We start from the raw sequence: 115343 nt of genomic DNA on the forward strand, positions 1-115343 counted from the left end.
ATTGACGATCCAGGGTTCAATAAATCAAATGCCTTCAAATTTGCTATTAGACTAACCAATGAAAAAGCTGAAACCTGCATAGTTTCACAGAATTCATCAAAATTGACTTCAAGTAAAGGTTTTACTTTTTTGTTTCTGATGGTTTTGTCCATAGCTATGGCGTGAAGCAAGCCATCTACGGGTTGATTTTTATCTTTTAATTTTTGGCAAAAATCGTTTATGCTTTCAGGAAGGGTAACATCTAAAATATGAGTTTCAACATCTTTGCCTAATTCGGCTTCTACACTATCTTCAAAATGCTGATAACTCTGATTTAAAAATGCTTGAGCACGCTCCGATAAATTTTTATGAAAAGAACTCACGCCAAGACCAGTACAAATCACTTTTCCCTTGTTTTTAATAATTTCTTTAGCCACATACATAGCAAGAGAATGCTTATCGGCAATGCCAGTGATAATGTAGGTTTTTCCTTTAAACATAGTTTTGTTTTTACCATTTATAAAGCGCAGTTCCCCAAGTCCAACCTGCACCAACAGCAGCAAAAATAAGGTAGTCGCCTTTTTTGAATTTTCCAGCTTTATGAGTTTCATCTAAAACCAAGGGAATTGTTGCTCCAGAGGTATTGGCATACTTATCCATATTGGTTGTTACGCGTTCAAAAGGTAATCCTATGGTTTTAGCAATGCTTTTAAGAATTCCTATACTCGGTTGGTGAGGTATCATATACTGAATTTGATCAATGCTAATTAGATTGCGTTTAAGAATATTTTTAATAGATTTAGGCACGACTTTGATTGCCGTATCAAAGACTTCTTTACCATTCATTTGAAAGTAATGTTGCTTGTTTTTTAAACTATCTGACGAAGCTGGTTGCTCAGAACCACCACCAGGAATAGTGAAATGCTCTTTGCCACGACCATCAGAATGCATATCAAAATCGATGAAGCCTTTGTCTTTATCAGTTGTTTGGCTAAGCACTAAGGCACCAGCACCATCGCCAAAAAACACAGAATCTCGACGCTCCCAATCGGTAATGGTTGAAAAAGTATCTGCACCAATAACCAAAACGTTGTTATAACGTCCCGTTTTGATAAACTCATGAGCCACAGCAATTGTAAATAAAGCTCCCGAACAAACAGCGACAACATCAAATGCTACAGCTTGGTAAGCTTTTATTTTGTCTTGAACAAAACAGGCACATGAAGGTGCTTGTCTATCTGGTGTGGTTGTTGCTACCACAATCATATCAATATCTCCGACTTGAAGACCAGCGTTTTCAATAGCATTTAATCCTGCTTTAGCGACTAAATCAGAGGTCGTTTCGTTTTCGACTACGTGTCTTTCTTTGATGCCCAGATTTTTATATATCCATTCGTCGTTAGAACCGACTTTTTCAAAAAATGAATTTGGAATGATTTTATCTGGAGTGTATGACCCTGTTCCGCTGATGAAAACGTTTACGCTCATTATAAAAATAATTAATAAATTAACTTTCAAAGTTATAAAAAATTTGTTTTGTGAAGTTATATTTGATATTATTTATGTCTTTGAAATTGAAATTTATCAAAATGAAAATAATGTAAGCGTTTACATTAATTTTTTAAGGATTGTATTAAATTTTTTTACATATATTCACAATCGTATTGTTAAACCTAACAAAATTATTTCTTAAAAAACTATCAATATGAATGATTTATCTATCATCGACATCAGTGTAATTGTGATTTATTTGGTTGGCATCATTATCTATGGGATTAGCAAATCAAAGCGTAGTGGTTCCGAAGACTATTTTTTAAGGGGTCGCACAATGACTTGGCCTATTGTAGGTATAGCCTTGTTTTCTGCAAACATATCCAGTTCAACTTTGGTTGGTTTAGCTTCTGATGCATACCAAACTAATGTTCATGTGTATAACTACGAGTGGATGGCGGTCATAATTTTAATATTTTTTTCAATATTTTTTCTACCGTTTTATTTACGCTCAAAGGTTTACACAATGCCAGAGTTTTTAGAACGTCGCTACGATAGACGTTCGCGCTATTATTTTTCGATGATAACAGTGATTGGTAACATTTTAGTTGATACCATGACTGGTCTTTATGTAGGAAAAATCGTTTTATCTCTATTATTTCCTGACATTAGTTCAACCATAATTCTCGTGATTTTGGCAGTTGCTGCTGCGACTTATACAATTCCTGGTGGTTTGAATTCCGTGATACAAACCGAGGTTATTCAAGCTGTTTTATTGATTATAGGCTCTTGTTTAATTACTTATTTTGCATTTGACCAACTTGGTGGAGGCTGGGATGCTATGATGACTGCCGTTGACGGTTTATTACAATCTGGTGATATTGATTTTTCTGAACGTGCAGCGGCTGGTAAATACATTCCGCAAACTTCAGATCAGGTTTTTAGTTTAGTTCGACCATTGAATGATGAGTTTATGCCGTGGTGGGGTTTGCTTACTGGCGTGCCATTGCTTGGATTTTATTTTTGGGCTAACAATCAATTTATGGTTCAGCGTGTTCTTGGGGCAAAAGACCTTAATCATGGTCGATGGGGTGCTTTGTTTGCCGGACTTTTAAAACTTCCTGTGATTTTAATTATGGTTGTTCCTGGTGTTTTAGCCTTGATTTTGTTTCATAATCTTGATATTTCAGAATTACATTATGTGTTGACAGACGGAAGTATTTGTAATGATTTAGCAAATTGTCCTAATTTGACTTATCCTGTTTTGCTTTTTAAGTTGCTCCCAACTGGTATTTTAGGCTTGGTGGTTGCAGGCTTGATGGCCGCTATGATGTCGTCGGTATCGGCTACTTTTAATTCAGCATCAACTTTGGTAACGATGGATTTTATCAGAAATATAAAACCTGATTTTACCAGTAAGCAATTAGTAAAAGCTGGACAAATCACTACTGTTATTTTGGTTGTTTTGGCTATTGCATGGGTGCCATTTATCGAGCGTGTTAGTGATTCGTTGTGGACATACCTACAATTGGTCATTGCCTATACCAGTCCGCCAGCTGTAGCGACCTTTATCTTGGGTTTGTTTTGGAAACGAGCAAATGCTAACGGATCTATTGTGAGTTTGATCACAGGATTTTTGTTAGCCTTATTTGCTATTTTATCTCAAGTTTTTGGTTGGGTGCCGTTCATCAATGATTTGCATTTCTTGGCTATTGCTACGTGGTTGTTTATAATTTCAATAATTATCCATACGGTTGTGAGTCTTGCTACAGCACCGCCACCACAACAACAAATAGATGAATATACGTATAAACGTTCAATCTTTAAAACTGAAACCGAAGAACTTAAATCCGTAAAATGGTATCATAATTTTAGGATTTTGGCTGTTATTTTATTAGTTGTTACCGCTATAGTTGTAATCAGTTTTTGGTAAAATTAAATACTATGCAAAATAGATTTCAAATTTTAATACTTGTTTTTTTATTTATGTCTTGTCAAGATAAAACAACATTAGATATTTTAAAAGTAAATGTCAAACAAACGCTTTCGTCTTTAGAGCAAGATGAAGATACCGACAGAGATAAAAAAATCACCAAAGAAGATACGGGAGATAAATCTTATACCATCAAAACCATTGATGGTCAAAAGGTTTTGATAGAAAGCACCTATTATTTATCAAATCTTTTGCAAGAATTGGCGACGGCTAAAAATAAAGGTCAAGACATTGTAGAAATTCCGCTGAGTCGCATCAAAGAAAAACCTGCAGAGCGTCTATCGCGTTTGATTAAAACCAGATACTGGAACAATTTAACAAGACGTGTGGATAAATCAGGGCTTGAACGCATATTGACTGACAGCAAAGCTTCTGATAGCTTAATACGCAGGCTTTATGTCCCTGCTACAGATTCGATAGGAATTGACTATTTCAAAAATATTGAAAGCGAATTTGAGCGTTTTAAAGTTGTGGTTTTACCCCAAAATATTTCGCCTGAATATGTCAAATCTATCAACGACAAGCCTGGAATTTTAAGCCTAAAAATTAAAGATAACAAAGGCGTTCCTTTTGTCGTTCCTGGCGGTCGTTTTAACGAAATGTATGGTTGGGATTCTTATTTTGAAAGCGTTGGTCTAAATCTTGACGGGCGACAAGATTTGTCAAAAGCCATGATTGAAAATTTCGCCTATGAAATAAAACACTACGGCAAAATTTTGAATGCCAATCGCGACTACTATCTCACCCGAAGTCAACCGCCTTTTATGACGTCTTTTATTAGAGAAACCTACGAAAGTACAAACGAAAAAGACAGTTTATGGTTAAAAGAAATGACACGGGCGACAATGCAAGAATACTTTGAAGTTTGGATGGAAAAAGGTAAAAAGTTAACTCAAAACGGGCTAAATCGTTATTATGCGGAAGGCATCGGTATTCCACCAGAAACGGAGCCAGGTCATTTTGATGAGCAACTTGAAATGTATGCTGAAAAATATGATATGTCTTTAAAAGAGTTTACTGAGGCTTATCAAAATGGAAATTTGCCTGCTCGTGAAAACTTAAAAACCGATTTGAACTTGCCTAGTTTAGACGAATACTTTTTGCACGACCGCAGTCTAAGAGAAAGCGGTCACGACACCACTTGGCGTCTCGATGGTGTTTGTGCCGATTTGAATACCGTGGCTTTAAACAGTTTGCTTTATAAATATGAAACTGATTTTGCTTACCTTATCAAAACTTATTTTAATAATTCATTCACTTATGGCAATCAAACTTTTGAGGCTAAATATTGGTTAGATAAAGCTAAAGATAGAAAACAACTTGTAAACGAATTGCTTTGGAATGAAAAAGATAAAGTGTTTTACGACTATAACTTTGAAACCCAAGAACCTTTGGTTTATGAATCTGCAACTAACTATTATCCACTTTGGGCAAAATTAGCTACAAAAGAACAAGCGGAACATCTTAAAAACAGTTTGCTTAAAACCCTAAAAGCAAGATGTGGCATTTTAGCTTCGTCAAAAGCTTCAGTTGAGCGTTACGCCACAAGCGATGTAGCACGCCAATGGGATTATCCAAACGGTTGGGCTCCGCATCAAATGTTGATGTGGAAAGGTTTGATGAATTACGGCTATGATGAAGAAGCCCAAGAATTGATTTACCGCTGGTTATGGTTGATTACCAAAAATCTTGCCGATTATAATGGCACTATACCTGAAAAATATGATGTGGTAAATTGCACTCATAAAGTTTACGCTGAATATGGCAATGTTGGTACAAAGTTTAACTACATCACACCATCTGGTTTTGGTTGGATGAATGCGTCTTATCAATACGGCTTGCATTTGTTAAAAGCAGATTTAAGAGACAAGCTCAATGACTTGGTTGAACCGGAAATATTGTTTTGATAGTTTAAATTCAAAAACTACTTGATGTTTTTAAGTTTTAACCCGAATTATTCAATAAGAAATTTACTATTGAATAATGACAAAAAATGCTGTAGTGAAACATTTTATTTTTTATTTTTTATCGGGTTGTTTACCCAAACCTTTTTCTTTATTTCTCTTTTTCATTTGCTCGCCAAGTTGACTTGATGCTGTAAAAGAAGCAATCATATTGTTGAGCATTTCAGCGCCAGCTTGAGGTGAGTTTGGCAATAAAATTAAATTGGTGTCTGTTTCTTCTCCAATAGATTGCAAGGTGTCGTAGTGTTGTGTTACTACAATAAGTGCGGATGCTTCTTGAGAATTAATACCCACATTGTTAAGCACATCAACACTTTCTTCAAGACCACGTGCTATTTCTCTTCTTTGGTCAGCTATTCCTTGACCTTGAAGGCGTTTACTTTCGGCTTCGGCTCTTGCTTTAGCAACAATTTTGATACGTTCAGCTTCGGCTTCAAACTCAGCGACAACTTTTTCTCGCTCTGAAGCGTTAATACGATTCATAGCCTGTTTAACTTGTTCATCAGGGTCAATATCTGTAACGAGGGTTTTGATGATATCATAACCATAATCTAGCATGGCTTCGTTCAGTTCGCCTTTTACAGCAATGGCAATATCATCTTTGCGTTCAAAAACTTCATCTAACTTCATCTTTGGCACCTCAGCCCTTACAACATCAAATACATAAGAGGTGATTTGTGCTCGTGGGCTTTCTAGTTTATAAAATGCATCATAAACTTTGTCTTTCATCACTTTGTATTGTACGGAGACTTTTAGTTTTACAAATACATCGTCTTTGGTTTTGGTTTCAACTAAAACATCTAATTGTTGAACTTTTAGATTTATACGCCCAACAACTGAATCAACCAAAGGTATTTTTAATTGTAAACCCGAACTTCTTACACTATTAAATTTTCCAAGTCGTTCTACTATTCCAGAGGTTTGCTGTTTAACAATAAAAAAGGTTTTAAAAAGCAAAAAAACAACAAAAATGAGAAGTATGTAATCTGTGATAAAATTCATAACTAAAGATATATATGATAAATATAGAACATTTTTTTTATTCATTAATTAATATCACATGATTTAATCGATATTTTTTTTTAAAATCTAAATTTGTTATAAATTTTGCAAACACAATAGGAAGAAAGAGAAAATACATCCTATAGATTAACGTGAGTTCGATTTATTGAAATCTGTAAATCAGATGATTACATCTTTTTGTTAGCAAATTTTGTCATTTCGAACGAAGAATCATGAGTAATCTCATCCACCTGAGATGTCTCGTCGCTCATGCTTCGCTCTATCGACATGACAAATGATCAAATATCTGTATTTTATATGAATATATTTTATTGGAATTTATATCGAACTCACGTTAGATGAGTAAAATAAAAATATTAGTTTAAAATATCTCTTTTTTAAAAGTTATTGGGTATTATCTAAATGATTGCTTTTTTAACTTAATTTCAAAAGTTGTTCCTTTTCCTAATTCGCTAAAAAGGACTTTAATTTTTCCGTTATGATAGTCTTCTATAATCCGTTTGGCTAAAGAAAGTCCTAAACCCCAACCTCGTTTTTTTGTTGTGAAGCCTGGTTTAAAAATAGTTTTAAAATGATTTAGAGATATTCCTTTTCCAGAGTCTTTGACTAAAATTCTAACCCAATTTCCACTTCTTACGATTTCAATTTTTAATTCACCTTTGCCTTTCATCGCATCGATGGCATTTTTAACTAAATTTTCAATTGTCCAGCTGTAGAGAGGCTTGTTGAGCATAACATAAGTAGGCTCTTTGGGCATATCAATTGAGAAAGTTATCAGGTTAGAAGAACGATTTTTTAGATAATCAAAAGTGCTTTGTGTAACTTCAATAATATCTGTTTTTTCTAAATTTACTTTTGATCCAACTTTTGAAAAGCGCTCGGCAATTGTTTGCAAACGATCAATATCTTTTTTGATTTCAATGATATAGTCTTGATTTAGGTTTTCTGATTTTAAAATTTCAAGCCAACCTACCAAAGATGAAAGCGGTGTTCCGATTTGATGTGCGGTTTCTTTTGCCATTCCTGCCCAGAGCTTGTTTTTTTCACTTTCTTTAGATGTGGTATAAAAAAAGTAGAGCAAACCGATAAACAATAAAATGATTACCAATAAAATTAGAGGATAATATTTAATTTTTGTGAGCAATTCAGAGTTTCCATAATATAAAATTTGGTTTTGATCGCCAAGGTTTATTTCTAAAGGAGCATTGTCATCTTTTATATTTTCTAAATAATTGTAGAGTTTTATAGAATCTTTTTCAATCTCCTGAGGTAAATTAACTTTAAAAACAATTTCCCCTTTGTCATTCACAATAACTCCTGGAATGTTGGAGTTGCTATTTTGAATTTTTCTTACCAATTCTCGATAATTAGACACATCGTCTGCATCAATGGCTTTAATGGCTTCAGAAAGAATTTCCATTTTAAGTCGCTCGTCAGCTTTAATGCGTTCGTAAAATAGAAATATACTCCATGTCGTTAAACCAACTATGATTAGTGAAGCTATCGCAATAAAACCCCTTAAATTTTTAGTGTTTTTGATCATCTAATCGATTTTGGGAATCCATTTCACTTCTTTAGCATTGGTCTTTTTACCCCAATAACGAGATAATACAAACAAAAAATCAGATAAACGATTGACATATTTCAAAACATTGGTATCTACTGTTTCTTCTTGAGCAAGTGCTGTTATGCGGCGTTCGGCTCTTCTGCACACACATCGGGCTACGTGACAAAACGAAACCACAGGATGACCACCAGGAAGCAAAAAATGGGTCATTTTAGGAAGTTGCTCATTCATTACATCCATAGCTTTTTCTAATTCTTCTATGTCTGTGTCATGAATTTTAGGAATTTTTATTTTTCTGTTTTTTATTTTTTCAGTTTCAGTAGCCAAAATTGAACCGATGTTGAAAAGCCTATCTTGCACTTTATTAATCAAATCTAAGTTTTCCCCACTTGGTGCATGGTCTTTAACGACTCCAATGTAGGAATTTAGTTCATCTATGCTTCCATAACTCTCTATGCGTAGGTCGTGTTTAGCAACTCTTCTCCCGCTAAAAAGCGATGTTTTGCCTTTATCTCCTGTTTTGGTGTAAATTTTCATTTGAAATTCATGTTTTATAAAAAATATTAGACAAAGGTAAATAAATCTATTTGATGCTTATTTGGGCATTTTTTTTAAGTGCATTAATAACCAAAATATTAGCCCACCTATTTTTAATAATCATTGATGTAAATCACTCATATCTCAACACATCTGTATTAATTTCTGCAATTTGTTGATCATTTTTTTTGATGAATACGTTTCATAGAGTTTTCTGCTCTTAATGTGTGATTTATATTTTGTGTATTTAGTTTTAGAGAGCAAGATAACTGTTTTATTTTCAAAATCTGAGAAGTCAACTTTTTAAAACATAAGGCTATCAGCTATAAATTTTCATCCTTATAAAGCTGAGCTATTTTCTCGAGTTCATCATACCAATCTTGACCAAATTTTTTAATTAAAGCCTCTTTAGTAAACTGATATATTGGTGCTTGTAGCTCTTTACCCAAAGCACATGCTGGCGAACAAATGTCCCAACGGTGATAATTAACCGCTTGAAATTTTGAGAGTTTTTGAACTCTTACAGGATATAATTCACAAGAAATAGGTTTTTTAAAATCAATTTTGCCCTCGCGATAGGCTTTTTCAATACCGCATAAGGCTATGCCTTTTTCGTTAAAAGTAACATAAGCACATTCTTTACCGTTGACTAATGGGGTTTCGAGACCTTCAAACTCTGAAACTACAAAAGTGCCTGGTTCTTCAATAGCTTTTTGACCTTCGGGTCTTAAACCTGATTTAATTTTGGGGTAGATTTTTTCTAAAGTTTCTTTTTCGTGATTTTCAATCGGTGCACCAGCATCTCCAGCCACACAACATTCGCCTTTACAAGCTGAAAGGTTGCAGGTAAAATCTTCATCTAAAATCTCTTCAGAAACGAGTGTATCTTGTATTTGAAACATCCTGCAAAGATAGTAAAACACTTAACGAATATTTAATTATTTATTTTACTAAAAGATGATTGTCAAAATAAAAAATCAAATTACTTTTGTCGGCTAAATTTTTTGAAATATGACTTTAGATTTTAAACAAATTATTACAGCTGGTATGATTTTATTTGCTGTCATCGATATTTTGGGCGACATTCCTATCATCATTGATTTGAGAAAAAAAGTAGGTCACATTCAGAGCGAAAAAGCCTCAATTGTTGCGGCTATTTTGATGGTGGTTTTTTTGTTTGTTGGAGAAGAAATTTTAAAACTTATAGGCATAGACGTCAACTCGTTTGCTGTAGCTGGTGCTTTTATTATTTTCTTTTTAGCTATTGAAATGATTTTAGGGATTCAATTATATAAAGATGATGCACCAGAAACCGCGACCATTGTGCCTTTGGCTTTCCCTCTTATTGCGGGTGCAGGAACTATGACCACGCTTTTATCTTTAAAATCTGAGTATGATACTATCAATATTATTGTGGCTATTATCATTAATATTATCGTGGTTTATGCAGTGTTAAAATCGTCAAAAAAATTAGAACGTGTTTTGGGTAATCAAGGTATTACTGTAATCAGAAAGATTTTTGGCGTGATTTTATTGGCTATTGCTGTCAAACTTTTTGCGACCAATGTGACTAATATCCTGTAAGTTAATCTAAAGATTTTTGTAAGCTCAGCCGTGTTGATGTCTTGATATTTCTAAAACAAATCCATTTCTAACGCTCTTATTTTGTTTGAATGAAAACTACATCAAACTAAGTTTATACTTAGCTTTTGCTTAACCTCTAACCTTAGTGATGTTATTCAAATAAAACCCTTTTTTCTCTGTTAATCCCATATTTTAAAAGGCAAATCTACGGCAAATTCACCCATAGGTTGAAGCAAATCTGTTGCAGATTTTGTCATAATAAGTTCTAAGTTCGATGAATCTAAAATGAGGCTCTTTAATTGAATTTCTGATAAGAATTTTGTATCGATAATGAATTTTTAGAAATCAAAATGCTTGTTTTATACCAATTTTGATTAATAAAAAGATGAAGGTGTTCGCCTCAATAAAAAGTTCTTAAAGCTTTTTTAAATCAACCAACATTTCATAAAATTCTCATACCTTTATTGAAAAACTAAATAACCTATGAAAACACTAAGATTTAATAACGGAGACGAGCTTGACGCTATAGGATTAGGCACTTGGAAATCAGAACCTGACAAAGTTCAAGAAGCTGTAATTTCAGCCCTTAAAACAGGTTATAAACACATAGACTGTCTTGCCGTTTATGGCAATGAAGCAGAAATTGGACATGCACTACAAGAAGCCTTTCAAAAAAATATAATTGCTCGCAAAAACCTTTGGATAACTTCAAAATTATGGAACAATGCTCATAAAGCAGAAGATGTTATTCCAGCACTCAAACAAACCTTGACAGACCTACAATTGGATTATTTAGATTTATACCTTATCCATTGGCCTGTAGCATTTAGACCTGATTTAAAAGGTTCTCCAGAAAAGGATGAAGATTTTCTTTCATTAGAAGAAGCTCCCATTATAGAAACTTGGGAAGCTATGCTCGAAGCCAAATCTCAAGGCCTTGTTAAACACCTTGGTGTTGCAAATTTTAGTGTAAAAAAACTTAAAGATTTAATAGCTAAAACAGATGATCCACCAGAGATGAACCAAGTTGAACTCCACCCTTTTTTACATCAAGACGAATTATTAAAATTCTGCCACTCCAACAATATTCACCTCACAGCTTATTCGCCCTTGGGAAGCGGCGATCGTTCTTCTGAAATGAAAGCCGATGATGAACCATCTTTACTTGACAATGAGGTTATAAAATCTTTGGCTCAACAACACGAGGTAACTCCAGCTCAAATTTTAATTGCATTTCACTTGCACCGCCATACGGCTGTTATTCCAAAATCTACTAATTCTAAAAGAATAAAAGAAAACCTAGACAGTGCAAACGTCGTTTTAACAGAAGAAGATATGGCACAACTCAAGTCACTTGATAGGCATTATCGCTATGTCAAGGGCAAGTTTTTTAAAACCTCAAACGGGATGTATTCTAATATTTATGATGAGTAGATATATTTTAAACTTACTAAAAAAGTAACACCATACCAGATGGAATGAATCATTGGTTTAAGTCAGGTTCAACATTGTTTAATCATTAAATTTATAAGCGTTTTCAAGCTTGAAAGCCTATATTTGCAAAAAAATAATTTATGAGTAAATTGCTTTGTGTTGGAACCGTAGCTTTTGACAAAATAGAAACCCCTTTTGGTAAAACCGATAAAATTCTCGGTGGTGCCGCCACTTATATTGCTTTATCTGCTTCTAATTTTGATAATATAGATATTGGTATCGTTTCAGTAATTGGAGAAGATTTCCCTCAAGATTATATTGATGTCTTTAAAGATAGACATATCAATATTGAAGGTTTAAAAGTCGTGAAAGGCGGTAAAACCTTTTTTTGGAGTGGTGAATATCACAACGATATGAATACTCGAGACACTTTAGACACACAGCTCAACGTGCTCGAAAATTTTAATCCCGTAGTGCCTGAATCGTATCTCAATGCTGAAATTGTGATGTTAGGCAATCTGCATCCAGCTGTGCAAATGAGCGTGATTGAACAAGTCAACAACCCAAAACTGATTATTCTGGATACCATGAATTTTTGGATGGATTCTGAGCTTGAATTGTTGATGAAAGTTATTTCTAAAGTAGATGTAATTACCATAAATGATGAAGAAGCCCGACAACTTTCGGGCGAATATTCGTTAGTAAAAGCGACTCGTAAAATAAGAGATATGGGACCAGATTATGTGGTCATTAAAAAAGGAGAACACGGCGCTTTGTTGTTTTATAAAGACGAAATGTTTTTTGCACCAGCATTACCACTTGAAGAAGTCTTTGACCCAACTGGTGCTGGCGACACTTTTGCTGGCGGATTTGCAGGATATATCACTCAAAGTAAAGATATCTCTTTTAAAAATATGAAAAGAGCTATTATTCACGGCTCTAATTTAGCATCTTTTTGTGTTGAAAAATTTGGCACCGAAAAAATGCTTCAGCTCAAAGATGAGGAATTGAAACAAAGATTATCTAACTTTGAATCTCTAACTCAATTTGAAATCAATTTAACTTAAACACTTATGGTTTTGATGACGCCATTTTATACTCTATGAGTGAATTGATAAAACACGAATGTGGTATTGCGCAAATTCGTTTGCTCAAACCTTTGTCTTACTACAAAGAAAAATACGGCACACCTTTTTATGGCATTAACAAGCTCTACTTAATGCTTGAAAAACAGCACAATCGCGGTCAAGATGGTGCAGGTTTTGCCAGTGTTAAATTAGACATGAAACCTGGTTATCGATATATCAGTCGGTATCGCTCAAATGCGGCACAACCCATACAAGATGTTTTTGAAACCATAAACAATCGGATTAATACTGAGGTTGCCAATAACCCAGAACTCCTTAATGATTTAACTAAGCTAAAACAAGAAGTCCCTTATGTTGGTGAACTGATGCTCGGTCATGTACGCTATGGCACTTATGGAAAAAACAGCATTGAAAGCGTTCATCCGTTTTTAAGACAAAACAACTGGATGCATAGAAATTTGATTTTGGCAGGAAATTTTAATATGACTAATGTTTCTGAATTGTTTGATAACTTAGTCAAACTTGGTCAGCATCCTAAAGAAAAAGCCGATACCATTACAGTCATGGAAAAAATCGGTCATTTCTTAGATTCAGAAGTCAGAAAACTATACAAAAAACTCAAAGCCGAAGGTTATAACAAACAAGAAGCCTCGCCACATATCATTGATAAGATCAAAATTTCTAAAATATTAAAAAAATCTTCAAAAGATTGGGACGGTGGCTATGTCATGGCAGGACTTTTAGGTCATGGCGATGCTTTTGTACTGAGAGATCCAAATGGCATCAGACCAGCCTATTATTATCACGATGATGAGGTGGTGGTTGTGGCTTCTGAACGCCCTGTGATTCAAACCGCTTTTAATGTGCCATTTGAAAAAGTAACAGAGCTTGAACCAGGAAAAGCCTTAATTACCAAACGCAATGGTCGAGTGGTCAAAAAACAAATCATTGAACCTTTAGAAAAAAAATCTTGTTCCTTTGAACGCATTTATTTTTCAAGAGGTAGCGATGCTGAAATTTATAAGGAAAGAAAAAAGTTGGTAGTTTGCTTATGCCAGAAGTGCTTAAAGCCATCGATTTTGATACAGAAAACTCTGTGTTTTCTTATATTCCAAATACCGCTGAGACTTCTTTTTACGGGATGGTTGAAGCCGCACAAGATGAACTCAACCGCCAAAAAAATCAAAAAATTCTTCAAGAAAAAGAACACTTAACCGACGAACGTTTACACGAGATTTTATCTCAAAAATTACGCACCGAAAAAATAGCCATTAAAGACGCTAAGCTACGCACCTTTATCACAGAAGACTCTAGCCGAGACGATTTAGTAGCTCACGTTTACGATGTGACCTACGGCATTGTCAAGCCAAACGATAATTTGGTGGTGATAGATGATAGCATTGTAAGAGGAACAACGCTTAAAATGAGTATCATTAAAATGCTTGACCGCCTCGGTCCAAAACAAATTGTGATTGTCTCCTCAGCCCCACAAATTCGATATCCTGATTGCTATGGCATTGATATGGCAAGATTAGAAGATTTTGTGGACTTTAGAGCGACCTTAGCATTACATAAAGACCTCGGCACTTATGACGAAACTGTCAAAAAAGTTTACGAAAAATGCAAATCTCAAGATGAGTTGAGTAAAACCGCTGTTGACAATTATGTTAAAGCCATTTATGCTCCTTTTTCAGATGAGCAAATTTCTGATAAAATTGCGGAGCTCTTAAGCGATAAAACCACACAGGCTAAAGTAAAAGTGATTTACCAAAGCGTTGACAATTTACACTTAGCTTGCCCTGAGCATAAGGGCGATTGGTATTTTACAGGGAATTACCCAACCGTTGGTGGTAGTAAGATTGTCAATAAAGCCTTTATCAATTTTGTAGAAGGCAATAAAAAACGCGCCTATTAGACGCAACGCTTTATCAAGTATTTCATCTTTCTTAAGATACTAATTTGTATATATTTGCCGTTAGTTTAATAAACTTCCCATTATGAGCGAACATTCTACTAAACCCTCGACTGTTGATGATGAAATTGATTTGGGTGTGGTTTTTGGAGAGATTAAACGTTTGTTTATTTCTTTTTTAAAGGTTATCCTTAGCATTTTCTTCTTTTTATATAAGCACAAATTTGTATTAATTATATTGTTGGTTGTAGGTGTAGTTGCTGGTTATTTTTTGGACAAGGTCTTAAAAACTAACTACAGAACAGACTTGACAGTCGTTACAAATTACAGCAGTACAGATTATTTGTACAATAAAATAGATGCTCTTGAAGCTAAAATAAAACAAAAAGATACCGTTTATCTTGAACAGGTTTTTGGTTCAAAATACGACCTTGTCAAAGACATAGAAATTGAACCCATACTCGATATTTATAAATTTATATCTGAGTCTGAAGAAAATAAAGAAATTTTTAAGCTTTTGTTAGACGAACAAGATGATGTAGATAAATTTTTAGAAAGCCACGTAAATAGTTACAATTATCCTTTTCATAGAGTGAAACTTATTATTAAAGGACAAAATCATCACAAAACTATAACCAATCAGTTATTATCACATATAAATGCAAATGAATATTTTACTGGGATTAAAGATATTTTAATAGAAAACTATAAGCAACAACTTATCCAGAATAAGGAAATCATAAATCAAATTGATAATATCATAGAATCTGTGATTAAAGAACAAAATAGCTCCAAAGAAAACCTTAAAGTTTCAATCAACGAAAATCAAGTGATAGATAATATTCTTCAAAAAAAGAAAGATCTATTAAAAAACGATGGGTTTCTTAGATCCCAAATTCAAAATCAACAAGAAATTATAAAAAAAATAGATTCAAACTATGCATTAGAATATAATGAGAAAATCACTGATAAAGACAAAAAATATCTGTTGCCATTATTTTTGATAAGTCTTTATTTGCTATTTTATCTATTCAAATACGTAATTTCAAAATCCAAAAGATTTTATACTCCTTAATTCACACATTTTAAAATGAAAATCCATAATGAATTTAAAAGATAAATCAGTCTTAATCACTGGCGGTACTGGATCTTTAGGAAAAGCTTTGACAAAATATATCCTCGATAATCACAAAGACATAAAGAAGCTTATTATATTTTCTAGAGACGAACAAAAACAGTTTTTGATGGCTCAAGAATTTCCTTCAAATCAATTTCCTCAAATGCGTTTTTTAATTGGCGATGTAAGAGACAGAGAACGTTTAAAAAGAGCATTTAAAGACGTAGATTATGTTATACATCTTCTTGCTATGAAGCATGTGCATCTGGCTGAATACAACCCTGATGAGTGTATTAAGACAAATATTGGTGGAGCAGAAAACGTAATTCACGCGACCTTAGAAACTGATGTAAAAAGAGTTGTCGCATTATCTACAGATAAAGCTTGTGCACCAATAAATCTTTACGGTGCCACAAAACTAACTTCAGACAAACTCTTTGTCGCGACCAATAACATCACGGGTTGGAACCCTATAAAATTTTCAGTTGTTAGATACGGAAATGTGATGGGAAGCAACGGCTCTGTTATCCCATTTTTTCTTAAGAAAAGAAAAGATGGTATATTGCCCATTACAGATCCAAATATGACGCGTTTTAACATCTCTATCCTTGATGGTGTTAAAATGGTGATGCATGCTTTAGAAAAAGCTTGGGGAGGTGAAATATTTATTCCAAAAATACCATCATATAAGATAATGGACGTAGCCAAAGCCATTGGTCCTGATTGCGATTATCCTATTGTTGGTATTAGACCAGGAGAGAAAATACACGAAGAAATGATTACATCTTCAGACTCTTATTTTACCTATGATTTGGGTAAATATTATGTTATACTTCCTCCAAAATCAAAATGGAAAATAGAAGAGTTTATTAACACTTTCAACGCCAAAAAAGTGCCTGAAGGCTTTAATTACAATTCTTATGAAAACACAGAATGGGAAACAGTAGAAAATTTGAGAAACCTTATTAAATCAAACAAAATAAAAGCTTGTTAAGCTAAATTTTGAAAACTATCTTTTATATTGAAAAATTTAAAAAACAAAACAATCCCTTATGGTCGTCAAAACATAACAGACGAAGATATCAATGCAGTTGTTGAGATATTAAAGTCAGATTATTTAACGCAAGGACTAAAAATTCAAGAGTTTGAAAATGCTTTTGCTAATTATGTAGGCTCTCAATATGCCGTAGCGGTATCAAACGGAACAGCGACACTACACTTAAATAGCATTGCACTAGGAGTAAAACCTGGAGATAAAGTGATTACAACTCCTATTACATTTGTAGCATCAGCCAATTGTGTAAGATATTGTGGTGGCGAGATCATCTTTGCAGATATAGACCCTAAAACTTATCTACTTGACATTAATGCGGTTAGGAAAATACTTGAAGCCGATACTAAAAAAGAGATAAAAGGTATTATACCCGTTGATTTTGCTGGGCGAGCAGTCGATTTAGAAGCTTTTAGGCAATTGGCTGATGAATTTGATTGTTGGATAATAGAAGACTCTTGCCATTCACGAGGCGGATTTTTTATTGATAGTCAAGGTGAAAAGCAACATTGTGGTAATGGTAAATTTGCTGATTTAGCTATTTTTTCATTTCATCCCGTAAAACATATTGCGACAGGCGAAGGTGGAATGATTACCACAAATAATGAAGATTTATATAAGCATTTAATCAATTTAAGAACTCACGGCATTCAACAAGATTTTTCTAAGCGAATTTTTGATGATTCTTTATGGTACTATGAAATGCAAGAATTAGGGTACAATTATAGATTAACAGATATCCAGTCTGCACTTGGATATAGCCAACTCAAAAGAGCAGATCAAGGCTTAGCTAAAAGACGTGAATTAGCTAAAACTTATCAAAAAGCTTTTATTAATAAAACCTATATCAAAGGTCAATCTGGAGTGGTTGAAGGTCACGCTTATCATTTATATATAATAGAAGTTGAGAAAAGAAAAGAGCTGCATAAATACTTAAGAGATCAAAATATTTTTGCTCAAATCCACTATATTCCATGCCATTTGATGCCTTATTACAGAGACCTAGGTTGGAGTGAAGGCGATTTGCCTATGGCTGAAAACTATTATAAGCATTGTATAAGTTTACCGATGTTCCCTACATTGACAACAGAAGAGCAAACATTTGTCATTGAAACTATTGAAAGCTTTTTTAAATGAATAAACATGAAAAAATAGCAATAGGAACTGTTCAGTTTGGAATTGACTATGGAATTTCAAATAATAACGGAAAAACACCTTTTGAAGAAGTTTCAAAAATTCTTAATTTAGCTCATCAAGAAGGAATTAATACACTCGATACTGCTTTTGGTTATGGTGAGTCTGAATCTGTATTAGGTAAGCTAAACCAGAATAGATTTAAAATCATAACTAAATTTCTTCCTGAGAAACAAGGCGGTAAAATTCAACACCAGTTTGATACATCCTTAAAACAACTGAAATTAGATAATATTTATGGTTATTTAGCTCATAGACCACTTGATGTTATAGAGAATAATGACATTTGGTATTATTTATTACACCTAAAAAAAACCAAGAAGGTTGAAAAAATAGGCTTTTCATTTAATGAACCAGAAGAATATTTTCTTTTAAAAGAAAAAGAAATTATGCCTGATTTAGTTCAAGTTCCTTTCAATTATTTTGATAATAGATTTAAAGAGGTTATGGAAGATTTAAAAAAGAATGACTGCGAAATCCATACAAGGTCTACTTTTTTACAAGGTCTTTTTTTTATGAATCCAAGGGATTTATCTCATCATTTTTCAGATGCTATACCTTTTATTTCAAAACTACAAGAACAGTTTCAATCCAATCTTGCAGGAGCTTTATTAAAATATGTACTCTCATTCGATTTAATTGACAAAGTTATACTAGGTGTGCAAAACAGTCAGCAACTTTTACATAATATAGAATCATTAGAAAGTGCTAAAGAACTTAAACATTTTTCAGTAAAAATAAGCGATTCAATATTACAGCCATCCAAATGGAAATTTTGATATGATTTACACCTTCGATTTAACAGAAAAAGTTGTGCTCATAACAGGGGGTTATGGTCATTTAGGAAAAGCTATTACAAATAGTCTTCTTTATCATAACGCAATAGTTATTGTTTTAGGCAGGAGTGCTGAAAAATTTGAAAATGCTTTTTCTGATAATAAAAACCTGTATTTTGTCCATTGTGATATATCTTCTACCGAATCTATAAAAAAAGCATTTACGCACGTTTTTGATCAATTTAATCGTCTCGATGTATTGATAAATAATGCTTTATATAGTAAAGGTCAATCCCCTGAAAACATGACCGATGAGGAATGGAAATATGGTATAGATGGATCTTTAAATAGTGTTTTTAGATCTATTAGAGAAGTCATTCCATTTATGAAAAAACAGAAGTATGGAAAAATTATAAATGTGTCTTCCATGTATGGTATGACAGCTCCGCAGTTTGAAGTTTACGATGGTTTTCCACAATTCCTTAATCCTCCTCATTATGGAGTCGCAAAAGCTGGGATTATTCAGCTCACTAAATATTATGCATCTTACTTAGGAAATTTAGGACTACTCGTAAATTCTGTAACTCCAGGGCCTTTTCCTTCAAAAAATGTACAAAAGAGTGAAAAGTTCATAAATGATTTAGCAAAAAAAACGTGTTTGAATCGTGTAGGAAAACCAGAAGATTTAGCTGGCACTTTTGTGTTCTTGTCATCAGATGCTTCAGATTTTATAACAGGTCAAAATATAATTGTAGATGGTGGCTGGACAGCAAAATAAAATAGTAGTTATTATACAAACTAGAATGAAATCTACCCGTCTGCCAGGAAAGATTTTGATGCCAATGCCTATAACTGGTGAAGATTCTATATTAGAATGTATTATCAATCAATTGAAAGAGTCTCAATTTGAAGTAGATATATTTATAGCTACTTCTGTAAATCCAGAGAACGATGAACTTGAAATTATAGCAAAAAAGAATTCTGTTAAAATATTTAGAGGTTCTGAAAATGATGTTTTAAGTAGATTTATTAATATTTTAGAATCCAAAGATTATGATACAGCTGTAAGAGTTACAGCAGACAATCCTATACTTGATTATAAGATTTTAGATAATGCTATTGAGGAACATTTAAGTTCTAAGACTGATTATTCCATTACAAAGGGATTGCCATTAGGGATGAATTTTGAATTATTTAAATCTCGATCTTTACTCAAATTAAAAAAATTGAAGTTAACTACACAGGACAAAGAGCATGTGACCCTCAAGCTTCGACAAGACAATTCATTTAAAATTAACGAAATTAAGTTCGTTTGTTTTGAAAATGAATCTTTAAGGCTTACGGTAGATTATCCAGAAGATTATTTAGTAATATCAACTATCTATCAGATTGCTTTACATCATAAACTTAATGTAGGTTTAGATCTTATTAAATTTATTGAAAAAGAATATCCCTGGTTACTGAAGATTAACGCTAAAAAAACACAAAAAAAAGTTTATAATGATTTAGATGAAGAATTAAAAGATGTAATTCCAATTTTAAGTGATTTAAATTTTAAAAAAACGGCGAGTCTTTTAAAAAAAGGTAATTTAAAATGAAATATCAGCAATTAAATCAGCAAGAATTTTCAAATGGTGAGTTTAAACTTATCCCTATCCGTTTTGAAGACCGTTATAAAATTATGCAATGGCGCAATGAACAAATGTATCACCTTCGACAAGCCGAACCTTTAACCAAGGAAAAACAGGATGCTTATTTTAAAAATGTAGTCGCAAAATTATTTAACCAAGACCAACCTGACCAAATTCTATTTTCATATTTAGAAAACGACAAATGCATCGGTTACGGCGGATTGGTTCATATCAATTGGATTGATGAAAATGCAGAGATTTCATTTATTATAGCTACTGAACTTGAAGAAGAACATTTTCACTTTCATTGGAAAACCTATTTAGAACTAATTGAACAAGTGGCTTTTAAAGATTTAGGGTTGCATAAGGTTTATACTTACGCTTTTGATATTAGACCACATCTTTATGAAGCCATTGAAGCTTTAAAATTTAAGAAAGAAGCTGTATTTGTAAATCATAGCAGGTTTGGTAATAAGTTTGTAGATGTTGTTATACATTCTAAATTTAATCCTTACTTTTTAAGAGAAATAATACAAGAAGACGTCAAGGTAATTTATAATTGGGTAAATGATTCTACTACTAGACAGAATTCTTTCAATTCTAATGAGATTAATTTTGAAGACCATATAAATTGGTTTAAATCCAGATTGAACAATCCCAATTCAGATTATTATATGTGTTATTATAAAGAGATTAAATCAGGAATTATAAGGTTTGATATTGAAGATAATACCTCTACAATAGGAATCAACATCTCACCTAAGCAGAGAGGTAAGGGTTTATCTAGTGTATTTTTGAACTTATCTATAAAATCTCATTTAAAAAAGCATAGTAACCAGACTATTCTAGCTTATATAAAACCTGAAAATGAAGCTTCAATAAGAACTTTTAAAAAAGCAGGGTTTAGTTTTTTTACTGAAAAAGAAGTCAATAACAAAGCGACCTTATTATTTAAATATTAGTGATATGAATTCAGATAAAGTTTTTATTATAGCAGAGTTGTCTGCCAATCACGGTGGCAATATAGAAACTGCTATAGAAACGATAAAAGCCGCAAAAGACACTGGAGCAGACGCCATAAAATTTCAGACCTATACAGCGGACACCATCACTTTAGATTCTGACAAGAATGATTTTATTATTTCTGGCGGCACAATCTGGGATGGTAATAAATTGTATAACTTATATAAGAAAGCATTTTTACCCTGGGAATGGCATCAAGAGCTATTTAAAGTCGCCAAAGAAGAGGGTTTGATTTGTTTTTCGTCACCTTTTGATAAAACCGCTGTCGATTTTTTAGAAGATTTAAATACACCTATTTATAAAATTGCCTCATTTGAAATCACTGATATTCCTTTAATTGAATATACAGCCAGCAAAGGAAAACCCATGATCATTTCTACGGGCATTGCAGAGTATGATGATATTAAACTTGCAGTTGAAACTTGTAGAAAAGTAGGCAACAATGATATTACAATCCTAAAATGTACGTCTTCATATCCTGCACCTATAGACGAAGCCAACTTAGTTATGATGCAACAATACGCCAAAGATTTTGATGTTAAAGTAGGTCTGAGCGATCATACTTTAGGCACTACTGTACCAGTAGTTGCAACAGCATTAGGAGCTTCAGTCATTGAAAAACATTTTATTTTAGATAGAAGCATAGGTGGTCCTGATGCTTCATTTTCACTCGACAAAGCGCAATTTACGACTATGGTCAAAGCAGTTAGAGAAGCGGAAAAAGCTTTAGGGAAAGTGAGCTACAACCTGACAGAGAAACAAAAATCTGGCAAACAATTTTCACGTAGTCTTTATGTCGCTGAAGATATTAAAGCAGGCGAAATCATAACAGAAAAAAATGTGCGTAGTGTAAGACCTGGATTCGGAATGCACCCTAAACACCTTGCACGTATTTTAGGAAAAACAGTGAGCAAAACCCTTTCAAAAGGTGATAGAATTCAAGAAGATCATATTTCAAAATAATGATAAAACCACTTTTAGACAAAGTAAAGTCAATCATAGTCGATAAGGATTTTTCAGAAATTCTGTCTAAGAGTTTTTATTATATTTTGTTTAGAGTTGGTGGTACTATCTTTGGTTATGTTTTTTCTGTTTTTATTACTCAAACTTATGGGGCTAACATTTACGGTATAGTTGCACTTTGTTTTTCTTTTTTTCTATTCATAGGCGTTTTTGGTCGATTAGGTATTGACACCAATATTGTAAAAGTATTTTCAAAACCTGAATATAGGTCTGATGTTGGCTTATTTTATAAAGCAGTGTCAAAATCGTTTTTGGTCAGTTTACTCATTTGTTTTATTGTCTATGTTTTTGGTGAAGAAATTGTGGTGGATTTGCTTGTAGAACCAAAACCAGAGATTTTACCCTATTTACCTTGGGTTTTGTTTTCTGTCCCGTTGTGGTCTATAGTTTTAATTTCGGCGAGTTTTTTTAGAGCTCGAAGCCGCAATAATATTTTTGCCTTTTTCAACAATCCTGGTCGCTTTTTGCTCAGTCTTTTCTTCTTGTTGGTTTTATATTTTTTCGTAGATAAAGACCCCATAATTACCGTTCAATCTCACTTTTTTGGTATTTTAGTCTTAGCTTTAATCAGTTTGTTTTTAGTTTATAGAGATTTCAATGGCATAAAGCTAAAGCACAAATCACATTATTGGGGGTTTTTAAAAGATGCGTTTCCTATGATGCTGGCATCTTCTGCCATTATCATTTTATCATCAACGGATACATTTTTAATGGGCGTTTTTGAAACTACTGAAAATGTAGGGATATACAATATTGCTTTAAAAATATCTACTTTATCTATTTTTTTCCTTCAGGCTATCAGCTCTATTTTAGCACCAAAAATAGCAAAAGCTTATGCTGAAAATGACATTGAAAATTTTAATAAAATTGTAAAGTTTTCAACCAAAATCAATTTTTATTTAAGCTCAAGTTTAATAGCAGTTATTATAATTTTTAGAAAATTTCTACTCAATTTGTTTGGCGAACAGTTTGTAGAAGGAGAAGTTATTTTGATTATACTTTGTGCAGGTCAAATCATTAATGCATTTACTGGACCAGTTGGTGTGGTAATGCAGATGATAGGTAAGCAAAAAGTCTTTAGAAACATAGTTATCATTGCATTGATTTTAAATATTATTTTAACCATAACCCTTATCCCGATTTATGGTGGTATTGGAGCGACTATTTCAACATCTATAAGTATGTTTGTTTGGAATATTTCTTCTTCAGCCTATCTTCGCTTAAGAAAGGGTATTAAATCTCACTTTACACTCTAAAATATTATGGTTGAAGTATATTTTGGTCTAACCGATAAACATATAGAAAACTTTGAGTGTATTATTCAAGCTGAAATTCATCAAAAGCATACTCAAAAAATACTAATAACAGATAATAAAAACTACAGCCCAAAAATATGGGCAAAAGTGATAAAATCGGACGCTTATTTCTTGCAAAAAGGAACCAATTTTTTTCATAACTTTTATTTTATGATAAAAAAAATCAAGGCGTATAGAAAAATTATTAATCAACTTAAACCATATAAAAAAGAAGAAAAAGTTAGAATATATTTAGCTTACATTGAAGATATTTTATCAAACTATCTTTTTTTTAATTTTCACAAAAATGCAGAAGTTATAGTTGTTGAAGACGGCGTATTGAACTACTACAACCACAGCTTTAAAAACATAAGTAAAACCAGATTTTATACAAAAAAAATATTGTCTCAGATTTTTGGAATCCCTTTTAAAAAATACCAAGGGCATTCGTCAGGTATAGAATATGATAAATCTACTATGCAATATTTGTCATTTCCCGAAAAAGCTTTTATTCCTAAAAGAGTTCATAAATTACCAACACAAACAGAAACCATTTATCATTTTAAAAACAACCTATATATCTTAGGTCAAGAAAATTTAATTCAAATCTTTGGTTTTAATGAATATAAAAAAACTTTTTTTAATTTCATTGACGAGCTAAAAGAAAAAGAACAATCATTCCAGGTTGATAGAGTTTACTATAAACCAAGACATCAATACTTAGATTTTGAACTAGCTTATTTGCAAAATGCTTTTGGGGAAAATAGAGTTCAAATTTTAGATAATGATTTATTAGCAGAAGAAGATTATTTTAAAAACATTCAGTCAAAATATATTGCAAGTATGATATCTAGTGCATTGCTAACAATATATTCAAGATGCGATGAAGGTTCAAAATCAAAATTAAAAATTATCTTTAAGCCTATTATAAACAATGAAATATCTCGTCTTTTTGAACATTTAAATTTTATAAAACTAAGCGGATAAATGGATATCTATCAAATTATCAATTATTTTTCATTTCTGCGTATTTGCTGATTTGCATATACTTTGTAAGGAAAGCTTTTGCGTTTAGTTTTATATATGGTTTAATTATTTTTCAGTCTTTAACCATTTTACCTTCTCTAATATACATAGAATCTGGTATTTATATCAACGAGCAAGGCAGAAATAGTTACTTTAGTTGGGCTACGGTTATAACCTGTTTTTACTTCATTATAACTCTTTTGACGCTTTATTTAAGTCATAAGTCTTTAGATAAATATGACTTTAGAACATTTATATTTAAATATAAAGGGAAAAACGCTGAAAGTTTAATTTTAAAGGCAAGCACTATTATAGTGCTTTCAATATTACTTTTTAATGCGGCACTTTCTCCACTTCCACTGTTTGATATGTCACTGTCAAGATTTACATATTGGTCAAACTCTAGGTTTCCTTTCCTTAATACTTTATTTGGTAATACTGCAACATTTATTCCTTTCATACTCGGCATATTGGTTTTAAAGAACAAGAGGTTTTCAACCATTATGTTACTGATATATTTTTTCTATAATTTTTTAATTGGTCAAAAATTCTCACCTATTCTTAATGGCAGTTTCAGTTTCTTCCTGCCTATTGTTATTATGAACAGAAACAAGGTTAAGCAATTTTTAAAGAAAAGATTACTTAGTATAATTGTGATATTGTCTATTTCAACTTTTGTGATATACCAAGTTATCTACACTAGATACGAAGCTAGAGTTCCCTTTGCTAATATTAAAATTTATGATCCAGACGAAGCTATTTTTTATAGAATTTTCGGTCTTCAAGGTCACTTGATGTGGGGTTCAACAGAACGTTTTGTATTTGATGATACCGAAAGATCTTATAATCCTACAGATTTACTTTATGGCATGCCCAATATGATGAGTGAATTTGCTGATAGTAAAGAAGTTCTAGAAAACAACGCTGATAGTGGCTTTAATTTTACCAATGCTTATCCTGGGATTTTGTTTAAAATTTTTCCTGTTCTCATTGCACTGTTGACTCATATTTTTTTAACTATTGTACTTTTAGGTTTTGCAGGTTGGGTTTTAAGAAAATTTATTGAAAGAAATGCAAAAATTCTAGCGGTTATAACCTTTCAGTTTTATATATGGTTGCTTTATGCTTTTACTATGGGATATTTTTATAAAGTTTTTTTTATGGCCATTTTCCTGATCTTGTATTTTGCATTCTTAAACATCATTAAAAAAAGACAGCTAAATTGAACGCTATTATAAGTTTTTTGAAAATTCATAAAATAGAAGATTATATCTTTTATCTCTGTATTTTGCTTTTGCCCCTAAACGATGCATTAGTGGTGATTTCGTTTGGTGTTTTTTTGTTTGCTGGAATAGTTTTAAACTTTAAAAAGAAAGATAAAAACTCATCTGTTCTTGTTATTACTTTACTTTTTTTTGTGAGTTTAATCAGCCTGTCTTACACCTGTAATGTTGAAGAAAGCCTGCAAAAGGTATTTAAAAATTTGGCACTAATTCTCGTTCCTTTAGGATTTTACTTCAATAAAATCAGCCCAAAGGCTTTAAGAACTGGCAAGTTTTTGTTCTTGATATCTTGGGTTGTATTTTGCTTAACTTCACTATTTAAGCTGTTGATTTATTGGTTTAAATATCCTGAGCAAAGGCATTTCTATAATTTCTTTCAGGCGTCCATGCTCCATAACTATATGCCACAAGATGCGATGTATATTTGTACGGCATTAATTTTTATGCTGTTTAGTTTTAACCAATGGAATAAATATCTGCGTGTAGGGATAAGTATTCTGTTTTTTTCTGTCTTGCTTTTGTTTAGTGTAAGACTTGGTATTCTTCAGTTTGCATGTATAATTTTAGTTTATCTTATTATGAATAGAAAGAGGCTGATTAATTTAAAAAACACAGTCGCTTTTATATTAGTTTTAATTTTAGGCTCTGTATTAATAAGTTCTAATAAATATACAAAAGACAAAATATTCAGCACATTACATTCTATGAACATAGACATTGGAAAAGATAATGTTACAGAAATTGCTACTGATTACCATCAAATAAATTTTAGACTTAAGCTCTGGTAAAAGCGACAATAGATTTAATTAAAGAAAGGCCTTTTTTAGGCTATGGTGCAGGCACTGAAAAAGACTTGATCCATAGAGAATTGAAATCACGTGATTTAGACCTTCACAAAGTTCACGCTCATAATCAGTTTTTGTCTGTTACATTTCAATATGGAATACTTGGCTTAAGTGTCTTTTTGTTTATACTTGTTTCTATATTTTTAAAAGCTATCCGTCATTTAGAATATACTTTAATATTTTTTCTGATTATAACTTCTATGCTAACTGATAGTTATTTAGATGTTCAGCAAGGCTTATTTTATTTTGCACTGTTTGGCTCGCTAATTCTAAGTTATAGGATAGAAAAGAAAGTTAATAATTCTCAATGAGAATGTTTTGAATATATCTCAATTAACCCCCTAAAATTCTTATCCCGATCAAACTTCTCATAAGCCAGTTTTTGAGATTGTTCTGCAAAGGTTTTGAGCAATTCAGGTTCAGATTGTAATTGATTGATGGCATTTTCAAACTCCTCTAAATTACCACACAAAAAACCATTGTGTTGATGAGAAACCGCATCTTTATTACCAACCACATTTGTAGCCAAAATAGGCTTCTGCAAAGCTATAGCTTCAATAATAGTAAAAGGCAAACCTTCCCAGAGCGAAGTTTGCATATAGACATCGTGTGTGGCTAATTGTTTTAATGCACTTTCGCGGTCTAACCATCCTGTGATTTCAATATTTGATGCCGTGAGTAAATGCCGCAACTCACCTTCGCCAATCCAAACAAATTTTAGATCAGGAAATTTCTCAGCAACAGCATTAAACAATTTCGGGTTTTTTTGTGCACTTATTCTTCCTAAAGTCACAATACTTTTAAGATTTGAGTTTGAACTGACATTTATGTTTTCAAGTTCAGATAAATTAATGCCGTTTCTCACCATTTTAGACTTTCCAAAGGCTTTTGCATACTCGTATTCCGTGTCTCCACAAGCTATGGTTGTGCCACCATAAATTTTGGGTATCCAACGTTCTATCAGTTTAAACAGCTTTTGCTTAAGCGGAGAAATATCTTCTCTTAAAAACGCATAACCATTTGGCGTGTAATAGACTCTTGCTGTAGGCTAAGATTTTCTTGCTATTCGCCCCAAAACTCCTGCTTTTGATGAGTGTAAATGAATGACATCGGGTTTTATTTGTTTTATGGCTTTTTTAAGGTGTTGCAAACTTTTGTAATCTTTCAAAAAAGAAACTTCTCTTTGCATGGGAAGCACTACTAATTTTGTGTCAGGCGAAAAATCTTTTTTAAAATTAAGTTGATCCGTGCCTTCGCGGTTTGGACTATAAATAATATGCGTTTCAATATTTGAATTTTGGGCTGTAAAAGCACAAATAGATTGAATGTAAGTATAAACTCCTGTGACAAAAGTTTCAGAAATGTGTAATACTTTAATTTTTTTCATTTAGAGCAAAAATAATCATATTTTTGTCCCTAAGGTTTTAATCTATTAAACTTCTATCATCAAATTTTTACTTTTCTATTTTAAAATAAAATTTATATGAAAATCACAATCATTGGAACTGGCTACGTCGGTCTCGTTACAGGTAGCTGTCTCGCCGAAACAGGCAACGACGTTTTATGTATAGATATAGATAAAGACAAGGTCGAAAAAATGCAAAACGGTATTGTGCCTATTTACGAACCTCATCTTGATGTGTTGTTTGAACGCAATATCGATGCTGGACGCTTGACCTTTTCAACAAACCTTCATCAAGGTCTTGACTTTGGAGAAGTTATATTCTTGGCTCTACCAACGCCTGAAGACGAAGACGGCTCAGCAGATTTAAAATACGTTCTCGGTGTTGCCAAAGAAATTGGAGAATACATCACCTCTTACAAAGTCATTGTTGATAAAAGCACAGTTCCTGTTGGCACCGCTGAAAAAGTTAAGGAAACCATAGCCGAAAATGCTAAAACTGATTTTGACGTGGTCTCAAATCCCGAGTTTTTGAGAGAGGGTTTTGCCGTAGATGACTTTTTAAAACCAGAACGCATTGTGATAGGAACAAGTAGCGATAGAGCCAAAAATATTATGCAAAGGCTTTACAATCCCTTTGTCCGTTCTGGCAATCCCATTATCATAATGGATGAAAAATCAGCCGAACTCACCAAATATGCGACAAATTCTTTTCTCGCCACTAAGATTACTTTTATGAATGAAATCGCTAACTATTGTCAAAAAGTTGGTGCAGATGTTGACAAAGTTCGTCTTGGTATGGGAACAGACTCAAGGATTGGCAAACGCTTTTTGTTTCCTGGTATTGGCTATGGCGGCTCTTGTTTCCCGAAAGATGTCAAAGCTTTACACAAATCGGGTAATGATATCAATCACCATTTCAAAATTTTGGAAGCGGTTGTCGATATTAATGAAAATCAAAAAACAATACTCTTTCCTGAAATATTAGAGTATTTTAAAAACGATTTAAACGATAAAACCATTGGCATTTGGGGCTTAGCTTTCAAGCCTGAAACCGACGACATTAGAGAAGCACCAGCTTTATATATGATTGACAAACTCTTAGAAGCTGGAGCAAAAATCAAGGTCTTTGACCCTGAAGCGATGGACAATGTCAAAGCAAAATATGGCGACAAATTATATTATGCTAATGATATGTATGAAACTTCAAAAGATGTTGACGCGCTTTTAATTTGCACGGAATGGAGCATTTTTAGAACACCAGATTTTGAAAAACTCAGACAACTGATGAACAACCACGTCATTTTTGATGGTCGTAATTTGTATGATATTGAAGAAATAAAAACTCAAAAATTCAGTTATCGTTCTGTTGGCAGGCAATTTATTTAAAAAAAACTATGATGAAAAGAGTTCTTATTACAGGTGCCGCTGGTTTTCTTGGGTCTCACCTTTGCGATAGGTTTATAAATGAAGGCTACAAAGTAGTCGGGATGGACAACCTCATCAACGGCGATATGAAAAATATCAGCCATTTGTTTAAGAATGAGCATTTTGAATTTTATCATCACGATGTTTCAAAGTTTGTGCACGTTGCCGGAGAGCTCGATTACATTTTGCATTTTGCATCGCCAGCCAGCCCAATCGATTATCTCAAAATTCCCATTCAAACCCTTAAAGTTGGATCTTTAGGAACCCACAATCTGCTGGGTTTAGCTAAAGCCAAAGACGCCAGAATACTTATTGCCAGCACTTCTGAAATTTATGGCGATCCTTTGGTTCATCCTCAAAAAGAAGATTACTACGGCAATGTCAATAGTATTGGCCTACGTGGCGTTTACGACGAAGCTAAACGCTTTCAAGAAGCCATAACAATGGCTTACCACAGGTTTCACGGCTTAGAAACTCGAATTGTAAGAATATTTAATACCTATGGGCTAAGAATGCGCCTCAACGACGGCAGAGTGATTCCTGCATTCATCGGTCAAGCCTTGAGAGGCGAAGATTTAACCGTGTTTGGCGACGGTTCTCAAACCCGATCATTTTGCTATGTTGACGACCAAGTAGATGGCATTTTTAGACTTTTACACTCAGACTATTCAAAACCTGTAAACATTGGTAACCCAAACGAAATTAGCATTCTCGACTTTGCTCAAGAAATCATCAAACTCACAGGAACCAACCAAAAAATCATCTTTAAACCTTTACCCAAAGATGACCCTATGCAACGCCAACCTGATATATCTTTAGCTAAAGAAAAATTAAACTGGTCACCAAAAGTCGATAGAGCCGAAGGGATGAAAACTACCTATAACTATTTTAAAAGCTTATCAAAAGAAGAACTACATGCCAGTGAGCATAAAGATTTTTCAAAACACAATCAAAGGTAATTTATGAGAAAAAGATGGCGCTACATCGGATATCTTAGACCTATTATTTATGTAATTGATATTTCTGTTATAAGCATACTTGCCATTTGGTTATTAAGTTTAAGTCTTAACGAAGCCATCTCTTTTGTTTTATTTCATAGCATAGCTTGGTTAATATTGTCGCTAAAAACCAACTACTACGAAGTTTATAGATTTACCAAAATTGTTAAAATACTCTCTCTTGCCTTTGAACAATTTTTTCTGTTTACCCTTATTGTTTGCTCTTATTTTGCGATTTATAAAGGCTTTGAACTTGAAGTTGCATTAGTTTTTCAATATTTAATTTTAAGCTTTTCTATCATACTTAGCTTTAAGCTTTTAGTCAATTATCTACTTAAACATTATAGAAAATTTTATAAAGGAAATTTAAGAAAAACCATCATAATTGGAGACAATTTAAGAACACACCAACTCAAAACTTTTTTTAATGAAAACCCTGAATTTGGATACCAATTTTTAAAAATGTTTTGTACAAAAAAAAATGATAAATTTTTAGATCATTGTTTTCATTATATAATTGAAAATAACGTTGACGAAATTTATTGTTCTATGGCAGAACTCACACAAAAACAAATTAACACCATAGTTCATTTTGCAGACAACAACCTTATTGTGTTAAAGTTTCTACCTGACACAAAAGACATATATGCCAAACAACTCAAAGTTGATTATTATGGCTTTTTACCCATATTATCTCTAAGAAGCATTCCTATAGAAGAACCTTTCAATAAATTTGTCAAACGGTCTTTTGATTTTATTTTTTCACTTGCTGTTGTGATTTTTATATTATCATGGCTTACACCTCTAATAGCACTACTCATTAGAATAGAATCTAAAGGTCCTGTGTTTTTTAAACAAAAACGCAATGGTTTAAACTACAAAGAATTCGTCTGTTTTAAGTTCAGATCAATGCGACCTAATACTGAAATTGAAACATCTTGGGTCAAACCCAATGATAACAGAGTAACAAAAATCGGTAAATTTATCAGAAAAACCAGCATAGACGAGTTGCCACAATTTTACAATGTCTTGCTCGGCGATATGTCTGTTGTTGGCCCAAGACCACATCCAGTTTCGCATACAGAAATGTTTGTGGGCAAAATCGATAAATTTATGGTGCGTCATTTCATAAAACCTGGCATTCTTGGTTTGGCCCAAGTCAGTGGCTATCGCGGTGAAATAGAAACCGACAAAGACATTATTAACCGCGTGAAATACGATATCTTCTATCTCGAAAACTGGTCGGTATTTTTGGATATTAAAATTGTTTTTATGACCATATTTAATGCTTTTAAAGGTGACAAAAAAGCTTATTGATGCAACACTTGATTTTCAAATTCCTTAAATTGTTTTTCTAAGTTAAAATACTTATTGGATATTTTAACTATTTTTTTGTTTTCAGGTAGTACTATTTCTTTTTTTATGATAAGATTAATCTTGTTTTCTAATGCTTTATAATCAATTTTTCTTTGACTAATACCAACCCCTAAGTTATCTACTAAATCCGCTCCTTCACCATCTGAGAAAAAAAGTATTGGTAAGCCTAACTTAGAATACTCAAATATTTTTGAAGGGACAGATCCATATATTCTGTTTTTTAAAGGTATAAGTGTAAGATCGAACTCAAGAAGGGCTTTATGAAGTTCTTCTCTTTTGAGGCTTCCGTGATAAAAAATATTTGGTTTAGTATTAGCTATTTTTTCAATTTCTTTTGCGTAAGGACTATCACCGTAAATATGGAATTCTGAAGTTTCAGGAAATTTCACCTTTTCACATATTTCAACAATCCCTTGTGCTATACCAATTAACCCAGCATAAACAATTTTTATTTTATTGTGTTCTGATTTTGGTTTAGCCTGAGGGATTTCAAATTGAGGAAAATTTCTGTAAAGAAATAGTTTTTTATTATCCTTATTTACAATTTGATTGACATGTTCTAATATTTCTAATGATTGTCCTAGTATAATATCAGATGATTTATAAATATATAATTCCATCTTTTCAAGAATGCTATAGTAACTTCCTTTTTTTAATATACCCATTTCAAGTCCAGCTGGTAGCTATAAATCAGAGACGTTAAGTACAATTTTTTTAGATTTTAATCTAGCACCCAATACAGCAAAAAAACCAATAAAAAGAGGTGAACATTGAATAATTATGTTATTTGAAGTCTTTTTAAAAAGTAAATAGAAAAAAACACTAAAAGCATAACTTAAAATGGAAAACAACCTTTTAAACTTATTTGCAGATTTACTGGCTACAATGAACAATCTAACAACAACTATACCTTTAAATAATTCTTTATAAACCAATTTACCCCTATATTGATTATAGACTTTTCCAGTAGGATAATTAGGTAAAGGTGATAAGACTTTTACATCATAATTGTTTTTTTGAAATTGTTTAGCTAAAGAAAAAATTCGGTTTGATCTTGCCCCAGTTTCAGGCGGAAAATAACTCGTTATAATGGTAATTTTTCTATCCAATTTTAAAAATTTTGATCAATTCATTTACAATTCTTTTAGCCGTTTTACCATCCCATAATTTTGGAGATTTACCTTCTTTCCATTGACCGTTGTTTAAAATGTCAAAAGCGTCTTTTGTTTTATTGAGATCAGAACCGACTAAAACATTAGTCCCTATTTCACAAGTTTCGGGTCTTTCTGTTGAATCTCTAAAAGTTATACATGGAACGTTTAAAACAGTTGTCTCTTCTGTGATACCGCCAGAATCTGTTAAGACAGCAAATGCATTTTTTATTAAATATATAAAATTAAGATATCCCAAAGGTTCTACATAATGAAGGTTTTCAAAGTTTAAAGATAAATTTTGAAGTAATTTTTTAGTCCTTGGATGAACAGGGAAAATGATGGGTTTGCCTTTGCTGTTTTCGACTATTGTGGTAATTAATGATTTTAACTTATACTCTTCATCTACGTTAGAAGGTCTATGAAGTGTCATTACAAAATAAGATTTTTCTTCTAGCCTAACTTCATCCCAAAAACTCGGTTTACTAAGTCTATTGATGTTTTTATTTAAGGTGTCAATCATGACATTACCTACTAAAAAAAGTTGATCTTTTGACTTACCAGAATTTAAAAGATTTTTGTTAGCCAATTCTGTAGTGGTAAAAAAGTAGTCTGTAATACTATCTGTTACAATTCTGTTTATTTCTTCAGGCATTTTCATGTCGCCAGACCTTATGCCTGCTTCTACATGAGCAACTTTTATATTGAGTTTTTTGGCGACGATAGCACAAGCCATAGTAGAAGTTACATCACCAACAACTAAAACCAAATCTGATGGTTGAGAAATGAGTTCTTTTTCAAATTTTATCATGATTTGGGCTGTCTGCTCAGCTTGCGTTCCACTTTTAACACCTAAATTAATATCAGGTTTGGGTATACCTAACTCTTCAAAAAAAGTTTCACTTAACTTCCTATCATAATGTTGACCTGTATGCACTAAACGGAAATTGATTAAATCTTTATGAAGTTTAATTGCCTCAATGATTGGAGCAATTTTCATGAAATTTGGTCTTGCTCCTGCTACGATGGTTATTTTGTATATAATTAAATTATTTTAATTTAGACACAAACTGCTTCAACTTCCCGCTTTTTGAACGTTTGATTTGTGATTTTCGGTTAAAATTAATCTTTAAATTCGGCTCAAGATATTTATCTATGGCTTTGAGTATAGTCTGTTTTTGTTGGTCGTTTAAGATCTTATCTGCTACATAATTGATTTCAAATTGATCTATACGATGTTGAACCACTACAATTTCTTTGACTTGTCCTGTGTTTTCTATGGCAGATTTTGTAACATAATAAAACGTCAATGCGGGAATCACTTTACCACTTGGCAATTTTGCAAAATCGTTCGTTCTTCCTGTAAGTTGTTCTAAAATAGGCTGATCTGATTTAGAATTTCTTGCCAGAACTCCTCTATCTCCAATTTTATATCTAATAAACGGATGGGCTTTGTTGTATAAACTGGTAATAACAATCTCACCTTCTTTTCCAAAAGGCAAAGCTTTTCCGCTTTCATCAACAACTTCTACAAATAACGTTTTGCGGTTAACCAACCATTCATTGTTATGATTTTCAAAAGCAATCACATCTAATTCACTCGCACCATATTCGTTGACAATAGGAACGCCCAATTGTTTTTCTAATAATTTTCTATCGTTTTCAAACAACATTTCACTGGTTGTAATACACAATTTTAAACTATTACATTCGTCTTTTAAAATCTTGTTTTGTGCTTTCAAATGTTTGGCAAATCTTACAATAGAACTCGTATAGCCATTGATAAACTCAAAAGGTTTAGTTTGAAAAGTTTTTAAAAAACGTGCTAATGCTTCATCAGACAAATCAAAAATATCAAACCGATGCAGCTTGGCAAATTTGTCCTTCAGGCGTTCTTTATAATGTGCAATACCTGATTTTGGTATGCCATAAAATCGAGCTTCAAGCGATTTGCCCATCTCAATATCGTGTTGTTGATACAACTTGATAATATTTGCCCACGTCAAAGCATGACAATATTTATCTTTGGCAAAACTAAACGGATGACCACTTGAACCACTGGTTTTGTTAACAAAAACATCTTTTAATTTGTAGCCATCAGACAAACGCTGATGTAGAGGTTGTTGTAAATCGGCTTTGGTCATAACAGGTATATCGTCCCAAGATGAAATATTGTTTTGGTCTAAAAACTTTTTGTAAAAAGGATTATTTTGCTGATGATATTGAAAAATGGTTTGACGCTGTTCGGCTATATAAGATTTTGCATCATTTTGCAACTTGTTTTCTATTTGCAAAAGATGCGGTTTGGCTTTTTTCAATGGAAAGCCCGATAACTCTAAAACACGTTCAAACCGATTCAAATAATATCAATTTTAATTAGGGCGACAATTTACAAACAATTATTTTTGACACCTCATTCATTTTAATTAAATCATCATGAATATTTTAGTCCTTGGCGGTGGTGGTCGCGAACACGCCATAGCACAAAAAATAGCCGAAAGTGCTCAATGCGATCAGCTTTTTGTTGCTCCTGGCAATGCAGGAACAGCTCAAATTGCTCAAAACCTCAACCTCAATCCCACAGATTTTGAAGCTGTAGCAGAAGTCATAAACAACAAAGACATAAAAATTCTCGTCGTTGGTCCTGAAGCACCATTAGTTGCAGGAATTAAAGATTTTTTTGACAATAAATCTGATTTTCAAGACTTGATGGTCATTGGACCATCACAAAAAGGGGCTGAACTTGAAGGCGACAAAAAACGAGCAAAAACTTTTATGCAAGCTCACAATATTCCTACTGCCACTTATAAGAGTTTCACAGCTGAAAACCTCGATGAAGGCCAAGCGTTTTTAGAAACCTTAAAACCACCTTACGTCTTAAAAGCCGATGGTCTTGCTAGCGGCAAAGGGGTTTTAATTTTAAAAAACTTAGAAGAAGCTAAAACTGAACTCGCCAATATGCTCACGCAAAACAAATTTGGAGAAGCTTCTCAAACGGTTGTCATTGAAGAATTTCTTGACGGTATTGAACTCAGCGTTTTTGTATTGACCGATGGAAAAAACTACCTGACTTTACCTAATGCCAAAGACTATAAGCGCATTGGCGAAGGCGATACTGGTTTGAATACCGGCGGAATGGGTGCTATTTCGCCAGTGCCGTTTGCCGATGAAGAGTTTATGCAAAAAGTTGAAACCAAAATTATTCAACCGACCATTAAAGGCTTGCAAAAAGAAAACATCGACTACAAAGGTTTTGTGTTTATAGGCTTAATGAAAGTGGGCGATGAGCCTTTTGTTGTGGAATACAATGTGAGAATGGGCGATCCCGAAACCGAAGTGGTTATGCCACGAATAGAATCGGATTTAGTTGAACTTTTTAAGTTAACGGCCAATCAACAGCTCAACAAAGCTGAATTAAAAATCTCCTCACAATCTCTGCTACAGTAATGCTTGTATCTGGCGGATATCCAGAAAAATACCAAAAAGGAAAAACCATTCAAGTACTCAATAATATAGATACCAAAGAAGCTATGCTATTTCACGCCGGGACAAAAGTTGAGAATAATCAAGTTTTAACCAATGGCGGTCGAGTCATAGCGGTTACGGCTTTGGCTGACAACTATAAAAAAGCCCTCGAAAAATCTTACACTCAAATCAAAAAAATTTGTTTTGAAGATCTCTATTTCAGAAAAGATATCGGTTTTGACTTAAATTAACGTGAAAGCCGTCAAATTGAGTGATTTTACGGAGTAAACCAAAAACCCCTGTCATTACGAGGCAAACGCAGTGACGAGGAATCTCTCAATAAACCAAACCTCCCTTGTCATCCCGAGGCAAACGCAGTGACGAGGAATCTCTCCCCCCCGACTTTTAACCTTGTAAATCAAGCCAAATTTCACCAAATGGCTGATATACAAGGTTTTTTGTTTTATACACATCACAGATTTTACCATATTTAACCATACTTTTGGTGTCCATTTCGGGGACACCAAATAAATGTGTTTTTCCCCTAAGTATCCCTGATATCAGGGATTTAGGAAAATACCTTTTGTAAATTTGTGTCCACTTTGGTGACCACTTTTAATGTCTAAGTTATTCCACAATTGTTTAATCTAAATTGATGGAATATGTTACATTCTAAAAAAATCAGAATCCTTTTCTGGATCAAAAAAGAGGAAAATCCCAAGGCAGAGCAATGCTGTATCTAAGATTGACGGTCAATTCTCAAAGAGTTGACATCAGTCTAAACAGAAAAGTGGATATTTCTAAATGGAACAACAAACAACAAAGAGTCAAAAGCAATCATCCACAATCCCAACAAATCAACAGTTTCTTAACCAGTTTAGAAACTAAAATCCATAACCATCAGATCAAAATGGATCATGAGGAAAAGCTTGTCACTTGTATGAGCATCAAATCAAGTTTGTTTGGAGATGATCAAAAGCAACCAACACTCAAGAAACTGTTCAAATACCACAGCTTAAAAATGGAAAACATTCTAGCTCCAGGAACTTTGAAAAATTATAAAACGACTTTAAAATATATTGACGAGTTTTTGAAAATTGAAATCAAGACGAGCGACATATTTTTAAAACAAATCAACTATAAATTTTTGGTTGATTTTGATGCCTATTTGAGAAAGAAAAATACACTAACCAACAACGGGGTTATGAAGCATATGGAACGTTTAAAAAAACTGATGAATTTTGGGCATTCGTTGGAATGGATTGATAAAAACCCAGCTAAGTTTTTTAAACTCATTTACCATAAAGTTGATGTGCATTATTTGGACAAAAAAGAGTTAGAACAAATTGAAAGCGTGAGTCTTCATAAAGATAGACATCAGCTTGTTAGAGACATTTTTGTATTTTCATGCTATACTGGACTTTCATATAGTGATGTTTTTAACTTGACGGAAGACAATATTCAAATAGGTATAGACGGTGAAAATTGGATTTACACATATCGGCAGAAATCTAAAACCAGGGTTAGAATACCACTTCTGGAAACACCAAAAAACATTATTGCTAAATACAAAAATCATCCAAAATGTAAATCTGGTAAATTATTGCCAGTTTTCAGTAATCAAAAAACAAATGACTATCTGAAAGAAATTGCGACTAAGGCGAATATCAAAAAACGGATTTCATTTCATACAGCAAGACATACTTTTGCCACAACCGTGACACTAATCAATGGCGTACCTATTGAAACTGTTTCAAAACTTTTAGGTCATACCAAAATTGCAACTACTCAAATATATGCGAAAGTCATTGAACGAAAAGTAAGTGATGATATGAAGTTGCTTAATGACAGACTAAAAGAAACTTCAAAAATGACGAAATATTCCTAAAACCATTTTATCTATCATAAGGAATTAAATGCTTCTTTATATCAAGTAAATTTTCTCGTATATAAATCATAAAATTTCAAATTAGTTGAGATTTTTTGTAGTTGTTTAAATTAATTTATTTAATTTTGACCAATCGTTCATTTTTAAATATGAGTCCAAGAACCGAAAAACAATTAAAAGAACACAAAAAGGCACAAAAAGAAAAAATTCTTCAAGGTGCCTTGAAATTATTTGCAACTAAAGGATATTTCAATACATCTGTTAGTGATATTGCTAATAAGTTAAAAATCTCAAAAGGTTTATTATACAATTACTTTGATAATAAAGAAAGATTGTTAAATGAGGCTGTTGATTTTGCTTTAAAAGAGGCGTCGGAATTAAACCTGTCAGAAGATGATTTAAAAAATTTAAGCCCTGAAGAAATATTTATAGCAGTAGTTGAAGGGTACTTTAAGTTACTTGAAGAAAAGAAAGAACTTTGGAGTCTTATAGTGTCTTTAGCTATACATGTAGGTTCAATACCATCAGTTCATAAAACAATTTCATCCATATATGAAGAACTCACTAAACAATTGAGTGAGCTCTTTACCATGATAGGTCACCATGATCCTGAAAATGAAGCTGTCAAACTAGGGGCGCTAATGGATGGCATTGGTATTCAATATATGATTTTTGGTGAATCATATCCTTTAAACTCGATTAAAGAAAACATTATAAAAGGTTACATAAATTCTAAAAAAAATTTACCATGAAATACAAGTTATTATTATTGTTAATGGTTGTTTCTAACTTCTCATTTAGTCAAAATGCTGATGAAATTGTTAAAAATGCTGATGATAAACTTAGGGGAAAATCGTCCTATTCTGAGATCACCATCAATATCAATAGACCAAAGTGGTCCAAAGAATTGAAAATGAAATATTGGTCAAAAGGTTCAGATTATTCAGTTTCAGTAATAACCAGTCCAGCAAAAGAAAAGGGCACTGTTTTTCTCATGCGAGAAAAAGAGGTTTGGAATTACCTGCCAACAATTGAAAGAACAGTAAAGTTTCCGCCTTCAATGATGTTACAGAATTGGATGGGCACCGATTTAACAAATGATGATTTGGTAAAACAATCTTCACTGGTGACAGATTATGATAAAAAAATTATTGGTGAAGAAGAAAAGGAAGGTTACACCTGCTGGAAAATAGAGTTGACCCCAAAGCCTAATGCCGCTGTTGTTTGGGGAAAAATAATCATTTGGATAGATGAAAAAGAATACATGCAGATGCAGACAGATTTTTATGATGAAGATATGTTTTTGGTCAATCAAATGATAGGATCGGACGTAAAAACATTTGAAGGCAAGTTACTTCCTTCAAAACTAACTGTTGTGCCGGTCGATAAACCGGGACAATCTACGGTAATTAGTTATAGCCAGTGGAAGTTTGGTATTGATATACCCGATGAATACTTTACCACTAATTACATGAAACGCATCCATTAATTATTAATTAGTAAGCAATGATTCTAAAAATTGCCTGGAGAAATATTTGGCGTAATAAAAAAAGGAGTCTAATTACTGTAGCCTCTATACTCATAGCAATATTCCTTTCCTTAATCATGCGTTCTATGCAGTTGGGTACTTATAAGGGAACGATAGACAATGTGGTAGGTTCTTATACAGGATATATACAGCTACATCATAAAGGATATTGGGATAATCGATCAATAGATAATTCAATAAATGTAACTAGTAACTTAATTAGTCAATTGTCAAACACAGAGGGTGTTGAAGCGGTTTTACCAAGATTGGAAAATTATGGTTTATTGTCCTTTGGCGACCTTACTAAAGTAATTAGTCTCAATGGGGTTGATTTTAAAAAGGAACAAAAATTACAGGATATAAATTCAAAATTGATAACAGGTTCCCTTCCTCAAAACCCAAAGGATATTATTATAGGAAAAGGAGTAGCCTCTTATTTTAAAGTAGAAACCAATGATACTTTGGTTTTTGTAGGACAGGGATACCATGGAATGTTGGTCGCTGATAAATTTCATATTTCTGGAATTATAGACTTGAAAAACCCTGCCTTGAATAAAGTTACGGCTATGATGTCCTTGGAAGATGCCCAAAATCTTTTTAGTGCATCTGGCATTGTTACAAGTCTTGTGGTAGATAAAAATGACAATGTCCAACTTAAGTCGTTGCAAAAAGCAATCTCAAGCAAGTTGGACAGTAACTATGAAGTAATGAACTGGCAACAAATGATGCCTGAATTGCAACAAACCATTTTAGCAGATAGTGTTGGTGGATTGTTGATGATAGCTATCCTGTACATGATTCTCATCTTTGGAATTTTTGGCACCGTACTAATGATGACACAAGAAAGAAAATATGAATTTGGTGTGCTCGTCTCTATTGGGATGAAAAAAGGCAAGTTAATGTTTATGGTGTTTATAGAAACCATTATACTATCATTGTTGGGAGTAATTATGGGTGTTCTTCTTGCGTATCCAATCATGTTGTGGAAACACTACGACCCTTTGGTACTACCTGGTACACAAGCCGAAATGATGGAGAACTTCGGGTTTAATGCAGAAATTCCATTTTACATACAACCTGACCTGCCCTTGGTGCATGCTTCACTAATTTTCATAATAGCCTTGTTGGTATCTCTATATCCTATCTTAATTATTAAAAAACTGAATCCTCTGCATGCTATGAGAGGTTAACTTTTTAAAGTAACAAAATGAAAACATTATTAATGATTGCTTGGAGAAACGTTTGGCGTAATAAACTACGAAGCAGTATTGTCATTGCTTCGGTAGTTTTAGGCATCTGGTCTGGGTTGTTTATCATAGCTATGGTCTCCGGTATGAACGATCAGCGTTTGAGTAGTTTTATAAATACAAATTTGTCCCACATCCAAATTCACAATGCTGGTTTTCAGGAAAATTTTGATAAAAAAGATACTATCATTGGAAGTAATACTCTTTTAAAAGAGATAGACACCATGAATAATGTAACGGCTTATACGAAACGGTTGGTATTACAAGGAATGGCATCTACAGCCCATGGTAATTATGGCGTGAAGATTATGGGGATATTCCCTGATGAAGAAAAAAATGTCACAGATATTTCAGAAAAACTGGTACAAGGAACCTATTTGTACAAACTAAAAAGAAATCCAATTATCATTGGGGAAAAACTAGCCAATAAATTAGGTGTTAAAGTCAATTCCAAGGTGGTACTCAACTTTCAAGATTCCAATAATAATACCGTTTCAACTGGTTTTAGGGTTGAAGGAATTTTTAAAACCATAAACAGTTCGTTTGATGAGGAAAATGTATTTGTGAAGTATGATGATTTAGCACCACTGGTTAGTTTAAGTGGCAAATACCATGAAATAGCCATCTTGTGTGATAGTTACTAAACTGAAACTGTAAAGAGCAAATACCATGAAATAGCCATCTTGTGTGATAACATTACTGAAACTGAAACTGTAAAGAGCCAAATCAAAACAAACAATTCCGTAGTATGGGGATTATCTTATTAGCCTTGGCTTTTGGCATTGTTAATACTATGCTCATGGCGGTTCTGGAACGAAAACGAGAAATAGGGATGTTGCTATCTGTTGGTATGGATAAACGAAAAGTCTTTACCATGATTATTTTGGAAACACTTTTCTTGGCTTTTATAGCGGCGCTTCTAGGTGTATTGTTGTCAATATGGACGATTGAATATTTTGGTAGGAATGGCATCAATTTATCGGCTGTGGCCAAAGGATTGGAAAGTTTAGGAATGGGTGCAAGAGTATTTACCAAACTGCCATTTGCTATGTATGTTGATATTACCTTAATGACACTTTCTGTCGCTTTGATTGCGGCTATAATACCAGCAAGAAGGGCTTTAAAATTAAATCCGGCAGAGGCCGTGAAAGCTATTTGATAAAATTTAAAACTCAACAAAAATGAATGTTATAAAAACAGAAAACCTAATGAAGGTTTATAATGAGGGTAAAGGTAACGAAGTGAAAGCGCTTAATGGCGTTTCCTTGGATGTAGAAAAAGGAGAATTCACTGCTATTGTTGGACCTTCTGGGTCTGGAAAAAGCACCTTGCTCAATATTATTGGTGGCCTTGACAAGCCTAATTCAGGAGAAGTGCTTGTCGATAAAACAGATATCATTGGAATGAAGGAAAACGAACTTATCAATTTCAGATTACAAAATATTGGTTTTGTGTTTCAGGCTTATAATTTAATCCCAGTCCTTAACGCTAAGGAAAATGTAGGTTTCATTATGCTTTTGCAGCATAAATCGAAAGAAGAAATTGATAATAGAGTTGAATCTTTGCTCAAATCGGTTGGATTGGAAAGTCAAGCATCAAAACGTCCCAATGAAATGAGTGGCGGTCAACAACAGCGAATTGCCGTAGCCAGAGCATTGGCTTCAAAGCCTAAATTTGTATTAGCGGACGAACCTACTGCTAATCTAGATTCAAAATCCACATCAGATCTTCTTGACATTATGGAGCAACTCAATGAAAAGGAAGGAATAACATTTGTTTTTTCAACACATGATCAACGGGTCATAGATAGGGCGCATCGTATAATCACTTTGGAAGATGGTAAAATAATTAATGATACCACGAAATTAAGTTGAGGTTGAAAAAGCACATAGTATCCTATATTTTGGTTATTGCATCAATAATCAATATGACGGCACAGGAAAAGCAAAATTGGGTTTCTGAACATGTAGACTTTTCGGGTTATGTAAAGTATTTAAACACTTCTAGTTTTACTTCCTTGGATAGTATAGGAAATGACAACCTAATTCATAATAGATTGAACTTTAAGATGTATGCCAGTGATAATCTTACGCTAGCAATCGAATTGCGTAATAGGATATTTTGGGGCACTTCAGTCAAATCAATTCCAGACTATGCGTCAATGGTTGAAAATTCAAACCAAGATATAGATATGACTGTTTTATTGATAAATCGGCTAGCACTTATTATGCTTTCAAATATTGACCGGTTGTATGTAGATTATCATTCAAACAAATGGCAGTTGGTTTTAGGTCGTCAGCGTATAAATTGGGGTAAGAATTTGGTTTGGAATCCAAATGACCTTTTTAATGCTTACAGCTTTTTTGATTTTGATTACGAAGAGCGACCAGGGACAGATGCCTTAAGAGCAAAATATTTCACTTCTGGAAATTCCAGTTTAGAAATTGCTATTAATTATACAGATGAATGGAAAAATAATACAGTGGCTATAAAGTATAATTTCAACAAATTTCAATATGATTTTCAAATGATAGTCGCCAAATATTTGGAAAATTACACCTTGGGGTTAGGCTGGGAAGGTGTTATAAAAGATATGGGTTTCAAAGGAGAATTAAGTTATTTTATGCCCTATGGCAATTCCATCGAAGACAATGCTTTTGTAGGTTCCATTTCGTTTGATTATTATTTCAAAAATGATATTTCCTTAAATGTTTCTACATTATATAATAGTGATGGTATAAGTAACACAAATGCTTATGATACTTCTCAATTATACAGTGAATCTATTGACGTAAAACACCTGATGCCAAATAAATGGTCCTTTTTTGGTCAAGCTTCTAAAACATTTACACCAGCAATAGCAGGTTCAATAGCTTCTATATATCTTGCTGATATTGATATGGTTTTTTTTATGCCACAATTTACCTATAGCATATCACAAAACTGGGACTTTGATGTCACAGGTCAGTTATATTATGGTAAACAAGAAGAACAGTTTTCTAATTTAGGAAACAGTGTTTACTTGAGGTTTAGATATAGTTTTTAGAATTTAATTACCTGTCTTTTGCGAATTTACACGAGGTTCAATGAAAGATTTAAGAAAAGTGGCTATGAAAAAACAAATATCAATTTATTATTCAATCATGAATAACTTTTTAATTGAGGAAATAAATAAAATGGGGTTTGAGTGTATTGAAATACATTAGGTGATTTGTTAAATCTATTTAGGTTTTTCTATCCTAAATTCAAAAAAGAAGTTAGGGAAATATACAAAAAGCTAAAATCCATTTTAGAAGAAGCATTTAGAAAGGAAGAGTCTCAAAATGCTTCAATGGATGCAATTGGTTAATATCAAAATATGAAGGTTTAATTTTTTGGTTCGCGATTTACCCTGAAGAAAGAATAAATGAGTTAATTGAAAAAATATAAAGCGACAAGAACTGAGGATTTATTAAATGAATTGAAAGAGGAAAAACAATCGTGGGAAAGCGATGTAATCAGTTATGTAAAGGCTTCTTTTGACCCTGAACACACCAATTTTGCATACGAGTTTAAGGCTCAACAAGGATATAATTTCGGAATGAAATTAGGTATCGACCAAAGAGTCAAAAACACTATTCAAACCATTAAAGATGAAATTAATGGGCTTGATTACTATTTAAAAATATTATTCATTTCAGATGCTATTGTGCGAGCTGATGACATTGATTTAGAAGAGCGTAAAAACCTTGATACCGAAGGCATTCTTGACCTTATACTTTCTAAACTATATGAACTGTATAATGATGGGAAATACTATTCTATTAAATGGATTCTTGAAGGTAACGGCGTAAAGTTAAATGGTCGTAGCGAGGATTGGGACTATAGTAGAATGCTTGAAGAACGAGGTATTATTGAGACTATGAATGGTCGTGAGGTAAATGCCAAACTAAAACTTGAGGGAAAGTATGCCATTGAACAAGCCAGAAAATCCCAAGTGCCCGACTACTCAAAAATTAGCGATTCTGATGAAGAATTAAAAACACTTCTCAAAGAGGTACTTTGCCGAAGTTAAAAGATCAGGATATGGTCAGCAAATCATCTTCGATGAGTTTGATGAGCTGCTAGCAAAGACATTCCGCATCTTAGCAAAAAATCGTTTGGTCAGTTATTAAAATCAAAACTTGGCGATTTGGTCGCGACCAAAGCCTTTGACAAAGCTATCGCCAGCGACATATTCAAACAATTTACTAACCAAATATTTCCATTTTAACGTATGAGAATATGGGCAGGTATTAAAAATAGAATAGTTCAATTCTTCCGAAAAGAACCACCACCAGAATATGAGGTGACAGAATATGTGTTTTCGGATAGACAACCTCTTGATGGTTCTTCGACCATTTCATTTTTCGTAAACAATCCCAAGCCAGATGTAAGTGTTACCAGAACTTTTGATAGCGAAGACCAAGCCGTTAATTGGCTTATGGAAAATCGAGATTTCAAAAAGATGTTATTTAGTAATGTATTTCCATCCGCAAATTCGGTGAAATACCAATGTGGCGTTAAAGAACCTATCACAATCCCAAACAAAATGCCAGGGGATATTGACATTCTTCTGTATGAACAAGGAAAGGAACAAAATGCGGTTGGAATAGAATGTAAAATAGTAAAAACCGAATCGCTTGAAAATCAACCACCAAAAATAAACAAGATTACAAGCGTTCAAAAAAAGGGAACTATTCAGGCAAATGGATATACCGAAATTGGATTCAACAGGGTTTATCTGCTAATCATACTATTGGATGATGGTAAGCATTACAAAAACCCCAATGTTATGTTCAGAACTACACCTTTTAAATGGTTGAAAGAATTGTATGGTTTTGACTGGCAAACCCGAATGAGTGATGATATTGGAATTATTTACGTTCACATAAATCAATTTACTACTAACCATATAAATCAGACCAAAGGATTGGGATTGCGTGTAGAACGTGAAGCAATACCAATTTTATAACCTGAAGAACTAACTGATAAAATCAAAAAACTGGATTCATAGGATAATTTGAAACGTAAAGGAACTTGCAGGATATGCGGAAATCATAGTAAACTAACGTTTGAGCACGTTACACGAGAGTGTAAACTGAACTCTCTATAGTTTGCTTGATTCATTTTCTCAAGTGCTCGGTTCTTGCCTAAAACATTCCACCAACATCCCATAAAGTTCTGGATGTTTTCTTTTTAGTAAATCCGCTCGTTCAAAAAAATACTCTGAAGCAACCGCAAAGAATTCAGCTTGATTTGTTCCACCATATTTACGAATATCTGAATGGTTATCGTTAATCGCTTCCATTTCTTTATGGATTAAGTTTAACCAAGGTATGGCATATTGATGTTCCATTAGCCGCTCTGGCACACCGTCTGTTCTATCGTCCAACTTATCTATAAGGTGCACAAATTCGTGTATGCCAGTATTGCTTTTATCGGTTGTATTTTTAAAGCCGTGGTACAATGCTTTCTTGGAAAGTATCATCTGTTTCTCGAACCTTCCATTTCCAACTATTCCACCAATATTCCGTGAGTTATCCTTACTGCTAAATTGCATATCCTCATTAAAATTATCAGGATATAAAAGGATGCCACTTAAATTTGTGTAGTGCCATTCCTTGAAGCCAAAAACTGGAATGACGGCACTTGCTGCAATTAAAACCTTATCCAACTCTTCCAGTTCAAACTGCACAGCATCGATATAGACCTCACTTAAAAATAGCATCATTTTTTGCTGAAAAATTAGCTGTGCGTCTTTTGATAGATTTCTATAAAACAGCACATTATCCGTCAATAATTTATGCCAATGTTCTGGAAATGGCTTTACACTATGACGTTTTGCTTTTTTATAAAAATGAACAGCAAAAAGAACAATCACAACCGAAATAAAAATATAAGCCATATTAAAAACGTATTAATCTACAGGTTCGGCCTTAAATCCCACTTTTTGCAAAGTCGCCTTTACATCTTCTTCGGTTACACCATCGCTTTCAATGGTTAGGATTTTATCAGGATTAGAGGTATCTACTTCCCAACTTTCTACACCTTCTTGTTTGTTTAAAAAAGGGGTGACTTTTGATACGCACCCACCACAATTGATATTTGTTTTAAATTTTAAAGTTTTCATAGTATTGAATTTATTTATTATTAAAGTTTTACTCGTTTAAGTCTTAAGCTATTTGCAACTACGGATACACTACTGAATGCCATTCTTGCACCTGCAATCATCGGATCCAACAAAAACCCATTTACAGGATAAAGAACTCCCGCTGCAATTGGAATGCCAATAATGTTGTAAATAAATGCCCAGAATAAGTTCTGACGTATGCCCAACACGGTTCTTTTTGATAGTTCCAATGCTTTTGGGATAGATTGTAAATCTGATGTTATCAAGGTCATTTTTGCTACATCCATTGCGATATCCGAACCTTTGCCCATAGCAATACTCACATTGGCTTGCGCCAGGGCGTGCGAATCGTTGATACCATCGCCCACCATTGCTACTATCTTTCCGTCCGCCTGTAATTTTTCGACAAAAGCCGCTTTGTCCGAAGGCATCACTTCTCCTTGGTAATTTGTTATTCCTACTTGTTTTGCGACAGCAGATGCGGTTTTATTGTTATCTCCAGTAAGCATATAGACCTCAATGCCTCGTTCTTGAAGTGTTGCTATGGCCATTTTTGAAGTTTCCTTAATCTTGTCTGCAATGGCGAGTATCGCCAGCACTTGTTTTTCATTGCCAAAGAAAATGACGGTTTTCGCTTGCTCTTCGAGACTTTCTGCTGTTTGCATCAAGGAAGCATCGATTTGAATATTTTTCTCAAGCATTAGTTTATGGTTTCCAACATAGTATGGTGAACCATTTTCTGTTTGAGCTTTCACACCTTTTCCTGTAATACTTTCAAAAGAAGCAATTTCAGCTTTTTCAATATTTTCATCTTTTAAGTGATTGACTACAGCTTCCGCCAAAGGGTGTTCTGATTGTGCTTCAATAGCTAGAAGAACTTTTTGTATTCGTTGATATCTTCGAGTTTATCCTTCCAAAATATATCAGTTACTAAAGGTTTTCCTTCTGTAATTGTACCTGTTTTATCAAGAATGACAGCATTCACTTTATGACCGAGTTCTAAACTTTCGGCATCCTTTATAAGGATATTATTTTCTGCGCCTTTACCAATTCCCACCATAATGGCGGTAGGTGTTGCCAATCCCAAAGCACAAGGACAGGCGATTACCAATACGGCTACAGAGGTCAATAAGGCTTGTGAAAAGGCATTATCGCCTCCTAAAGACATCCAGACAATGAAGGTTACAATGGAAATACCCAATACCACAGGAACGAAAATACCGGCAATCTTATCGACCAGTTTTTGAACGGGTGCCTTACTCCCTTGCGCTTGCTGAACCATTTTTATGATTTGGGAAAGCAGGGTTTCTCCACCTACTTTTTCAGCGGTAAATTGAAAACTTCCTTTTTGATTAACGGTACCAGCGAATACCTTTTCCCCTTGGGATTTCTGAACTGGAACGGGTTCTCCAAGAATCATACTTTCATCTACATATGAGCTTCCCTTGGAAACTTCGCCATCCACGGGAATCTTTTCTCCGGGACGCACCAAAATGGTCTGACCTACTTGAACAGACGAAATAGGAATTTCCTTTTCTTCACCATTCTCAATAATTTTCAACGTTTTAGGCTGTAGTCCCATTAATTTTTTAATGGCTGAAGATGTATTTGACTTTGCCTTTTCCTCCAATAGTTTCCCCAAGGAAATAAAGGTTATAATTACCGTTGCCGCCTCATAATAAACGTGAGGCTCGATACCACGATTCAACCAAAATTCAGGAAAAAAAGTGTTGAACACACTAAACAGAAAAGCGATTCCTGTACTCAAGGCTACAAGCGTATCCATATTTGCTTTACCGTGTTTGGCCTGCTTGAAGGCATTGATGAAAAAACTGCGCCCAAACCAAAAAAGAATTGGAAAGACCAATACCAATGAAATCCATTTGCCTGGTTCCCATTGCATATAGAACATTCCCAACACAAAAATGGGTAGCGTAAGTATCGCCGACCAGATGGTTCGGTTTTTTATGTCCTGATAATACTTTTGCTGAAGTTCTTGCTGTACTTCCGAAGGGTCTTCGGCATTTATTATAATATCATAACCGACCTGTCTTAAAGCGTTTTGCAATTGTTTTTCGGTAGTGGCTTCGTCGTAATCCACCAATACCGAACTGCTGGCAAAGTTAACCTGTGCGTCGTTCACACCTTCTGTGTGTTTTAATACAGATTCAACACTTGTTGCACAAGAAGCGCAGGTCATTCCCGTAACAGGAAATGATTTCTTTGCTCCTTTTTTAGTATTCTTTTCTTTGGTTTTAAATATGTTGATTGTCTCCATAAACCCATTCTTATTTGTATGTTACAAATTTCAGGATTAAAAGACTTTAATGTGTTACGTAATATGCTGAATGATTTGTAGAATTTACTCTTCACGAATTATTACTACCAATTGGATAAGTCGTTTTTAATTTATCTTTTATCACCGCAATGGATACGTGTCTATCAGTCTCTACTATTTGTAATCAAATACCCTTTTGATTGAATGACCTTTTTTATCTCATCGACATTCGTTTTAGTGGTATCAAATTCTATAATTGAAGTCCCTTCTTCAAAAGACGTAGATACATTTGTAACCCCGTCAATTTTGTTTACCGAATGGTTGATGTTTTCTTCACAACCCGAGCATACCATCCCTTCAATATTCAACTTTACAGTTTGAATATCGGTATTGTTTGTTGCAACAATTCCTACTTTCTCCGTTGAATGAAATATTTGTGGATAATAAGAAACCAATGTCATTACAACAACAAACACTGTAACCAACCACAAATAGAATTTCGACTTAAAAAATGATGGCTTAGCCATATCACAGTTACCACAATCGTCCACCTTCTTTTTTTTATAAACCTGATAAAAGGTAAGTCCCAATGACAAAAATGCTATAACCAACAGATAAGGTTTCAAGGCAATAAGCCAAGAAAAATAGACAGAACTTCCACTAATACCAGCTACACTTGTAAGTAGCAAAGGACCCCAGCAGCATAGTTTAAGGGAAACTGCTGAAAATACAGCAGTCCCCATAGATGTTTTTTTGTTCCATTTAGTAATTGCCATACCTAACAACTTCCTATTCCCGCGTTTACCAAATCCTCTTTTGTGATTTCGATGTTGGTGCGACAATTCAGTAGTTTTCCGTCCACAGCAATGGCGGGAACTCTTGTAACCCCATATTCCTTCATTTTTGAAACACAGATTTTACTTTCGCATTGCTCGGACAGATTATGAAGTGTGATTTCGCAGTCCTTTCCTGCTGTCTCTTTTACTAATTGCACCACAGGCTCGCATACCGGGCAACCTGCTGTAAAAATCTCGATTTGTCGTTTCATCTTATTTAAGTTTAAATTAATAATGGAACAAAGATGAGAACGTGAGGTAGGGGGTCACCAAACTTTTTTTAACCTTTTTTTTCGTTGTAGTTTTTTAATCTGGTTTCAATAGTTTGGATTTCTTTTAAGCGATTGGTCAAATCGGATAATTCCAAATTGGGGAATTCACTTTTTAAATATTCAATTTTATCTTCATTGCCACAATTTCCTGGGCAAGAGTCCACGGCCTTTACAATTCCAATAGCAAGTGCTTTTCGATAGACTTCATCCAGCAGTAAGTAATGTGCTTTTTGAATCCCCTTATCAATGGATCTGAACTGTATGTTTATTTGTTCGGGGTCCTTTCCTTCATCAAGCATTTTAACAATGCCGTTTATTTGACCACTCAAAGTTTTTAATCTGGATTTAATATCCAAGATTAAATCAGTAGGTAATTTGTACTGTTCTCCTTTCATAACTCAAACTTAACTCGCGCGACAACTTAATTTGGAAACATCTTTCCCAAAGGTAATCGTTGCCAGTTTAACAGATTCTCCTAAAGTTAAATATGGATAAAAGCTTTCTGCTAAATCTTTTACAGTGATTCCAAATTTAATAGCCATACTCAATTGTTGTATCAGTTCACCACCTTCAAGTGCAACTACTCTTGCGCCTATTAATTTATCGGTTTCAGTGTTGCGTATCAGTTTTATGAACCCTCTGGTATCTTGAGTCGCCAAGGCTCTTGGAACGTGAATTAAATCAAGTTTACTGACTTCAAAAGGAATTTCCTTTTTTTCTGCTTCAATTTCATCTATACCTGCTCCTGCGATTTGAGGGTCTGTAAATACTACCCAAGGTAATGATGAATAATCAATACTTGTTTTTGTTGATGAAAACGCATTGTTCACTGCTGTACTACCTTCGGTTGCTGCTGTATAAACAAATGCCGGTGTAATGGTGACGTCGCCTCTGCATAAATATTGGAAATATTGGTTTCCATCTTTTCATTTACAATAATATGGCTACTTTCTGTTAACTTTAGGCTAATATTCTCAAGCCCTAAATTAGAGGTGTTAGGCTTCGTCCCTGTAGCCACCACAATATGTCCTTTTTCAACAATTTGAGTTGTGGAACCATCAGGATAATTACAATGAATAATTGTATCGTTACCTTTCTTTTCAAATTTAAAAGCTCTAAAGTTTGGAAGGATTTCAATTCCTTCACTATTCATTTGTTCTACCAAAACATCTGTAATATCTTTTGTTTGACTGCGTAATGGCCTGTCGGTAAATTCAATGATACGTACTTTTACTCCTAAACGGTTATATGCCATAACAATTTCCAATCCGATATAGCCAGCTCCCATTATGGTTAAGCTTTTTGGTTTTTCTTCTAAATCGAATAAAGAAACATTCGTTAAGTAGCCTACTTTATTCAGTCCTTCAATACTTGGAATGTTTGTTGTCGCTCCTGTTGCTATAATGATGTTAGTTGCTGTGTATGTATCTTTTCCATTTACAAGAATGGTTTTATTATCTACAAATTCTGCCCAACCTTTAAGCATTGTTAAGTTTTTGAAATCACTTACCACATCCATATATTTTTGTTGCTGAAGTGAAGCAACCAATGCTTTTTTATCTTTTATGATTTGTGTAAAATCAATGTCTGCTCCTCTAGGTTTTATACCCTTAAAATTGGAATGCGTAGCGAGACGTACCGTTTCGGCGACCCGAATAAGGTTTTTAGACGGTACACAACCCACATTTACGCAAGTGCCACCAAAATCTAATCCTGCATTTACCATAAGTGTTGTGAGCCCTAAACCTTCAGCTTTAATGGTCGCTGAAAATGCGACTGAACCACCACCAATAATTATTAAATCGAATTTATTTTGGCCTTTGGAATTTACAGCGGAAACCTCTTCCTCGTCGACATTATTTACAACCGAATAATCACCAACGCTGTTTATAGCATCTATTACATTTGCCTTACTCATCTTATCAGCATCAAAATTAAATTCGCCTTTTCCGGTTTCGTGGTTAACTGTGGAACTTAAAACTCCTTCAGTTGCGTTCATATCCTTTTCGATATGTGTTGCACAACCTTCACAGGTCATACCCTCGATTTCCAATGTAATGGTTTCTCTATTTTGAGGCATTTTGATTTTCATTTTAGCTGTATTTTTCATTGAAATCGGTACTGTTTACTTATTAAAAATTAGACCTTCCCTTTAATTACTTCGGCCTTAAACCCTTTCTTTTCTATGATAAGTTTTAGGGCTTTGATACTTGTTTTTGAACCATCAAACTCAATAACAGCAATATCTCCAGGGTATTCAACCGAATGTTCCAAAACACCATCTACTTCCTTTAATGCATTATAAATAGCATTGGAACAACCAGCACAAGTAATGCCTGTAATTTTAAATTTCACCGTGATTGCATTATGTTTCTTTGAAGCTACTTCCACAACTTGATTTGTAACCTCCTTGCTTTGTGATTTGGCCTGAAAAGAAAACAGCATTAAAGCCAAAATAGGCACTATTGATAGTTTTTTCATAATGGGTAATTTTGCGTTTATTTATCTTTTATAACTTTGTATCCTATTGAATTAATTGCCTTTTCAATAGCTACTTTAGAGGTTTTAGACTTATCAAACTCTACGATGGCATTTCCCTTTTCATACGAAGGGGTTACATTTATAATACCGTCCAATTCATTTACAGCGTGTTTTATGCTTTCTTCACACCCAGCACAAGTCATTCCTTGAACATTAAAGTTTACAGTTTGAATATTTGATTGGTTTACAATGACTACTTCTTTTTTATTATCTGGATAAAAAATGAATGAATAATATGGAAATGCCAGCATTATAATTGCAAATACAGTTACAATTCCTAAAAACTTTTTTGATTGTATAAATTTTGGTTTTTCGTCTGTTTCACATTCGCAGTCAATTTCTTTTTGAGGTTTTAGTTTTTGATACCAAGCAAAGCCGAGCACTAAAATTGTTAGCCCGATTAGATAAGGTCTAAAAGGCTCAAGCCAAGAAAATGTTGAGGCAATTCCACTTGTTCCCGCGATTAAAGCCAAAACGGGTGTAATACAACATAAAGAGGCTGTAATTGCAGTTAACAAACCTGCACCAATTAATTTGTTTTCACTTTTCATATCGTTTCTAAAACTTTGTTTTTATCGAGTATTTCAAAAAACGGATTTAATAATGTTGAATATTCAGGGGTTAGTGAGTAAAAAATCGTTTGAGCATCTCTTTCGGTTTCCAATAAATTTCTGTCCTTCATTTTTCTCAAATGTTGAGAGATAGCAGAAATATTCATTTCGAGAATATCACTTAAGTCGCAAACGCAAAGTCGTTTCTCCTCAAAGAGTAGGTAAAGAATTTTTAGCCGAACATTATTTCCGACTAAAGAAAGTCCATTTGCCAAATAGTCAAACGATTCATTTAATTCTGAAACTGTCTTTTTACAACGGTTTATCTGTTCAATATCTGCCTGTTGTCTAATGCAAGAATTATTTTTCATAAGGCAAAGTTACAATTATTTCTTATTTAAGCAAATACTTAAATACAAAAAAGAATGATATGTAAATTTTGATCATTATGTTCCTTTTGTTTTGATTTGTGTTTTGCAAAAACTAAAACTACCGAAATGTACATCTGTTCTTTTAGCTTGTAGGTGAAGGTATTGCTGGCTTTACAGTTAATTGTCTTTTAAAACTACAAAACAGAAAATTCTGTATGGTGTTGAATGGTGTTGTGTGGTCCTCTGATACACAGCGAATTTTGTCAAATCCTTTTTTTAATTCCGATGTTAATTCCTCTTCATTGTATTGTTTTATTTCAAGTCCGCTACATTTTTTGGTCCGTTTTGTGAAAAGGTTCCTATTATTAAATAACCTCTTACAAATTTTGTCGCTATGTTAGTATATTTTTTAATCTGATCATCTGTTGTAAGAAAATGAAAAGTTGCTCTGTCGTGCCAAACATCGAAAGATGTATCTGGTTCAAATTCGGCAATGTCGCTTACAATCCAATTTACTTTACTTGCCTTTTCTCCCAGTCTTTTTTTAGCTTTCGCAATTGCTTTTTCTGAAATATCAAGTACAGTAATGTTATTATACCCTTCCTTGAGTAAATAGTCAACAAGTTTACTGTCGCCACCACCAATGTCTATAATTTTTGCCTTTTTATTTAGTTTGAACGAACGTATAAACTCCAGTGAAGTTTTTGGTATTTCTTGGGTCCAACTTACCTGGTCTGGATTTTTAGTTTCGTAAACTGTTTCCCAATGTTTCTTTCTGTCTAATTTCATTTTGATATCTAAATTTGGTTTATTTGTAAATCAATATATCATCTATTGATTTAAATATCCCTTAATAGCGGTAAACACACCTTAAATCTCATCCAAGGATTTTCGGTTTTTTGTCACAGATTTCTTGAACTGCGTGGGTGTCATTCCCGTTACTTTTTTGAATTGATTGCTTAAGTACGCAACGCTACTATAATGTAATTGAAAAGCTATCTCACTCAAGGTTAATTCATCATAGACAATAAGTTCTTTTACACGTTCAATTTTTTGGTTGATGATGTATTGCTCGAACGTGATGCTTTCTACCGATGAGAATAGGGAACTTAAATATTTGTAATCCAAATTAAGTTCACCACTTATAATATCTGCCCATTTTAAATCGGTTTCGTCGTTGGAATGATGTATTTTCTCAACAACCAAAGTTTTCATTTGCTCAATAAGTTGACTTTTACGGTCGTCAATCAAACTGAAACCTGAATTTTGAAGGGCTTCGGAAAGCTCTTTTTTGGTGTTTGCATTTAATGTTGACACTAATTTAACTTCTCCCAATTTAATAGAAGCATAGGATATTTCAAGTTGTTTTAAAATATTGGATACTGCCGAGATACATCTTGGGCAGACCATATTTTTAATATAGATAATCTCATTCATATAATACTTGTTTTAAAACAAGGTTAACCCAGATTTGTGTAAAGAATAGTAAACAGCGACTATCGCAGAATTACAAAAATCAATACTATCACAACAAAAGCTATAATTTTATCTTTTTTTGTGATATTACTTTTAGGTTGATGCTTCTTCCTTTCATTTTTTCGTCTATTTCTTCTTCTTTCACTCATTATCGTTCGCCATTATAAAACCAAGATTATTTTTTGGTCTTATGAAGATTACTTGATTAATCCGTAATTCGTTTTATTTTAAAGTTGCTTTTACCTCACCACAGGTTAACATTGCTTCGCCATAATATGGGTTACGGACTTCTTCCTCTAAACTTATCCAGTACGCTCCCTTATTATTGTCTGCCATTGGACAAAACTGGATATAAACATTTTCATTGACGCCAAAGAGCTGTACACTACTTATCATATGCGCAGACAAATGCTTAAAATGCCCTCTTTGTTTTGAAATATCCGTATTACTTGAAATAGCATTTGCCGAAGTATTTAATTCCTTCTGAATGGTCATCCAATGGTTATGTGCTTTTTCATCAGACAACAACTTCATATCTACATTTTTCAGGGATTGTATTATTTGCATTCCTGCTTGTTGTGCATTTTTGGCATCATCATTAACCAAAGCATCTTTCAAAAGAATATAATCCTCAAACACCTGTTTTAACTGGACTTGAAATTTGTTTGAAACAGCTATCCTTTCTTTCATTTCTGAATGGTCAGTATTCCCCTTACTATCATCAGAATTGTTTCCTTGCATACCTAAATGCCCTTCGTGACCGGTCATTGTTTTGCCACCAGCAGTGTTCATCATAGATTTTTTGCCTTGTAATTGTGCAGCAGACATCTACTGTAAACGTGCCATTAGTTACCACTTCATCACCATTTTGAAGACCTTCAATTATGGTATAGGTGTCTCCATTGGCATTACCGAGTAAGACCTCTCTCATTTCAAAAACAGCTTCGTTAGGATTAGTTTTAATATAAACTACAGAACGTTCACCAGTCCACATCACAGCTGTAGCAGGAACTGTTATTTTACTTGAAGTGCTTTCTTGAGCACCTTCAATTTTACCTTCGACAAACATACCTGGTTTAAATAGGTCGTTCTTATTATTAAGTACTGCTCTAACTACGACGGTACGTGTAGAAGAATTTAATAAAGGGTCAATAAATGAAACTTTTGCATCAAATACTTCATTGCGATACGCATTGGTAGTCACTTTAATGGTTTGACCAACTTTCAAGGAAGCAATCTGATTCTCATAGGCATCAAATTCTGCCCAAACCGTATTGAGGTTGGCTATTTTATATAAGGGCTGTCCTTGTTTTACATAGTCACCTTCTTCTACCATTTTATGGGTCACTGTTCCTGAAACTGTAGCAAAAACCGGAAAATATTCTTGCACTTTTCCAGCGACTTCTATGGCATTAATTTGCTTTTCTGAAAGTTTCCATAATTTAAGCTTGTTTTTTACAGCCTTATACAATTCTGGTTGCGATTCTTTTATAGATGAGGCTGTAAGTAACTCTTGCTGAGTCGCAACTAAATCTGGTGAATATATGGTGGCCAAGCGTTGACCTGCACCAACACGTTCTCCAGTAGAATTAACATATAATTGTTCTATTCTACCACCAAAATAGGTTACTTGTACAGCATTGGATTCTTCATTGGCTTTTATCTTTCCAGATAACTTTAGAAAATTATTCCCGATTTCACCCTCACCAACAATGGATGTTTGAATGTTGGCCAATGCCATTGCATTATCTGTCATTTTAAACTGATCTGCCATAAGACCATCTGCTCCTGCTTCAGCAGGTATTAAATCCATTCCACAAATTGGGCAGTCATCAGGTTCTGGTTGCATAATCTGTGGATGCATAGAGCAAGTCCACATTTGATTAGAAGCAATTTCTTCTGAATGATTGTGATTCTCCATAACCTCATTTGTTGCACTATCAGCAGAATCTCCACCAAAAATTAGAAAGCCACCCAATAGGCCAACAATCAACGCAACACCTATGTAAATGATGTTTTTATTCATAATATTTATTTTTTATTTTTTTTACTAATTTTTCTAATGGTCGGTGATGACGTATACCAGAGCAAAAATCCACTCAAAACAGTAATTAAGCCCAAAAGTGAAAATGCTCTTAAAACAATGGTGTTAAAGTTGTCCCTGCCTTCATAATCCATTGTATGTGTCATCCATAAAAAGTCAAACCAGCGCCACGCCCTGTGCCTCACCGTTTGGAATTTTGCATCTGTTATTGAAACGTAGGCTTTCAACGCTTCATCCGTATCATAAGAGATAACATAGGCTGGCAACAATTTTTCACGATATTCGTGATGGTCACCCACTTCACTTATCCGTTGGATATTAGCTACTTTTAAATTCTCCATCATCTGGTTTTTAGCAATGTACAAGGCTTCATCTTGAGAAATAGTCTTTTTCGCTTCGCCAGTTCTCGCATTATACAATTGCTGATTGTTAATCCAATAGTACGGTTCGTTATTGATATCCCTGATTTCTATATCACGAATGCCTTCATTACCTTTAATAAGTGAAGGACTAATAAGGTTGTCAAAGGTTTTTGGCGCATATTCCATATTACGGAATTGGTCGCCGTGAATGTCATCAATGTTTGTCCAACTGAAGTACATCCCGCTAATCGTCCATATCAAGAACTGAATACCTAAGAAAATACCTAAATAGCGATGAACTCTTCTTATTTTTAATGCTGTATGTCTATTTACCATATTACTGATTTACCTTAAAGTTGAATTTTATAGAGACCTTCTCCCAACTCAATGAAATTGCACCTTCATTGTCATTAATCTTGTTCACTTGATATTCCAAGTGTTCGGTAACTTCATCTGAAATGATGGGTTTAACTTTGAAGCGCAAGACATCATCCTTCTCCTCATACTCGTCCTTGCCATGTTGGTCCCAATTTGAATTAAAAATTATGGTCCATTCTTCTTTTGATGGAATAGTAAAAAACCCATATTTACCGGCAGGTAACATTTTACCATCAATAATTAAATCCTTATTAGTTTCTATCCAGGTAGCCATATGTGCACCCGCTTGCCACAACTGGTCATAAGCCAACAACCCACCAAAAATGATTCTATTTCTTACGCCTGGCGACGAATAATCGATATGAATATGGGCATCGCCTATCATTGCCATCGTTGATGTATGTGGGCTCAAAGGTTTCTTTTTATCTGGTTCTGCAGAAGTTTCTGTGGCTTTTTCCTCAACAACTACCTTTTTCACATCTTGTTTGCAAGAGACGATTAGTAATACAGAAAGGTGGATATTTTTTTTCATAAGATTTTACTTTGTATTTCTTGACGAAGAATGTGTTTTAATAATCTTCCATTTACCATCCATCTTTTTTAAGATTGACGTTGCCACTCCTTTTTTCTTTATCGTTCTACTTTCGCCTTTTTCATCTGGATTGAGCACGATAGTGTAGATGTAGGTTTCAGTAGTAAATGCATAAGGCAAATCTACTTCCGCATCAATTTCATAATCTGAAAATTCAAATTTCTTAAAATGCCCTAATTCTGGTCCTAAATGATGTTCTATGTAGTTTGCATAGTGTACCCTCTATACCACCTGATTCAAATACTTCGGAATCCTTGGCAAATAACTCGAACGTACCTTCTGTCGTTAGGTTTTGTAGGGCATCTTTGTATGATTTCATTACTTTTAGAACAGCTTCTTTCTCTGTTCCTGAATCTGCGTTTTGGCTAAACAGTTGGCCTGTGGCAAACATAATTAGCATTAGGATTGTTGTTAGTTTTAGTGTTTTCATAATTTTGGTTTTATAATGTTTTATTTATTGACGTGTATTCTATTTATGTTGGCTATACCAAATACGAGTACCAAAAAGCTTAAAAAAACTTCCATCATCACTAAAAGTTTTCCCGAAATAGTTAATGGTACTACATCACCAAACCCAACCGATGAAAAAGTAATTAAGCTGAAATATATAAACTCGAAAAATTGAGGTATAAATGATCTGTTGAGTGATGTAGTTGATTTAAAATTTTCCGAACTTAAAATATATAATGCTTGGTAGTCTGCTGAAAACGAAAGAACAATCAAAATAATTAACACAGCAAATAATGTTAGAACGTGTGTAAGTTGATGACTTTCGCCTATTATTTTACTTAGCTGTATAAAAGTGAGCCTGACAATAAAAACCGTTTTCACCAAAGCCATACCAACAATTATAAGCGCAAGAAACTGGTTATCAGAATCTAAATCTGCCCATAAAGTATAACTTAATGATAGTGCAGTGATTACACTTGCAGTAAACAATACCTTTTTAAATAGTTGTTTGTAAAACCCTGTGTTTTCAGATTTTTTTCTTGTTGTCATTAACCATTTTAATTTAAGCTCTTAACTAAATAATTGAAGTGCCAATGCACCACCAACTATTAATATTAGGATTGTATATACTATATAATTGAGCCATTTTTTAACCACAGATTTACCTATTATTTGTTGGCAACCGTTCTTGCAACATTCTTTCATTGTTATAAATTCTTTTCTTTATTGTTATTTGCAAAACCATATAAATAATACTTGAAGATGAGAGGTAAACTTTAATGAACCAACCAAATTTTTACCCCTCAAAATCAAGCATCTTCACTAAACTTCTTTTCTGCGAAATTTTAATTTGCCCGACCTAGGAAGAGAGACGCTATATTTAGGGATTTAATCTCTCTCCCAGTTCAGGTCGCTATTAACCAAATCAACTTCTCTTTTTCAAAAGTTCATTGTGCCTGACTTGGGAAGGAACTAACACTAATCATCAACATTGTTTTCCTTCCCACGACAGGACTTTACAACTATTCAGGTAACCCTGTCATCTCCTAAGCTACTGTTAACTAATAAACCAGTATATTTAAAAGAGTATTAAAGGCAGGGGATTATTTATTGAATAGTTTTTTGCACTTTTCCACATTTAAGCATTCTGCTACCGTAATATGGGTTTTTTACTTCTTTGCTGGTACTCAACCACGCACTACCTTTATCGTACATTGGGCAAAATTGTTGGTAAAGCGTGTTTTTTGTTCCCGTAATAGCTACCAAATCTGTTATGTCCTTACTTAAGGTCTTAAAATGTTCGCGCTGGTGGTCTATGGCACTTTCAGAAATATGCTCGGCGTGCTCTACGGCATCTTCTATAATATCTTCTAATTCTTCTTGATTTTCTTTTGAATAACTGTCCGTATCAAAAGCTTTAAGAGAAACTACCAATTTAGACCCAGCTTGGGTCGCTTTTTTGGTGTCATCTGCAACCAAAGCATTTTTTAAATTAAAGTAATCACTTAAAATTGTTTCTGTTTTTGCATCATTTTTCATAGTTGTCATTTTACTATGATCCATTTTCATATCTTCGTGATCGTGGTTCATTTTTTTCTTTTCCTGTGCGTTGGTAAAAGAAACTGCTAACAATAGCACTCTGCTATACTCATTTTTAAATTTTTCATTTTTATTATATTTAATTATAGTTTATAAATTGTCTTTTAATTGTGTCATAAAATTAATTACCTCTTTCGCTTCCTCTTCTGTAAATGTTGCCTCACTATGTATCAAAGTGTAAGAATCCAAAGGCATTTCGCCATTTTCAATCTGCTTGATAATAGACCTTAACTTACTTGCTTTTCTTCGGCTGGATAATGAATCCCATTCGTTGAAATTAAGTTCAGCTTTTCCTTCTTTGATATGGTCTTCCAAAAACCAAGCAACGGGTTGAATTTTATTGTACCAAGGGTATTGCGTATTATTACTGTGGCAATCATAGCAGGAAACCTGTAACTTATTTTGAATGTTCTCCGGAACATTGTTAACCAACATAAAATCAGTTACGGGTACCGTATCACTTTGATTTCGTGTAGTCGGAATAAATTGAATTCCCACGAACGCTACCAGTAGTATCTATTGCTATAATCTTTACAATTTTCATTTAGTTAATTTCACGTTGTACTTTGCCGCATTTTAACATTTGACTACCATAGTATGGATTGCGCACTTCCTCTTTAGTACTTAGCCAAGCTGTACCGCCATCATACATAGGGCAAAACTGCTCGTAAAGCTTCATCTCTGCTCCTGTTATAGCAACCATATCTATAACATCTTTACTTAAAACTTTAAAATGTTCGCGCTGGTGTGCTATATCACTTTCTGAAATGTGTTCTGCGTGTTCAACTGCATCCTCTACAATATCCTTTAATTCCGATTGCTGGGTATCGTTATATTGTGAGGCGTCAAAATTTCCTAAGGATGTTGCTAGGGTTGCCCCAAGTTCTTTGGCTTTGCCATTATCATCTCCCACCAAGGCATTCTTTAAGTTGAAATAGTCATTTAATACCGCTTGTGTATTACTATCTCCACCCATTGCCATTTCCCTCTTTTCGCCGTCGTGATGACCATCACTGTTATCGTGGTTCATTTCTGAATGGTCTCCATCCGTGCTATTTTGTTCTTTGCTGTTGTCTTTACAAGACATTACTGTTATGGTTATAAATGCTATTGCAACTATACCTAATGTTGATTTTAATTTGCTCATTTTGTTTTAATTTATGTTTGTGTTTATTTGTATTACTTTTTGAAATGTATTTTATAGTTTTTCAATTACGTTTTCTAGCATTGCAGTTATTTCATTGGCAACCTCATTCAACTTCTCATTCTCCACTGCCTGCATCGATGCCATTGGGTTTACTGTTGCTACTTCAATGGTGCCTGCTTCAATTTCCTGAACTATGACATTGCAAGGCAACATCGTTCCAATTTTATCTTCTGCTTGCAAAGCTTTGTGAGCATAGGGAGGATTGCAAGCCCCTAGAATCCTATACTTTTTGAAGTTTATATCCAGTTTGTTTTTTAAGGTCTCTTTGACGTCAATTTCTGTGAGTATGCCAAAACCTTCGTCTTTCAATCCTTGGGTAACTTTATCAATAACATCTTCAAAAGTTCCATTGATCGTTTTATTAAAATAGTATTTCATTAGCTTTTATTTTTTGTTCAACATTCGTTTTTGTTCTTCGTATTCTTCTTTGGATATTTCGCCTTTGGCGAATCGGCTGTTCAGAATATCCAGAGGATTTTCTTTCTTTACAGTATATTGTCTGTTTTTTCCATTGTATAGAAATATGCCCAATACCAGTACAATCGGTATCAATATCCACCACCACATCATCATAATTGAAAATTTTTATTGTTCATATCCAGTTCTTTTTAGTGCTTATGGCTTTGTGCGTTCTTCTTCTTGCCCTTCATTTTTTGCATCTTTCCCTTCATCTTTGGATCGTTCATCATTTTTTGCATCATTTCCTTCATCATTTCAGGGTTTTCGTCCATCATTTTCTTCATCCGTTCTTTCATTGCCTTTTTCATTTCTTCATTGTTGTGTATTTTTTTCATCAGCATTTTACGGCCTTTCTCACTACCCATCATTTTGTCTAGCATTTTGGATTGCATCTTTTGCATCATTTCCGGATTTTTCTCCATCATCATTTGCATATGTGATTGCATTTTTTGTTTCATTTCAGGATTCTTCTCCATCATCATTTTCGTATTTCCAGAATCCATCTGCTCCATATGGGTTTTCATCATTATTTTTTTTGCATCCTTATTTTTTTGTGCCTCCTTGATAAAATCGGCAAACTGAATAGGATTTGAAATGATTTCTTGATAAATGGCATTTCTATTTTCTTCAACTTGTAATGTTTCGCTGGCATTGAAGGCTGATTTGCAACTGACCAATGTGCCAATTGTTACGATAATCAATACTGTTTTTACAATTGTTTTCATACTTGATATTTTTTATTGTTAATATTTCAGTTATTTATTCTCTAATCGTGATCAATTATTGTTAATCATTCGATTTTTGAGTTGATTTTTTGTTTTATTTCTTCATATTCTTCCTTCGATATTTCCCCTTTTGCGTATCTCTCATTCAATATGTCCATAGCCTTTGAACTTTTAGAGCGCTTTATTTTTTTTCCTCCTGCATAGATGAGAATGCCTAGAAATATTACTCAGAAAACAATTATAAAATCCCATTTATAGTCCATAGTTTTGTATTTTTAAATTGTTAAAATCTTGCCAATAATCCACCGCCCCAACCATATCGGTTATTATAATTTCCTTGTATTGAAAAATTTCTTGAAAGGATATATGAAGCTCCTACCAACCATTGTGTTTCGCTTTCAAATGATTTATTATTCTCTAAATCATTGACCCATCCAAAATCTGCTCTGTATTCGTATTCGCCTTCCAAAAAAATTCTTGGAAAAATCAATAATTCTCTGTCCAAACGTATTCTTGGGCGTAGCTGATGGATCATACTCACATCTACATTAAATCTATAAGGCGTAAAATACTTTACACCAACCAATCCTACGGTATTAAATGTATCGTAAGAATCTGGTGTTGACGTTTCGGTATTTACTCCTGCATAAACACGTACCCAATCGTTCAGATACCTATTATAACTTATTTCGGCTTCAAGATTTTGGTCGTAATCGAACTCTGTTCTCAAACCAAATTCATTTCGGATATTGCTCGACGTTAAAAAGAGTTCATTAAAATTTGAACCTGCACGAGCCAATCCCCACGAATAATAATGGTCTGTCTCATCAATTAGTTTCTGAACTGGATAATCTGCCATTCTATCATCCCTTGGGGTATCGTAACTAAACACTCTTGCCATACCACCCATCATATGATACAGTACGTGACAGTGAAAGAACCAATCGCCATACTCTTCGTTATAAAATTCGATTACAACTTTTTGCATCGGCGGCACATTAACGGTATGCTTTAACGGGGAACGTTTTCCATTTTCGTTAATCACCCTAAAGTAATGCCCGTGAAGGTGCATTGGGTGGTGCATCATTGTCAGGTTATTGAGGGTAATTCTTGTTACCTCGCCACCCTTGATTTTTATTTTATCAGTTTCCGATAAGGGTACACCGTTCATACTCCAGACGTAACGCTGCATATTTCCAGTTAGGTTCAATAAAATGTCATTTACTGGTAAATCTGCTTTATATGTGGTGTTTTCTTTTGCCTTTAAAAAATCATAGTTGAAATAGGTCTTTCGGGTGTTGTAATCAAATGAAGAAGTGTCTTTTTGCATCATTTGGTCATTATGGTTCATATGGTCATCCATATTCATTTTATCATTCATTGCGCCATCTTTCATAGACATATTCATTTGCCCTTCTTTCATATCCATCTTCATCCCATACTTCTGCATCAAAACTTCGGGTGTCTTTTTCTTTTGATTTCCTACCATAGCAGGTGCGCCCATTTTCATATCCATTTTAGCCATTTGCTTCATCATTTCCACTTTGTCTGGTCTGTCAATTCTTTCTGCGGGATAAAGTGTTCCTTGTCCTATACGTAAAGAGGTATCCCCAGAACCATCCTGTGCCGTGGCAGTAATTTCTACTGTACCTTCTGGAATGGTGACAATTACATCATAGGTTTCAGCAATACCGAAAAGGAAGCGACTTTTTGATATAGGTTCCACATCAATACCATCACTAGAAACAATCATTGGGTTACCCCCTCCGAAATCCATCCAATAATAGGTAGATGCCGATGCATTGATAAAACGAAGCCTTACTTTTTCACCTGGTAGAAATTCTGGATAGTCTGCTTGTTTTTTACCATTTGTTAAAAATGCAGGGTAGTAGATATCTGCAATATCTGCACCTTCCATACGGTCTCGCCAAAATTTGAACTGTGCTCCCAGAGCACCTTCTTTAATTACCCTACTCAACGGTACTGCTGTACCCTTTTTAACTTGATACCACTCGTTACCCCTCTTTAAGTTACGTAGTACATTCATTGGTTTTTCATTGGTCCAATCAGACAATACCACTACCAAATCTTTATCATAATCCAATGTTTTTTCTTTAGGCTGAATGATTATGGAACCATACACACCCTTTTGCTCTTGTAACATTGTGTGTGAATGATACCAATAAGTTCCAGACTGATTGATTGGAATTCTGTATTGGAATGTCTCACTTGGTTCAATAGGTGGTGTTGTTAAATATGGAACACCGTCATAGAAATTTGGAAGTATTAATCCGTGCCAATGCACTGATGTTTCCACATCCATTTTATTAGTCACATTGATTATGGCAAGGTCTCCCTCGGTAAATTCCAAGACTGGACCAGGAATTTGGCCGTTTATGGTCATTGACTTGGCCGTTACGCCTCCAAGGGTCATCTCCTTTTGTTCCAAGGTAAGGTTATACTCTTTGACGGGTCGTCCTTCTTCTTTACGGTCATCACCGTTTGTGCCTACTTGGGCAAATGTAACCGAGGTAAGGAACAATAGAAGTGTTGTATTGATTATGTTTGTTATTTTCATAGTTCCTAATTTTATTTTATAATAATTTAAAGCAATGCGATTAAATAGCTTATCGCTTTTCAGTTAATTATTAACTGGTTAAGTAATTGACCATAGCATATTCTATATATTATGCTCTTAAAGTCATTTTTTAGATAGATAACCGCATATTCACTTCTGTAAATTCGAAAGTAGACCTTGGGATACCACCATTAATAGTAATACCCTTAACCTCTTTTCCTGCTTTGTTGATCATTTCTTCACGAAGGGTAATAGTGTATTCCTTTATAGATAAATTATCTACATTTCCTTCAACAGATGGCTTGCCTTGTGCGAGTGCCTCAATGGTCACGAAAGTTGATAAAAAAATTAATAATTTATTAGTTAATCGTTTCATTTGCATATTATATGCTTTTTTCAAAAATACTCCTGGCTTTCAATAATTTGTGTCATAATTATGGAGATTATCTATACAATTTTGTCCAAAAAATTCCTAAAGCTCTTATATTGGGATTTATATGCTGACATGCTCATTCCTGTTTCATTTTTAAACTGACTACTTAAATGGTTGATATGGCTATAATCCAGCAGTTGTCCTATTTCGGTAAAATTGTATTCTTGTATTTGAATAAGCTCCTTTACCTTTTCAATCTTCAATTTTATAAAGTACTTTTCGACGGTAACTTGTTCTGTATATGAAAAAACCTTACTTATTTTGGAATAATCCTGCCCCATTTTATTTTCTAAATAAACCGATAGGTTTTCATAGAGTTGCAATGGTAGATGCTGTAGCAGTTTTATTAGTTCAATTTTTACTTGTTCAACCAAAAGTCGCTCTGGTGCATCAATTAATAAAAAACCGTTTTCATTTAGGATATGATCCAACTTATTCCTGTCAATAGCATCTTTAAGGTCAAGTTTTATTCTGCCCAACTCAATTTCTATAACCTTTGCCCCAGCCTGTCTTAATTCATCTTTCAACACTTTAATGCATCGATCGCAAACCATATTTTTTACAAAAATCTCTCTTACCATAATTAGGTTATTAGGTTATTGACAATGGCGGACTGAACGTAATACAGCTTTACGAGTTCTATATTGGTTAATCTTGAGGTTAAAATCACAATTCGTGAATATAAAAAGTGGTATTATTAAACGATTCATTCAAAAACCCTTTAATTTGATTTTTTATATTTTAAATAATTCTCTTTGGATTCAAAATAAGCCACTTCCCCTTCTTTTTTCATCAATACAATGTAGGTATCCGTTTTATCTACCGGTTTATTACTGAAAGGATCAATACCGGTTCTGGCAGATTCCTTTTCGTTTAGTGTACCCACACACATTTGGCAACAGCCATAATAAGTCTTGCCGTTAACAGGCACTGCTATTTGAGGTTTTCCCATGTAAGCATTGTTCACCATACAGACCAATTTATTTGGTACCTGAGAGCCTACTTGGTAATCCTCTTGTGTTGTTTCTGTTTTAACTTCAACTTTATTTTTATCTATGGTTTCAGCAACTTCTACTTTCTTGGTTTCATTTTTACAACCAATCAAAGTAATGATTGAAAGCGCTATAATAATTACTTGTTTTATCATGATTTCTTTATTTATTGTGCCACATGGCTACCATTATTATGTTCTCCTGTTTTAATTCTAACGCTAAAGTCTATATTACTAACATAGATAAGTCCATCACCTCTTTTGCCCGTTTGGGCATGCTTTGTTAAAATATCTAAAATTTTATCTACTTTTTCCTTTTCTATAACCATTTCAATTTTAACCACTTTATGGTGTAAAAACGGAAAATTTAAACTCGGAAATTCTGTCTCTGGATCTATATAATCGCCAACTCCTTCACCTTCAAAAACTGTAAAGCAAGAGAACTGATTTTCTTTTAAGTGTTTTGCAACTTCATTGAGTTTTTCTTTTCGGATAAATGCTTTAATTTCTTTCATGACTTTATTTTTTTGATTAATAAGCTGGCTTAAAAATGTCATAAAAAACATTGATAAACCAGCTTCTGCTATTAATCACATAGACTTAAATGTTTCTTTTACGCTTCCACAACTCGCCATGGCTTTATCCATATAAGGGTTTACAATGTTACTGGAATTGGAAAACCAGTATGAACCTTCTCCACTATTAGCCATTGGGCAAAATGTTTTATAGATTTCGCCTTTAACAACATTGTCTTTTAAAAAAGGTTCAAATGCCGTTGTAAGTTTTCCAAACTCAATACGTTGCTCCATGACATTGGATTTTGATGCCATTTCCATGGTCGCCTTTAAGGCTTCTTCCGCTTTACCATACTTTTTTAAATTTCCAACAAGCATCTTTGAAGCCTTTTGTACTTTTTCGGAATTGGCATCAACAAGAGCCTTATTAATCATTGTATAATGCATATATGCTTTGGTCAGGTTTTTGTCGTTCAACTTTACCATATTATCACTATGATCCATCATGGCATGATTGTCTTTATTCATTTTCATATTGCCATGATTATGTTGAGCATATGTGAAATTTGATACGCTTATTATAAAAGCTATCATTACTACCACTTTTAATTTTAAAGTTTTCATCTGTATTTATTTTTAAAGTTTTTTTTATTTTACAATTACTGTTTTCGTGTCTCCACAAGTAAGCATTTTAGCACCTAAATACGGGTTCTTAATAGGCTCATTAAGGCTTAGCCAGTAAGCACCTTTATTGTTGTCAGCTATTGGGCAAAATTGTTCGTAAACTTTTTGGTTTACTCCAAATAGTTTTACACCTTTAGATAAATGTGCTGATAAATGCTTAAAGTGACTACGTTGTTCTTCAATATCTGAAATCTCGGAAATAGAACTAGCCGATCCTGAAACTTCTTTTGAAATGGTCATCCAGTGATTATGTGCTTCATGATCTGTCAATTGTTTCATATCCACCTTTTTCATGGCATTCAATAAGGTTTTAGCCGATGTACTGGCTGTACGGCTATCATCACCTACAAAAGCATCTTTTAGTTTAATGTAAGCGTTGAACACTTGTTCTAATTGACCTTTAAACGCGTCGGTTGTAGTGATACGCTGGTTCATATCTGTGTGGTCAGAATCATTTTCCATTTTGGTATGGTCTCTTCAAAGCATCCTTTTTTGAATCACTCATATCCATTTTAGAATGATCGACACCATCTGCATTTGCATCATCTCCCATAGGCATGCCACCATGATTATGGACTGTACTTACCTTACCACCTTCAGGGTTCATCATGCTTTTTTGGACCAACAATTGTGCTGAGGCATCAATCCTGAACACGCCATTTGTGGCAACAACTTCGCCTTCTTCCAAACCATCCTGAACAATGTAAAACTGCCCCATATCCTGTCCAAGTTCTATTTCTCTATATACGAATGAAATGGTTTTATCGTGTGGTACTTTTACATAAACCACAGCGCGTTTTCCGATCCAGAGCACAGCCGATTTTGGTATAACAATAGCGTTCTCCATACCTTTCATTTTTGCCTGAATGATACCGCTGGCATACATTTCCGGCAAGAGCGTGTTTGATGGGTTTTTTACTTCTACACGTACTTTTGCAACTCGTGTATTGGGTGAAACAAAAGGATCAACGTAGGTAACTTTTCCTTCAAAGGTTTTACTAGGAATAGCTTGTATGGTAAAACTTACCTTATCGTTAATGTGTATCCATGGAATATCGGCTTCATAGGCTTCAAACATCACCCAAACAGAGCTTAGATTGGCAATATCAAATAAGTTACCTCCAGCCTTGATATAGTCTCCAAGCTCAACATTTCTATTCATGACATAGCCTGTATGATCGGATAGAATATCGATTTGTTCCTGCACATTCCCAGTTGCTTCGATGGCATCGATTTGTTTATCGGACAGCTTCCATAGCTTTAATTTATTGCGTGATGCCGTATAAAGCTGTGGGTATATATCTTTAGATTTAATGGCTTCAAACAATTCTTTTTGAGCAGAAATTAATTCAGGTGAATAGATACGCACAATTTTTTGACCCCTATAAACTTTTTCTCCGGTAAAGTTCACGTACAAACGTTCTATACGTCCAGGTATATGGGAAACTTGAGAGTACAATCTTCGTTCGTCTGGTTTTACCCTGCCCAATAATCGTATTTCTTTAATAGCGCTCGCTTTTTCAACTATTGTGGTTTGTATATTTGCCAACTGATAGGCTTCTTCGTTCATTACAATTTCGTTGGTCGCAATGTTTTCTGAAGAACCGTTATCTTCTTCCAAAGGAATAAGTTCCATTCCGCAAATAGGACAATTTCCGGGTTCTTCCATGCGTATTTGCGGGTGCATAGAACAGGTCCACAAACCCGTTTCTTTGTCTTGAACATATTCATGTTCACCATCTGCATGTGTAGTTTCTGAACTTCCTCCAGAAAACACATTTCCTAAAATAATTCCGAGTATTAAAATACCGGCTGCTATGATATAATTTTTATATTTCTTCATGATGTTTTTATTTTCCTATTAAATAATCCATAAATCTTTCTGCGGCATTTTTATCGGTTAATGCTTTTTGATGTTCTAATTCGTACTTGAGTAATTGCCGTTCTATACGCAATACTTCTTCAAAGTCTTTGGCGTTAGTAGAGTACGACGTAATTAAAATGTCCAATACTTTTTTGGCAATTTCCGACTGTGTTAGGTTTAATGCAATACGACGGTCGCCATCGTTAAAATCCTTATACGTGTTTTCATACAACGAACTCAAGGTGTTCTTTTTGTCCTCTTTTCTGGAAATTTCGGCTTCTTGCCTAAACTGTGCTTCCTTAATCAAGGCTTTATATTTTTTTCGATATAAAGGAATAGTAACACCTACCGATGGAAACAAGAAAGCATCTTTACCATTATCTGAAACCGAAGATCCAGCATTTTCACTAACAATGGTATAACCAAGTCCTATTGTGAATTTTGGTAAACCTTGTTTTTGTGCAACAATTTCCTGATTTAAAAAGGCATTCAATTTATGTTCTATGCTTTTTATTTGATGGTTTGACGCATAAATTTCATCGAGCATACTTAATTGATCTAAAGGAATTTCTTCCTGCCACAAGACTTCCGGAACGATAATTTCAGAACTATCATCTATATCCAATAGGTTATTGAATTTTACCTGTAAGGCATCCTTGGTGTCCAGAAACAGTGCTAATTGATTTTCCAGATCGTTCAACTCCAATTCCACACGCAACTCATCAACAATAGAGGCTGTTCCAGCTTTAATTTTAACTAATGATAGGCGTTTAAAAACCTCGAGTATCTCGATATTCTCTTTTGTTATTTCAATAGCCTTTTCAATAAAATAATAATTATAATAAGCTGTTTTTACTTCAAAGAAAATATTGGATTTTGTGTTTTCAAAGTCTTCATATTTAGCTTTTGCCAATTCGGTGGCAACATCTTCCTGTGCACTCAAGAGGCCAAACCAAGGAAAGCTTTGTGCTAAATTAAAAGTTGCTCTTTGCGGTCCAACCCTTGTTTCCGGCGATTGAATAAAATACCCAAAAGCAACACTTGGATCGGGTAAAGCACCTACTTGGAGTACTTTTTCCATGGCGACCATATAATCGTTGAATTTTGCTTTTAGGGCAGGGTTATTATTGGTCGCTATTTCGAGATAGTTATTTAGATTTTCTTGACTGAAAAGGCTTGTGGTAAGCATCAACATCAGGCTTAAGAAAAAATATGTTTTAGTATTCGCTGTCATCTTTATAAATTTAAGCATTACTTTGTTTTAATTGTTTTTTTAATCCTTTCTCTTTCCACATACCGTAAAGCACAGGTACCACAAACATGGTCATGACCTGTAACAGCATACCACCAAATGTAGGGATTGCCATGGGGATAACCACATCGGAACCTTTACCACTAGATGTAAGTACAGGGATTAAAGCAATGATAGCAGTCGTCGCGGTCATCATTGCGGGACGAACCCTTTTTGAGCCTGCTTCAATTACCGAAGCCCGAATTTCTTTAACGGTTTCTGGATGTCTCTTATCAAATACTTGAGTTAGATAAGTTCCCATAATTACCCCATCATCGGTTGCAATCCCGAACAAGGCAATAAAACCTACCCAAACGGCGACGCTCAGGTTTATGGTGTGCATCTGAAACAAATCACGCATATATACCCCAAATACATCAAAATTCAAGAACCATTCCTGTCCATATAACCAAATCATGATAAAACCACCAGCGAAAGCTACAAAGATACCAGAGAAAACCATCAGTGAAGGAATCATTGATTTAAACTGAAAATATAGAATTAACAGAATTACAAGCAGAGAAATAGGCACCACGATCATTAAACGTTTTGATGCTCTTATCTGGTTTTCGTAATTTCCCGTAAAACGATAGGTTACACCTGCTGGTAATGTAAATTCGCCACTATCCATTTTCTGTTTGATAAGGGCTTGTGCATCTTCAACCACATTGGTTTCAGCATAGCCTTCTTTCATATCAAATATAACATAGCCTGTTAAAAAGGTATCTTCACTTTTTATGACTTGTGGTCCTCTAACATAAGTAACATCAGCTAATTCACCCAATTCTACTTGAACACCTGCAGGCGTTGGGATTAATATTTTCTTGATATCGTCAGGATTATCTCTATACTCCCTTGCATAGCGTACATGAACTGGGAAACGTTCCCTGCCTTCAACAGTTGTAGTTAGTTGTTTTCCACCTATGGCTACCGAGAGTTGCATTTGCATATCTTTTACGGATAGTCCATATCTAGACATGTTATGACGGTTTAACTTCATTTCTAAATAAGGTTTACCAACAACTCTATCTGCAAACACGGTTGGTGGATTGACACTTGGTACTTCCTTTAGAATGTTTTCTAATTCAAACCCAACTTTTTCAATCGACTCCAAGGTGGGTCCAAATACTTTGATCCCCATTGGTGCTCGCATACCTGTTGCCAACATAATCAATCGTGTTTGGATAGGTTGCAGTTTTGGAGCTGATGTTAACCCAGGGAATTTGGCGTGCTTAACAATTTCATTCCAAATATCATCTGGTTTTTGGATATGCTCTCGCCATTGCCTAAAGTTTTCACCGTCATCATCTGGAATAAGTTCTTCTTCTGTTATTTTACGAAACTCGTCAGTACCATATGTATAGGTGGTACCATCTTTTAATACAAAAGCGTTGTTTTTATTAACTTTAAAACGCTCTCTGTGTCCATCTTCATCAAGAATATATTCTGGAATGTAATTTATGGTGTTTTCATACATGGATGTAGGTGCAGGATCAAGAGCAGAGTTTACACGTCCCCATTTACCTACCGCAGACCCGATTTCAGGGATGGTAATGACGTGTTTATCAATACTTGCAATAACTTCCATATTTTCAGAAATACTAGAGTGTGGCATGGTAGTGGGCATTAGCAAGAATGACCCTTCATTTAAGGCTGGCATAAACTCTTTACCCAACCCAGGGAGAGCTTTGTCCAGTTTTTCCCAAACCACATTGTTTTTAGTGAATTCCGGCATAAAACCAAGGACTTTGCCAAACCCTAACCAAATGGTCATTCCGAAGAAAACCACCAGAATGGGGATCAATAAAAATTTCCATTTATTATCTAAACACCAGGTTAAAATGCTTTTGTAAAAATACACTACAGCCATTAATGCCCCCAAAACAACACCTATTACTATTATCACAAAAATAAAATTGACAAATGTAGAGTTAGCAACTCCTAAAGGCATCCATTCTATAGTCAGGAAGTAGACTAAAATTACAATTGCGATGGCTATATTGACATAATTGGCTGTTTTTTCGGAATAGGGAAGCTTTAATTTTCCTTTTAAAAAGGTTTTTTCCGGCATTTGTGTCAATAGATTATTTATACCAGTGGCAATTAGGGCTATGGCAATAATGCTTCCGTAAGCGATTAGGAAAACAAATCCAAAACTTATTAAGATTGCATTAAATATTCGACTCGTTCGCTTTGAATCAATTCTAATGGAAAACAGAACCTTTGCCAAGGCTGGAATAAACATAATACCAATGAGCATTGCTGAAATCAACGCAAATGTTTTGGTCCACGCCAAAGGACTAAATAACTTCCCTTCTGCGGCTTGCATTGCAAATACTGGTATGAAACTCACAACAGTGGTAGCAAGAGCCGTAATTACAGCTCCTGCAACCTCCACCGTAGCAATATAAATGACCTGCACCAATTTTTTACCTCTTACGCCTTCATTTTCGGGCATTTCCAGATGCCTGACTATATTTTCGGTAAAAACTATCCCCACATCGACCATTACACCAATAGCAATGGCTATACCCGAAAGGGCAACAATATTGGCATCTACGCCAAAATATTTCATTAGTATAAAGGTCATCAATACGCCAACGGGCAATATACTCGAAATTAATATGGAAGCCCTAAGATTAAGAACCAATACGATTACCACCAAAATACTAATCAGTATTTCATGAGTGAGCGCTAGTTCTAGAGTTCCAATGGTTTCCTGAATTAAACCAGAACGGTCATAAAATGGTACAATAGTTACTTTGGAAACTGTGCCATCTTCTAGTGTTTTAGACGGTAATCCTGGAGCAACTTCATCTATTTTAGCCTTTAGGTTTTTAATTACAGCTTGCGGGTTGGCACCATAGCGTGCAACAACTACTCCACCTACAGCTTCCACACCACTTTTGTCAAGTGCTCCTCTACGACCTGCTGGTCCAAACTGTATTTTAGCCACATCTTTTAAACGTATTGGGACATTGTCTCGAACAGTAACTACACTTTCTTCGAGGTCGCTTAGGTTTTTAATGTAACCTAATCCCCTTACTAGATATTCGGCACTGTTGAATTCAAGTGTTCTGGCACCAATATCTAGGTTACTGTTCTTAACAGCGTTCATTATCATTTTAACGTCCACGTTGTTGGCCTTCATAGCATCAGGATCTATTTCGATCTGATACTCTTTTAAAAAGCCTCCAATGGAAGCTACTTCGGCAACACCACTGGCGACGGTTAAATAATAACGCACATAAAAATCTTGAATGGTTCGCAATTCTTGGGGGTCCCAACCTCCAGTTGGTTTGCCCGTTTTAGCATCTCTACCTTCAAGAGTATACCAATATACTTGCCCTAATGCTGTGGCGTCAGGTCCAAGTGCTGGTGTTACCTCGTTAGGTACTGTATGCCCAGGTGGTAAAGAATTTAGTTTTTCTAGAATTCTAGTTCTACTCCAGTAAAAATCAACGTCATCTTCAAATATGATGTAAATACTAGAAAGTCCAAATATTGAATTACTACGTATGGTTTTCACGTTTGGAATACCAAGTAATGCTGTTGTTAATGGATAGGTTATTTGATCCTCTATATCCTGAGGTGATTGCCCCATCCACTCGGTAAATACAATTTGTTGATTTTCGCCAATATCAGGAATGGCGTCAACAGGTACTGGGTTTCTCTCTATTAAAGAGCTTTCCCAATTAAACGGAGCGGTTACATAACCTCCAACAATAAATGCGGCGAGTAATATAAATGTTATTAACTTATTTTCGAGAAAATAACGGATAATTTTATTTAACATAAATTTTGATAATTAAACAATTAAACTTTGGTATAAAGAAAATACCAAATATACATAAAACTATCCTAATGGAAAAGCATCCATTGGATAATAAAGTCTATTGTTTAAAAATCAAATTAAATAAGCCTCATCAAGCTTGTAGATATTCTTGACAATAAGTGGTGGTGGGTATTGCGAAAATGACGATACTTCGTTTTCTAAACCTTCAAAAAGGTTGATATAAGCATATACAAATGTTGCAACAAAAATTTGCTGGTCATTTGTAAGATTATCAAACGAAACGTTTAACTCATTTTGCCCATTTATGGTAATTTGCTCATTATTACAGCAATTCTTTCCTTCAAGAGTATCTTCCTTTGAAGAATTAGTTTGTGCTAAATCCATACCACAACTTTCGGCAGAACCAAAATAAGATGAATCCACTAAAGTATCGCCACAGTAATGACTATCAATAGTAAAAGAAACTGTTGACAATAGCACGATAAGTGCCAAACAAACGGATGATATTTTATGAAAAACTTTTTTCATTAATGTTGCAAATTTATAAAAAATTTATCTCAATTTGTTTATTTAACAATTTTTTTTGATTTATCAATGTTTATTTTGCACGAAACCGCTTAAATATTATTTGCAAATAAAATTCTTTTGCGACTTCCTTTATATGATATAAATCATAGTTCTGTTGAACTTTTAGAATTATATTTGTACTGATTAATTTTGTTGTTTTTTTGTAAAAAACTGATAATAAAATAATTGAACAGTTTAATTTTATTTTCCAAAATCCTTTAATGTTAAACAAAATTTATTAACTTTACAATGTGAAAACATTTTTTACTAAAATATTGTCTTTCTTTTTAGCAGTTTTAATACTGTTTTCTACCTCTTCTTTTACGGTAGATATGCATTTTTGTTGTAATCAATTGGTAGATATAGCTGTTTGGAACAAAGCAAAAACCTGCACAGAAAAGGTTCAAAAGAAAGATTCACCGTTAAAGCAGTGCACTACGTTACAAGAAAAAGACTGTTGTAGTAATGAATCTTTTGTAAAAACTGGAAATGACACCATTAAAAAGGCTAATACAAAACTTGAGTCAGAAACCGTAATTTTCCTTAATACTTTTTTTTACGTTTATGTAAATTTATTTGAAGGGCTTGAAAAAAATATAGTTCCTTTTAAACAATATAGGTCGCCCTTGATATCCAAGGACATACAAACTCTTTACGAGACTTACTTAATTTGATTTTCTTCCTTGCAGATTGAACATATCAATCTGTATCCTCTATTATAGCCAAAGAACATCTTCTGGCTAAATGTTGCTATCCCCAATTCTCAACAACACTATTAACCTTGTACTATTAAGAAAATTCAAACTATTTGGCAAAATGCCTAATAGCAATACATCGATTATTATGAAAGGACCCAAAGAATTTTGGATTAAGAATATGGTCTGTAGAAGCTGCTTAAAAGTTATTAAGCAAGAACTACAAGAATTGGGAGTTACTGTGCTTTCATTAGAATTAGGAAGATTATTGGTAGAAGCACCAAAAAAAACCAGCAATGAAATTGTCGAAGCTGTTACAACTGTGCTTCACGCTAATGATTTTGAAATTGTACAAAAAGAAGAAGAAATGCTCACAGAAAGAATCAAGATTATTCTAATAGAACAATTGCAAGAGCTACCGTTACATATTAAGGTAAAAACATCTGAACTATTGGCTTCAAGACTTCATAAAGATTACAAGACATTGAGCAGATTGTTTTCAGCAAATCAACAGACAACCATTGAAAAGTACTTTATCAAATTAAAAATAGAAAAAGTCAAAGAGCTCATTCAGCTTAAACAACATTCCTTTTCAGATATAGGATATTTATTGGACTACATGAGTGTCAACCACCTGTCTAGACAGTTTAAGGAAGTGGTGGGAATGAGTATGACCGATTACAAAAACACAGGAAATTGGAAACGGAATTTCTATGATGAAATTATATAGATATCAACGAAAGTTATGCAGACAAAAGCTTAAGGCAATGGTTAATTTCATCAAATTAAATTAAACAAAATGAAAAAACTACTTATCACATTAGTATTAATTCCCTTTATAGGAATTGCACAAACCTTTGAAAATTTAGACTACATCTCGCCTTTTAGCAATGGCGTCAGCGCCATTAAAAAAGGCAACGAATGGGGTTTTATTGACCCAGAAGGAAATTTAATCGTTGATTTTCGAAATGATTTGGTGGCAACCAAAACAGACAATGCAAGCTACCCTATATTCAGTAACGGAAAATGCCTGATTGCAAACCAAAAAGATGGCGTGCTCTATTATGGCTATATCGATAAAACTGGAAAAACTGTCATCACTCCACAATTCCTCAATGCCAACAACTTTCAATATGGCAAAGCCTTGGTGTTAAAAGTTGAAAAAGAAACCATTGGCTATAATGACATTTTCAAAAAAGACGTGGTAAACTACCATTATTTTGAGCTTGTTATAGATGAGAATGGTAATACCATTGACCATTTAACGCAATTAGCCATTCACGTCTCGCCAAAAGATAAGAATGATAAAAATCCACCTGCCATCACATCAAAATTGATTTCGGAAAATTTGGTGGCAGTTAAAGGTAATAATAAGAAGTGGCGTATAAAAAAAATCTAATAATATTGAAAATACACATAACATATAAGAAATTCAAAAAGATTATAACCTTTTTAAAATCTGCGAATTAATAGTTGATAATCCATTCCCTCAACTATAAACATTTAGATTGTTGGGAATGGGTTTATAAAAATTAAAATAAATGTTTAACTCAAAAAATAAATTATGAAAACACTACTAATTGTTTTATCGGCAGTTGGGCTTTTAAGCTTAAACAGTTGCAAACAAGAAACAAACACTCAGGCACTAATGGAAAACCCTGAAACTCGCACAGAAGTTTTTAATGCCATTTCCAAAAATCACGACTATATGACCGAATTTATGGAAAGTATGCACGACAACCAACACGCAATGCAAATGATGCAGGGCAACAAAAAAATGATGAGCTCAATGATGCAAGGAGAAGGAATGCAAATGATGATGAAAGACAGTACAATGATGCACTCAATGATGGACGGAATGATGAATGACGGCAAAATGATGGGCACTATGATGAAAATGATGCACGAAAAAGGGATGATGAGCGAAGACTGTATGGAATCCTGCTCAAAGATGATGGGCGAAAAAGGAATGGATATGCAGGGTATGGACAAGATGGACGATATGGATAGTCCAACCAAAGGTGAGCATACCGAGCATCATTAATTTTAACTTTTAAAATAAACAACAATGAAAAATAATCACTGGATATGGATGGTCATCGGTTGTGGATTACCATTACTGTTTATCTTTTTTGCACCATCATTAGGTATAGGAAGCAGTTCGTCTCTATTCATCTTCATCCTCTTTATGTTTGCTTGTCACTTATTTATGCCTCACGGTTCACATCGCCACGGTGGGCACAATCATTCACAGAATAGACAAAGAGAAAACGAACACGGTAAAGATGTTTCAAAAACAGAACCAAAAGATGAACACAAAGGGCATCATCACCATTAAATACTAAATGATGAAACAAAAATTTCAAATAAGCGGAATCAGTTGCGGTGGATGTGTATCAAGAGTAAAAAAGACATTGGAAGAACATCCAAAGATTGAAAAGGCAGAAATTTTTCTGGCACCAAAAGGAGCTACAATCATTACTATGAAGGAAACGCTTTCAGTAGATGAATTACAAAAGCAACTCAATACTATTGGTGGCTATACAATTGAGAAAATAGAAAAGTAACCTTTAAATTAAAAATTATGCATTTTTACGAAGGACATTTTGGAGGTATGCACCTAATATGGTGGATTATATGGATTATTTTATTGGCTTGGATATTCTTTATCCCAGCAGATATCCCTTATCAAAAAACAAAAAAAGAAAACCCACTGGATATTCTTAAAAACCGCTTTGCAAAAGGCGAAATATCCAAGGAAGAATTTGAGGAATCAAAAAAGATATTAAAATCAGACAACTAACTCAAAACTTTAAAATTATGTATCGATTAAACGTAAAAAAACTCGGATTTGCTTTCGGTCTTACGGGAGCACTAATTTACTTGGGCTGTATGATAGTTATGTCAACAGCAGGTCGAGAAGCCACTATCGATTTTTTCAACAGCCTATTGCACGGTTTAGATACCACAAGCATTATCAGGATGGATGTGCCATTATGGGAAGCCGGTTTGGGAATAGTACAGATATTCATTTTAGGATGGCTTATAGGCGCGTGCATCGCTACTTTTTACAATGCTCAAATTAAAAACAAATAAAATTGTGAAAGTTGAAAAAGATTATGGCGAAAATTAAGATCATTTTTATTCATTTACTATTGGGTGCAGGTATTTTTTATTTCCTGGTACACCCTTTCACAATGGTAATCTATTGGTTTGAGTTCAGTAATACGCCCTTCTCTTTCCCCTTGTTTCAGCAAGTTCTGGAAGAACGTTTTGTGGAATCTTTCACCTTCGATATGCGGGGAATGGGCGGCTTATTGACTCTATTGGGAGGCTTCTTGGGAATAGTTTCTGGTTTGTTCTGGATAAACCTGAAAAAGAAAGATGAAATTATTGGCACACAACAACGCTTATTGCAAAGAGACATTGCCGAAATTATCGCAGATGGCGAAAATGAGATGGTAGAATTCAAGTCTTCCATACGCTACGACTATTATCGTAAAGCAACCAACCGCGACCTTGAAAAGGTTATTGCTAAAACCATCACAGGTTTTATGAATGCAAATGGTGGTAAATTAATTATTGGCGTAGATGATGATGGAAATGTTTTAGGATTAGAAAAAGATTTCAAAACCCTAAAGCACAAAAACAGGGACGGTTATGAGCGCGAAGTTTTCAGAATCATTTCTACACTATTAGGCTACGAAGCTTGTTTCAGCAATCACATTTCATTCTATAGTTTAAATGAAAAAGATGTGTGTTTAGTAGATATAGAACCTTCGGAAAAACCCATTTATGTCAACGATACCGAAAACACCACATTCTATGTGCGTACTGGCAATGCAACCTACCCATTGACTGTTAAAGAAGCTGTTAATTATTTAGAAAATAGAAAGCAATAGGTCTATGCAATATGTCTGGTTTATATGGTCTCTTATAATTCTTGCGCTTTGGGCGATAATCTATTTGTCAAAAAAGGGGTATAGAAAAGAAATGCTCAAAATGAGCCTTATTACGATGCCCTTTGACCTAACAGAACCCTTGTTTGTTCCAGAATATTGGTTTCCACCTTCCCTATTCCATTTAACGGAAAGAACAGGTTTTGATATTGAGAGCCTTATCTTCTCTTTTGCTATTGGCGGAATAGGGACGGTATTGTATAATCTGATATTCAAAAAAGGCTATATAGATATGCCTCATACCGAACGGAGCCACCAAAGACATAAGCTACATATTTATATACTTTTTGTTCCAGCCATTGTATTTGTAATATTTAGTCTTTTCACCGCGCTTAACCACATCTATTGTGGCATCATTGCAATGTTTTTTGGTGGTTTGGCAACATTGTACTGTCGCCCAGATTTAAAAGGAAAGATATGGGTTGGAGGAATCTTGTTTACCATACTGTACTTCATTTATTTCGGAAGCATCCTTCCGTTCTATCCCCAATATGTGGAGTTGTACTGGAATCTGGACAACCTGACCCATATTCTTGTTTTGGGAATCCCAATTGAAGAGTTACTGTTCGCTTTCACCTTTGGTATGTATTGGTCTGGATTATATGAACACTTGTATTGGAGAAAACTTATAAAATCGAAAGAAATGTCAACCAACTAAAACATTCAAATTATGAAAATATTATTAGCTATAGATGGTTCAGATTTCAGTAAAGTAGCCATTCACGAACTTATAAAAATGACCCTATCCTCAAATAGTGAAATTCATATTATAAATGTTTATGAAGTTCCGAAAACAACCGGCCTGGGATTGCATACTATGGGCGGCAGGATAGGAAATTACATAGAAGAAATTAGAAGTAACGCTCAAAAATTGGGAAACAAAATCGTTTCAGAAGCTTTCGATAAAATCAAAGCTGAAAACAAGGCACTTACCATAACCACAAGTGTTGTTAGTACTATGCCCAAAAGTACTATTTATGAAAAAGCAGAAGATTGGGGTGCAGATTTAATTGTAGTAGGCTCTCAGGGTCATGGTGCACTTTCACGCTTAGTATTGGGCTCTGTATCCCAATATTTGACCACAAACGCCAAATGTTCAGTACTCATTGCAAAAGCTGGAAATAAAAAATGAAAGAAAAGCAAACACATAGCATTCCGTTGGAATCCACCTGTAAGATAACAGATGAAATCTGTCTTCCAGATACTAAATTACCTCGTGTGGTTATCGTTGGTGGAGGATTTGCAGGTTTGGCATTGGTTGAAAAACTGAAACACAAAGAAGTTCAAGTGGTTTTACTCGATAAAAATAACTTCCATCAATTTCAACCTTTATTATATCAAGTGGCAACGAGTGCGTTGGAACCTGATAGCATAGTATTTCCATTTAGAAAACAATTCAATGGTTACAAAAATGTAGTATTTCGTTTGGTCGAAGTAGAAGAAATTCAGCCCTCATTAAACACATTAATAACTTCTAAAGGAAAAGTTCACTATGACTATCTGGTAATTGCTTCAGGTACAACCACCATTTTTTTTGGGATGGATAAAGTAGCAGAAAACAGCTTGGGAATGAAGGATATCCGAGATTCCCTGAACATTCGCCATATGATGTTGCAAAATTTAGAACAGGCTGCCATTACCTGTGATGATGATGAACGGGATGCCCTAACAAATTTTGTAATTGTAGGTGGTGGTCCTGCCGGTGTAGAGATGGCAGGAGCATTGGCTGAATTCTGTAAATACATTCTACCCAAAGATTATCCAGAGTATCCTGCTTCCATTATGAACATTTATTTAATAGAAGCCATTGATGAGTTGTTAAGTACAATGTCTGATAAAGCATCTTCGAAAACCCTCAAATATTTAGAGGATTTAAATGTAAAGGTATTATTAAATGAAGCTGTAAGCAATTATGACGGCAACGAAGTCACTACCAAAAGTGATAAGACCATATTGGCTAAAAACCTTATCTGGACGGCTGGCGTAAAAGGACAATTCCCAAATGGTATTGATGGAAAACACGTAGTCAGAGGCAACCGTATTAAAACCAATGCCAATTTAAAAGTAGAAGGCTACGAAAATATTTTTGCCATAGGTGATATCGCAACACTCATTTCCAAAGAAACCCCAAAAGGACATCCACAAGTAGCACAGACCGCTATTCAACAAGGTAAATACCTGGGCGATTCGATATTAAATATCATAAATAATAAATCCATAAAACCTTTCAAATATAAAGATAAAGGTTCCTTAGCAACCGTAGGTAAACGCAAGGCAGTTGCCGATTTGGGCAAATTTAAATTTGCAGGCTATTTCGCCTGGTTGCTGTGGTCCGTTGTTCACTTGATGTCCATAAATGGATTTAGAAATAGATTGATGGTTGGTTTTAATTGGGCGGTAAGTTATTTCACTTATGAAAAGAGCAACCGCCTGATTATTAGAAACTTTAAACCGAAATCTTCGGTTAAAAACAGAACAAAATAATTTTGAAATGAAAAACACCACAGATAAAAATAATAAGCTTTCCCTAATAGGTTCCATATCTCTTGGTACAGGCGTAATGATTGGTGCTGGCATATTTGTCCTTATGGGGCAAATAGCAGAGTTGGTGGGTGATCTATTTCCCATTGCATTTATTGCAGGTGCTGTTGTGGTGGGTTTTAGCTCATATTCCTATGTCAAGTTTTCAAATGCTTTTCCATCGTCTGGAGGTGTGGTTAAATTCCTTAACAAATCCTATGGACCTGGAACAACAACAGGGTTTTATTCTTTGCTGATGTACGTATCAATGGTAGTTTCCGAAAGTCTGGTGGCGGGCACTTTTGGAGCATATACGTTGAGACTATTTCCCGAGTCCTATGCAGGTTATGCCTCTACCCTGGGTGTTGGGCTAATTGTTGTTGCTTATATAGTGAACATCCTGGGCAATAAGGTTATTGGTGCCACCGCGACATTTACCGCTATTATAAAGGTAGTGGGAATAGCAATTTTAGCTATTGCCGGCCTTGCAATTTCAGGTTTTGCCGATATTACGGGAAACTATATTCCCAAAAATACTGAGACATTACCACAAGGCTTCGGATTTGTGGCTACTTTGGCGTTATCTATCCTTGCTTATAAAGGCTTTACCACTATCACGAACCAAGGGGCTGATATTAAAAACCCGCATAAAAATCTTGGTAGGTCTATCGTGTTTTCCATACTTATCTGCACACTGATATATGTAGCCCTGGCATTAGCTGTTGCGGGAGGTTTAAGCATTCCTGAAATAATCGAAGCTAAAGATTATGCCCTTGCGGTAACGCAAAACCTGTTTTTGGGGAATGGGGTTCCTGGATTACCATTGGCATTGCCATTATTGCCACGGTTTCTGGGGTCATTGCCAGTATCTTTTCCTCTTCACGCTTGTTGGCAATGCTCAGCAATATGAAAGCAGTGCCTTCTTTAACCAAACTTGGTAGCTTAAAAAATCCAGCACTAGTATTCACGTCTTCCCTCGCCATTTTACTGACCGTGCTTTTCGATTTGACAAGGATAGCATCCATTGGGGCTATTTTTTACCTTATTATGGATATCGCTATCCATTGGGGGCTGTTCCGCAATCTTAGAAAAGAAGTGGATTTTAAACCAATTATCCCCGTGATTGCCATTATACTGGATGTTGCAGTACTTTCTACTTTTATTTATATAAAATATCTGAACGATCCTTTGGTTCTTATTGTCGCGGCAATTGGGATTGTTCTAATACTTGTGGCGGAACGCCTTTTTATGATTTCACATACAGACGATGAAGGTAATATGCCGATGGGAATGAAGAATACAAGTGACAAAAACAAAAAAACATAATTAATTAAAAACAATTTATATGAAAAATGTAGCAGTTATAGGATACGGAGTCATTGGAAAAAGGGTGGCAGATGCCATCAACTTACAAAACGATATGAAGCTTTCGGGAGTATGTGATATCATTAGCGACTGGCGAATTCAAAATGCCGTAAGAAAGGAGTATGATATTTATGCGACAACTAAAGATCTTGCTGATAAAATGAAATCTGAAGGGATTTCGGTAAAAGGCGATATGCAGGAACTTTTAAAGAAATCAGATCTTGTAGTGGACTGTACACCCAAAAAAATTGCCGCTCAGAATGTCGTTATCTACAAGGAGCAAAACATCAAATTTATTCTACACGGTGGCGAAAAACACGAAACCACAGGGCATTCCTTTAGTGCAGAAAATAATTACAAATCCGCTCTAAACTTGAATGCGACAAGAGTAGTTTCTTGTAATACTACGTCTATTTTAAGAACCTTGACCGCTTTAAAAAGAGCCGATTTATTGGATTATGCCAGAGGTATACTTTTAAGAAGAGCTACAGACCCTTGGGAAAGTCATTTAGGTGGTATTATGAATACGATGGTTCCCGAAAAAGATATCCCAAGCCATCAAGGTCCAGATGCTAAAAGTGTTGACCCAGAACTGGATGTCATCACCGCGACGGTAAAAATGCCCCGAAACATTGAGCCATATGCACTACTGGAATGTGAAATTGAAAAAGCAGGCGACAAAGGAAGAAGTGCTAAATGCTTTCAAAACTTCAAGTCGTATTAAACTAATTCGATATGACCAAGGCTTGGTTTCTAACAACACCATTAAAGAAATGTTTCTGGATATGGGAAGACCTTGGGGCGATATGTATGAAGTAGCCCTATGGGAAGATATGCTGAAAGTAGATGGCGACGAACTTTTCTATGCTTATATAGTCGATAATCAAGCTATTGTAATCCCGGAAACAATTGATGCTATTAGGGCATTAACTGGAATTGAAACAGATGGTACAAAATCCATAGCCAAAACAAATGAAAGTTTAGGAATCCATTAAATACTATCAAGATGAAAACAGACAAGAATATAGTAGAACTTTTAGGAGAAAAAGCAGACTTCTATTTAGAACACGTTTGTGAAAAAATAACAAAGGATGAATTGCAAGTGCCAAGCAAAAATAGTTTAGAAAAAGTATTTGGCAGTAGCAACAGAAATTCACAGGTACTTCGTAGCCTTTCCCAATTATACAATCACGGAAATCTGGCAGGAACTGGTTATTTAAGTATCCTTCCTGTGGATAAAGGTATTGAGCATAGCGGCCTTTTCATTCTATAAAAACCCAGATTATTTTGACCCAGAGAACATCATAAAATTGGCAATAGAAGCTGGTTGCAATGGTGTGGCATCCACGTTTGGTGTATTGGGATTGAACGCCCGAAAATATGCCCATAAAATCCCTTTTATCGTCAAGATTAACCATAACGAGCTACTTACCTATCCAAATAAATATGACCAAACATTATTTGGTAAGGTAAAAAATGCCTGGGATATGGGAGCAATTGCCGTAGGAGCTACGATTTATTTTGGTTCAGCAGAAAGCAACAGACAGCTAAAAGAAATAGCTGAAGCTTTTGAAGAAGCACACAATCTGGGAATGGCCACCATCTTATGGTGCTATACACGGAACGAGGCATTTAAAACCAACAAGGAAGATTATCACGCAGCTGCCGATGTAACTGGGCAGGCAAACCATTTGGGTGTTACTATTCAAGCAGACATCATCAAACAAAAATTACCTACCAATAATTTTGGTTTCAAAGAGATAGGATTTGGAAAATATGATGATGAAATGTATAAAACCCTTACCACAGAACATCCCATTGACCTTTGTCGATTACAAGTCGCCAATTGCTATATGGGCAAAATAGGATTGATCAATTCCGGCGGTGGCTCTAAAGGTGAATCAGATTTGACCGAAGCGGTAACAACAGCATTAATCAATAAAAGAGCTGGCGGCTCTGGATTGATTATGGGTCGAAAAGCATTTCAAAAGCCTTTTATTAGAGGGATTGAGTTACTGCACTCCGTCCAACAGGTATATCTGGAAGATAGTATAACCATAGCTTAATTATAACGAAAACAATTTAAAAACAATAAATCATGAAAAACATACTCATAGCTACAAACTTTTCAGAAAACTGCAAGAAAGCAGAGGAACTCGGAATTGAAATGGCAAAGCTTTACAATTCAGAAATTCATTTTTTTCACTTAATTAACACCCCCGTAAACTGGGTTGAGCTAGATAAGGAAAAAGAAAAAAGATATCCAGAAATAGTAAAGCAAATAGGCATCGCAAAAGCCTCCTTGAGAGAACTGGAGAAAAAAGCAGAACGACAAGGCCTTGAGTGCAGGACGTTCCTTGAGTTTGATGGCGGACAGGCAAATATACTTAAACACTCCGGTCATTTTCACCACGACTTTATTGTTACGAGAGCAGCGGCACCCGAGGTGGAGTGCGCGAATTACCGGGAAGCAATGTAGAGAAAATTGTAAGAAAAGCCGATGTCCCTGTAATTGTGGTTAAGGATGAAAAAGTAACTTTTCCTTTTAATAATATTGTTTTTGTTTCAGATTTTCTGGAAGATGTGAGCGAAGCATTTAAGCAGGTTATTTCTATTGCGGAAAAGTGCGGTGCACATCTTCATTTATTGAGGGTTAATACTCAGACCGATTTTAACAGTATAGAACAAGGGTTGGATCCCATCAAGGAGTTCCTGAAAAAATTCCCCGATTTGGATAACTTCTCAATGAATGTATATAACGAACAAGACGTAGAAACAGGGATAAACAATTTTTTACGATATAAAAATGCCGATTTAATCGCAATGTGTACTCACGGACGTACAGGCTTTTTAACTTTATTCTCTAAAAGCATCGCAGAGGGTGTAACCAATCACTCCGAATTACCAGTATGTAATTCCCTGATATAGGTTGACCGTTTTTAAAACAAATCAAAGATGCTAAAAAACGGAAAAAGAATCAACACAAGACGGAAATATTCCGAAGATTTTAAATTAAGAATTGTAAATGAATACGAGTCAGGTAAACACTCAGTTTGTGAATTAGAAAAGATTTACGATATTCCTAATGCAAGTATTTATAACTGGATTTACAAATATTCCAAATACAACAAAAAGTCAATTAAAGTTGTTGAATTAAAAGATAGTCAAATGCAAAAACTTAAGGAATTACAAAACAGAATCGCTGAATTAGAACAGGCTTTAGGGCAAAAACAAATGAACATTGACTATCTGGAAAAAATGATAGAGCTAGCTAAAGAGCAATATGATATCGACATCAAAAAAAACTCAAACACCCCACAATCTGGTGGTTCCAAGACCACAAAAAAGAACTAAAATACAATTTAAACGCTTTTTATGGTTTTTTGAACATCAGTAAACAAGCCGTTCATCAAGCCAGAAAGAGGCAACAACAATTTGATATGGAACTTATGGATTTAGTAAATCAAGCAGATATCATAAGAGAAGATCACCCAGGTTGTGGGGTAGAGAAAATGTATAGAGCTCTTAAGCCAAAGTTTATGGGCAGAGATAAATTCTGTGAAATTTTTATGGACTTAGGCTATCGAGTAAGAACAATAAAGAATTACAGAAGAACTACTATACCAACTCATTTAAATTACCCAAATCTAATTGAAGGTATGGGAGTTACAAAACCACATCAAGTTTTGCAGAGCGATATCGCCTATTTTTATCTAAATGACGATTTCTATTACATAGTCTTTATCTTGGATGTTTACACAAGAAAGATAATTGGCTACAATGTAAGCTCAAATATGCGTCATGAAAGTAACATAAAGGCTTTAAAAATGGCATTAAAACAAATTAACCCTAAAGAGAGAAACAACATGATACATCATTCAGATCGCGGTTCTCAATATGGCAGTAAAGCTTATGTAAAGATTTTGAATGATTCGGAATCAAAATCAGCATGGGTCTTAAAGCACAGGATAATGCATATGCAGAAAGAATAAATGGAACTATTAAAAACGAATACTTAAAACTATGGAATATAAATGATTACAAAGACTTAAAAATCAAAACAAGAAAAGCGGTAAAGCATTACAACACCAAAAGAGGTCATAGTAATTTACCTAATGACTTTTCGCCTAACCAGTTTGAAAAACTTTTATTAAATTTGAGCACCCAAGAAAGACCGACGGTGATTATTTATGCCGATGGTAATTATAAAGTCAAGGTGGCATCGAGCCACCATGACTTTATTACCCAAGAAAGACCTCTGGCTCATAATTGTCCGATAATAATTAAAAATGAATAATAACCAAAACGGTCAACGCTATTTAGGGAAGGTCAGTAATGACTATTAAAATGTAACAATGAATAAATCAGTCTTAATAAAAAAATACTCTGGTGAGTACGAAGCCTTTGATGTAAACAAACTCATCAACTCCCTGCGGCGTTCACGGGCAGATGAGGATATTATTCAGGATATAGCCCGGAAAGTACAAGAGCAGATTGAAGAAGGAATGACAACCAAAAAAATCTATCAGTTGGCTTTCAAGATGCTAAAACGAAAATCTAGGGTAAGTGCCTCAAAGTACAAGCTCAAAAAAGCTTTAATGGAGCTAGGTCCAACCGGTTTTCCATTTGAAAAGTTAGTAGGCAAACTATTGGCACACGAAGGATTTTCAACACAGGTTGGTGTCATAGTTCAAGGCAATTGCGTTCAGCACGAAGTGGATGTGATAGCGCAAAAAGGAAATAAACATTATATGATTGAATGTAAATACCATAGCGACCAAGGCAGGTTTTGTAATGTAAAAATCCCATTATATATCCATTCACGGTTTTTGGACGTAGAAAAGCAATGGGAACACCAAAAGGTCACGAGGCTAAACTTCATAAAGGCGGGGTTTACACCAATACGCGTTTCACAACCGATGCCATTCAGTACGGGAAATGTGTTGGAATGCTTATGACCAGTTGGGATTATCCAAGAGGAAATGGTCTCAAGGACAGAATGGATAAATCGGGGCTACATCCCTTAACCGCTTTAACAACACTTACCAAAGCTGAAAAAACAAAATTATTGGATCAAGGCATCATACTCTGCAAGGAGCTACACGAAAATCCAGACTTTTTGGAACAAATGGGTATCAGTAAGCTAAGGCAAAATAAGATACTCGAAGATTCAAGAGAATTATGTAGATCCCATTAATTCAAATAATGAATAATTACTAATTTTTAAAAATAATACAAATGAAAACTGAAGAATTGCAAAAACAGGGCAACATAGATTTAGAACCATTTTACTAGGCATTGGAAGATGACTCAAAACTACTTGAAGAAGCCCTTGAGATATTATTGGAAATGGTTCACTTTGAACCTAAATCAGTAAAGAAATTGGCTCTTTTTATTAAAGAGGATTCTCGTAATCTATATAAAGAAATAGTGGAATTGAGCAAATCAAAACAAGATAAAGGAAATACACCTTCCTGCTTTGCGGTGGTCACTAAATTTGGGGAGCGACTCTTGTAGTAAATTATGTACAACAACCTAAATAGATACCAATGAAAAAAAATAAAATAAACATCCATTTCTTAGGAGCGGCAGGCACAGTAACCGGCTCAAAATATTTAGTGGACACAGGAGATAGAAAGATACTGATAGACTGCGGACTTTTTCAAGGGCTAAAGGAATTACGCCTTAAAAACTGGGAGTATCCACCCGTTAATGTTGCTGATATTGACGCTGTTTTGCTTACCCACGGTCATATGGACTATACAGGGTATTTACCAAGATTGGTAAAGCAAGGTTTCAAAGGGCCCATCTATGGTACGAATCCTACTTTGGACATTGCAAAAATCATTTTGAATGATAGTGCAAAAATACAGGAGCAAGAAGCCGAACGTGCCAATAAGGAAGGCTATTCCAAACATAGTCCCGCAGAACCATTATACGATTTAAAGGATGTAGAAAAAACTATCCCACACTTTAAAGGAATTCCACAATCACAATGGATTCCGTTATTTGATGGTATTAGGGCTCGCTTCCAATACAACGGACACATTCTGGGAGCAACCTATATTGAGTTGGATGTGCACGGAAAACGTTTTGTCTTTTCAGGAGACATTGGTAGAACCAATGATTTATTGCTCTATCCACCCCTTAAACCAAAAAAAGCGGATGTGCTTTTCATTGAATCCACTTATGGTGGAAGGTTTCATCCCGATGAAATAGAAGCACTTCCACAGATAGAAAAATTGGTCAATGACACCATCAACAGAGGTGGCGACCTATTTGTTCCAAGTTTTTCAGTAGAACGTGCCCAATTGATGATGCTGATTTTTTGGAAATTATTGAAAGAGAAGAAAATACCAAAAATACAAATGATAATGGATAGCCCAATGGGAGCAAGTGTATTAGAATTGTTTCATCGCACAAGGGACTGGCACAGACTAGATGAGAATGAATGTGATGAAATGTGTTCACATTTTACGGTCGTAAGCAGTTATCGGGAAACTATGGAATTACGAACCGATAACATACCAAAAATCGTGATTGCAGGAAGCGGAATGCTTACTGGCGGAAGAATGCTCAACTATCTCGAAACCCAAGCACAAAATTCAAACAACACTTTGCTCTTTGTGGGTTATCAAGCTGAAGGTGCTCGGGGAAGAAAATTATTGGAAGGTGATAAGGAACTTAAAGTCTATGGAAAATGGGTGCCGTTTCATATGGAAGTTGCAGAAATTGAAGGGCTTTCGGCACACGCAGACCATAAAGAACTTATAGAATGGATGGGCAAAATAAAAAATACGCCAGAGCGCATTTTCATAGTACACGGTGAAAAAGAAAGTGCGGAAGCATTGCAGAAAGGAATTAAAGAAACTTATCAATGGGATTCGGAAATCCCACAGCTATATAGTATAGAAAATGTATAATTTGTTAATCATATAAAAATGCAAACCAAAAAAGCAAGCACGAACTGGCAAGTGATTACCGGCGGACCTAGTACTGGAAAAACCACTGTAATTAATATGCTGGCTGAGAGAGGTTATAAAACAACCATTGAGCATGCAAGGCACTATATAGACACCATGCGTACTGAAGGTCAAACGGTTGAAGAATTAAGAAGTAATCGTAAGAAATTTCAAATAGGGGTCTTGGATATGCAAATAGAACAAGAAGCTTCCATATTGCCCCAAGACTTGGTTTTCTTAGATAGGGCCATTCCAGATGCTATGGCATACTATCAATTTTTAAAGCTTGATTATGATGAGAAGTCTGCTCACCGCAGTTAAAAACACTTCCTATAAAAAAATATTCATTTTAGACCGATTACCATTCACCAAAGATTATGCCCGTACTGAGGATGAAGAGGCTCAAAAGAAAATACACCAATTAATAATAGATGTTTACACTTCCTTGGGATTTCCAATTGTTTCTGTTCCAGTTTTGCCACCAACTGAACGGGTAGAATTTATTTTAAAAAACATAGAATAGCATACACGATCAAGTATCTAAATGTAATTTATAAAGAAAATGTTTAGAAAATTCAATAGAAAATATCCTACAACATATAGCACAGCTATGATGTTCACGGCGACATTGTTCTATTTTATTTTGGGCTGTACAGGTATAAATGCTCAAAACGAAATGCTTATCGGGCAGATTTCAGGCAGGGATGTAGTGCGAAAAAATTTTGATAAAGAAGGTGATTTTCTCAATAAACAAACTTTTGAAGCTGGAGAAACAATAAAGGAAAATGGATATTATGAAATAAAGGTAATTACAGAATTGTTTGACAAAAACAAACAATCAACCGATAAATACACTACTACCTACCGTTGTGAGCCAGATGACGCCAATGTAATGATAATGGCTTTTCCGTTTTCCAAGCCAAAATCAAAAGAAACCGAAATTAATACCATTTCTGAAAATTTTAAAAAGCTCTACGATTTACAAAACTTGAAAGATATTAAATTGGAAATGAGTTTTGACTCGGGCTTGTTAAACTTTTTTGGTTCCAAAAGCATCATAAAAATTTATGACCGAAAATTAGAGGATGGGAAAAACACTATAAAATCAAAAATTAATATTAAAGCCTATGCCTGGGGAATTCGCATTAAGCAACTCAATTATACCGTTATCGAAAAATTAAATGAAAAAGGTTTATTGACCTTTCAGGAATTTACAGAAGAGGATAAGAGCTATTTTACAATGAACTATAAATAAAGACAGATGACAAATTACGATACACTTTCAGAAGCCATAAATGACTTACAAGCAAACGACTATCCTTATGATTTCAATTTAAAACCAGAGTGCTTAGAATGTCCTTCCCTGAAAATTGAGATCCTAGTAGAAGATTTTAAAGTAGATAAAACCTATCGCTTTGAAGGAATGAGCAGTACCGATGATAATAGTATTTTATATGCTATATCTTCTAAAAACGGCATTAAGGGTCTTTTGGTAGATGCTTACGGTGTCTATGCTGAAAACCTAACGGAAGCAATGCGAAAAAAATTAAGATAAAATCTTGAAAATGATAAATTTAGATAAAATTTCAACCAAACCACCCCAAACGATTTCAAAAGGCGAGGCAAAGAAAAATCTGGCACAGCTTCGCAAAGAATTTTTTGAACTTCAGAATATGTTTTATGCCGATGGGCGTTTTGGTTTGCTTATTATCCTACAGGGCATGGATACTTCCGGCAAAGACGGCACCATTCGTCATGCCCTTAGCAGTATGAATCCGCAGGGCGTTCAGGTTAAATCGTTTAAAAAACCGACCGAGGAAGAGTTGAAGCACGACTTTTTATGGCGTGTTTACCCCCATATTCCACCAAAGGGTATGATTCAAATTTTTAACCGTTCGTATTACGAAGATATAATAATGCCAAGGCTCAACAATTCCCTTCCAGAAGAGATTCTCGCACACCGTTGTAAACTCATAAAGCATCTTGAACAGCATTTTAAACTGAGTAACATTCATGTACTAAAATTTTTTCTCCATATCTCGAAAGAAGAACAAAAACAGCGTATAAAAGAACGACTTTTAAAACCTCATAAACGTTGGAAATATAGTGCCAATGATAAAAAAGCGACTAAAAAATGGGAGGCTTATAGAGCTGGCTACAATATGTTATTAAATGACTGCGATGAACCTTCCTGGCATATTATACCCGCAGATAAACGTTGGCACCGCAACTTTAGCGTTGCCAATATAATTACGGAGCATTTAAAAAAACTAAACCTAAAATATCCTAATACTTAAAAATAGAAATTATGGAAAATCACGAACACCACAATCACGATGAAATGGGTAATTCTAAAATGGGTAATTCGAAGATGAAACACAAAAAAGAAGACCATTCTAAAATGAACCACAAAGGTGGAGACCATTCTGTGCACAATCCAGGGCACGGAGAACACGGGCACGACCATCATAAAATGATGATTGCCGATTTTAGAAAACGGTTTTGGGTAACCCTTGTACTTACTATTCCCATACTGTTCTTCTCGCCGATGATTCAGGACTTTTTTGGATATGAGTTTTTGCTTCCCGGAAATCCATATATCCTTTTTGCACTTTCCACAATCGTATATTTCTATGGTGGTTGGCTATTTTTAAAAGGATTCTGGTCTGAAATCAAAAAAGGTGCGCCAGGAATGATGACCCTTATTTCTATGGCTATTACCGTGGCTTACGTTTATAGTTCGGCAACGGTGTTTGGTTTAGAAGGTGTCGATTTTTTCTGAGGAACCGGCTACCCTTATTGCTATTATGTTGGTAGGTATTGGATAGAGATGAAAAGCGTTCTAGGCGCCTCTAAGGCCTTTGCAGCTGTTAGTAAGCATGATGCCTGCCGAGGCACATCGTGTTAAAGGAGACACTATTGAAGATATTCCTCTGGAAGATTTACTGAAAGATGACGTAATACTTGTAAAACCAGGTGAAAAAGTTCCTGCTGATGGGATTATAGTAGACGGTTCAAGTTACCTGAACAGATCTATGCTTACAGGCAGATCCAAACCTGTAAAAAAAGATGAAAACGATAAGGTTATTGGTGGTTCGGTAAATGGTAACAGTACCTTAAAAGTAAAGGTTGAGCATACTGGAAAAGATAGCTATCTCAACAAGGTAATCACAATGGTCGAAGAAGCGCAAAAAACCAAATCAAAAATGCAAAACCTCTCGGATAGAGCTGCAAAATGGCTTACCTATATCGCATTAGGTATTGGTTTTGGAACATTAGCGGTATGGCTGATTTTAGGCTTTCCATTTGTCTATGCTTTAGAAAGAATGGTTACCGTTATGGTCATTGCTTGTCCACACGCATTAGGTCTTGCCATACCACTTGTGGTTGCTATTTCTACTGCTGTTTCAGCTCAAAACGGGTTATTAATTCGAAATAGGACAGCTTTTGAAGAATCCCGAAAAATATCAGCTTTATTGTTTGATAAAACGGGAACATTGACCAAAGGCGATTTTGGCGTTACTCGAATTGAGTCTGTTAGCGAAACTTATTCATCTGAAGAAATTTTAAGGCTTTCGAGTGCATTGGAACAAAGTTCGGAACATCCTATCGCCGTAGGTATTATTAAAAAAGTCAAAGAAGATAATATGACCATCCCAAAGCCTGAAAACTTTAATGCAATTACAGGTAAAGGCGTTGAGAATAATGTAGAAGGTAAGCAAGTAAAAGTGGTTAGTCCTGGTTTTTTAAGGGATGAAAAAATCACTATTCCCGAAGACGCATACAGTGATGCCGCTGAAACAGTTGTTTTTGTCTTGATTGATGGAAAATTAGCTGGTTACATTGCTCTTGCCGATGAAATACGACCAGAATCTGCCGAAGCCATAAAAGTCTTTAAAAAGAATAATATAAAAGTTTTAATGGCTACCGGTGATAATGAAAGAACTGCCAAAGCTGTTAGCGATAAACTCGGTTTGGATGGATACTACGCCGAAGTTTTGCCACATCAAAAAGTGGAAATAGTAAAAGAATTGGAAAGTAAGGGAGAGTTTGTGGCTATGACTGGCGATGGTGTAAACGATGCGCCTGCACTTGCAAAAGCTGATGTTGGTATTGCCGTTGGTTCAGGTACTGACGTTGCCGCCGAAACAGCAGATATCATTCTGGTCAACAGTAACCCACAGGATATTGCCAACTTAATTCTCTTTGGAAAAGCCACCTACAATAAAATGATTCAGAATTTGATTTGGGCTACAGGATATAATGTAGTGGCTATTCCTTTAGCGACCGGTGTATTATATTCTTCAGGCTTTGTTTTAGGACCTGCCGTTGGAGCGGTATTTATGAGTTTGAGCACGATTATAGTGGTAGGTAATGCGCAACTATTAAAGCGAAAAATCGGTAAAAAATAAATGGACAAAAAAGAAAAACTCAACAGGATATTTTTAATCCTGTTGAGTTTATTTGTAGTGATGTTAGGCTATGGTATTTTATTGCCAACCCTTCCTTACTATACCGAAAGGCTTGCTTTAGGAGCTAACCTCGATACTGATTCGATCAATTTTCATATTGGACTGCTTACAAGCATTTATCCATTATTTCAATTAATTTTTGTTGTGGTATGGGGAAAGCTTTCAGATAGATATGGACGTAAACCAATTATATTAATCGGTCTAATTGGGTTTGTTATAATGCAATTGCTTACTTGTCTAGCAACATCTTTGACAATGCTATATATTGCTCGAATATTTGGAGGTATTTTTACGTCTTCAGTTATTCCTGTCAGTAACGCATTTCTCAGTGATATCACTTCTAAAAAACATAGGACTAAAATTATGGCTTGGTCTGGGGTAGCGATAAGTTCAGGGGTTATTTTTGGACCTGTTTTAGGCAGTTTTCTATCCCAAACTAACCTACACTTTAAATATTCGTTTTGGATATTACATCTGGACCGGTTCTCAGTTCCTTTTATTTTGGTTGCACTTTTAGGTTTTACTGTATTGGTTATTTTGATTAAATCGTTTAGGAATACAAAACTGGTTAGCAGGTTTGTTTCAGGAAAACAAAAATTAAATTTTAGTTTTAGTAGGTTCTTTATTGTCCTATTACTGCTCTCTTTTGTTATGCAGTTTGTAGTGACCCTCTTTGAAACGGTTTTTTCAATTTATGGAAAAAATCAGTTGCTATTTTCAAGTAATCAAATAGGCATTGGCTTTATGCTTTGTGGAGTGGTAATGGCTGTATTACAGCCAGTATTTGCAACCTATGGAGAGAAAATATTGACAGCAAAACAACAAATTGGAGCCGGATTGTTGATTTCAGGCATTTCACTAATCGCATTTCCTTTTTTCGGCAATGAAATTTATGTCTATGTACTGATTGTAACATTCGCCACTGGTGGAGCAATTGTAACCCCTAACCTACTTTCAGCCGTTTCCTTACTTTCAAAAGAAAAGGCGGGCAGTAATATTTCTGTACAGACCTCGGCAAACAGTGTCGGACAGATTTTAGGCCCGATCATCGGAACCTGGCTCATTGCCGGTGGGTTTTATTATCCCTTCATTATAGCCGGCATCATTATAATTACCTTTATTGGATTACTTTATTTTTATAAATCTTCCAATGACAAATACTCAAAAATCACTTATTGATAATTAAGAGAATTCCAAGAACTTATACAGCCCACTAAATTTATTAAATTATGATACATATTACAACAGGAGGAACCATTGAAGGCTTTGATTATACGGAAAAAGAAAATGCTGAAGACATTCTGCCTGTACATCATTAAGTGCATTATAAAGCGTCACTTCAGTAGATAACCCATAATCACAAATAGCCTTGGCATCGCTCTTATCGGTCTTTATTTTTGATAATTTCATCTGAATAAAACGCTTAACTGACAAAGGGTTTACTACCGATACCGGTATACCGTTTTTGTAAAGAAACTGTGCAAGTCGATAATGGTAATACCCTGTGGCTTCCATCACTACCAAAGTGTCTACTGCTAATGTGCTGACAAATAATTTAAATCCTGAAGAATCATTCTTAAATTGAGAATGACCTCCTTCACTGCTATAAACATCAAAAACATCTTTACTGATATCAACTCCAAAAGTTTCTTTATATTTATCCATAAGAACTGATTTTATGAAAGAGCATACTACCGTGATCACAACAACTTGAAAACGAGGTCTAAAGCCTCACAGAACTGAACGTGATTAAAGTAGTTAAAGAGAGGGGATTATCAATGTTGTCGAAGTCTAACGCTTCAGCGTATATCATAACCTTAATCCTCTCTTTGTTCTTTCTGATTTATACTATAAAATTAATGAGAAACAAACTTAAGATGTATAACCGCAATCACGGTGTCCCAAACCTTAGGGAAACCACGTACGAATCCACTTGAAATTGCTAAAACCTGTGCTAAACCGAAAATTTCGCTCTTTTCTGCACCTTACTTGTCATATACAAACACGTCACCAAATACACCTACTCCAAAACCTCAATCTGTTCAGGATCACTAACAACCATTTGCGGTTTATCTTTATATGTTTGGTGATATCAGTATCTTCCTGTCCTATATAATCACTAACCTCATCAGTACCAATAATCTCTTGAGCAAAAGTGAGTGAGCTATTAATTGAGTCGCATCAGTATTCCTAAACCATAATGATTGATTTAAAGCCTAACGAAATTCTATAAGCAACTTTTCATTTCAAATATTAAAAATCTTAAATTTGAAACAAATACACCAAAACTAAAGAATGACCTCTACAGAAATTCAAGAAAAAGTAAAGGAGTTGGTAAACAACTTTAATCCTGAAACTTTTATATACGACTTATTGCGTGCCTATGGCATTTCTAAAGCCTCGATAACACGCTTGCAAAAGGGAGATTTTAATTTGGCTAAAAATGAAGGTGAAATCTTATATAAAAAGAAACTGTTATTTAAAGAAGCCAGTGAAGATGAGTTAATGGCATTGGTAGAAGATTTAAGCCAAGAAGAAAACCTAAAGCACAATCCGCGCTTTATCATTACTACCAATTACAAAGAGATAGCGACAAAAGATACGCGTACAGGCAAAAACTTGCACATTGCTATTAAAGATTTACCTAAAAACCATAGCTTTTTCTTGCCCTGGGCAGGTCAAGAAGTATATCAAGCCACGAATGAGAATGAAGCAGACCGTAAAGCTTCTTATCGTATGGCTAAGCTATACGATATTCTTATTGAAGAAAATCCAAACATTCTGGAAAATGGAGTGCACGATCTCAACCTATTCTTTTCACGTTTGCTGTTTTGTTTCTTTGCAGAGGACACCAGTATCTTTCCCGAAGAAGGAATGTTTACCAATACCCTAATGCGACATACCCAAAACGACGGCGACGATGTCCACCTTTTTTTAGACGAGCTTTTTCAGGTGTTGAACCTAAAAGAAACCGAACGTAAAAATGTACCTGCACATTTGGATCAATTTCCTTATGTAAATGGGGGCTTGTTTAAAGATAAATTAAGTGTACCTCACTTTAATAAAGAAGCACGGGGCATTTTACAAGAAAGTGGTGAGTTAGATTGGAGCCATATTAACCCCGATATTTTTGGCTCTATGATTCAAGCGGTGGTTAACCCAGACCAGCGTGGAAATCTCGGAATGCACTACACCTCAGTGCCTAATATTATGAAGGTGATCAAACCTTTGTTTTTAGATGAGTTGTATGACGAATTAGAAAACGCCAGAGGGAAATCCAAAAAGCTAAGAAAATTAGTAGAGCGCCTCAGTAAACTTAAAATATTTGACCCTGCCTGTGGGAGCGGTAACTTTTTAATTATTGCTTATAAAGAACTCCGTAAACTCGAAATAGAAATTTGGCAAGCCATTTTAGAAACCGAAAGCCAACAAAGTTTTATTTATTCTAAAATAGAACTTACGCAATTTTACGGGATAGAGATAGACGATTTTGCCCACGAAATTGCCAAACTTTCCTTATGGTTGGCAGAACACCAAATGAATAAATATTTTGAACACGAACTAGAACTCGGGAAGTCTAACCCCATTTTACCTTTAAAAGCATCTGGTAATATCACTTGTGCCAACGCCACCCGAATAGACTGGGAAGAAGTTTGCCCCAAACAAAAAGACGATGAAATTTATTTGTTAGGGAATCCGCCTTATTTAGGTTCTAAAAATCAAACTCAAAAACAACGCGATGAAGTTAATAATATTTCCAATGGTGGTAGTAAAATATTAGATTATATCTCGTGTTGGTTTATAAAAGGTGCAAGATATATTAAAGATATAAATTCAAAATGTGCATTTGTTTCAACTAATTCAATTTGTCAAGGAGAACAAGTTTCTGCATTGTGGCCTAATGTTTTAGATAATGATATTGAAATTGATTTTGCGTATACTTCATTTAAGTGGAAGAATAATGCGGTAGGTAATGCAGGTGTGACAGTAATCATCGTCTGTCTTAGAAATGTAAATGAAAAAGAAAGATATATTTATTTTAATGATGTAAAAAAAATAGCCAGTCACATTAACCCTTATCTAACTGATGCTAAGACAGTATACATAAAAAATAGAGGGAAACCTTTATCTTATTTTCCACCAATGAAGGGTGGCAATGTTGCTTATGATAGTGGAAATTTAATATTTACTGAAAGTGAAAAAAATGAATTTATCAAAAGTGAACCAAATTCAAAAAGATGGTTTAAAAAGTGTATAGGTGGTAGAGAATTAATAAATGGAGGCGAGAGATACTGTTTATGGTTTAAAAACGAAAAACTACAAAGTGTAAATCAGTATCCAGCAATAAAAGAAATTACAGGAAAAGTTGAAGCTCACAGGTTAAAAGCTAAAGATAAAGGGACTCATAAACTTGCAAAAAGGCCTCATCAATTTAGAGACTTAAATAATCCTGAAGAATATATAGCGATTCCTAAAACCTCAAGTGAACGGCGTGATTACATTCCAATGTCTTTTGTTGATGGTGGTATTATTCCTTTAGATTCTATTAGGTTTATACAAACTGATGAGCTATATATCTTTGGAGTTTTAATATCTAAGATGCATATGGCGTGGGTAAGAGCTATAGCAGGTAAATTAAAAACAGATTATAGATATTCTAAAAATATTGTATACAACACTTTCCCATTCCCAAACATCAGTAAAGTCAAAAAAGCCCAAATAGAAGAAAATGTATTTGCGGTATTAGAAGAGCGAGAAAAGCACCCCGAGAAAACAATGGCACAACTCTACGACCCCGATAAAATGCCAGCTGGCTTACGCCAAGCCCATCAAGACCTAGATCTTGCTGTAGAACGTTGTTACCGCCTACAACCTTTCGATAATGACACTCAACGTTTAGAATATTTGTTTAAAGAATATGAGAAAATGGTAAAAGAGAAAGAAGGGAAATAAATAATGAATATTTCATTTTATTGCAAAAAATAAAGAAAATTTACAATAGTCAACTCCTTATTGCAAAAAAGCACTATATTTTGCAATAGTGATTTATGCATAGTAGTATGAAAGATATATTAGATGAATTATTAGGCTTACCTTCAGAAAATGAAGTGGTTGAGTTTAAAGAAGCTAAACAGCAATATGATAAAAATAAGCTGGGGAAGTATTTTTCTGCTTTAGCCAATGAAGCGAACCTAGAAAATAAAACTTCGGCTTATCTGGTTTTTGGAGTAAAAGATAACCAAACTATTGTGGGTACTAATATATCAGAAAAGCGACTTAACGACTATAAAAAAGAAATAGCCGATCATACTTCTCCGCACTTGGGTTTTATTTCAACCAATCGATTTGTTCGCGAAGGCAGAGAAGTAGTCGTGTTAGAAATTCCTGCTCCAAAAGGAATGCCTGTTAGCTGGAAAGGTTTTAAATATGGTCGAGATGGTGAAAGTTTAGGTGCTTTAAATGATAACGAATACGATCGTATAAAGAATCAGGTTAAGCAAACAGATTGGAGTGCTCAAATTATTAAAGAAGCGAGTATTGCAGATTTGTCAAACCAAGCGATAAAAGAAGCTAGAAAGCGTTTTATTCAAAAAAATAAAAGTTTAGCTGATGAAGTTAAATCTTGGTCAGATGAGGTTTTTCTAAACAAAGCAAAAATTACCATTAAAGGTAAAATCACCAATACAGCAATTTTACTACTCGGTAAACCTGAAGCTGAACACTACATTAACCCTGCAAGAGCTACGGTGAGTTGGATTTTAAAAGATGCAGATAATATTGAAAAAGATTATGAACATTTTACGTGCCCTTTATTATTAAATGTAGTAGAAATTGGTAAAAAAATAAGAAATCTTAAATATCGGTATATTAATGATGACTCTTTATTTCCAGATGAAGTAGATCAATATGATCCTTATATCATACGAGAGGCATTAAATAATTGTATTGCCCATCAAGACTATACATTAGGGGGTAAAATAGTAGTGGTTGAAAATGAAAATTCTACCTTAGTTTTTTCAAATTCAGGTGATTTTATTCCGCAAAGTATAGAAGCAGTCATCAATGCTGATTCCCCTGAGCAAAATTATAGAAATGCCTTTTTAACCAATGCAATGGTAGGCCTTAATATGATTGATACCATTGGGAGTGGTATTAAAAGAATGTTTAAAATTCAAAGTAAGAAATTCTTCCCCTTACCAGATTATGAATTTGGTAATCAAAAAGTGAAAGTAACCATTACGAGCAAGGTTTTAGATATAGATTATGCGCGAAAATTAGCACAAATAGCTAGTTTGTCTTTAAATGATATCATCTTATTAGATAAAGTTGCGAAAAATAAAAGTATTACGGTTAAAGAAAGTAGGTCTTTAAAAGAGAGAAAATTAATAGAAGGCAGGCGTCCTAATCTTCATATTTCTTCTAAAGTAGCCAAGGCTACAGGCGAAAAGGGAGAGTATATAAAAATGCGAGGGTTTAAAGATGATCATTATAAAAAAATGATTTTAAATTATTTAGAAGAATATGAATCTGCTAGTAAAAAAGATTTAGATAAATTAATATTAGATATTCTTCCTAATGTTTTAGATGAAGATCAAAAAAAGAATAAATTAAGAAACATTATTTATGCAATGTCTAAGCGTGATGTTTCTATTACTAATACAGGTACAAATAGAAAACCTATTTGGAAAAAAGTTTAACTAACTAGCGATAGAAGTTTTTTTTTAGATAAACTTTTAGATAAACTTTTAGATAAACTTTTTGTTAGTTGTTGTAATAGAGTTTCTTATAAACATTCTTAATTTTAGGGTTTAGATAAACTTAATGTAGTTTTTCTAGTTAATTAAATAAAAAAACAAATGCCAGATTTAGTTAAAGTCAATTATAAACAGACAGGAAAGAGTAAAAAAACCAATGCGCTAGGAATGCGAGAAATGCAAGAAAGAGCATTTGAAGCAAGAACAGCACAGTATTTACTGATTAAAGCTCCTCCTGCATCAGGTAAATCTAGGGCATTAATGTTTATTGGCTTAGATAAACTGCGTAACCAAGATATAAAAAAATTAATTGTAGCAGTGCCTGAACGTTCTATTGGCAGTTCTTTCGCTCCAACAGAGTTAAAAAAATACGGTTTTTTTGAAGATTGGAATCCTAATCCTAAATACAACCTTTGTACGCCTGGCGGTGAAAAGTCTAAAGTAGATGCCTTCATTAACTTTATGAATAGTAAGGAAGAAATTCTTATTTGCACACACGCTACACTGCGTTTTGCATTTGATGCTATTGATGAAAAACAGTTTAATGACACCTTAATTGCTATAGATGAATTTCATCACGTATCTGCCGAAGGCACCAATAGATTAGGAAGTGTTTTAAGCTCTATTATGGCTAAGTCAACTGCTCATATAGTTGCAATGACAGGTTCTTATTTTAGAGGCGATAGTATTCCTATTCTTTTACCCGAAGTAGAAGCGCAGTTCATTAAAGTTAAATACGATTATTACGAACAGCTGAATGGTTATGAGTATTTAAAATCTTTAGGAATAGGTTATCATTTTTACCAAAGAAAATATACAACTGCCATTCACGAGGTTCTAGATGAAAATAAAAAAACCATTATTCATATTCCTAGTGTAAATTCTGGTGAATCCACTAAAGAAAAATATGAAGAGGTAGGCAAAATAATAGACACGCTAGGTGAAATAGAATACCAAGATTCAGAAACAGGGGTTATTTACGTTAAATCGCATAAAACAGGAAATCTTATTAAAGTAGCTGATTTAGTAAATGATGACCAAAAATCAAGAGATAAAATTCAAAACTATTTACGCAATGTAAATGCTCCAGAAGATATTGATATCATTATTGCTTTAGGGATGGCAAAAGAAGGGTTTGATTGGCCATATTGCGAACAAGCCTTAACGGTAGGTTATAGGGGTTCATTAACAGAGATTATTCAAATCATCGGCAGGGCTACAAGAGATAGCGACAATAAAACACACGCTCAATTCACCAATTTAATCGCTCAACCCGATGCCCAAGATGATGAGGTAAAACTTTCAGTCAATAATATGCTAAAAGCAATTACCGCTTCTTTATTAATGGAGCAGGTGTTAGCGCCTAATTTTAAATTTAAAGCGAAATACCCTGAAGAAGAAGATAATGAATATGAAGTAGATCGTGAAGATGGAACACAGGCAAATGAAGAGGAAAACACTATACACATCAGAGGTTTTAAAGAACCTTCAACAGCAAGAGTAGAGCAAATTATCGAATCAGACTTAAACGATTTAAAAGCAAAAATTTTGCAAGATAATGATATGCTCAAAGCAATGCCGAGTGAGACTTTGGAGCCAGAGGTGATCAATCAAGTGTTAATACCTAAAATTATTAAAGAAACCTATCCTGAACTTTCAGATGATGAGGTAGAAGAAGTAAGGCAACATATTGTTGTAGACTCAGTTATTAAAAACGGAAGTATAGAAGAACAAGGAGATAGAAGGTTTATCAAAATGGCAGATACCTTTGTGAATATAGATGAAATACACATAGATTTAATAGATAGTGTAAACCCGTTTCAAAAAGCATTTGAAATATTATCCAAATCAGTAACAGCACCTGTTTTAAGAACTATTCAGGAAACTATAGATGCGTCTAGAATTAAAATGACGGAACAGGAAGCTATTATCTTGTGGCCCAAAATAAAAGCCTGGGTGCAAAAAACAGGAAAAAATCCCGATATTAAATCGTTAGAGCCAAAAGAAAAAAGAATGGCAGAAGCAGTTATTTTCTTAAAAGAACTAAAGCGTAAACAAAAACAAAATGTCTAAAGATAAGTTAAGCATAGAAGATATTTTTGAAGATGACGATTTAGGTATTTTAAAAGAGACTTCAAAGCAGTCGAACGTAAAATCTACAGATCAACGTTTAATAGAATCTTTTGAAGAAATCAATGCTTTTGTAGATGAAAAAGAAAGAGAACCAGAACAAGGTAATGGTATTTCAGAAATGCGTTTGTATTTACGCTTAAAAGGCTTTAGAGAAAATGATAAAAAGAAATTTGCATTAAAAGATGTTGATAGGCATAATTTATTGTTTGAGCCTAAAAAAGTTGAATCTGTAGCCGATATTTTAGAAGATGATGATTTCGGTTTGTTAGCAGATGATGAAGAAGGTACAAGTATTTTTGATTTTAAACATACCCCAAAAGATAAAAAAGAAACCGATTTTGTAGCGCAACGTAAAGCAATGTCAGATGCAGTATTTGAAAAGTATGACAAGCAATTTAAAAAAGTACACCAAGAAATTAAGTTAGGTTTACGTAGTTTAAAATCCTTTAAAAATGCAGAAAAAAACTTAAAAGAAGGTAAATACTACATTCTTGATGGGGTTTTATTATTCTTAGAAGTAGGTGATATTTCTGAAGCAGTTAGAGAATTAGGTGACAGAGTTAGAAAAGATGTACGAACAAGAACTGTTTTTGATAATGGTACATATAGTAATATGCTTTATAGGTCTTTAGCAAAACAATTATATAATAATGGTAAAGTAGTAACAGATTTAGAAAAAGACAGCGAGAAAGAGCTATTTACAAATGTAGAACAGTTAGAAGAAGACGATAAAGAATCAGGCTGGATTTACGTGCTAAAATCTAAATCAACCCATCCAGAAATAAGTAAACTTAATAATTTATATAAAATAGGTTTCTCTACAGTACCCGTTCAAAAAAGAGTGATTAATGCTAGAAATGAAGCGACCTATCTCAATGCAGAAGTAGAAGTAGTAGCAACATTTAAATGTGTAAATGTAAACACACAAAAGTTTGAAAATTTAATCCACCGCTTTTTTAGTCAAGCACAATTACAAATAGATATTTACGATAAAAATAAAAACAGAATAACCCCAAGAGAATGGTTTGTAGTTCCTTATCCAATAATAGAAAGAGCAATAGGTTTATTTAATACTGGTGAAATTATCAACTATCACTACGATTTTCAAAATGAAAAAATTACCAAAAACGATTAATGACTATAATTTTTTACGACAATAAAACTTGAGAATGAAATTAAAACTTTTAATAATAACTATATTTTTCTGTAATTCAGTTTATTCACAGATTTCAAAAGATTCACTCTTTAAAAGAGACATTGAAATTTTAGTGGAAGAAATGGAATTTATGTATGGTTATGACCAAACAATGCGAGAATACACAGTATATAAAACTTTTGATAAGTCAGAAACAAACAGAATCGAAAGTCTTTCTGATAGTTTGAGAATTCAAGAAATGAAAAAAAGAAAGTTTGTATCTGACAGTATAAGAGATTTAATTTATAGAAAATATATTAATCCAATGGATGCTGAGCATACTGAAAGAATGATAGAAATAACTAAAAAGTATGGTTTCCCTAGTACAGAAAGAATTAAGAAATATTACGACAAAGAATTTGTTGATCCAGAGTTTAACCCACTAATAATTTTTATTCATTCACCAAAAAAATACTGGAGTGAGCTAAAAGAATTAATGTTGGAAGAATATGAAAATGGAATAATTAATCAGTGCCAATATGGATATGCGCTTTGGCAATTTACCGGCAGAAAAAACCTTCAACCTATGCTTAATAATGGATTTAAAATGGTTAAAGAAAATGGTAAAACTAGATTGAAATCAACCTGTGAATAGAAACCTTAAAGAGAAGGAATTGATTTAGGAAAAAAATGTCTTAAAAGGAGTAAATTAGCCAGTATTGAAAGTTAAGTGAATTCAACTAAATAATCGATGAATTTCAATTCCCCAAGCAAATAAGTATAATTTCCATTTCATTTCATTTATACCTATTTTGCTTTCCGCAGAGTAAAAGCTATAATACTTTCATTGCATTACAGTATTACAGCCCTTACTTTTTGCCATTGCGCTTTTTTAAATCCGTTTTCATAAGTGTTTGAATTGCAAGATAGAATATAGCGTGGGCAGGTAATATGGTGTGTCTCGGCACCTCTGTTTTGTTCCGGAAAAACATATCTACAAGGGCATTTCACCTCAAATCCAACTTAATTAAAAGTTCAAATCCTCAGAGATTAGAAGAAAATAATTCATCCAAAACCCTTGTATATAACAAAAATATGACCCATTCGCCTTCCGTCCTCAGGCGCATTGGACCATATTTTCTTGTTTTCCTTCACAGACACGCCAGTGCCTCGCCACCCGCTGTTCCCTTGTGCCCTAAAACCCAATAAGGTCGCCAAAGGCGTAACAATATTTAGGGCACAAACACAGCTGCATAAAGTGCGAGCCTGCGAATCGTGCCTACACTAGCAAAACATAGCTTGAACTAAAACAAAACACGTTCCGTACATAAGTTGCGATCTCAATTCCATTTCATAACACAATGAAAGCCAAACAAAACGCTATCCACCAAATAAACCTCTCGGTGTTACCGCAACCCATGCCGGAACAGATATGGAGAGCTGCCATGTTTACCATGACAAAAGCACAGTTTCATAAAAACCTATCAAAAACACCAACCCACAACCACCAAACAACCCACACCATAGCCAAAATGCCAGCCCTCCCAAAAGGACAAGCTATGTTTGCTGTGCGTATTACGTTGTGCTATGCTTGCATACACAAAGACCCCATAGCACATAGGCACTCAACTCGCAGACGGCTCGCGCGTCTAGATTACCTGCCCGGGTACAAGCTTATCGGTAGCTCAGCCAACGTTTTCACAAAATGCGGCGTCAGAAACCTGTCTCCAAAACAACCTCATCTCAAATAAATCACTCCAGTAAACCTTTCAAAAATAAACACCGAAAACAGAAAATTGTTACCTAGTTAAGATTCAGTTCAACAGTCTAAAATCAAATAAATGTGAAATAAAAACAACAATTAATTGAACCTACATTTGTCATAAATAACATACGAATAATAAAATTTCTATTTATCAGTTAAACTAAAAAGTATAGCTAATTTCTAGAATAACGAAATATTACCTAAAGTCTTTTTTCTGCTAAATGACTTATCAAAACAAAACTTTAAAAATCAAGGAAGCAGCGCAGGGCGTAAGATAAAAATCTGTTTGAGACCGATGATAATCGGTTGAGTTATTTTTTATCTGTGGCGGGGGATTCCGTAGAATTTTTAAGGGTTATTTTGTTAGTCTAGACTTTTTTTGGTTCTTTTTTTCGGCAATGGAAAAAAAAGAACATGAAATGAAAATTTAAACTCCCAGTGCCTTACATAAGTTGCGATTTACTTTTGACTTCAATCATCATAGCGTTAGCAGATTGAACAAACCACCATTGAAAATCACAACTTATCGCAACCCATGACGGCACCCAAAAAGCAAGAGCTACAAAGTTTGGTCTGTTCGATTTGTATAGAATACAAACACTTCAGTTAGCCAGAAATTAAGAACACAACACAACTTCACACCAGACCAAATTGCCAGCACTTGCAAAAGCGTCAAACCAAAAAATCTAATCAAAAAAAAAGACAGAGCATTGAGCATAGCAGAAATGAAAATTTGAAATGAAAAATGTGAAATCTCAAAATTTGAAATAATAAAGTTTTATATCAAAAAAATAAATAAGAAGGCAAATATATCAGCCTTTGCGCCAGCCATTGCCCGCACAGCCGTAAAGCTCAAGCCCAAGGGTTTTTTAAAAAAAATGCCCTTGAACTTGCTAAAATATCACGCACTATTTTGATGTTTTTGCTTCCCAAAAAACAATCAAAAATCCACTCCATTTTTATTTAAAAAAAGCTTGACTGCTTCCCAAAAGGCTGATGCTGGGTGCCTTTCTTTTTTCTTTTTTTCTTTTTCGTTTGAAAAAAAAATTGTGAGCGAAGCGAATAAACATAATTTTTAAATCCATAATTATGTTTAAATCAAATGTTTACCAATTAAAAGTTTACTCAGGCGTCAAAACTGACGACAAGCCATGTTTTTACATCCTAAACAAAGGATTGAATGCTGGTCGCCCATCGGTCTTAGCTTGCCGAAACTGCTTCATTGTCAAAGCCAAATCTGAAGCTGAAAGAGATGCCATCTACTGGCTTGCTTATGCGGCTTGGCAGACCAAAAAATTCTATCCTCACCTCAAAGGTTCGGTCATCCCTTACCTGGTCACAGCCGATGCCAAAATGGTGCTGAACGATTGTCTAAGCCAATTGAATGATTTGAAATTAAAGCAGAAAATCAAAACATTCAAGGCGGTCCAACAGAAAGAAGAATTGCTGAGGTTACAGCTGGAGAAGTTTGGCGAACTCAAAATCGCCATTGCGACTACCATGCTGAAATAATCCAAAAAGCCCTGAATTCAGGGCTTTTTTTAATGAAATGCTTTAAAATTGAACTGAAATCAAAGGATTTGAAACAAGGCTTTAAATGAAGAAAGCCCCGCAAACTTGCGAGGCTTAATAATTAACCAATCTATTATGAAAAACTCATCCTAAAAAGTTTTGCTCTAAAATATACATTTTTAGGGAAACCACAAAAAAAATCCGAAACCCATAATTTGGGTATCGGATTTTGTAATGTTTTAGCGCTTTTTTTTCTTTTTGAATCGTTTGGCAAGGTGCTTCAAAAGCATCGAGGTGATAAAACTCACACTGGCACCAACAATGACCAAAATACAGGTCGAAATAAAATCATCGATATGTATACTGCCCAAAAGACTGAAAAGTGCACCCCCGATAAATCCAGCCTTTTCATGTTGCATCATGGCGATCCTTCTTTCGAATCCTCAGCGCTTTTGCTGTTCTTCAGATTCTGTGACTGATCCTTTGCTGAATCATTTTCATTTTTGGTCACCACTTGACTCACTGCGGAAACAGCCGTGCCAACGGCCAAACCATATCCGGCAATGGTGATCATTGTGGCTGGCAGTGCCACCGGAGCGCTTAAAATGGCGCCTGCCACTGCGGTAATCCCTAAACCTATGTTTCGCAAAGTCTTGAAAAACTTCGGCGTCTCTGATTGGTATCTTTGTTTTAAATTCATCTCTATTATTGTATTTAAATGTTAATTATTTTAACTTTTATCCTTTAACTGTCCTTGCAGTTGAATATGATCTTCAAAATGTGAACTCCTCAGTTCAATTTTGACCTTGTCCTTCGCTTGAAAATGCGGTCTCAGCTTATCCAAAATTCGATCTAAAGCTTTTCTCGATGAATACCCATAACCAACATTGATTAAACTGCTGACAGGAGCAATACAGCCTTCCAGTTCCTTAGATGAATCATTGGCGGGATGAAACAAAATCCAGGATCGACCTGGCACGCCTTCCACCAACAAATGCCATTTGAATTTTTTGGTGTATCTCAATTTCAATTCATACACACCATCTGGAATCGCTGACACATTGACTTGATTCGTTTTCCATGGCAATTCTATTGTAAAACTCATGAACTCATCAAAATAATAGAGAGCACCAACCGTACCTTGTGGAAAATGCCCTCTATACAAGCCAAGCCTAACCTCCATTAGTCATTGTCAATTTTCACGATGCTCAAGGCATTGTAAGCCCCGTTTTTAAGCGGATACATTGTCCCGTTGACTTCTTGGTAGAACTCAACACCAATCACTTGAATCAGTGGCAAAGTTGAAGCCGCAGTCACCGCCGTTGATAATGAAATCGCAACAGTTTCTGAAGAATCCCATGGCAAAATACTGGACTCATCCGAATCAAACACGGAGTTTTCTTCAACGAAATCCAATTCTGCCAGTCCAGTCACAATTTTAAAGTGAGTGGTTCCCCCAGGAGCGTCAACCATGGTCAATGGCACAAATGGATCAACCTCCACATCACCTTCACCAGCCACACGATCTACCGTGTTTTGGAAAGAAGCATAAAGCGTTCGTCCCAACTTCGCTTTCGAATTGAAATCAAAGCCTTGCAAAAGCTCCATATTCCCATCCTGAATAGTTCGAAGTCCACGATCATTCGTCGAATCAGCTTTGATGACTTTCATCAATTGCTTTTGCAAATTCGGAGTCACACGCTTGTCCGTCACATTCTGCAACAACAACCGAATCGAATCTCTCAAGATTTTTCCGCCTTTGCCAGCTCTTCCAAATTCAGAACCATTCTCGCGCGTTCTCTGGAACGCTGGATCATTTTTGATTCTGTTACCGTCCACACCACCTTTTTCTCTCGCAAGGTGGCTATCTGCACTCTTGTAGAAGGAAATATCCCCCAAAGTGCCTTTCAGTTTAATAATACCTGTTTGTCTAGCCATAATTACTATGTTTGACAACAAAGCAAGAGATTAAGCCTATGGTTGACAAGGAACTAAGACGCATCTGCCGTTTATGGCATTGATGTCGCATTTGTCACTCAAATAGCGATTAAAAATGTGTAAAACGCAGTATCTTAGCACTAAACGCCAAACATACGACTTGAAAATACCCAGCTGTGCTAACTAAATGCAGTGGGGATAGTATATGGATAGAGTATAGATAAAGCGTTGTGGTGCTTAAAATGTACCAAATAGGAGTAAATTATAATGAAAGTCAAAAAGCGCATCAAAGTATTTCCAACAGACATCCAGAGGATCACAGGTCTGAGCCTAAGACAATCGCAAAGAATACTCAAGCGATTGAAGGAAATGCATAGCAAAGAAAAAGACCAAATCATCACTACTCACGAACTCGCCGAATACCTCGGCATCAACCTCGAATTAGTCGAAGAATTTATTGAAGATTGAAAGTGAAATATGGTTGAATTTGTTTATATTTAGGGATTGAATATAATTATTTGATAGTAAGGAATAACAAATTCAATTAAATTTTAGGTGTCCAAATTGGGGACAATTTACAGAAAGTTCTTTTAAATATATGGTTATCAGTCGGTTGTGTTTTTGTTAAGAATCCTGCCACGAACCGAACCTCCCTTGTCATTCTGAACGGAGCTTGCGGAGTGAAGAATCTCTCCCCGAACCAAACCTCTCCTGTTATTCCGAGGCAAACGCAGTGACGAGGAATCTCTCCCCGAACTGAACCTCCCTTATCATTCTGAACGGAGCCTGCCGACCCCTTGTCATTCTGAACGGAGCTTGCGGAGTGAAGAATCTCTCAGTGAAATGAAAACCAATACGTGAGAAAGATTCCTCCTGCCGTCGGAATGACATTCCCTTGTCATTCTGAACGTAGCCTGCGGAGTGAAGAATCTCTCAGCGAACCGAACCTCAATACGTGAGAAAGATTCCTCCTGCCGTCGGAATGACAACCTACTTGTCATTCTGAACGGAGCTTGCGGAGTGAAGAATCTCTCAGTGAACCAAACCCCAAAACGTGAAAAAAGATTCCTCTACCAAAGCTTCGGTATCGCAATAACAAACCCCCTTGTCGGTTCGAGTGATTTCTATGGGCTGCAAGCCCGTAGAAATTGTATCGAGAACACACAACAATTTTTAAATTCTCAAAAATTTAAGACATTTATTGCTAATATTATATTTTTAACTCCAGTATAGATCCTCTATAGCTTAAGTATGGCTTAAGTATGGGAAGTGTATTAAAACACTAACAAGATATTGACTCAGCCTCAACAAAAAATGAAACAAAATATTGAATTATCCATAATTCGCTTATAGTCAATACAACCCATGTCATTGGTAGGACTTCTCTCAACAAAAAAAAGTAGAGAAAAGTATATCGAAAATGGGTGTTTATAAACGAAACTAACTCAATTTGGATTAATAGAACTCATGTTGAATTAAACAGTCTAACAAAAAAATTGTATTTTTACCTTTCCAATAAAAAATAAACCATGAGTACAGAAGATAAAGAAAAAGCGACTAAACTAAAGTCGCTTAAACTCACCTTAGACAAATTAGACAAAACCTACGGCAAAGGCACGGTGATGAAAATGAGCGACCAATCGGTAGTCAATGTTGATGCCATTTCATCAGGCTCACTGGGCTTAGATTTGGCTCTTGGTGTTGGTGGTTATCCTCGCGGTCGAGTTGTTGAAATTTACGGACCAGAATCTTCTGGTAAAACCACTTTAACTTTGCACGCCATAGCCGAAGCTCAACAAAAAGGTGGCATTGTCGCTTTTATTGATGCCGAACACGCCTTTGACAGAACCTATGCCGAAAACTTAGGCATTGATATTGATAACTTAATCATATCGCAACCCGACCACGGTGAGCAAGCTCTTGAAATTACAGATAACTTGATTCGCTCTGGTGCAATTGATATTATTGTGATTGACTCCGTTGCCGCATTGACCCCAAAAAGCGAAATAGAAGGCGAAATGGGCGACTCCAAAATGGGTATTCATGCCAGATTGATGTCACAAGCTTTAAGAAAATTAACTTCAAGTATCAGTAAGACCAATTGTACGGTGATTTTTATTAATCAATTACGTGAAAAAATAGGCGTGATGTTTGGCAACCCAGAAACAACAACAGGTGGAAACGCCTTAAAATTCTATTGTTCGGTAAGACTTGATATACGTCGCTCTACACAAATTAAAGACAGCAATAGCGAGGTTAAAGGAAACAAAACCCGTGTCAAAGTCGTTAAAAACAAAGTCGCACCACCATTTAAAGTTGCAGAATTTGATATTATGTACGGCGAAGGTATTTCTAAAGTCGGCGAAATTATAGATATCGGTGTGGATTATGAAATTATCAATAAAGCAGGCTCGTGGTTCAGCTACGGCGACACCAAACTCGGTCAAGGTCGTGATGCTGTAAAAACTTTACTCAAAGAAAACCCAGACTTGATGGACGAACTTGAAGTAAAAATCAAAGAAGCCATAAAAATTGCCAAAAGTAAAGACTAAACGCAACGTTTTTAAATTTATGTATCTTAGAAATAACATGAAACAATTTATTTTAAGTTTGAGTCTAATATCTATACTAACATCTTGTTCAGTTGATAACCCAAGCATAGTAACTGTTCAAAATGCCAATGTTGTAGATATTGTAGCTCCAGATACTCTAAATTATCAACAAACAGAAATCTTTGAAATTACTTATATAAAACCAACAACTTGTCACACTTTTGAAGGTTTTGATGTTTTAGGTGAAGCTCCTGAACTTACGATAAGAACGGAAACAAGATTCGAAGATAATTTCAATTGTGAAGATACACCAACTAATACTGAAACTGTTCAATTTGAATATTTTGTCGATATCCAACAAGACCATGTTTTCAAATTTCTATCAGGGGCTTCAGATAGTGGTCAATTGCAATTTATAACCTTAAATATTCCTGTAAATATCGAATAGTTTTGAAATTAAAAAACCTCATAAAACAATGCCAAAACAAAGAGCTAAAGGCTCAAAAAGCTTTGTATGAGATATACAGTTCAAAATTATTTAGCTTGTGTTTGAAGTATTCAAAAAATTATGCAGAAGCTCAAGACAATCTTCAAGATGCGTTTATAAGCATTTATGAAAACATTCATCAGTTTAAACACAAAGGCTCTTTTGAAGGTTGGATGAAACGCATAGCCATTAATACGGCACTTCAGCGTTATCGCAATCAAAAGGTGTTTTCTTTGAATTATGAAGAAAACCTAATCCAACCCGATAATGATTACACCGAAAACAACATAAGTCTGCAAGAACTTTTAAAATGTATTCAAGAATTGCCTAATCGATACAGAATGGTGTTTAACCTTTACGTGCTTGACGGACATTCACATAAAGAAATTGCAGAAATGATGAATATATCCGAAGGCACATCAAAATCAAATTTAGCCCGCGGAAGACAAATTTTAAAAGATAAAGTCAACAGAATAATCGATAATAAAAACCTGAATAAAACAGCCAAAACTTTATGAGTGATCAGCATAACATAGACCGGTTGTTTCAAGAATCTTTTAAAGATTTTGAAGTCGATGCCCCAAAATCTGCTTGGAGTGGCATTGAAAAACGATTGACTCAAAAGTCTAAAAAACGCGTTGTTCCACTTTGGCTCAAACTCAGTGGTCTTTGCAGCAGTGATTGCCATTTTGATTATAGCTGGTTCGCAGTGGTTTTTTAACCCAACTCAACTCAATAATATTCCTGTCGTAAATTCATCTC

The 115343-nt window shown here is 34.6% G+C and carries 115 protein-coding genes and 13 pseudogenes (2 of these 128 only partly in view); 74 read left to right on the forward strand and 54 right to left on the reverse strand.

The annotated features are described in order from the left end of the window. Window positions 1-479, reverse strand: the 5' portion of a protein-coding gene (locus tag IGB25_RS10570; RefSeq protein ID WP_211064980.1) for an SDR family oxidoreductase. The gene continues 346 nt to the left of window position 1, outside the view; 479 of the gene's 825 nt are visible here — the first part of the coding sequence; its start codon is at window positions 477-479; its stop codon lies beyond the left edge, outside the window. Between the two features lie 10 nt (window positions 480-489). After that, window positions 490-1467, reverse strand: a complete 978-nt coding sequence (locus tag IGB25_RS10575) for a 3-oxoacyl-ACP synthase III family protein (RefSeq protein WP_211064981.1) — start codon at window positions 1465-1467, stop codon at window positions 490-492. Between the two features lie 217 nt (window positions 1468-1684). Here IGB25_RS10575 and IGB25_RS10580 point away from each other — a divergent pair, with 217 nt between their 5' ends. Together IGB25_RS10580 and IGB25_RS10585 are read left to right on the forward strand one after the other, a co-directional pair. Further along, the gene (locus IGB25_RS10580; RefSeq protein ID WP_211064982.1) at window positions 1685-3403 is read left to right on the forward strand and encodes a sodium:solute symporter; all 1719 of its coding nucleotides are present in this window, start codon (window positions 1685-1687) and stop codon (window positions 3401-3403) included. Window positions 3404-3414: 11 nt separating this feature from the next. Continuing rightward, complete coding sequence (locus IGB25_RS10585; RefSeq protein WP_211064983.1) at window positions 3415-5370, forward strand: trehalase family glycosidase; 1956 nt, start codon at window positions 3415-3417, stop codon at window positions 5368-5370. A gap of 111 nt (window positions 5371-5481) precedes the next feature. Here IGB25_RS10585 and IGB25_RS10590 read toward each other — a convergent pair whose 3' ends face one another. The 4 genes from IGB25_RS10590 to IGB25_RS10605 all read right to left on the reverse strand — a co-directional run bounded on the left by IGB25_RS10590 (window position 5482) and on the right by IGB25_RS10605 (window position 9456). Further along, complete coding sequence (locus IGB25_RS10590; RefSeq protein WP_211064984.1) at window positions 5482-6429, reverse strand: SPFH domain-containing protein; 948 nt, start codon at window positions 6427-6429, stop codon at window positions 5482-5484. Window positions 6430-6844: 415 nt separating this feature from the next. Then, a complete protein-coding gene (locus IGB25_RS10595; protein WP_211064985.1) occupies window positions 6845-7993 on the reverse strand; it encodes a HAMP domain-containing sensor histidine kinase in 1149 nt (382 codons plus the stop codon). After that, complete coding sequence (locus IGB25_RS10600) at window positions 7994-8554, reverse strand: cob(I)yrinic acid a,c-diamide adenosyltransferase (protein ID WP_211064986.1); 561 nt, start codon at window positions 8552-8554, stop codon at window positions 7994-7996. It abuts the gene before it with no gap. 323 nt (window positions 8555-8877) lie between these two features. Then, window positions 8878-9456, reverse strand: coding sequence for a DUF3109 family protein (locus IGB25_RS10605; RefSeq protein WP_211064987.1), 579 nt, complete (start codon window positions 9454-9456; stop codon window positions 8878-8880). A gap of 109 nt (window positions 9457-9565) precedes the next feature. On the opposite strand from IGB25_RS10605, the gene IGB25_RS10610 reads away from it, so the two are divergent. The 14 genes and pseudogenes from IGB25_RS10610 to IGB25_RS10675 all read left to right on the forward strand — a co-directional run bounded on the left by IGB25_RS10610 (window position 9566) and on the right by IGB25_RS10675 (window position 24669). Further along, window positions 9566-10138, forward strand: a complete 573-nt coding sequence (locus IGB25_RS10610; protein WP_211064988.1) for a MarC family protein — start codon at window positions 9566-9568, stop codon at window positions 10136-10138. Window positions 10139-10621: 483 nt separating this feature from the next. Beyond that, window positions 10622-11572 carry an aldo/keto reductase gene (locus tag IGB25_RS10615; protein ID WP_211064989.1) on the forward strand — a complete coding sequence of 317 codons (951 nt, stop codon included), beginning with the start codon at window positions 10622-10624 and terminating at the stop codon, window positions 11570-11572. A gap of 140 nt (window positions 11573-11712) precedes the next feature. Beyond that, window positions 11713-12639, forward strand: coding sequence for a PfkB family carbohydrate kinase (locus IGB25_RS10620; protein WP_211064990.1), 927 nt, complete (start codon window positions 11713-11715; stop codon window positions 12637-12639). A gap of 35 nt (window positions 12640-12674) precedes the next feature. After that, window positions 12675-14575, forward strand: a pseudogene (locus IGB25_RS10625) (amidophosphoribosyltransferase). Between the two features lie 82 nt (window positions 14576-14657). After that, complete coding sequence (locus IGB25_RS10630; RefSeq protein WP_211064991.1) at window positions 14658-15647, forward strand: hypothetical protein; 990 nt, start codon at window positions 14658-14660, stop codon at window positions 15645-15647. 28 nt (window positions 15648-15675) lie between these two features. Next, window positions 15676-16683, forward strand: a complete 1008-nt coding sequence (gene pseB, locus IGB25_RS10635) for a UDP-N-acetylglucosamine 4,6-dehydratase (inverting) (RefSeq protein WP_211064992.1) — start codon at window positions 15676-15678, stop codon at window positions 16681-16683. A 27-nt stretch (window positions 16684-16710) separates the two neighbouring features. Beyond that, a complete protein-coding gene (gene pseC / locus IGB25_RS10640; protein ID WP_211064993.1) occupies window positions 16711-17877 on the forward strand; it encodes a UDP-4-amino-4,6-dideoxy-N-acetyl-beta-L-altrosamine transaminase in 1167 nt (388 codons plus the stop codon). Continuing rightward, entirely contained in the window at window positions 17874-18713 is an 840-nt protein-coding gene (locus IGB25_RS10645; protein WP_211064994.1) for an aldo/keto reductase, read from the forward strand. Before pseC ends, IGB25_RS10645 begins: the two co-directional genes overlap by 4 nt. A 1-nt stretch (window position 18714) precedes the next feature. After that, entirely contained in the window at window positions 18715-19488 is a 774-nt protein-coding gene (locus IGB25_RS10650) for an SDR family oxidoreductase (protein WP_211064995.1), read from the forward strand. Beyond that, the gene (locus IGB25_RS10655; protein ID WP_211064996.1) at window positions 19469-20308 is read left to right on the forward strand and encodes a cytidylyltransferase domain-containing protein; all 840 of its coding nucleotides are present in this window, start codon (window positions 19469-19471) and stop codon (window positions 20306-20308) included. Before IGB25_RS10650 ends, IGB25_RS10655 begins: the two co-directional genes overlap by 20 nt. Further along, window positions 20305-21303, forward strand: coding sequence for a GNAT family N-acetyltransferase (locus tag IGB25_RS10660; protein WP_211064997.1), 999 nt, complete (start codon window positions 20305-20307; stop codon window positions 21301-21303). The genes IGB25_RS10655 and IGB25_RS10660 overlap by 4 nt, the downstream gene beginning before the upstream one ends. 4 nt (window positions 21304-21307) lie before the next feature. Continuing rightward, the gene (gene pseI / locus IGB25_RS10665; RefSeq protein ID WP_211064998.1) at window positions 21308-22327 is read left to right on the forward strand and encodes a pseudaminic acid synthase; all 1020 of its coding nucleotides are present in this window, start codon (window positions 21308-21310) and stop codon (window positions 22325-22327) included. Further along, window positions 22327-23643 carry a lipopolysaccharide biosynthesis protein gene (locus IGB25_RS10670; protein ID WP_211064999.1) on the forward strand — a complete coding sequence of 439 codons (1317 nt, stop codon included), beginning with the start codon at window positions 22327-22329 and terminating at the stop codon, window positions 23641-23643. Before pseI ends, IGB25_RS10670 begins: the two co-directional genes overlap by 1 nt. Window positions 23644-23649: 6 nt before the next feature. After that, entirely contained in the window at window positions 23650-24669 is a 1020-nt protein-coding gene (locus tag IGB25_RS10675) for a hypothetical protein (protein ID WP_211065000.1), read from the forward strand. A gap of 256 nt (window positions 24670-24925) precedes the next feature. On the opposite strand, the gene IGB25_RS10680 is transcribed toward IGB25_RS10675, so the two are convergent. Continuing rightward, window positions 24926-25168 (reverse strand): hypothetical protein, encoded by a 243-nt coding sequence (locus tag IGB25_RS10680; protein ID WP_211065001.1) that lies wholly within the window; start codon window positions 25166-25168, stop codon window positions 24926-24928. Between the two features lie 139 nt (window positions 25169-25307). Between IGB25_RS10680 and IGB25_RS10685 the strand changes: the two genes are divergently transcribed. From IGB25_RS10685 to IGB25_RS15660, 3 genes are read left to right on the forward strand one after another with little or no spacing between them, the layout of a single operon-like run. Next, a complete protein-coding gene (locus tag IGB25_RS10685; RefSeq protein WP_211065002.1) occupies window positions 25308-25934 on the forward strand; it encodes a DUF6418 domain-containing protein in 627 nt (208 codons plus the stop codon). A 17-nt stretch (window positions 25935-25951) separates the two neighbouring features. Then, window positions 25952-26779: a hypothetical protein gene (locus IGB25_RS10690; RefSeq protein ID WP_211065003.1), complete on the forward strand. Its 828-nt coding sequence runs from the start codon at window positions 25952-25954 to the stop codon at window positions 26777-26779. Between the two features lie 17 nt (window positions 26780-26796). Then, window positions 26797-27147 (forward strand): O-antigen ligase family protein, encoded by a 351-nt coding sequence (locus IGB25_RS15660; RefSeq protein ID WP_371815985.1) that lies wholly within the window; start codon window positions 26797-26799, stop codon window positions 27145-27147. On the opposite strand, the gene IGB25_RS14980 is transcribed toward IGB25_RS15660, so the two are convergent. Together IGB25_RS14980 and IGB25_RS14985 are read right to left on the reverse strand one after the other, a co-directional pair. Then, entirely contained in the window at window positions 27141-27701 is a 561-nt protein-coding gene (locus IGB25_RS14980) for a glycosyltransferase (protein WP_247653486.1), read from the reverse strand. The genes IGB25_RS15660 and IGB25_RS14980 overlap by 7 nt on opposite strands. A 183-nt stretch (window positions 27702-27884) precedes the next feature. Beyond that, complete coding sequence (locus IGB25_RS14985) at window positions 27885-28223, reverse strand: glycosyltransferase (protein ID WP_247653487.1); 339 nt, start codon at window positions 28221-28223, stop codon at window positions 27885-27887. 96 nt (window positions 28224-28319) lie between these two features. Here IGB25_RS14985 and IGB25_RS10705 point away from each other — a divergent pair, with 96 nt between their 5' ends. The 3 genes from IGB25_RS10705 to IGB25_RS10715 are packed head-to-tail and all read left to right on the forward strand — an operon-like array spanning window position 28320 to window position 31981. Beyond that, the gene (locus IGB25_RS10705; protein WP_211065004.1) at window positions 28320-29627 is read left to right on the forward strand and encodes a UDP-glucose/GDP-mannose dehydrogenase family protein; all 1308 of its coding nucleotides are present in this window, start codon (window positions 28320-28322) and stop codon (window positions 29625-29627) included. A gap of 11 nt (window positions 29628-29638) precedes the next feature. Next, entirely contained in the window at window positions 29639-30625 is a 987-nt protein-coding gene (locus IGB25_RS10710) for a UDP-glucuronic acid decarboxylase family protein (protein WP_211066901.1), read from the forward strand. Window positions 30626-30628: 3 nt separating this feature from the next. Beyond that, window positions 30629-31981, forward strand: coding sequence for an exopolysaccharide biosynthesis polyprenyl glycosylphosphotransferase (locus IGB25_RS10715; RefSeq protein WP_211065005.1), 1353 nt, complete (start codon window positions 30629-30631; stop codon window positions 31979-31981). On the opposite strand, the gene IGB25_RS10720 is transcribed toward IGB25_RS10715, so the two are convergent. From IGB25_RS10720 to IGB25_RS10735, 4 genes are read right to left on the reverse strand one after another with little or no spacing between them, the layout of a single operon-like run. After that, a complete protein-coding gene (locus IGB25_RS10720; RefSeq protein ID WP_211065006.1) occupies window positions 31975-32706 on the reverse strand; it encodes a glycosyltransferase in 732 nt (243 codons plus the stop codon). The genes IGB25_RS10715 and IGB25_RS10720 overlap by 7 nt on opposite strands. Window positions 32707-32724: 18 nt before the next feature. Beyond that, on the reverse strand, window positions 32725-33150 hold the full coding sequence (locus IGB25_RS10725) for a hypothetical protein (RefSeq protein ID WP_211065007.1): 426 nt from the start codon (window positions 33148-33150) through the stop codon (window positions 32725-32727). Beyond that, the gene (gene wecB / locus IGB25_RS10730; protein ID WP_211066902.1) at window positions 33143-34234 is read right to left on the reverse strand and encodes a non-hydrolyzing UDP-N-acetylglucosamine 2-epimerase; all 1092 of its coding nucleotides are present in this window, start codon (window positions 34232-34234) and stop codon (window positions 33143-33145) included. Before wecB ends, IGB25_RS10725 begins: the two co-directional genes overlap by 8 nt. Window positions 34235-34241: 7 nt before the next feature. Further along, complete coding sequence (locus IGB25_RS10735) at window positions 34242-35552, reverse strand: phenylacetate--CoA ligase family protein (protein WP_211065008.1); 1311 nt, start codon at window positions 35550-35552, stop codon at window positions 34242-34244. A gap of 76 nt (window positions 35553-35628) precedes the next feature. On the opposite strand from IGB25_RS10735, the pseudogene purD reads away from it, so the two are divergent. The 11 genes and pseudogenes from purD to IGB25_RS10790 all read left to right on the forward strand — a co-directional run bounded on the left by purD (window position 35629) and on the right by IGB25_RS10790 (window position 46313). Continuing rightward, window positions 35629-36908: pseudogene (gene purD / locus IGB25_RS10740) on the forward strand (phosphoribosylamine--glycine ligase). 479 nt (window positions 36909-37387) lie between these two features. Next, window positions 37388-38545 carry a site-specific integrase gene (locus IGB25_RS10745; protein ID WP_211065009.1) on the forward strand — a complete coding sequence of 386 codons (1158 nt, stop codon included), beginning with the start codon at window positions 37388-37390 and terminating at the stop codon, window positions 38543-38545. 149 nt (window positions 38546-38694) lie between these two features. Continuing rightward, on the forward strand, window positions 38695-39297 hold the full coding sequence (locus tag IGB25_RS10750) for a TetR/AcrR family transcriptional regulator (RefSeq protein ID WP_211065010.1): 603 nt from the start codon (window positions 38695-38697) through the stop codon (window positions 39295-39297). Further along, on the forward strand, window positions 39294-40034 hold the full coding sequence (locus tag IGB25_RS10755; RefSeq protein ID WP_211065011.1) for an outer membrane lipoprotein-sorting protein: 741 nt from the start codon (window positions 39294-39296) through the stop codon (window positions 40032-40034). The genes IGB25_RS10750 and IGB25_RS10755 overlap by 4 nt, the downstream gene beginning before the upstream one ends. 266 nt (window positions 40035-40300) lie before the next feature. Further along, window positions 40301-41263, forward strand: a complete 963-nt coding sequence (locus IGB25_RS10760) for an ABC transporter permease (RefSeq protein ID WP_247653489.1) — start codon at window positions 40301-40303, stop codon at window positions 41261-41263. Window positions 41264-41280: 17 nt separating this feature from the next. Continuing rightward, window positions 41281-41964 carry an ABC transporter permease gene (locus IGB25_RS10765; RefSeq protein WP_211065013.1) on the forward strand — a complete coding sequence of 228 codons (684 nt, stop codon included), beginning with the start codon at window positions 41281-41283 and terminating at the stop codon, window positions 41962-41964. 104 nt (window positions 41965-42068) lie between these two features. Then, window positions 42069-42479, forward strand: a complete 411-nt coding sequence (locus tag IGB25_RS10770; RefSeq protein ID WP_211065014.1) for an ABC transporter permease — start codon at window positions 42069-42071, stop codon at window positions 42477-42479. A 22-nt stretch (window positions 42480-42501) separates the two neighbouring features. Beyond that, window positions 42502-43194 (forward strand): ABC transporter ATP-binding protein, encoded by a 693-nt coding sequence (locus IGB25_RS10775; protein ID WP_211065015.1) that lies wholly within the window; start codon window positions 42502-42504, stop codon window positions 43192-43194. Window positions 43195-43196: 2 nt separating this feature from the next. After that, window positions 43197-44366, forward strand: a complete 1170-nt coding sequence (locus IGB25_RS10780) for a hypothetical protein (protein WP_211065016.1) — start codon at window positions 43197-43199, stop codon at window positions 44364-44366. A 369-nt stretch (window positions 44367-44735) separates the two neighbouring features. Continuing rightward, window positions 44736-45374, forward strand: coding sequence for a hypothetical protein (locus IGB25_RS10785; RefSeq protein WP_247653490.1), 639 nt, complete (start codon window positions 44736-44738; stop codon window positions 45372-45374). A 201-nt stretch (window positions 45375-45575) separates the two neighbouring features. After that, a complete protein-coding gene (locus IGB25_RS10790; protein ID WP_211065017.1) occupies window positions 45576-46313 on the forward strand; it encodes a hypothetical protein in 738 nt (245 codons plus the stop codon). Between the two features lie 159 nt (window positions 46314-46472). On the opposite strand, the gene IGB25_RS10795 is transcribed toward IGB25_RS10790, so the two are convergent. From IGB25_RS10795 to IGB25_RS10965, 36 genes and pseudogenes are all read right to left on the reverse strand, one after another. Beyond that, window positions 46473-47246: a zinc-dependent peptidase gene (locus IGB25_RS10795; RefSeq protein WP_211065018.1), complete on the reverse strand. Its 774-nt coding sequence runs from the start codon at window positions 47244-47246 to the stop codon at window positions 46473-46475. A 12-nt stretch (window positions 47247-47258) separates the two neighbouring features. Continuing rightward, window positions 47259-47471: a heavy-metal-associated domain-containing protein gene (locus IGB25_RS10800; protein WP_008616468.1), complete on the reverse strand. Its 213-nt coding sequence runs from the start codon at window positions 47469-47471 to the stop codon at window positions 47259-47261. 20 nt (window positions 47472-47491) lie between these two features. Beyond that, window positions 47492-49749: pseudogene (locus IGB25_RS10805) on the reverse strand (heavy metal translocating P-type ATPase). A gap of 164 nt (window positions 49750-49913) precedes the next feature. Beyond that, window positions 49914-50525 carry a cation transporter gene (locus IGB25_RS10810; protein WP_211065019.1) on the reverse strand — a complete coding sequence of 204 codons (612 nt, stop codon included), beginning with the start codon at window positions 50523-50525 and terminating at the stop codon, window positions 49914-49916. Window positions 50526-50527: 2 nt separating this feature from the next. Further along, window positions 50528-50797: a thioredoxin family protein gene (locus IGB25_RS10815; protein WP_211065020.1), complete on the reverse strand. Its 270-nt coding sequence runs from the start codon at window positions 50795-50797 to the stop codon at window positions 50528-50530. Between the two features lie 68 nt (window positions 50798-50865). Further along, entirely contained in the window at window positions 50866-51252 is a 387-nt protein-coding gene (locus tag IGB25_RS10820; RefSeq protein WP_008992792.1) for a metal-sensing transcriptional repressor, read from the reverse strand. A gap of 9 nt (window positions 51253-51261) precedes the next feature. Further along, a pseudogene (gene merA, locus IGB25_RS10825) lies at window positions 51262-52967 on the reverse strand (mercury(II) reductase). Between the two features lie 29 nt (window positions 52968-52996). Beyond that, entirely contained in the window at window positions 52997-53338 is a 342-nt protein-coding gene (locus IGB25_RS10830) for a heavy-metal-associated domain-containing protein (RefSeq protein ID WP_008992794.1), read from the reverse strand. A gap of 17 nt (window positions 53339-53355) precedes the next feature. Continuing rightward, window positions 53356-53949: a mercuric transport protein MerTP gene (gene merTP / locus IGB25_RS10835; RefSeq protein WP_211065021.1), complete on the reverse strand. Its 594-nt coding sequence runs from the start codon at window positions 53947-53949 to the stop codon at window positions 53356-53358. Beyond that, window positions 53946-54320, reverse strand: coding sequence for a metalloregulator ArsR/SmtB family transcription factor (locus tag IGB25_RS10840; RefSeq protein WP_008992796.1), 375 nt, complete (start codon window positions 54318-54320; stop codon window positions 53946-53948). Before IGB25_RS10840 ends, merTP begins: the two co-directional genes overlap by 4 nt. Window positions 54321-54462: 142 nt before the next feature. Next, a pseudogene (locus IGB25_RS10845) lies at window positions 54463-55109 on the reverse strand (class I SAM-dependent methyltransferase). Between the two features lie 81 nt (window positions 55110-55190). Beyond that, window positions 55191-55757: an AraC family transcriptional regulator gene (locus tag IGB25_RS10850; protein WP_211065022.1), complete on the reverse strand. Its 567-nt coding sequence runs from the start codon at window positions 55755-55757 to the stop codon at window positions 55191-55193. A gap of 261 nt (window positions 55758-56018) precedes the next feature. Continuing rightward, window positions 56019-57822 (reverse strand): annotated as a pseudogene (locus IGB25_RS10855) (efflux RND transporter periplasmic adaptor subunit). Window positions 57823-57827: 5 nt separating this feature from the next. Next, entirely contained in the window at window positions 57828-58538 is a 711-nt protein-coding gene (locus tag IGB25_RS10860) for a PepSY domain-containing protein (protein WP_127137398.1), read from the reverse strand. 1 nt (window position 58539) lies between these two features. After that, window positions 58540-59058 carry a DUF2911 domain-containing protein gene (locus IGB25_RS10865; protein WP_247653493.1) on the reverse strand — a complete coding sequence of 173 codons (519 nt, stop codon included), beginning with the start codon at window positions 59056-59058 and terminating at the stop codon, window positions 58540-58542. Between the two features lie 60 nt (window positions 59059-59118). Further along, the gene (locus IGB25_RS15665) at window positions 59119-59292 is read right to left on the reverse strand and encodes a hypothetical protein (protein WP_371815901.1); all 174 of its coding nucleotides are present in this window, start codon (window positions 59290-59292) and stop codon (window positions 59119-59121) included. Between the two features lie 43 nt (window positions 59293-59335). Next, on the reverse strand, window positions 59336-59602 hold the full coding sequence (locus tag IGB25_RS15670; RefSeq protein WP_371815902.1) for a hypothetical protein: 267 nt from the start codon (window positions 59600-59602) through the stop codon (window positions 59336-59338). A 20-nt stretch (window positions 59603-59622) separates the two neighbouring features. After that, window positions 59623-60171: a potassium channel family protein gene (locus tag IGB25_RS10875; protein ID WP_211065024.1), complete on the reverse strand. Its 549-nt coding sequence runs from the start codon at window positions 60169-60171 to the stop codon at window positions 59623-59625. Window positions 60172-60729: 558 nt separating this feature from the next. Further along, window positions 60730-61289 (reverse strand): annotated as a pseudogene (locus IGB25_RS10880) (DUF3347 domain-containing protein). Between the two features lie 22 nt (window positions 61290-61311). Beyond that, a pseudogene (locus IGB25_RS10885) lies at window positions 61312-61765 on the reverse strand (heme-binding domain-containing protein). Further along, window positions 61766-62368: a DUF3347 domain-containing protein gene (locus tag IGB25_RS10890; protein WP_211065026.1), complete on the reverse strand. Its 603-nt coding sequence runs from the start codon at window positions 62366-62368 to the stop codon at window positions 61766-61768. It lies immediately after the preceding pseudogene. A gap of 51 nt (window positions 62369-62419) precedes the next feature. Next, window positions 62420-62806, reverse strand: a complete 387-nt coding sequence (locus tag IGB25_RS10895; RefSeq protein ID WP_211065027.1) for a DUF302 domain-containing protein — start codon at window positions 62804-62806, stop codon at window positions 62420-62422. A gap of 6 nt (window positions 62807-62812) precedes the next feature. Continuing rightward, complete coding sequence (locus IGB25_RS10900) at window positions 62813-63001, reverse strand: SHOCT domain-containing protein (protein WP_127844240.1); 189 nt, start codon at window positions 62999-63001, stop codon at window positions 62813-62815. A gap of 35 nt (window positions 63002-63036) precedes the next feature. After that, the gene (locus IGB25_RS10905; RefSeq protein WP_240032147.1) at window positions 63037-63612 is read right to left on the reverse strand and encodes a hypothetical protein; all 576 of its coding nucleotides are present in this window, start codon (window positions 63610-63612) and stop codon (window positions 63037-63039) included. A gap of 65 nt (window positions 63613-63677) precedes the next feature. Then, entirely contained in the window at window positions 63678-63770 is a 93-nt protein-coding gene (locus IGB25_RS14995; protein ID WP_240032148.1) for an SHOCT domain-containing protein, read from the reverse strand. 125 nt (window positions 63771-63895) lie between these two features. Further along, complete coding sequence (locus IGB25_RS10915; RefSeq protein WP_211065028.1) at window positions 63896-66190, reverse strand: multicopper oxidase domain-containing protein; 2295 nt, start codon at window positions 66188-66190, stop codon at window positions 63896-63898. A gap of 130 nt (window positions 66191-66320) precedes the next feature. Next, complete coding sequence (locus tag IGB25_RS10920) at window positions 66321-66572, reverse strand: hypothetical protein (protein WP_211065029.1); 252 nt, start codon at window positions 66570-66572, stop codon at window positions 66321-66323. A 65-nt stretch (window positions 66573-66637) separates the two neighbouring features. Continuing rightward, on the reverse strand, window positions 66638-67204 hold the full coding sequence (locus tag IGB25_RS10925) for an AraC family transcriptional regulator (RefSeq protein ID WP_211065030.1): 567 nt from the start codon (window positions 67202-67204) through the stop codon (window positions 66638-66640). 140 nt (window positions 67205-67344) lie between these two features. Then, window positions 67345-67770, reverse strand: a complete 426-nt coding sequence (locus IGB25_RS10930) for a hypothetical protein (protein WP_211065031.1) — start codon at window positions 67768-67770, stop codon at window positions 67345-67347. Window positions 67771-67781: 11 nt separating this feature from the next. After that, on the reverse strand, window positions 67782-68129 hold the full coding sequence (locus IGB25_RS10935) for a P-II family nitrogen regulator (protein ID WP_211065032.1): 348 nt from the start codon (window positions 68127-68129) through the stop codon (window positions 67782-67784). 75 nt (window positions 68130-68204) lie between these two features. Then, window positions 68205-68753 (reverse strand): DUF3347 domain-containing protein, encoded by a 549-nt coding sequence (locus IGB25_RS10940; protein WP_211065033.1) that lies wholly within the window; start codon window positions 68751-68753, stop codon window positions 68205-68207. Window positions 68754-68777: 24 nt separating this feature from the next. Then, on the reverse strand, window positions 68778-69275 hold the full coding sequence (locus tag IGB25_RS10945) for a DUF3347 domain-containing protein (RefSeq protein ID WP_211065034.1): 498 nt from the start codon (window positions 69273-69275) through the stop codon (window positions 68778-68780). Further along, window positions 69265-70656: an efflux RND transporter periplasmic adaptor subunit gene (locus IGB25_RS10950; RefSeq protein WP_211065035.1), complete on the reverse strand. Its 1392-nt coding sequence runs from the start codon at window positions 70654-70656 to the stop codon at window positions 69265-69267. Before IGB25_RS10950 ends, IGB25_RS10945 begins: the two co-directional genes overlap by 11 nt. A gap of 7 nt (window positions 70657-70663) precedes the next feature. Continuing rightward, window positions 70664-71911: a TolC family protein gene (locus tag IGB25_RS10955; RefSeq protein WP_211065036.1), complete on the reverse strand. Its 1248-nt coding sequence runs from the start codon at window positions 71909-71911 to the stop codon at window positions 70664-70666. Window positions 71912-71921: 10 nt separating this feature from the next. Further along, window positions 71922-75764 (reverse strand): efflux RND transporter permease subunit, encoded by a 3843-nt coding sequence (locus IGB25_RS10960; protein ID WP_211065037.1) that lies wholly within the window; start codon window positions 75762-75764, stop codon window positions 71922-71924. Window positions 75765-75875: 111 nt separating this feature from the next. Continuing rightward, window positions 75876-76292 (reverse strand): hypothetical protein, encoded by a 417-nt coding sequence (locus IGB25_RS10965; RefSeq protein ID WP_211065038.1) that lies wholly within the window; start codon window positions 76290-76292, stop codon window positions 75876-75878. 290 nt (window positions 76293-76582) lie between these two features. On the opposite strand from IGB25_RS10965, the gene IGB25_RS10970 reads away from it, so the two are divergent. From IGB25_RS10970 to IGB25_RS11105, 30 genes and pseudogenes are all read left to right on the forward strand, one after another. Beyond that, the gene (locus IGB25_RS10970; protein WP_211065039.1) at window positions 76583-77005 is read left to right on the forward strand and encodes a hypothetical protein; all 423 of its coding nucleotides are present in this window, start codon (window positions 76583-76585) and stop codon (window positions 77003-77005) included. 169 nt (window positions 77006-77174) lie between these two features. Next, a complete protein-coding gene (locus tag IGB25_RS10975; protein WP_211065040.1) occupies window positions 77175-77756 on the forward strand; it encodes an AraC family transcriptional regulator in 582 nt (193 codons plus the stop codon). A gap of 69 nt (window positions 77757-77825) precedes the next feature. After that, a complete protein-coding gene (locus IGB25_RS10980; RefSeq protein ID WP_211065041.1) occupies window positions 77826-78425 on the forward strand; it encodes a WG repeat-containing protein in 600 nt (199 codons plus the stop codon). Window positions 78426-78590: 165 nt separating this feature from the next. Next, window positions 78591-79070 (forward strand): hypothetical protein, encoded by a 480-nt coding sequence (locus IGB25_RS10985; protein ID WP_008616430.1) that lies wholly within the window; start codon window positions 78591-78593, stop codon window positions 79068-79070. A gap of 24 nt (window positions 79071-79094) precedes the next feature. Beyond that, entirely contained in the window at window positions 79095-79364 is a 270-nt protein-coding gene (locus IGB25_RS10990; RefSeq protein ID WP_008616429.1) for a hypothetical protein, read from the forward strand. A 10-nt stretch (window positions 79365-79374) separates the two neighbouring features. After that, a complete protein-coding gene (locus IGB25_RS10995; protein WP_211065042.1) occupies window positions 79375-79593 on the forward strand; it encodes a heavy-metal-associated domain-containing protein in 219 nt (72 codons plus the stop codon). Between the two features lie 17 nt (window positions 79594-79610). Continuing rightward, the gene (locus IGB25_RS11000; RefSeq protein WP_211065043.1) at window positions 79611-79829 is read left to right on the forward strand and encodes an SHOCT domain-containing protein; all 219 of its coding nucleotides are present in this window, start codon (window positions 79611-79613) and stop codon (window positions 79827-79829) included. Between the two features lie 17 nt (window positions 79830-79846). Next, complete coding sequence (locus IGB25_RS11005) at window positions 79847-80122, forward strand: DUF5676 family membrane protein (RefSeq protein WP_211065044.1); 276 nt, start codon at window positions 79847-79849, stop codon at window positions 80120-80122. Window positions 80123-80223: 101 nt separating this feature from the next. Beyond that, window positions 80224-80928 carry a helix-turn-helix domain-containing protein gene (locus IGB25_RS11010; RefSeq protein WP_211065045.1) on the forward strand — a complete coding sequence of 235 codons (705 nt, stop codon included), beginning with the start codon at window positions 80224-80226 and terminating at the stop codon, window positions 80926-80928. A 4-nt stretch (window positions 80929-80932) separates the two neighbouring features. Further along, window positions 80933-81643, forward strand: a complete 711-nt coding sequence (locus IGB25_RS11015) for a lycopene cyclase domain-containing protein (RefSeq protein WP_211065046.1) — start codon at window positions 80933-80935, stop codon at window positions 81641-81643. Window positions 81644-81655: 12 nt separating this feature from the next. After that, window positions 81656-82117 carry a universal stress protein gene (locus IGB25_RS11020; RefSeq protein ID WP_211065047.1) on the forward strand — a complete coding sequence of 154 codons (462 nt, stop codon included), beginning with the start codon at window positions 81656-81658 and terminating at the stop codon, window positions 82115-82117. Next, on the forward strand, window positions 82114-83469 hold the full coding sequence (locus IGB25_RS11025; protein WP_211065048.1) for an NAD(P)/FAD-dependent oxidoreductase: 1356 nt from the start codon (window positions 82114-82116) through the stop codon (window positions 83467-83469). Before IGB25_RS11020 ends, IGB25_RS11025 begins: the two co-directional genes overlap by 4 nt. 7 nt (window positions 83470-83476) lie before the next feature. Continuing rightward, window positions 83477-84831, forward strand: a pseudogene (locus tag IGB25_RS11030) (APC family permease). Window positions 84832-84850: 19 nt separating this feature from the next. Beyond that, window positions 84851-85865, forward strand: a pseudogene (locus IGB25_RS11035) (type II glyceraldehyde-3-phosphate dehydrogenase). Between the two features lie 11 nt (window positions 85866-85876). Further along, a pseudogene (locus IGB25_RS11040) lies at window positions 85877-86936 on the forward strand (class I fructose-bisphosphate aldolase). 32 nt (window positions 86937-86968) lie between these two features. Then, window positions 86969-87349, forward strand: coding sequence for a universal stress protein (locus tag IGB25_RS15005; RefSeq protein ID WP_247653496.1), 381 nt, complete (start codon window positions 86969-86971; stop codon window positions 87347-87349). Beyond that, on the forward strand, window positions 87322-87798 hold the full coding sequence (locus IGB25_RS15010) for a universal stress protein (RefSeq protein WP_247653497.1): 477 nt from the start codon (window positions 87322-87324) through the stop codon (window positions 87796-87798). The genes IGB25_RS15005 and IGB25_RS15010 overlap by 28 nt, the downstream gene beginning before the upstream one ends. A gap of 27 nt (window positions 87799-87825) precedes the next feature. Then, complete coding sequence (locus tag IGB25_RS11050; RefSeq protein WP_211065049.1) at window positions 87826-88224, forward strand: transposase; 399 nt, start codon at window positions 87826-87828, stop codon at window positions 88222-88224. A 29-nt stretch (window positions 88225-88253) separates the two neighbouring features. After that, window positions 88254-88862 carry a DDE-type integrase/transposase/recombinase gene (locus IGB25_RS11055; protein WP_211065050.1) on the forward strand — a complete coding sequence of 203 codons (609 nt, stop codon included), beginning with the start codon at window positions 88254-88256 and terminating at the stop codon, window positions 88860-88862. Beyond that, the gene (locus IGB25_RS11060; RefSeq protein WP_211065051.1) at window positions 88820-89167 is read left to right on the forward strand and encodes an integrase core domain-containing protein; all 348 of its coding nucleotides are present in this window, start codon (window positions 88820-88822) and stop codon (window positions 89165-89167) included. The genes IGB25_RS11055 and IGB25_RS11060 overlap by 43 nt, the downstream gene beginning before the upstream one ends. Window positions 89168-89225: 58 nt before the next feature. Next, window positions 89226-90067: pseudogene (locus IGB25_RS11065) on the forward strand (ATPase). A 101-nt stretch (window positions 90068-90168) separates the two neighbouring features. Next, window positions 90169-90387: a hypothetical protein gene (locus IGB25_RS11070; RefSeq protein ID WP_247653498.1), complete on the forward strand. Its 219-nt coding sequence runs from the start codon at window positions 90169-90171 to the stop codon at window positions 90385-90387. Window positions 90388-90419: 32 nt separating this feature from the next. Beyond that, entirely contained in the window at window positions 90420-91793 is a 1374-nt protein-coding gene (locus tag IGB25_RS11075; RefSeq protein ID WP_211065052.1) for an MBL fold metallo-hydrolase RNA specificity domain-containing protein, read from the forward strand. Between the two features lie 18 nt (window positions 91794-91811). After that, entirely contained in the window at window positions 91812-92153 is a 342-nt protein-coding gene (locus tag IGB25_RS15200; RefSeq protein WP_256437218.1) for an AAA family ATPase, read from the forward strand. Further along, on the forward strand, window positions 92125-92355 hold the full coding sequence (locus tag IGB25_RS15205) for an AAA family ATPase (RefSeq protein WP_256437219.1): 231 nt from the start codon (window positions 92125-92127) through the stop codon (window positions 92353-92355). The genes IGB25_RS15200 and IGB25_RS15205 overlap by 29 nt, the downstream gene beginning before the upstream one ends. Window positions 92356-92508: 153 nt before the next feature. Then, window positions 92509-93087: a hypothetical protein gene (locus IGB25_RS11085; RefSeq protein WP_371815986.1), complete on the forward strand. Its 579-nt coding sequence runs from the start codon at window positions 92509-92511 to the stop codon at window positions 93085-93087. Window positions 93088-93093: 6 nt separating this feature from the next. Beyond that, window positions 93094-93387 carry a phosphoribosylpyrophosphate synthetase gene (locus tag IGB25_RS11090; RefSeq protein WP_211065053.1) on the forward strand — a complete coding sequence of 98 codons (294 nt, stop codon included), beginning with the start codon at window positions 93094-93096 and terminating at the stop codon, window positions 93385-93387. Window positions 93388-93397: 10 nt separating this feature from the next. Continuing rightward, complete coding sequence (locus tag IGB25_RS11095; RefSeq protein WP_211065054.1) at window positions 93398-94129, forward strand: PPK2 family polyphosphate kinase; 732 nt, start codon at window positions 93398-93400, stop codon at window positions 94127-94129. Between the two features lie 11 nt (window positions 94130-94140). After that, window positions 94141-96244, forward strand: a pseudogene (locus tag IGB25_RS11100) (copper-translocating P-type ATPase). Beyond that, window positions 96245-97483 (forward strand): MFS transporter, encoded by a 1239-nt coding sequence (locus IGB25_RS11105; RefSeq protein WP_211065055.1) that lies wholly within the window; start codon window positions 96245-96247, stop codon window positions 97481-97483. Between the two features lie 60 nt (window positions 97484-97543). Here the strand turns inward: IGB25_RS11105 and IGB25_RS11110 are convergent, their stop codons facing one another. Further along, window positions 97544-97969, reverse strand: a complete 426-nt coding sequence (locus IGB25_RS11110) for a transposase (RefSeq protein ID WP_371815903.1) — start codon at window positions 97967-97969, stop codon at window positions 97544-97546. A 630-nt stretch (window positions 97970-98599) separates the two neighbouring features. Here IGB25_RS11110 and IGB25_RS11115 point away from each other — a divergent pair. The 6 genes from IGB25_RS11115 to IGB25_RS11140 all read left to right on the forward strand — a co-directional run bounded on the left by IGB25_RS11115 (window position 98600) and on the right by IGB25_RS11140 (window position 109604). Continuing rightward, window positions 98600-101257 (forward strand): DNA methyltransferase, encoded by a 2658-nt coding sequence (locus IGB25_RS11115; RefSeq protein WP_211065056.1) that lies wholly within the window; start codon window positions 98600-98602, stop codon window positions 101255-101257. Between the two features lie 107 nt (window positions 101258-101364). Continuing rightward, window positions 101365-103002, forward strand: coding sequence for an RNA-binding domain-containing protein (locus IGB25_RS11120; RefSeq protein ID WP_211065057.1), 1638 nt, complete (start codon window positions 101365-101367; stop codon window positions 103000-103002). Between the two features lie 159 nt (window positions 103003-103161). Beyond that, window positions 103162-105132 (forward strand): DEAD/DEAH box helicase, encoded by a 1971-nt coding sequence (locus tag IGB25_RS11125; RefSeq protein ID WP_127844274.1) that lies wholly within the window; start codon window positions 103162-103164, stop codon window positions 105130-105132. Beyond that, window positions 105125-106327, forward strand: coding sequence for a GIY-YIG nuclease family protein (locus IGB25_RS11130; protein ID WP_211065058.1), 1203 nt, complete (start codon window positions 105125-105127; stop codon window positions 106325-106327). The genes IGB25_RS11125 and IGB25_RS11130 overlap by 8 nt, the downstream gene beginning before the upstream one ends. Window positions 106328-106361: 34 nt before the next feature. Next, the gene (locus tag IGB25_RS11135; RefSeq protein ID WP_211065059.1) at window positions 106362-106982 is read left to right on the forward strand and encodes a hypothetical protein; all 621 of its coding nucleotides are present in this window, start codon (window positions 106362-106364) and stop codon (window positions 106980-106982) included. A gap of 2199 nt (window positions 106983-109181) precedes the next feature. Next, window positions 109182-109604 carry a hypothetical protein gene (locus IGB25_RS11140; RefSeq protein ID WP_211065060.1) on the forward strand — a complete coding sequence of 141 codons (423 nt, stop codon included), beginning with the start codon at window positions 109182-109184 and terminating at the stop codon, window positions 109602-109604. Between the two features lie 239 nt (window positions 109605-109843). Here IGB25_RS11140 and IGB25_RS11145 read toward each other — a convergent pair whose 3' ends face one another. The 4 genes from IGB25_RS11145 to IGB25_RS11160 are packed head-to-tail and all read right to left on the reverse strand — an operon-like array spanning window position 109844 to window position 111542. Next, on the reverse strand, window positions 109844-110026 hold the full coding sequence (locus tag IGB25_RS11145; RefSeq protein ID WP_211065061.1) for a hypothetical protein: 183 nt from the start codon (window positions 110024-110026) through the stop codon (window positions 109844-109846). Beyond that, window positions 110023-110304, reverse strand: a complete 282-nt coding sequence (locus IGB25_RS11150) for a hypothetical protein (RefSeq protein ID WP_247653502.1) — start codon at window positions 110302-110304, stop codon at window positions 110023-110025. Before IGB25_RS11150 ends, IGB25_RS11145 begins: the two co-directional genes overlap by 4 nt. Before the next feature lie 30 nt (window positions 110305-110334). After that, window positions 110335-110787: a DUF5675 family protein gene (locus IGB25_RS11155; RefSeq protein WP_211065062.1), complete on the reverse strand. Its 453-nt coding sequence runs from the start codon at window positions 110785-110787 to the stop codon at window positions 110335-110337. After that, window positions 110787-111542, reverse strand: a complete 756-nt coding sequence (locus IGB25_RS11160) for a hypothetical protein (RefSeq protein ID WP_211065063.1) — start codon at window positions 111540-111542, stop codon at window positions 110787-110789. The genes IGB25_RS11155 and IGB25_RS11160 overlap by 1 nt, the downstream gene beginning before the upstream one ends. Before the next feature lie 1529 nt (window positions 111543-113071). Here IGB25_RS11160 and recA point away from each other — a divergent pair. The 5 genes in view from recA to IGB25_RS11185 are tightly spaced (at most 37 nt apart) and all read left to right on the forward strand, a layout consistent with a single transcriptional unit that may run on beyond the window. After that, on the forward strand, window positions 113072-114094 hold the full coding sequence (recA, locus tag IGB25_RS11165; RefSeq protein ID WP_211065064.1) for a recombinase RecA: 1023 nt from the start codon (window positions 113072-113074) through the stop codon (window positions 114092-114094). A 37-nt stretch (window positions 114095-114131) separates the two neighbouring features. Beyond that, complete coding sequence (locus IGB25_RS11170) at window positions 114132-114542, forward strand: hypothetical protein (protein ID WP_211065065.1); 411 nt, start codon at window positions 114132-114134, stop codon at window positions 114540-114542. 2 nt (window positions 114543-114544) lie between these two features. Next, the gene (locus IGB25_RS11175; RefSeq protein ID WP_211065066.1) at window positions 114545-115099 is read left to right on the forward strand and encodes an RNA polymerase sigma factor; all 555 of its coding nucleotides are present in this window, start codon (window positions 114545-114547) and stop codon (window positions 115097-115099) included. After that, window positions 115096-115302 (forward strand): hypothetical protein, encoded by a 207-nt coding sequence (locus IGB25_RS11180; RefSeq protein WP_211065067.1) that lies wholly within the window; start codon window positions 115096-115098, stop codon window positions 115300-115302. Before IGB25_RS11175 ends, IGB25_RS11180 begins: the two co-directional genes overlap by 4 nt. Beyond that, a protein-coding gene (locus IGB25_RS11185) for a hypothetical protein (protein WP_211065068.1) crosses the window boundary here: on the forward strand, window positions 115244-115343 show its start. The gene runs 1133 nt beyond the window's last position; only the first 100 of its 1233 coding nucleotides appear in the window; it begins with the start codon at window positions 115244-115246; the stop codon falls past the right edge of the window. The genes IGB25_RS11180 and IGB25_RS11185 overlap by 59 nt, the downstream gene beginning before the upstream one ends.

The sequence above is a fragment of the Flavobacterium sp. CS20 genome (assembly GCF_018080005.1).
Lineage (GTDB): Bacteria > Bacteroidota > Bacteroidia > Flavobacteriales > Flavobacteriaceae > Psychroflexus.

Bases quoted from the DNA above. Each gene is read 5' to 3' on its own strand.
- IGB25_RS10705 (WP_211065004.1), top strand. From the start codon at position 28,320: ATGAAAATCACAATCATTGGAACTGGCTACGTCGGTCTCGTTACAGGT.
- IGB25_RS11140 (WP_211065060.1), top strand. From the start codon at position 109,182: ATGTTTAAATCAAATGTTTACCAATTAAAAGTTTACTCAGGCGTCAAA.
- IGB25_RS15670 (WP_371815902.1), bottom strand. From the start codon at position 59,602: ATGAAAACACTAAAACTAACAACAATCCTAATGCTAATTATGTTTGCC.
- IGB25_RS11010 (WP_211065045.1), top strand. From the start codon at position 80,224: ATGGTAATCTATTGGTTTGAGTTCAGTAATACGCCCTTCTCTTTCCCC.
- IGB25_RS11145 (WP_211065061.1), bottom strand. From the start codon at position 110,026: ATGATGCAACATGAAAAGGCTGGATTTATCGGGGGTGCACTTTTCAGT.
- IGB25_RS10645 (WP_211064994.1), top strand. From the start codon at position 17,874: ATGAATAAACATGAAAAAATAGCAATAGGAACTGTTCAGTTTGGAATT.
- IGB25_RS10950 (WP_211065035.1), bottom strand. From the start codon at position 70,656: ATGAAGAAATATAAAAATTATATCATAGCAGCCGGTATTTTAATACTC.
- IGB25_RS10765 (WP_211065013.1), top strand. From the start codon at position 41,281: ATGAAAACATTATTAATGATTGCTTGGAGAAACGTTTGGCGTAATAAA.
- IGB25_RS10810 (WP_211065019.1), bottom strand. From the start codon at position 50,525: ATGGCAATTACTAAATGGAACAAAAAAACATCTATGGGGACTGCTGTA.
- IGB25_RS11015 (WP_211065046.1), top strand. From the start codon at position 80,933: ATGCAATATGTCTGGTTTATATGGTCTCTTATAATTCTTGCGCTTTGG.
- IGB25_RS14985 (WP_247653487.1), bottom strand. From the start codon at position 28,223: ATGAAAAAAATTAAAGTATTACACATTTCTGAAACTTTTGTCACAGGA.
- IGB25_RS11170 (WP_211065065.1), top strand. From the start codon at position 114,132: ATGAAACAATTTATTTTAAGTTTGAGTCTAATATCTATACTAACATCT.
- IGB25_RS10935 (WP_211065032.1), bottom strand. From the start codon at position 68,129: ATGAAAGAAATTAAAGCATTTATCCGAAAAGAAAAACTCAATGAAGTT.
- IGB25_RS10685 (WP_211065002.1), top strand. From the start codon at position 25,308: ATGAACAGAAACAAGGTTAAGCAATTTTTAAAGAAAAGATTACTTAGT.
- IGB25_RS10710 (WP_211066901.1), top strand. From the start codon at position 29,639: ATGAAAAGAGTTCTTATTACAGGTGCCGCTGGTTTTCTTGGGTCTCAC.
- IGB25_RS10840 (WP_008992796.1), bottom strand. From the start codon at position 54,320: ATGAAAAATAATTCTTGCATTAGACAACAGGCAGATATTGAACAGATA.
- IGB25_RS10960 (WP_211065037.1), bottom strand. From the start codon at position 75,764: ATGTTAAATAAAATTATCCGTTATTTTCTCGAAAATAAGTTAATAACA.
- IGB25_RS10590 (WP_211064984.1), bottom strand. From the start codon at position 6,429: ATGAATTTTATCACAGATTACATACTTCTCATTTTTGTTGTTTTTTTG.
- IGB25_RS10990 (WP_008616429.1), top strand. From the start codon at position 79,095: ATGAAAAATAATCACTGGATATGGATGGTCATCGGTTGTGGATTACCA.
- IGB25_RS10995 (WP_211065042.1), top strand. From the start codon at position 79,375: ATGAAACAAAAATTTCAAATAAGCGGAATCAGTTGCGGTGGATGTGTA.
- IGB25_RS10745 (WP_211065009.1), top strand. From the start codon at position 37,388: ATGCTGTATCTAAGATTGACGGTCAATTCTCAAAGAGTTGACATCAGT.
- IGB25_RS11060 (WP_211065051.1), top strand. From the start codon at position 88,820: ATGGGTCTTAAAGCACAGGATAATGCATATGCAGAAAGAATAAATGGA.
- merTP (WP_211065021.1), bottom strand. From the start codon at position 53,949: ATGAAAAGTGAAAACAAATTAATTGGTGCAGGTTTGTTAACTGCAATT.
- IGB25_RS10755 (WP_211065011.1), top strand. From the start codon at position 39,294: ATGAAATACAAGTTATTATTATTGTTAATGGTTGTTTCTAACTTCTCA.
- IGB25_RS14995 (WP_240032148.1), bottom strand. From the start codon at position 63,770: ATGGACATATTGAATGAGAGATACGCAAAAGGGGAAATATCGAAGGAA.
- IGB25_RS10770 (WP_211065014.1), top strand. From the start codon at position 42,069: ATGGGGATTATCTTATTAGCCTTGGCTTTTGGCATTGTTAATACTATG.
- IGB25_RS10650 (WP_211064995.1), top strand. From the start codon at position 18,715: ATGATTTACACCTTCGATTTAACAGAAAAAGTTGTGCTCATAACAGGG.
- IGB25_RS10860 (WP_127137398.1), bottom strand. From the start codon at position 58,538: ATGGTAAATAGACATACAGCATTAAAAATAAGAAGAGTTCATCGCTAT.
- IGB25_RS10575 (WP_211064981.1), bottom strand. From the start codon at position 1,467: ATGAGCGTAAACGTTTTCATCAGCGGAACAGGGTCATACACTCCAGAT.
- IGB25_RS15205 (WP_256437219.1), top strand. From the start codon at position 92,125: ATGATGAGAAGTCTGCTCACCGCAGTTAAAAACACTTCCTATAAAAAA.
- IGB25_RS10715 (WP_211065005.1), top strand. From the start codon at position 30,629: ATGAGAAAAAGATGGCGCTACATCGGATATCTTAGACCTATTATTTAT.
- IGB25_RS10920 (WP_211065029.1), bottom strand. From the start codon at position 66,572: ATGCAAATGAAACGATTAACTAATAAATTATTAATTTTTTTATCAACT.
- IGB25_RS10975 (WP_211065040.1), top strand. From the start codon at position 77,175: ATGAAAGGACCCAAAGAATTTTGGATTAAGAATATGGTCTGTAGAAGC.
- IGB25_RS11050 (WP_211065049.1), top strand. From the start codon at position 87,826: ATGCTAAAAAACGGAAAAAGAATCAACACAAGACGGAAATATTCCGAA.
- IGB25_RS10895 (WP_211065027.1), bottom strand. From the start codon at position 62,806: ATGAAATACTATTTTAATAAAACGATCAATGGAACTTTTGAAGATGTT.
- IGB25_RS10830 (WP_008992794.1), bottom strand. From the start codon at position 53,338: ATGAAAAAACTATCAATAGTGCCTATTTTGGCTTTAATGCTGTTTTCT.
- IGB25_RS11025 (WP_211065048.1), top strand. From the start codon at position 82,114: ATGAAAGAAAAGCAAACACATAGCATTCCGTTGGAATCCACCTGTAAG.
- recA (WP_211065064.1), top strand. From the start codon at position 113,072: ATGAGTACAGAAGATAAAGAAAAAGCGACTAAACTAAAGTCGCTTAAA.
- IGB25_RS10905 (WP_240032147.1), bottom strand. From the start codon at position 63,612: ATGAAAACAATTGTAAAAACAGTATTGATTATCGTAACAATTGGCACA.
- IGB25_RS10630 (WP_211064991.1), top strand. From the start codon at position 14,658: ATGAGCGAACATTCTACTAAACCCTCGACTGTTGATGATGAAATTGAT.
- IGB25_RS15200 (WP_256437218.1), top strand. From the start codon at position 91,812: ATGCAAACCAAAAAAGCAAGCACGAACTGGCAAGTGATTACCGGCGGA.
- pseI (WP_211064998.1), top strand. From the start codon at position 21,308: ATGAATTCAGATAAAGTTTTTATTATAGCAGAGTTGTCTGCCAATCAC.
- IGB25_RS10585 (WP_211064983.1), top strand. From the start codon at position 3,415: ATGCAAAATAGATTTCAAATTTTAATACTTGTTTTTTTATTTATGTCT.
- IGB25_RS11085 (WP_371815986.1), top strand. From the start codon at position 92,509: ATGCTTATCGGGCAGATTTCAGGCAGGGATGTAGTGCGAAAAAATTTT.
- IGB25_RS10875 (WP_211065024.1), bottom strand. From the start codon at position 60,171: ATGACAACAAGAAAAAAATCTGAAAACACAGGGTTTTACAAACAACTA.
- IGB25_RS10965 (WP_211065038.1), bottom strand. From the start codon at position 76,292: ATGAAAAAAGTTTTTCATAAAATATCATCCGTTTGTTTGGCACTTATC.
- IGB25_RS10660 (WP_211064997.1), top strand. From the start codon at position 20,305: ATGAAATATCAGCAATTAAATCAGCAAGAATTTTCAAATGGTGAGTTT.
- IGB25_RS10925 (WP_211065030.1), bottom strand. From the start codon at position 67,204: ATGGTAAGAGAGATTTTTGTAAAAAATATGGTTTGCGATCGATGCATT.
- IGB25_RS10955 (WP_211065036.1), bottom strand. From the start codon at position 71,911: ATGACAGCGAATACTAAAACATATTTTTTCTTAAGCCTGATGTTGATG.
- IGB25_RS11105 (WP_211065055.1), top strand. From the start codon at position 96,245: ATGGACAAAAAAGAAAAACTCAACAGGATATTTTTAATCCTGTTGAGT.
- IGB25_RS10930 (WP_211065031.1), bottom strand. From the start codon at position 67,770: ATGATAAAACAAGTAATTATTATAGCGCTTTCAATCATTACTTTGATT.
- IGB25_RS11110 (WP_371815903.1), bottom strand. From the start codon at position 97,969: ATGGATAAATATAAAGAAACTTTTGGAGTTGATATCAGTAAAGATGTT.
- IGB25_RS10900 (WP_127844240.1), bottom strand. From the start codon at position 63,001: ATGATGATGTGGTGGTGGATATTGATACCGATTGTACTGGTATTGGGC.
- IGB25_RS10800 (WP_008616468.1), bottom strand. From the start codon at position 47,471: ATGAAAACTTTAAAATTTAAAACAAATATCAATTGTGGTGGGTGCGTA.
- IGB25_RS10945 (WP_211065034.1), bottom strand. From the start codon at position 69,275: ATGGAAAATGATTCTGACCACACAGATATGAACCAGCGTATCACTACA.
- IGB25_RS11135 (WP_211065059.1), top strand. From the start codon at position 106,362: ATGAAATTAAAACTTTTAATAATAACTATATTTTTCTGTAATTCAGTT.
- IGB25_RS11130 (WP_211065058.1), top strand. From the start codon at position 105,125: ATGTCTAAAGATAAGTTAAGCATAGAAGATATTTTTGAAGATGACGAT.
- IGB25_RS10750 (WP_211065010.1), top strand. From the start codon at position 38,695: ATGAGTCCAAGAACCGAAAAACAATTAAAAGAACACAAAAAGGCACAA.
- IGB25_RS10775 (WP_211065015.1), top strand. From the start codon at position 42,502: ATGAATGTTATAAAAACAGAAAACCTAATGAAGGTTTATAATGAGGGT.
- IGB25_RS10670 (WP_211064999.1), top strand. From the start codon at position 22,327: ATGATAAAACCACTTTTAGACAAAGTAAAGTCAATCATAGTCGATAAG.
- IGB25_RS11115 (WP_211065056.1), top strand. From the start codon at position 98,600: ATGACCTCTACAGAAATTCAAGAAAAAGTAAAGGAGTTGGTAAACAAC.
- IGB25_RS11180 (WP_211065067.1), top strand. From the start codon at position 115,096: ATGAGTGATCAGCATAACATAGACCGGTTGTTTCAAGAATCTTTTAAA.
- IGB25_RS10720 (WP_211065006.1), bottom strand. From the start codon at position 32,706: ATGGGTATATTAAAAAAAGGAAGTTACTATAGCATTCTTGAAAAGATG.
- IGB25_RS10815 (WP_211065020.1), bottom strand. From the start codon at position 50,797: ATGAAACGACAAATCGAGATTTTTACAGCAGGTTGCCCGGTATGCGAG.
- IGB25_RS10820 (WP_008992792.1), bottom strand. From the start codon at position 51,252: ATGAAAGGAGAACAGTACAAATTACCTACTGATTTAATCTTGGATATT.
- IGB25_RS10795 (WP_211065018.1), bottom strand. From the start codon at position 47,246: ATGGCTTATATTTTTATTTCGGTTGTGATTGTTCTTTTTGCTGTTCAT.
- IGB25_RS10915 (WP_211065028.1), bottom strand. From the start codon at position 66,190: ATGAAAATAACAAACATAATCAATACAACACTTCTATTGTTCCTTACC.
- IGB25_RS11020 (WP_211065047.1), top strand. From the start codon at position 81,656: ATGAAAATATTATTAGCTATAGATGGTTCAGATTTCAGTAAAGTAGCC.
- IGB25_RS10580 (WP_211064982.1), top strand. From the start codon at position 1,685: ATGAATGATTTATCTATCATCGACATCAGTGTAATTGTGATTTATTTG.
- IGB25_RS11075 (WP_211065052.1), top strand. From the start codon at position 90,420: ATGAAAAAAAATAAAATAAACATCCATTTCTTAGGAGCGGCAGGCACA.
- IGB25_RS15005 (WP_247653496.1), top strand. From the start codon at position 86,969: ATGAAAAACATACTCATAGCTACAAACTTTTCAGAAAACTGCAAGAAA.
- IGB25_RS10675 (WP_211065000.1), top strand. From the start codon at position 23,650: ATGGTTGAAGTATATTTTGGTCTAACCGATAAACATATAGAAAACTTT.
- IGB25_RS10850 (WP_211065022.1), bottom strand. From the start codon at position 55,757: ATGAATGAGATTATCTATATTAAAAATATGGTCTGCCCAAGATGTATC.
- IGB25_RS11125 (WP_127844274.1), top strand. From the start codon at position 103,162: ATGCCAGATTTAGTTAAAGTCAATTATAAACAGACAGGAAAGAGTAAA.
- IGB25_RS10940 (WP_211065033.1), bottom strand. From the start codon at position 68,753: ATGAAAACTTTAAAATTAAAAGTGGTAGTAATGATAGCTTTTATAATA.
- IGB25_RS11095 (WP_211065054.1), top strand. From the start codon at position 93,398: ATGATAAATTTAGATAAAATTTCAACCAAACCACCCCAAACGATTTCA.
- IGB25_RS11150 (WP_247653502.1), bottom strand. From the start codon at position 110,304: ATGAATTTAAAACAAAGATACCAATCAGAGACGCCGAAGTTTTTCAAG.
- IGB25_RS11005 (WP_211065044.1), top strand. From the start codon at position 79,847: ATGTATCGATTAAACGTAAAAAAACTCGGATTTGCTTTCGGTCTTACG.
- IGB25_RS11155 (WP_211065062.1), bottom strand. From the start codon at position 110,787: ATGGAGGTTAGGCTTGGCTTGTATAGAGGGCATTTTCCACAAGGTACG.
- pseB (WP_211064992.1), top strand. From the start codon at position 15,676: ATGAATTTAAAAGATAAATCAGTCTTAATCACTGGCGGTACTGGATCT.
- IGB25_RS10600 (WP_211064986.1), bottom strand. From the start codon at position 8,554: ATGAAAATTTACACCAAAACAGGAGATAAAGGCAAAACATCGCTTTTT.
- IGB25_RS10980 (WP_211065041.1), top strand. From the start codon at position 77,826: ATGAAAAAACTACTTATCACATTAGTATTAATTCCCTTTATAGGAATT.
- IGB25_RS11160 (WP_211065063.1), bottom strand. From the start codon at position 111,542: ATGGCTAGACAAACAGGTATTATTAAACTGAAAGGCACTTTGGGGGAT.
- IGB25_RS10790 (WP_211065017.1), top strand. From the start codon at position 45,576: ATGAGAATATGGGCAGGTATTAAAAATAGAATAGTTCAATTCTTCCGA.
- IGB25_RS10680 (WP_211065001.1), bottom strand. From the start codon at position 25,168: ATGAAAGGAATAAATGTTGCAGTATTACCAAATAAAGTATTAAGGAAA.
- IGB25_RS11120 (WP_211065057.1), top strand. From the start codon at position 101,365: ATGAAAGATATATTAGATGAATTATTAGGCTTACCTTCAGAAAATGAA.
- IGB25_RS10610 (WP_211064988.1), top strand. From the start codon at position 9,566: ATGACTTTAGATTTTAAACAAATTATTACAGCTGGTATGATTTTATTT.
- IGB25_RS10985 (WP_008616430.1), top strand. From the start codon at position 78,591: ATGAAAACACTACTAATTGTTTTATCGGCAGTTGGGCTTTTAAGCTTA.
- IGB25_RS10620 (WP_211064990.1), top strand. From the start codon at position 11,713: ATGAGTAAATTGCTTTGTGTTGGAACCGTAGCTTTTGACAAAATAGAA.
- IGB25_RS10890 (WP_211065026.1), bottom strand. From the start codon at position 62,368: ATGAGCAAATTAAAATCAACATTAGGTATAGTTGCAATAGCATTTATA.
- IGB25_RS10595 (WP_211064985.1), bottom strand. From the start codon at position 7,993: ATGATCAAAAACACTAAAAATTTAAGGGGTTTTATTGCGATAGCTTCA.
- IGB25_RS11000 (WP_211065043.1), top strand. From the start codon at position 79,611: ATGCATTTTTACGAAGGACATTTTGGAGGTATGCACCTAATATGGTGG.
- IGB25_RS10615 (WP_211064989.1), top strand. From the start codon at position 10,622: ATGAAAACACTAAGATTTAATAACGGAGACGAGCTTGACGCTATAGGA.
- IGB25_RS10605 (WP_211064987.1), bottom strand. From the start codon at position 9,456: ATGTTTCAAATACAAGATACACTCGTTTCTGAAGAGATTTTAGATGAA.
- IGB25_RS11090 (WP_211065053.1), top strand. From the start codon at position 93,094: ATGACAAATTACGATACACTTTCAGAAGCCATAAATGACTTACAAGCA.